Origin of the sequence: Aquimarina addita (assembly GCF_039539305.1) — a bacterium.
In the GTDB taxonomy this organism is placed as follows: Bacteria; Bacteroidota; Bacteroidia; order Flavobacteriales; family Flavobacteriaceae; genus Aquimarina; species Aquimarina addita.
Map to the genome: position 1 here is coordinate 169678 of NZ_BAABCW010000001.1, position 115343 is coordinate 285020.

Annotated in this window: 110 protein-coding genes and 1 pseudogene (2 of these 111 only partly in view); 42 read left to right on the forward strand and 69 right to left on the reverse strand. The window is 32.5% G+C overall.

Features of this window, described 5'->3' with window-relative positions:
• Positions 1-1102, reverse strand: the 5' portion of a protein-coding gene (locus ABD816_RS00765) for an NAD-dependent succinate-semialdehyde dehydrogenase (protein ID WP_344923862.1). 260 nt of this gene lie to the left of the window's left edge; the window shows 1102 of its 1362 coding nt (coding positions 1-1102); its start codon is at positions 1100-1102; the stop codon falls past the left edge of the window.
• A gap of 199 nt (positions 1103-1301) precedes the next feature.
• Between ABD816_RS00765 and ABD816_RS00770 the strand changes: the two genes are divergently transcribed.
• Genes ABD816_RS00770 through ABD816_RS00780 form a run of 3 tightly spaced genes read left to right on the forward strand, consistent with a single transcriptional unit; the run spans position 1302 to position 2198 of the window.
• Complete coding sequence (locus ABD816_RS00770; protein ID WP_344923864.1) at positions 1302-1637, forward strand: YtxH domain-containing protein; 336 nt, start codon at positions 1302-1304, stop codon at positions 1635-1637.
• The gene (locus tag ABD816_RS00775) at positions 1637-1984 is read left to right on the forward strand and encodes a hypothetical protein (protein ID WP_344923866.1); all 348 of its coding nucleotides are present in this window, start codon (positions 1637-1639) and stop codon (positions 1982-1984) included. Before ABD816_RS00770 ends, ABD816_RS00775 begins: the two co-directional genes overlap by 1 nt.
• Before the next feature lie 10 nt (positions 1985-1994).
• Positions 1995-2198, forward strand: coding sequence for a DUF6327 family protein (locus ABD816_RS00780; RefSeq protein WP_344923868.1), 204 nt, complete (start codon positions 1995-1997; stop codon positions 2196-2198).
• A 32-nt stretch (positions 2199-2230) separates the two neighbouring features.
• Here ABD816_RS00780 and ABD816_RS00785 read toward each other — a convergent pair whose 3' ends face one another.
• From ABD816_RS00785 to ABD816_RS00810, 6 genes are all read right to left on the reverse strand, one after another.
• A complete protein-coding gene (locus tag ABD816_RS00785; protein ID WP_344923870.1) occupies positions 2231-3307 on the reverse strand; it encodes a helix-turn-helix domain-containing protein in 1077 nt (358 codons plus the stop codon).
• A gap of 240 nt (positions 3308-3547) precedes the next feature.
• On the reverse strand, positions 3548-4012 hold the full coding sequence (locus ABD816_RS00790; RefSeq protein ID WP_344923873.1) for a hypothetical protein: 465 nt from the start codon (positions 4010-4012) through the stop codon (positions 3548-3550).
• 17 nt (positions 4013-4029) lie between these two features.
• Complete coding sequence (locus ABD816_RS00795) at positions 4030-4539, reverse strand: Dps family protein (protein WP_344923875.1); 510 nt, start codon at positions 4537-4539, stop codon at positions 4030-4032.
• 613 nt (positions 4540-5152) lie between these two features.
• The gene (locus ABD816_RS00800; RefSeq protein ID WP_344923878.1) at positions 5153-5755 is read right to left on the reverse strand and encodes a DUF2652 domain-containing protein; all 603 of its coding nucleotides are present in this window, start codon (positions 5753-5755) and stop codon (positions 5153-5155) included.
• Positions 5752-7098, reverse strand: a complete 1347-nt coding sequence (locus ABD816_RS00805; RefSeq protein WP_344923880.1) for a DUF2254 domain-containing protein — start codon at positions 7096-7098, stop codon at positions 5752-5754. The genes ABD816_RS00800 and ABD816_RS00805 overlap by 4 nt, the downstream gene beginning before the upstream one ends.
• Positions 7099-7818 (reverse strand): flavodoxin family protein, encoded by a 720-nt coding sequence (locus ABD816_RS00810; protein WP_344923882.1) that lies wholly within the window; start codon positions 7816-7818, stop codon positions 7099-7101.
• A gap of 414 nt (positions 7819-8232) precedes the next feature.
• On the opposite strand from ABD816_RS00810, the gene ABD816_RS00815 reads away from it, so the two are divergent.
• The 5 genes from ABD816_RS00815 to ABD816_RS00835 all read left to right on the forward strand — a co-directional run bounded on the left by ABD816_RS00815 (position 8233) and on the right by ABD816_RS00835 (position 13233).
• Entirely contained in the window at positions 8233-9309 is a 1077-nt protein-coding gene (locus ABD816_RS00815) for a DNA topoisomerase IB (RefSeq protein WP_344923884.1), read from the forward strand.
• Between the two features lie 18 nt (positions 9310-9327).
• A complete protein-coding gene (locus tag ABD816_RS00820) occupies positions 9328-10218 on the forward strand; it encodes a mechanosensitive ion channel family protein (RefSeq protein ID WP_344923886.1) in 891 nt (296 codons plus the stop codon).
• A gap of 33 nt (positions 10219-10251) precedes the next feature.
• Complete coding sequence (locus ABD816_RS00825) at positions 10252-10791, forward strand: hypothetical protein (protein ID WP_344923888.1); 540 nt, start codon at positions 10252-10254, stop codon at positions 10789-10791.
• A 121-nt stretch (positions 10792-10912) separates the two neighbouring features.
• Positions 10913-11944, forward strand: a complete 1032-nt coding sequence (locus tag ABD816_RS00830; protein ID WP_344923889.1) for an AI-2E family transporter — start codon at positions 10913-10915, stop codon at positions 11942-11944.
• A 221-nt stretch (positions 11945-12165) separates the two neighbouring features.
• The gene (locus ABD816_RS00835) at positions 12166-13233 is read left to right on the forward strand and encodes an AI-2E family transporter (RefSeq protein WP_344923891.1); all 1068 of its coding nucleotides are present in this window, start codon (positions 12166-12168) and stop codon (positions 13231-13233) included.
• Positions 13234-13271: 38 nt separating this feature from the next.
• Here the strand turns inward: ABD816_RS00835 and ABD816_RS00840 are convergent, their stop codons facing one another.
• Complete coding sequence (locus ABD816_RS00840) at positions 13272-13484, reverse strand: hypervirulence associated TUDOR domain-containing protein (protein ID WP_344923892.1); 213 nt, start codon at positions 13482-13484, stop codon at positions 13272-13274.
• 188 nt (positions 13485-13672) lie between these two features.
• Here ABD816_RS00840 and ABD816_RS00845 point away from each other — a divergent pair, with 188 nt between their 5' ends.
• From ABD816_RS00845 to pdeM, 6 genes are all read left to right on the forward strand, one after another.
• Positions 13673-13837, forward strand: coding sequence for a hypothetical protein (locus tag ABD816_RS00845; protein ID WP_344923893.1), 165 nt, complete (start codon positions 13673-13675; stop codon positions 13835-13837).
• A 41-nt stretch (positions 13838-13878) separates the two neighbouring features.
• Positions 13879-14328 (forward strand): ferritin-like domain-containing protein, encoded by a 450-nt coding sequence (locus ABD816_RS00850; protein ID WP_344923894.1) that lies wholly within the window; start codon positions 13879-13881, stop codon positions 14326-14328.
• Between the two features lie 177 nt (positions 14329-14505).
• Positions 14506-15531, forward strand: a complete 1026-nt coding sequence (locus tag ABD816_RS00855; protein WP_344923895.1) for a ligase-associated DNA damage response exonuclease — start codon at positions 14506-14508, stop codon at positions 15529-15531.
• Positions 15528-17132 carry an ATP-dependent DNA ligase gene (locus ABD816_RS00860; RefSeq protein WP_344923896.1) on the forward strand — a complete coding sequence of 535 codons (1605 nt, stop codon included), beginning with the start codon at positions 15528-15530 and terminating at the stop codon, positions 17130-17132. The genes ABD816_RS00855 and ABD816_RS00860 overlap by 4 nt, the downstream gene beginning before the upstream one ends.
• Positions 17133-17235: 103 nt before the next feature.
• Entirely contained in the window at positions 17236-19722 is a 2487-nt protein-coding gene (locus ABD816_RS00865) for a ligase-associated DNA damage response DEXH box helicase (protein WP_344923898.1), read from the forward strand.
• 23 nt (positions 19723-19745) lie between these two features.
• Entirely contained in the window at positions 19746-20390 is a 645-nt protein-coding gene (gene pdeM, locus ABD816_RS00870) for a ligase-associated DNA damage response endonuclease PdeM (RefSeq protein ID WP_344923900.1), read from the forward strand.
• A gap of 223 nt (positions 20391-20613) precedes the next feature.
• Here pdeM and ABD816_RS00875 read toward each other — a convergent pair whose 3' ends face one another.
• Positions 20614-21651: a helix-turn-helix domain-containing protein gene (locus ABD816_RS00875; RefSeq protein WP_344923902.1), complete on the reverse strand. Its 1038-nt coding sequence runs from the start codon at positions 21649-21651 to the stop codon at positions 20614-20616.
• A gap of 218 nt (positions 21652-21869) precedes the next feature.
• Between ABD816_RS00875 and ABD816_RS00880 the strand changes: the two genes are divergently transcribed.
• On the forward strand, positions 21870-22571 hold the full coding sequence (locus ABD816_RS00880) for an SOS response-associated peptidase (protein WP_344923904.1): 702 nt from the start codon (positions 21870-21872) through the stop codon (positions 22569-22571).
• Between the two features lie 86 nt (positions 22572-22657).
• Here ABD816_RS00880 and ABD816_RS00885 read toward each other — a convergent pair whose 3' ends face one another.
• Both ABD816_RS00885 and ABD816_RS00890 read right to left on the reverse strand, forming a co-directional pair.
• On the reverse strand, positions 22658-23686 hold the full coding sequence (locus ABD816_RS00885; RefSeq protein ID WP_344923907.1) for an AraC family transcriptional regulator: 1029 nt from the start codon (positions 23684-23686) through the stop codon (positions 22658-22660).
• A gap of 177 nt (positions 23687-23863) precedes the next feature.
• Positions 23864-24907 carry a helix-turn-helix domain-containing protein gene (locus ABD816_RS00890; protein WP_344923908.1) on the reverse strand — a complete coding sequence of 348 codons (1044 nt, stop codon included), beginning with the start codon at positions 24905-24907 and terminating at the stop codon, positions 23864-23866.
• A gap of 204 nt (positions 24908-25111) precedes the next feature.
• Here ABD816_RS00890 and ABD816_RS00895 point away from each other — a divergent pair, with 204 nt between their 5' ends.
• Together ABD816_RS00895 and ABD816_RS00900 are read left to right on the forward strand one after the other, a co-directional pair.
• A complete protein-coding gene (locus ABD816_RS00895; protein ID WP_344923909.1) occupies positions 25112-25276 on the forward strand; it encodes a DUF1328 domain-containing protein in 165 nt (54 codons plus the stop codon).
• 92 nt (positions 25277-25368) lie between these two features.
• The gene (locus tag ABD816_RS00900; RefSeq protein ID WP_344923911.1) at positions 25369-25542 is read left to right on the forward strand and encodes a hypothetical protein; all 174 of its coding nucleotides are present in this window, start codon (positions 25369-25371) and stop codon (positions 25540-25542) included.
• Positions 25543-25939: 397 nt separating this feature from the next.
• Here ABD816_RS00900 and ABD816_RS00905 read toward each other — a convergent pair whose 3' ends face one another.
• Complete coding sequence (locus ABD816_RS00905; protein ID WP_344923913.1) at positions 25940-26356, reverse strand: arsenate reductase family protein; 417 nt, start codon at positions 26354-26356, stop codon at positions 25940-25942.
• 114 nt (positions 26357-26470) lie between these two features.
• On the opposite strand from ABD816_RS00905, the gene cls reads away from it, so the two are divergent.
• Positions 26471-27901 carry a cardiolipin synthase gene (gene cls / locus ABD816_RS00910; protein ID WP_344923915.1) on the forward strand — a complete coding sequence of 477 codons (1431 nt, stop codon included), beginning with the start codon at positions 26471-26473 and terminating at the stop codon, positions 27899-27901.
• Between the two features lie 32 nt (positions 27902-27933).
• Here cls and ABD816_RS00915 read toward each other — a convergent pair whose 3' ends face one another.
• The 7 genes from ABD816_RS00915 to ABD816_RS00945 form a co-directional block, all read right to left on the reverse strand.
• On the reverse strand, positions 27934-28863 hold the full coding sequence (locus ABD816_RS00915) for a DUF6268 family outer membrane beta-barrel protein (protein WP_344923917.1): 930 nt from the start codon (positions 28861-28863) through the stop codon (positions 27934-27936).
• A 75-nt stretch (positions 28864-28938) separates the two neighbouring features.
• On the reverse strand, positions 28939-29742 hold the full coding sequence (locus ABD816_RS00920; RefSeq protein ID WP_344923919.1) for a phosphatase PAP2 family protein: 804 nt from the start codon (positions 29740-29742) through the stop codon (positions 28939-28941).
• A gap of 35 nt (positions 29743-29777) precedes the next feature.
• Complete coding sequence (locus ABD816_RS00925; RefSeq protein ID WP_344923921.1) at positions 29778-33488, reverse strand: metallophosphoesterase; 3711 nt, start codon at positions 33486-33488, stop codon at positions 29778-29780.
• A 101-nt stretch (positions 33489-33589) separates the two neighbouring features.
• Positions 33590-35119, reverse strand: a complete 1530-nt coding sequence (locus ABD816_RS00930; RefSeq protein WP_344923923.1) for a GH3 family acyl-acid amido synthetase — start codon at positions 35117-35119, stop codon at positions 33590-33592.
• A 29-nt stretch (positions 35120-35148) separates the two neighbouring features.
• On the reverse strand, positions 35149-36363 hold the full coding sequence (locus tag ABD816_RS00935; protein WP_344923925.1) for a Pycsar system effector family protein: 1215 nt from the start codon (positions 36361-36363) through the stop codon (positions 35149-35151).
• Between the two features lie 52 nt (positions 36364-36415).
• Complete coding sequence (locus ABD816_RS00940) at positions 36416-36985, reverse strand: hypothetical protein (protein ID WP_344923926.1); 570 nt, start codon at positions 36983-36985, stop codon at positions 36416-36418.
• A gap of 268 nt (positions 36986-37253) precedes the next feature.
• Positions 37254-38708 (reverse strand): CotH kinase family protein, encoded by a 1455-nt coding sequence (locus ABD816_RS00945; RefSeq protein WP_344923927.1) that lies wholly within the window; start codon positions 38706-38708, stop codon positions 37254-37256.
• Between the two features lie 171 nt (positions 38709-38879).
• Between ABD816_RS00945 and pafA the strand changes: the two genes are divergently transcribed.
• The 5 genes from pafA to ABD816_RS00970 all read left to right on the forward strand — a co-directional run bounded on the left by pafA (position 38880) and on the right by ABD816_RS00970 (position 44781).
• Positions 38880-40520, forward strand: a complete 1641-nt coding sequence (gene pafA / locus ABD816_RS00950; RefSeq protein WP_344923928.1) for an alkaline phosphatase PafA — start codon at positions 38880-38882, stop codon at positions 40518-40520.
• Between the two features lie 14 nt (positions 40521-40534).
• Positions 40535-41422 carry a YihY/virulence factor BrkB family protein gene (locus ABD816_RS00955; RefSeq protein WP_344923930.1) on the forward strand — a complete coding sequence of 296 codons (888 nt, stop codon included), beginning with the start codon at positions 40535-40537 and terminating at the stop codon, positions 41420-41422.
• Between the two features lie 332 nt (positions 41423-41754).
• Positions 41755-43563, forward strand: coding sequence for a tetratricopeptide repeat-containing sensor histidine kinase (locus tag ABD816_RS00960; RefSeq protein WP_344923932.1), 1809 nt, complete (start codon positions 41755-41757; stop codon positions 43561-43563).
• Positions 43560-44213: a response regulator gene (locus tag ABD816_RS00965; RefSeq protein WP_344923934.1), complete on the forward strand. Its 654-nt coding sequence runs from the start codon at positions 43560-43562 to the stop codon at positions 44211-44213. Before ABD816_RS00960 ends, ABD816_RS00965 begins: the two co-directional genes overlap by 4 nt.
• Before the next feature lie 100 nt (positions 44214-44313).
• A complete protein-coding gene (locus tag ABD816_RS00970) occupies positions 44314-44781 on the forward strand; it encodes a hypothetical protein (protein WP_344923936.1) in 468 nt (155 codons plus the stop codon).
• A gap of 32 nt (positions 44782-44813) precedes the next feature.
• Here ABD816_RS00970 and ABD816_RS00975 read toward each other — a convergent pair whose 3' ends face one another.
• The 14 genes from ABD816_RS00975 to ABD816_RS01040 all read right to left on the reverse strand — a co-directional run bounded on the left by ABD816_RS00975 (position 44814) and on the right by ABD816_RS01040 (position 63566).
• A complete protein-coding gene (locus tag ABD816_RS00975; protein WP_344923938.1) occupies positions 44814-45827 on the reverse strand; it encodes a hypothetical protein in 1014 nt (337 codons plus the stop codon).
• Positions 45824-48700, reverse strand: coding sequence for a peptidoglycan DD-metalloendopeptidase family protein (locus ABD816_RS00980; protein WP_344923939.1), 2877 nt, complete (start codon positions 48698-48700; stop codon positions 45824-45826). Before ABD816_RS00980 ends, ABD816_RS00975 begins: the two co-directional genes overlap by 4 nt.
• 21 nt (positions 48701-48721) lie before the next feature.
• Entirely contained in the window at positions 48722-49816 is a 1095-nt protein-coding gene (locus ABD816_RS00985; protein ID WP_344923940.1) for a DUF6402 family protein, read from the reverse strand.
• Between the two features lie 5 nt (positions 49817-49821).
• Complete coding sequence (locus ABD816_RS00990; protein ID WP_344923941.1) at positions 49822-50265, reverse strand: DUF4280 domain-containing protein; 444 nt, start codon at positions 50263-50265, stop codon at positions 49822-49824.
• Positions 50265-51122, reverse strand: a complete 858-nt coding sequence (locus ABD816_RS00995; protein ID WP_344923942.1) for a hypothetical protein — start codon at positions 51120-51122, stop codon at positions 50265-50267. Before ABD816_RS00995 ends, ABD816_RS00990 begins: the two co-directional genes overlap by 1 nt.
• Before the next feature lie 4 nt (positions 51123-51126).
• Positions 51127-52923, reverse strand: coding sequence for a type VI secretion system Vgr family protein (locus tag ABD816_RS01000; RefSeq protein WP_344923944.1), 1797 nt, complete (start codon positions 52921-52923; stop codon positions 51127-51129).
• A gap of 60 nt (positions 52924-52983) precedes the next feature.
• Positions 52984-54339 carry a hypothetical protein gene (locus ABD816_RS01005; protein WP_344923946.1) on the reverse strand — a complete coding sequence of 452 codons (1356 nt, stop codon included), beginning with the start codon at positions 54337-54339 and terminating at the stop codon, positions 52984-52986.
• A gap of 247 nt (positions 54340-54586) precedes the next feature.
• On the reverse strand, positions 54587-55363 hold the full coding sequence (locus ABD816_RS01010) for a hypothetical protein (protein ID WP_344923948.1): 777 nt from the start codon (positions 55361-55363) through the stop codon (positions 54587-54589).
• Positions 55364-55417: 54 nt separating this feature from the next.
• Positions 55418-56110, reverse strand: a complete 693-nt coding sequence (locus ABD816_RS01015; protein WP_344923950.1) for a hypothetical protein — start codon at positions 56108-56110, stop codon at positions 55418-55420.
• 16 nt (positions 56111-56126) lie between these two features.
• Positions 56127-58925 carry an OmpA family protein gene (locus tag ABD816_RS01020; protein ID WP_344923953.1) on the reverse strand — a complete coding sequence of 933 codons (2799 nt, stop codon included), beginning with the start codon at positions 58923-58925 and terminating at the stop codon, positions 56127-56129.
• A 12-nt stretch (positions 58926-58937) separates the two neighbouring features.
• Positions 58938-59417 carry a DUF4280 domain-containing protein gene (locus tag ABD816_RS01025; protein ID WP_344923955.1) on the reverse strand — a complete coding sequence of 160 codons (480 nt, stop codon included), beginning with the start codon at positions 59415-59417 and terminating at the stop codon, positions 58938-58940.
• 8 nt (positions 59418-59425) lie between these two features.
• Complete coding sequence (locus ABD816_RS01030) at positions 59426-60382, reverse strand: hypothetical protein (protein ID WP_344923956.1); 957 nt, start codon at positions 60380-60382, stop codon at positions 59426-59428.
• A 19-nt stretch (positions 60383-60401) separates the two neighbouring features.
• Positions 60402-62189 (reverse strand): type VI secretion system Vgr family protein, encoded by a 1788-nt coding sequence (locus tag ABD816_RS01035; RefSeq protein ID WP_344923958.1) that lies wholly within the window; start codon positions 62187-62189, stop codon positions 60402-60404.
• A 66-nt stretch (positions 62190-62255) separates the two neighbouring features.
• Positions 62256-63566, reverse strand: coding sequence for a leucine-rich repeat domain-containing protein (locus ABD816_RS01040; protein WP_344923959.1), 1311 nt, complete (start codon positions 63564-63566; stop codon positions 62256-62258).
• Positions 63567-63926: 360 nt separating this feature from the next.
• Between ABD816_RS01040 and ABD816_RS01045 the strand changes: the two genes are divergently transcribed.
• The 4 genes from ABD816_RS01045 to ABD816_RS01060 are packed head-to-tail and all read left to right on the forward strand — an operon-like array spanning position 63927 to position 67668.
• Positions 63927-64829 (forward strand): MerR family transcriptional regulator, encoded by a 903-nt coding sequence (locus ABD816_RS01045; RefSeq protein WP_344923961.1) that lies wholly within the window; start codon positions 63927-63929, stop codon positions 64827-64829.
• Positions 64830-64833: 4 nt separating this feature from the next.
• Entirely contained in the window at positions 64834-66327 is a 1494-nt protein-coding gene (locus ABD816_RS01050) for a phytoene desaturase family protein (protein WP_344923964.1), read from the forward strand.
• A gap of 19 nt (positions 66328-66346) precedes the next feature.
• Positions 66347-67189: a phytoene/squalene synthase family protein gene (locus ABD816_RS01055; RefSeq protein WP_344923966.1), complete on the forward strand. Its 843-nt coding sequence runs from the start codon at positions 66347-66349 to the stop codon at positions 67187-67189.
• Positions 67190-67212: 23 nt separating this feature from the next.
• A complete protein-coding gene (locus ABD816_RS01060; RefSeq protein ID WP_344923967.1) occupies positions 67213-67668 on the forward strand; it encodes a sterol desaturase family protein in 456 nt (151 codons plus the stop codon).
• On the opposite strand, the gene ABD816_RS01065 is transcribed toward ABD816_RS01060, so the two are convergent.
• The 23 genes from ABD816_RS01065 to ABD816_RS01175 all read right to left on the reverse strand — a co-directional run bounded on the left by ABD816_RS01065 (position 67665) and on the right by ABD816_RS01175 (position 87694).
• Entirely contained in the window at positions 67665-68300 is a 636-nt protein-coding gene (locus ABD816_RS01065) for a DUF3291 domain-containing protein (protein WP_344923969.1), read from the reverse strand. The genes ABD816_RS01060 and ABD816_RS01065 overlap by 4 nt on opposite strands.
• Before the next feature lie 78 nt (positions 68301-68378).
• Positions 68379-68939 carry a TlpA family protein disulfide reductase gene (locus tag ABD816_RS01070; protein ID WP_344923971.1) on the reverse strand — a complete coding sequence of 187 codons (561 nt, stop codon included), beginning with the start codon at positions 68937-68939 and terminating at the stop codon, positions 68379-68381.
• A 222-nt stretch (positions 68940-69161) separates the two neighbouring features.
• Positions 69162-70574, reverse strand: coding sequence for a hypothetical protein (locus ABD816_RS01075; protein ID WP_344923973.1), 1413 nt, complete (start codon positions 70572-70574; stop codon positions 69162-69164).
• Between the two features lie 73 nt (positions 70575-70647).
• Complete coding sequence (locus ABD816_RS01080) at positions 70648-71316, reverse strand: Crp/Fnr family transcriptional regulator (protein WP_344923975.1); 669 nt, start codon at positions 71314-71316, stop codon at positions 70648-70650.
• 128 nt (positions 71317-71444) lie between these two features.
• Positions 71445-72896: a nicotinate phosphoribosyltransferase gene (locus ABD816_RS01085; RefSeq protein ID WP_344923976.1), complete on the reverse strand. Its 1452-nt coding sequence runs from the start codon at positions 72894-72896 to the stop codon at positions 71445-71447.
• A 285-nt stretch (positions 72897-73181) separates the two neighbouring features.
• Complete coding sequence (locus ABD816_RS01090) at positions 73182-74330, reverse strand: RNA polymerase sigma factor (protein ID WP_344923977.1); 1149 nt, start codon at positions 74328-74330, stop codon at positions 73182-73184.
• A gap of 3 nt (positions 74331-74333) precedes the next feature.
• Positions 74334-74681, reverse strand: a complete 348-nt coding sequence (locus ABD816_RS01095) for a YciI family protein (protein WP_344923979.1) — start codon at positions 74679-74681, stop codon at positions 74334-74336.
• 111 nt (positions 74682-74792) lie between these two features.
• Positions 74793-75500 carry a hypothetical protein gene (locus ABD816_RS01100; protein WP_344923980.1) on the reverse strand — a complete coding sequence of 236 codons (708 nt, stop codon included), beginning with the start codon at positions 75498-75500 and terminating at the stop codon, positions 74793-74795.
• A 16-nt stretch (positions 75501-75516) separates the two neighbouring features.
• A complete protein-coding gene (locus tag ABD816_RS01105) occupies positions 75517-75969 on the reverse strand; it encodes a tRNA (cytidine(34)-2'-O)-methyltransferase (RefSeq protein ID WP_344923982.1) in 453 nt (150 codons plus the stop codon).
• Positions 75970-76432: 463 nt separating this feature from the next.
• Positions 76433-77197 carry a hypothetical protein gene (locus tag ABD816_RS01110; RefSeq protein WP_344923984.1) on the reverse strand — a complete coding sequence of 255 codons (765 nt, stop codon included), beginning with the start codon at positions 77195-77197 and terminating at the stop codon, positions 76433-76435.
• 65 nt (positions 77198-77262) lie between these two features.
• On the reverse strand, positions 77263-78576 hold the full coding sequence (locus ABD816_RS01115) for a DUF3570 domain-containing protein (RefSeq protein WP_344923985.1): 1314 nt from the start codon (positions 78574-78576) through the stop codon (positions 77263-77265).
• Between the two features lie 3 nt (positions 78577-78579).
• Entirely contained in the window at positions 78580-78789 is a 210-nt protein-coding gene (locus ABD816_RS01120; RefSeq protein WP_344923986.1) for a DUF4266 domain-containing protein, read from the reverse strand.
• A 1-nt stretch (position 78790) separates the two neighbouring features.
• Positions 78791-79744 carry an FAD:protein FMN transferase gene (locus ABD816_RS01125; RefSeq protein ID WP_344923987.1) on the reverse strand — a complete coding sequence of 318 codons (954 nt, stop codon included), beginning with the start codon at positions 79742-79744 and terminating at the stop codon, positions 78791-78793.
• 30 nt (positions 79745-79774) lie between these two features.
• Positions 79775-80215, reverse strand: a complete 441-nt coding sequence (locus tag ABD816_RS01130) for a thioredoxin family protein (RefSeq protein ID WP_344923989.1) — start codon at positions 80213-80215, stop codon at positions 79775-79777.
• 642 nt (positions 80216-80857) lie between these two features.
• A complete protein-coding gene (locus ABD816_RS01135; protein WP_344923991.1) occupies positions 80858-81361 on the reverse strand; it encodes a ferritin in 504 nt (167 codons plus the stop codon).
• Between the two features lie 95 nt (positions 81362-81456).
• Positions 81457-81969: a PAS domain-containing protein gene (locus ABD816_RS01140; protein WP_344923993.1), complete on the reverse strand. Its 513-nt coding sequence runs from the start codon at positions 81967-81969 to the stop codon at positions 81457-81459.
• A 95-nt stretch (positions 81970-82064) separates the two neighbouring features.
• A complete protein-coding gene (locus tag ABD816_RS01145; protein ID WP_344923994.1) occupies positions 82065-82550 on the reverse strand; it encodes a hypothetical protein in 486 nt (161 codons plus the stop codon).
• Complete coding sequence (locus ABD816_RS01150; RefSeq protein ID WP_344923996.1) at positions 82550-83089, reverse strand: FMN-binding protein; 540 nt, start codon at positions 83087-83089, stop codon at positions 82550-82552. The genes ABD816_RS01145 and ABD816_RS01150 overlap by 1 nt, the downstream gene beginning before the upstream one ends.
• A 120-nt stretch (positions 83090-83209) precedes the next feature.
• Positions 83210-84385: a hypothetical protein gene (locus ABD816_RS01155; protein ID WP_344923998.1), complete on the reverse strand. Its 1176-nt coding sequence runs from the start codon at positions 84383-84385 to the stop codon at positions 83210-83212.
• Between the two features lie 142 nt (positions 84386-84527).
• Positions 84528-84971, reverse strand: a complete 444-nt coding sequence (locus ABD816_RS01160) for a GNAT family N-acetyltransferase (protein WP_344924000.1) — start codon at positions 84969-84971, stop codon at positions 84528-84530.
• A gap of 85 nt (positions 84972-85056) precedes the next feature.
• Positions 85057-85923 (reverse strand): hydroxymethylglutaryl-CoA lyase, encoded by an 867-nt coding sequence (locus ABD816_RS01165; RefSeq protein ID WP_344924002.1) that lies wholly within the window; start codon positions 85921-85923, stop codon positions 85057-85059.
• A gap of 51 nt (positions 85924-85974) precedes the next feature.
• Positions 85975-86601, reverse strand: coding sequence for a LysE family translocator (locus ABD816_RS01170; protein WP_344924003.1), 627 nt, complete (start codon positions 86599-86601; stop codon positions 85975-85977).
• A 55-nt stretch (positions 86602-86656) separates the two neighbouring features.
• The gene (locus tag ABD816_RS01175) at positions 86657-87694 is read right to left on the reverse strand and encodes a quinone-dependent dihydroorotate dehydrogenase (RefSeq protein WP_344924004.1); all 1038 of its coding nucleotides are present in this window, start codon (positions 87692-87694) and stop codon (positions 86657-86659) included.
• Between the two features lie 101 nt (positions 87695-87795).
• Between ABD816_RS01175 and pepT the strand changes: the two genes are divergently transcribed.
• The 4 genes and pseudogenes from pepT (at position 87796) to ABD816_RS01195 (ending at position 89643) form a co-directional block, all read left to right on the forward strand.
• Positions 87796-89031: a peptidase T gene (gene pepT / locus ABD816_RS01180; protein ID WP_344924006.1), complete on the forward strand. Its 1236-nt coding sequence runs from the start codon at positions 87796-87798 to the stop codon at positions 89029-89031.
• 133 nt (positions 89032-89164) lie between these two features.
• The gene (locus tag ABD816_RS01185; RefSeq protein WP_344924007.1) at positions 89165-89287 is read left to right on the forward strand and encodes a hypothetical protein; all 123 of its coding nucleotides are present in this window, start codon (positions 89165-89167) and stop codon (positions 89285-89287) included.
• Between the two features lie 73 nt (positions 89288-89360).
• A pseudogene (locus tag ABD816_RS01190) lies at positions 89361-89486 on the forward strand (mechanosensitive ion channel family protein); the annotation flags it as partial.
• A 31-nt stretch (positions 89487-89517) separates the two neighbouring features.
• Entirely contained in the window at positions 89518-89643 is a 126-nt protein-coding gene (locus ABD816_RS01195; protein WP_344924520.1) for a hypothetical protein, read from the forward strand.
• Positions 89644-89729: 86 nt separating this feature from the next.
• Here the strand turns inward: ABD816_RS01195 and yajC are convergent, their stop codons facing one another.
• From yajC to ABD816_RS01215, 4 genes are all read right to left on the reverse strand, one after another.
• On the reverse strand, positions 89730-90032 hold the full coding sequence (yajC, locus tag ABD816_RS01200) for a preprotein translocase subunit YajC (protein WP_344924008.1): 303 nt from the start codon (positions 90030-90032) through the stop codon (positions 89730-89732).
• Positions 90033-90040: 8 nt separating this feature from the next.
• Complete coding sequence (locus ABD816_RS01205) at positions 90041-90568, reverse strand: DUF1573 domain-containing protein (protein ID WP_344924009.1); 528 nt, start codon at positions 90566-90568, stop codon at positions 90041-90043.
• A gap of 48 nt (positions 90569-90616) precedes the next feature.
• Positions 90617-91528 carry a transcription antitermination factor NusB gene (gene nusB, locus ABD816_RS01210; RefSeq protein ID WP_344924010.1) on the reverse strand — a complete coding sequence of 304 codons (912 nt, stop codon included), beginning with the start codon at positions 91526-91528 and terminating at the stop codon, positions 90617-90619.
• 164 nt (positions 91529-91692) lie between these two features.
• Positions 91693-92787, reverse strand: a complete 1095-nt coding sequence (locus ABD816_RS01215; RefSeq protein ID WP_344924011.1) for a Glu/Leu/Phe/Val dehydrogenase dimerization domain-containing protein — start codon at positions 92785-92787, stop codon at positions 91693-91695.
• A gap of 137 nt (positions 92788-92924) precedes the next feature.
• Here ABD816_RS01215 and ABD816_RS01220 point away from each other — a divergent pair, with 137 nt between their 5' ends.
• Together ABD816_RS01220 and ABD816_RS01225 are read left to right on the forward strand one after the other, a co-directional pair.
• Positions 92925-94682: an ABC transporter ATP-binding protein gene (locus tag ABD816_RS01220; RefSeq protein WP_344924013.1), complete on the forward strand. Its 1758-nt coding sequence runs from the start codon at positions 92925-92927 to the stop codon at positions 94680-94682.
• Between the two features lie 79 nt (positions 94683-94761).
• Positions 94762-95154: a PUR family DNA/RNA-binding protein gene (locus ABD816_RS01225; protein WP_344924014.1), complete on the forward strand. Its 393-nt coding sequence runs from the start codon at positions 94762-94764 to the stop codon at positions 95152-95154.
• A gap of 118 nt (positions 95155-95272) precedes the next feature.
• Here ABD816_RS01225 and ABD816_RS01230 read toward each other — a convergent pair whose 3' ends face one another.
• Positions 95273-95737 carry an Mpo1 family 2-hydroxy fatty acid dioxygenase gene (locus ABD816_RS01230; RefSeq protein ID WP_344924016.1) on the reverse strand — a complete coding sequence of 155 codons (465 nt, stop codon included), beginning with the start codon at positions 95735-95737 and terminating at the stop codon, positions 95273-95275.
• 335 nt (positions 95738-96072) lie between these two features.
• On the opposite strand from ABD816_RS01230, the gene ABD816_RS01235 reads away from it, so the two are divergent.
• Positions 96073-96627 (forward strand): thioredoxin family protein, encoded by a 555-nt coding sequence (locus ABD816_RS01235; RefSeq protein WP_344924018.1) that lies wholly within the window; start codon positions 96073-96075, stop codon positions 96625-96627.
• A 9-nt stretch (positions 96628-96636) separates the two neighbouring features.
• Here ABD816_RS01235 and ABD816_RS01240 read toward each other — a convergent pair whose 3' ends face one another.
• From ABD816_RS01240 to ABD816_RS01250, 3 genes are all read right to left on the reverse strand, one after another.
• Complete coding sequence (locus tag ABD816_RS01240; protein ID WP_344924020.1) at positions 96637-97434, reverse strand: hypothetical protein; 798 nt, start codon at positions 97432-97434, stop codon at positions 96637-96639.
• A gap of 256 nt (positions 97435-97690) precedes the next feature.
• Positions 97691-98584 carry an IS1595 family transposase gene (locus ABD816_RS01245; protein WP_344924021.1) on the reverse strand — a complete coding sequence of 298 codons (894 nt, stop codon included), beginning with the start codon at positions 98582-98584 and terminating at the stop codon, positions 97691-97693.
• 74 nt (positions 98585-98658) lie between these two features.
• On the reverse strand, positions 98659-99591 hold the full coding sequence (locus ABD816_RS01250) for a peptidylprolyl isomerase (RefSeq protein ID WP_344924023.1): 933 nt from the start codon (positions 99589-99591) through the stop codon (positions 98659-98661).
• Positions 99592-99870: 279 nt separating this feature from the next.
• Here ABD816_RS01250 and ABD816_RS01255 point away from each other — a divergent pair, with 279 nt between their 5' ends.
• Positions 99871-101073 carry a hypothetical protein gene (locus tag ABD816_RS01255; RefSeq protein ID WP_344924025.1) on the forward strand — a complete coding sequence of 401 codons (1203 nt, stop codon included), beginning with the start codon at positions 99871-99873 and terminating at the stop codon, positions 101071-101073.
• 182 nt (positions 101074-101255) lie between these two features.
• Here the strand turns inward: ABD816_RS01255 and ABD816_RS01260 are convergent, their stop codons facing one another.
• Positions 101256-103460, reverse strand: coding sequence for a RecQ family ATP-dependent DNA helicase (locus ABD816_RS01260; protein WP_344924026.1), 2205 nt, complete (start codon positions 103458-103460; stop codon positions 101256-101258).
• A gap of 218 nt (positions 103461-103678) precedes the next feature.
• Here ABD816_RS01260 and ABD816_RS01265 point away from each other — a divergent pair, with 218 nt between their 5' ends.
• The 5 genes from ABD816_RS01265 (at position 103679) to ABD816_RS01285 (ending at position 107763) form a co-directional block, all read left to right on the forward strand.
• A complete protein-coding gene (locus tag ABD816_RS01265; protein ID WP_344924027.1) occupies positions 103679-104644 on the forward strand; it encodes a KpsF/GutQ family sugar-phosphate isomerase in 966 nt (321 codons plus the stop codon).
• On the forward strand, positions 104641-105480 hold the full coding sequence (gene tatC / locus ABD816_RS01270) for a twin-arginine translocase subunit TatC (protein WP_344924028.1): 840 nt from the start codon (positions 104641-104643) through the stop codon (positions 105478-105480). The genes ABD816_RS01265 and tatC overlap by 4 nt, the downstream gene beginning before the upstream one ends.
• Positions 105477-105848, forward strand: coding sequence for a carboxymuconolactone decarboxylase family protein (locus ABD816_RS01275; RefSeq protein ID WP_344924030.1), 372 nt, complete (start codon positions 105477-105479; stop codon positions 105846-105848). Before tatC ends, ABD816_RS01275 begins: the two co-directional genes overlap by 4 nt.
• Positions 105849-105907: 59 nt before the next feature.
• On the forward strand, positions 105908-106648 hold the full coding sequence (gene lptB, locus ABD816_RS01280; protein ID WP_344924031.1) for an LPS export ABC transporter ATP-binding protein: 741 nt from the start codon (positions 105908-105910) through the stop codon (positions 106646-106648).
• A gap of 68 nt (positions 106649-106716) precedes the next feature.
• Positions 106717-107763 (forward strand): sugar-transfer associated ATP-grasp domain-containing protein, encoded by a 1047-nt coding sequence (locus tag ABD816_RS01285; RefSeq protein ID WP_344924032.1) that lies wholly within the window; start codon positions 106717-106719, stop codon positions 107761-107763.
• A 39-nt stretch (positions 107764-107802) separates the two neighbouring features.
• On the opposite strand, the gene ABD816_RS01290 is transcribed toward ABD816_RS01285, so the two are convergent.
• From ABD816_RS01290 to ABD816_RS01305, 4 genes are all read right to left on the reverse strand, one after another.
• Positions 107803-108669, reverse strand: a complete 867-nt coding sequence (locus ABD816_RS01290; RefSeq protein ID WP_344924033.1) for a CapA family protein — start codon at positions 108667-108669, stop codon at positions 107803-107805.
• Between the two features lie 89 nt (positions 108670-108758).
• Positions 108759-111221, reverse strand: coding sequence for a DUF3160 domain-containing protein (locus ABD816_RS01295; RefSeq protein WP_344924034.1), 2463 nt, complete (start codon positions 111219-111221; stop codon positions 108759-108761).
• Between the two features lie 19 nt (positions 111222-111240).
• On the reverse strand, positions 111241-111786 hold the full coding sequence (locus ABD816_RS01300; RefSeq protein WP_344924036.1) for a hypothetical protein: 546 nt from the start codon (positions 111784-111786) through the stop codon (positions 111241-111243).
• A 49-nt stretch (positions 111787-111835) separates the two neighbouring features.
• On the reverse strand, positions 111836-112624 hold the full coding sequence (locus ABD816_RS01305; protein ID WP_344924038.1) for a CDP-alcohol phosphatidyltransferase family protein: 789 nt from the start codon (positions 112622-112624) through the stop codon (positions 111836-111838).
• Positions 112625-112782: 158 nt separating this feature from the next.
• On the opposite strand from ABD816_RS01305, the gene ABD816_RS01310 reads away from it, so the two are divergent.
• The gene (locus ABD816_RS01310; RefSeq protein ID WP_344924510.1) at positions 112783-113838 is read left to right on the forward strand and encodes a putative type IX sorting system protein PorV2; all 1056 of its coding nucleotides are present in this window, start codon (positions 112783-112785) and stop codon (positions 113836-113838) included.
• A gap of 141 nt (positions 113839-113979) precedes the next feature.
• On the forward strand, positions 113980-115343 hold the 5' portion of the coding sequence (gene lnt / locus ABD816_RS01315; RefSeq protein WP_344924040.1) for an apolipoprotein N-acyltransferase. 220 nt of this gene lie beyond the right edge of the window; the window shows 1364 of its 1584 coding nt (coding positions 1-1364); it begins with the start codon at positions 113980-113982; the stop codon falls past the right edge of the window.

Genomic DNA, 115343 nt, shown 5'->3' on the forward strand with positions numbered 1-115343 from the left:
TACATACTGCTGCTACCGGACCAAACACTTCTTCATCAAAAACCGGCATCTCAGGTTTTACATCTGTAAGTATAGTAGGTGCAAAAAAATTACCATCTTTCTTATTACCCGTCAATATATTAGCTCCTTTTTCTACAGAGCCTTCTATTTGCTTCATTACTGTTTCTACTAGATCCTCACGTGCCATTGTAGCAATCTCGGTTTCTTTTTCTAAAGGATTACCGGATTGCAAGGATTCAACTGTATTTTTAAATTTTTCAATAAATTTTTCATAAATACCTTCGACTACTATAAACCGCTTAGCAGCTATGCAACTTTGTCCGGCATTTTGCATTCTTGCCTTTACTATCGTATCTATATAGGTGTCCAAATCTGCATCTTCTAGTATAATACAAGCATTATTTCCCCCTAATTCTAATACCGTTTTTTTCAAATTACGTCCAGCGATTTCAGCTATTGATTTGCCCGCTTTTTCACTACCTGTGAGACTCACTGCTTTTACAATATCGTCTTCGATAACCGTTTCTATCTGTTCATGAGTTGCCAAAAGTGTTTGAAAACAACCTTTAGGATACCCTGCATCCAAAAATAATTTTTCTATAGCAAGTGCACAACCCGTTACATTATTTGCATGTTTAAGAAGCGCCGTATTCCCTGCTGTTAATGTAGGCACAGCAAATCGCATCACCTGCCAAAATGGATAATTCCAAGGCATAATTGCCAAAATACAACCTAAAGGATCATAACTTATAAAACTCTCTTGCGCCTCAGTATCAATCAAATCGTCTGCTATAAAGTCTTCTGCATTTTGATGATAAAAATCTATAAGCCAAATACATTTTTCGATCTCAGCTATACTTTCTTGAATCGGCTTACCCATTTCTTTAGTAATCAAAGTAGCCATTTCTTGCTTCTGATCTTCTAATACCTCACCTAATTTTTCTAAAAAATTAACTCTGATGTCAACAGACTCATCTTTCCAAACAACAAAAGATTCTTCACTATTCCTCAGTGCATTTTGAATTTCTTCATCTGAAAAACTATTATATTCTTTTAATATCTCATTGGTAAAAGGATATATAGTTTTGATTTTTTTCGACATATTTTTTAGATTTAAAGTGTGTTGACACGCATTACGAATATAAATACGATTTATAGAAGGAGTTAACTCTTATGGATAAAATATTAATGCGTTTACTAAGAATCATTTCAGTCAATAACCTTACGATTTGAGTCAAGTTTAATACGAACTTTGATTTATCTTTGATGTGGACTTAATGTTAAATCAAAAAAATATAGATATGAGTAATAATAGTGGTACAACGTTTTTAGGAATCCTTGCAGGAACTGCAATAGGAGCAACTTTAGGAATTTTATTTGCTCCAGATAAAGGATCATCTACAAGAAAAAAGATTTCTGATGAAGCAATTTTAGCAAAACATAATCTTTCAGAGAAGGCATATGAGCTAAAAAATAATTTATCTCACACTGCGGCAGTACAGAAAGAAAATCTGGATACAAGGATTGAATCTTTAGTTTCTGATGCTAGCTATAAAGCAGAAGATGTTATAACAACTTTGGAAAGTAAATTGAGAGATCTAAAAGCTAAAAATAAAAAATTACAGAAAACCGTATAATGGGGGTCATTAATTCTATAAGTGAAACTTCATCTAAAGCTGTCGATTCTGCTCAGGACTATGTAAAGATTACCAAGAAGTATTACAAATTAAGAGCGTTTAAGGAAATTGCAAAATCCTTTTCTTTTTTAGGTAAAATGGCCGTTATCGGCGGCCTTTTTTTTCTTGGATTCGTTTTTCTAGTAGTAGCTGGGACCATATGGTTAGGAAAATTGCTTGGTGATGCTATGCTAGGCTGCTTAGCTATGGCTGGATTACTTTTTCTCTTTACACTTATTTGTTATTTACTAAGAAAGCAAATTGACAAAGTAGTAATTCGTAAAATAGCTGAAGAATTTTTTGATTAAAAATAGTATAATGGAAAAAATATATACATCTTTTAAAGAGATCGAAGAAGAATTAAAAATGCTTAAGCTTCAACGACAAATTTCTATAGAAGAAATGAAGTTGTTAAAATCAGAATTTAAAGAAGATATCCAACCTTATCAATGGGTAGCCACCATAGCCAGTGCAGTAAAAAAATATGGTATTTTTTATCTCATAAAGAGAATATTAAAATAACACATTTACGTTGCACTCATTTTTAAAAAAAGCTATAACTTAATAGAATTCTGTAGAGATGATTCAACTTTTTGTTTGAACTCATTAGGACTTATATTATACTTAGATTTAAAGATCTTAGAAAAATAGCTTCTACTGCTGAGACCAATAGAATATACTATTTCAGATATATTCATATCCGTAGTATTGATTAAATCTCGTGCTTCTTCCAGACGTACATGTCTTATATATTCTGTAACAGTACGAGCATAAAGTAGTTTAAACCCTTCCTGAAGCTTTGCTGCAGGTAGTCCTGATTTTGCAGATAATATATCCAACGAATAATCTTTAGCTACATCTTTTACAATTCCTTTTGCTAAATTTCTTATTATTTTTAATTCTTCCTTTAGCAATGAAGTAGGGAGCGACTTATCGTTTATAGCATGATCATACTGCTTAATATGCATAGCTAAAATTTGATATACCAAACTTTCTATCAAAAGAATTTTTATCATTCCCTTTTGTTTTATTTTACGAAGTTTTCCGATCTGATCAGCAAGCTTAAGGTTATATGTATTATAATATTCAAAAGTATTTTTATGATCATCATCCATAAAAACTTCGTATAATTTTTTATTCAGTTGAGCGACATTATTCAAACGCTTTTTTAAGTACTTTTTACGCGATATTTGAATCACGTTAATCGTTAACTTCTGGTCTTTAGGAAAATAACCATAATTGTATCCCCCATTTTTATTGGTAATGATTACAGATTGGAATTGTTCTAGTGTTCTAATTTCTTTTTGACACCCAAAGCGGTGTCCACAACTGCCTGTTAAACAATAGGTAAAATGGATTGGGTTATACTGAGAGGTATTCATTCTTAATACCACTTCTTCAAAAAAAGTAATATCATATTCTAACAAACTTACTCCCCAATCAAAGGTGATAAAACGGATACTTCCTTTACCCTTATCATTATCCACTACAAGTATAAATTCTCCCCATCGTTCTTGAATAGTTCCACCTATCGCTTTCTGAATCTGCCTTACAGTTCCTTCTGTGGTTTCTGCATCTATGTCAATTTCTAATTTGTATGGAAGTTCTAGGGATTCTGGAGATATTGACATATTAATTGGATTAGCCGTTGAGAATGGTTTAATACAAATTTAACAAATTAAGGTTTCCATTTTAGAATTATATTTGAAATTTCTAATAAAATTGTTATGGTTATATTAATATAAACTAAAAGTGTTGTATGATCTGCCATTATTTCTTAAACATTTTTTTAAACTAAAAAAGGTGTCCCTTACAGAACACCTTTTTTATCTCATATGATTTACTAACAACTAAATCTATTATAAGGAAGGTTAGATAGCATCAAACTCTTCTACTATGAAAAAATCAGCATCTTCGTTATTTACAAAATAAATACCTTCTCCGAAAATATACTCTAAATTCTTATTATCTACAAGAACAGAAAATCCTCTTTTTGTTGGTTTTAATTCAAAGCTATCTGTTGGATCTTTCATATATTTTAGAACGATGTACTTATCATAGTCATCATATTCATCATTATCCACATAAATCAATTTCGTCACTTGATCACTGGTAGCTTTTCTAGCTTGATTCAGTTTATCAGCATCTTCTTTGGCTAATTTCACTTTTGATGCTACTTTTTTATGCACTTTAATACGATAAGGTATAGTTTTTCCATCTTTTTCAAAATTAAAAGTATGCACAGTGGTAGTAGATTCTACTTGCTTTTCTTGAGCAATACTATTTGACATTGAAAAAATTAGTAATATCGTTGTGATTATTTTTATTGTTTTCATAAGTTATTGTTTTTAAATTAATTTTTATTTTCTAAAATACTGGTATCTAAATGATCTGAGGTATTTTTTGACCAAGCATTTAACATCCAACTTGACTTTTCGAGTTCTCTTATATACGCTCCGATCAGATCAATAGTTCCTTCATCTCCAGCGGCATCAGCATGCCCAAGGATAATTTTCATTTGTGAAAGTATCTTTTTATGATCTCCAAGCAGCTCTTCTACCATATCAACATCTTTCTGAAGAGGTGATGTTTCTGTAATAGTAGCTATTTTGATATATTCATTAAACTGGCTGGTAGGATGAAATTGAAGCGTGAGGATCCGTTCTGCAATCTCATCAATCTTAATCTTGGCATCGTTATAAAGCTCTTCAAATTTTATATGTAAATCAAAGAAATTTTTACCTAAAATATTCCAATGAAATCCTCTTAACTTTTGATAATACAAATTATAATCTGCCAATAGTACATTTAGTTCTGAAACTACAGGCTGTAATTTCTCTTTATCCATGTCTAAATAATTCATTTTTTATTTTTAATACAAGAAAGATGCTATGGATCTTACAACTGAGATAAACACTTTATATATCTCAATAAGAGTCACTACAACCTATTCTTTGTTTGTTATAGTCAAAGATACTGTAGCTATATCAGAGTCATTTGCTCTTTCACGATCATTATTAACTTCAATGGAATACGAAGATTATTTACGTTAATCGAAAACAATCATTAGGGTCTGAATTACTCATAATCAAATACTGCATTTCTTCAATTAGAGTTGAATACACAAAACCATAATAACAGGTTCCTTTAGAAGGGCTAAGACAAATTAATAAAAAGGCATTTAGAGATTACTTTATGGAAGGGTACTAGTTGTAAAAGATATAACCGATCTGTTATAAAAATGACATTCTAATTACTCTCATATTTGGATTTATACATATTAATAATATCAGGCAGTCATAGATAAATTGTGTATAGAACTGTATTCATTGCATAAACGAATCAATTCAATAAAGAAGTTAGAATCAAAATATGCCAGTAATGATAGTAATAAATTATTGCTCCTGATGAAAAATATTAATACCTGTTTATTGTTTTAAGGTATATCCCATTTCTACTTATTCTACTTGTAATACTTATTCTACTAAGGGATTTAAATCAATATAGCTATAGCTAATATCTCCTATGTGTTTATATTTTGCTTCCATTTCGTGAAGTTGCCCCCAGCCAAAATTACGTTCTATCGTTTCATCCTTATATTCAGAAAGCAAACTTTCTGAAATTAAAATATACTCATCTATTGGGATTTTATTTTTTAATAATCTATGAGCAACGATAACGTCTTCTCCCATGAGTTTAATGTTTTTTCCAATAGGAACAGCACTAATAGAGTGTCCATAATGCAATACGATTTTTAAACCCAAAATATCAGGTATATTATCTACCTCTTTATCATGTTTATATTGCTCCTGAAGTTTTTTTAGCTGTTTATAGAATTCGGTATAAAATGATCTACATTGCTGCACTAATTCTGTAAAAGTAGGTAAAGAACCTGTCCTATAGAAAAGAATGGCATCTCCTTCTATTTCTGACACCTTAAGATCTAATTTATTAGCATAAATCACTTTATTCAGTAAAGATGGAATTACTTTAGAGCTTAATTCGATATCTGTATCACTCATAAACTGGGTAAATCCACTAATATCCGGAATACATAATAATGTTGGTTGAGAACTCATACTCTTTGTTTTTTATCTGGAGTTGTTAATAATGGAGGTTGTAAAAGTGCCAAGATACGATTTACATCAATATTATTTGTTATATTTTCTTTTAGGTCATTACATAAATTTTCTATCTCTTCTGTAATGGCATTTCTATATTCTATAATAATTTCGTTGCTCCTTTGTAGGTACAGTAACATATCCAGAAGATCATACGTTACCTCACTATCTGATTTTGCATATTCTCGGATTGGCTGAATGATAATCCGCATAAGCTCTTCTGGTGAGATTTTATTATAAATTATTTCTATATCAAACCCTGAAACACGAATATGAGTTTTAGGCTTTATCTGAAGTGATTTATGCAAAAGCTGCCCAATTTTTGATATTGCATTAATAGCTGTACCAGGATCATTAATTCCAGGGGACAATGCTTTTACTGCTACCTCTGTAAGTTTAATCATTCCTCCTACACCGCTATCATCTTCATGACGGTTAGATAGAATATAGAAACATAAGGCTAATTCCTCCATTTCCTCATTAGAAATAGGTTCTTTTATCTTCAAAATAGGAGATCCCTTCCACACGTGCTGATCCGCATATGGTAAGACTTCTAATATATTACTTTTCTTTTTAATAGACTCTTGCAATAGCGAATGATCAAACGAACGATAATATCCTGTTTTATGGCTTTTAAGAAGTTTCCAGTACTGATTTTCATTTTCCACTACATTAAGTGTTTCTTTAGAATTTTGTTGTTCTTTAATCTCTTCGTTTAAAAGTTTCTTGCTGTTATTATAAATTCGGTCAATAATATTATGAATCTGTATCGCCTGCGATATACTATGAATAAAATAAACAAACAGTCCAATACAAAACAATCCAAAAATAGAGGCAACCATCACAGAAAAACTAACAGCATTACTATCAGATCCATACGCACCTAATGAAATCAAAACCATCATCGTAAATGTAAGGGTACCTATATAAAAACCTAAAATAATTTGATGTTTCTTATTAGAGACTAATCCAGGCAATAACCTTGGAGAAAAATTAGAAGATGCCTGACTTAATACCACCATCACCATAGTAAAGCTAAAAACGGTCAATGATAGAATACTTCCAAATAAAGTAGAAAGAATTGTACGCGCAGTTTCATGATTTTGGATCAATAAATAGGGTACTTTCTTTTTAAAAATAGTTACAAATTCCAGATTTTCTGCATACAATAATAACAGTGCTACAATAAAGAAAGCACTGCTTAACAACACTGGATAAAAAGCAATACTATAAAAAACTTTACTTTGAACTTTTTTCAGCAGTTTGAGAACTGAATTAAATTTTTTAAATAATCTACTCATCTATCGGTATTCTGGATTTTCAAAATTCCAACGTGTACCATCATCCCACTCATCTCGCGAATTACCATATGCCGGATACCCTCCTTGCGATTTAAGCATTTTAGCTAAATGAAGTAAATTATAAGTCATAAAGGTGGTATTTCTATTGGTAAACTCATTGTTTTTTGCTCCTGATTCTTCATCCATATAACTAGGACCAGGACCAGCCTCACCAATCCAGCCACAATCCGCTTGAGGAGGAATACTGTATCCTAAATGCTGTAATGCATATAAAACTCCCATACTACAATGTTTAATTCCATCCTCGTTACCCGTAACCACACAACCACCTACTTTGCCGTAGTATATATATTGACCTTTTTGATTTGTTTTACTACTCATACCATATAATCTTTCAATTAAGAGCGTAGCAACAGATGATTTTTCTCCTAACCAGATGGGTGTTCCGATAATCAGGATATCAGCATTATCGACCTTCTTATAAACCTCGGGCCAATCATCGCTATCTTTGCCTTCCTCTTTCATATCAGGCATTAATCCGTATGCGATGTCATAGTCGACCAGCCTTAAATACTCCACAGTTACTGATTCTGACTTCATGATCTCCATAGATACATTCATTAGTCCTTCTGTGTTACTTTTTGTAGGAGATCCCTTAAGTGTGCAGTTGATATATAAGGCTTTCAATCCTGAAAAATCCGGCTTCTCTTCTTGACTCATTTTATCGATTTTAAATTAAATTTATAGGACTAATTTCACCAATTCATTAAACATAACGGTATCTTAATACAATGAATTTTAATCCTATCCCTAAAGTTATGAAAAACATACAATAAACATCAAATGACTTTTATGGAATCGGTTAATCATAATTGCATTAGCGCACATTATATCATCATGATGAAGTTAATTTTGTTATTATACCAAAATAACAGAGGGTTACCACCAATAAAAACAAACAAAAGAAAACTATTAATTAGAGCAAATAGTATATGTTATCTAAGTAGCCCTCTTTTTTTAAATCCGTCAAGCAACTCATATATAGAGGTATAATTGATTATCTATATGCTGGCAGTGGTAATTAATCTTACGTTTATGAAGCAGAATAAACAATAGGGTCATCCGAAAATACTTATGGAAAATTCGAACTATTTTGAAAAAATATTAAGAAATCCCGAAGAGGGAATTGTTAATTTTAATTTGGTTTATATTCAGGATCATCAACTTGCCATCAAAAGATTAAAACAAAAAGATGGCTTTTCTTACCTTATCAAAAATAAGCGATTATCAAAAAAGAAAGAATTAGAACGGATTAAAAAATTGGTCATTCCTCCGGCCTGGAGTAAGGTAAGAATATGTAAAATCAATAATGGTCATTTACAAGCCGTTGGTCGGGATTTAAAAAACCGTAAACAATATAGGTATCATCCATTATGGAATAAACTTAGAAATCAAACTAAGTTTTATAAAATGGTAGCTTTTGGAAAACAATTACCTAAAATTCGTGCAAAAGTAGATTCTGATTTAGAATTAGATGGATGGCCTAAAAATAAAGTATTAGCACTTATTATAAGATTGATGGAAGAAACTCATATCCGTATAGGTAATGAGCAATATGCCAAACGCAACAAAACGTATGGACTATCTACCCTGCGTACGAGACATGTGAAACTTTATAAGGATAAGATAAAATTCGAATTTATAGGAAAAAAAGGAAAACAACATTCTATTACTTTAAGAAATAAAAGATTAATTCGGCTTGTGAATCGATGCGAAGAAATTCCCGGTTGGGAATTATTTCAATATTACGATCAGGATGGTGTTAAACATAGTGTAGATAGTTCACTGGTCAACGAATACTTACATAGTGTAAGTGGAGAATTATTTTCTGCAAAAGATTTTAGAACTTGGGCTGCATCCACTATTGCATTCGAAAAGCTAATGGATTTAGGCATTACAGAAAATTCAAAACAAAAACATAAGAATATTCTAAGTGCATTTGATGCTGCTGCCAGTGGATTAGGAAATACCAGAAATGTTTGTAGAAAATATTATGTGCATCCAGCTATCATTGCATCGTATGAGGATGGTTCTATCCAAAAAAACTTCAATATGACCGATATGCATGAAACTTCTTCGGAATATTTTACAGAATTAGAAAATGCTATGCTACATTTACTCAACGGTTATACTCCGGAATTTCTACAATAAAATTAAAACACAAAAAAAATGCAAGATCAATTAATGAATGCCTGGAATAAAATGATTGGAAAATTGGGAGAATGGCTTGACGCTATTGTCATTAATCTACCTAATATCATTATCGCAATTTTAGTTTTTATTATTGTGATTATTTTATCCAGATATACAAGTAAGATTATGTTGAAGTTGTTGCAAAAAACAAAACTTCAGCATTCTATGAAACGTGTAATTGCAAAGATCTCTTCTATGCTAATTATCGCTTTAGGTATGTTTTTAATTTTAGGTATATTAAATTTAAGTAAAGCACTAAATACCATCCTGGCAGGTGCAGGGGTTCTCGGACTTGCTGTAGGTCTGGCATTACAGGGCGCTCTATCCAATACATATTCTGGAATTATTCTATCTTACATCAAAACATTGAAGTTTGGAGATTGGATAAAATCTAATGATTATGAAGGTGAAGTGATGGACATAAATCTTAGAGCAGTTACAATTAAACAAGCTGATAATAATTTAGTATACATTCCAAACAAATTAGTACTAGAAAATCCAATTGTAAACTATTCTACTACTTCACAATCAAGAGTTATTTTGGATTGCGGTGTAGGATATAGTTCTGATCTCAAGTTTGTAGAAAAAATAACCAGAGAAGCTATTACCACAAATTTCAAAGCTGTAGAAAAAACAGGAGATATCATATTTTTATATAAAGAGTTTGGAGGTAGTTCTATTAACTTTGAACTGCGCTTCTGGATTGATTCTACTTCTGCCATTGAAGTAGCAAGGGCAAAAAGTAAAGCTATAGTATGCATTAAACAAGCTTTTGATAATAATGATATTAATATTCCATTTCCTATACGTACACTTGATTTCCCAAAAAACTTTATGACTCCGTTAAACAATCAGAATGATTCTTAACTATTGATTATAACGACAACCTATAAAAAACCAATGATAAAACTGACACAATACAACAAAAGAGCACTTTATGGTGGGATCATAGCCGCAATAATCACTGGTGGTGGTGCATTTTTTCTGGGAAACCTAAGTGGCTATGAAGCAAAATCTTTAATCAAGTCATCTTTACCAGGAATTAATACTCTGTGTAATACTATAGTGCTAGCATCTGCTACCATCTTAGCATTACTTTTGACATTATTGAGTGTCAGTTCAGGAACCGATTCTAAGTTAAAAGATGAGCATTACAGACATGTATTATTAATTGCCAAAATTGATACGATCGTTTTTGTTGCAGCTATGATTGTTTTTCAAATTTTGAATATTCCGATTACAGAAGCAGAAAATGTTCCTAATTCATGGTACTCAACGATTTATTATATAAGTCTTCTACTATCTGCTGTTTTAAGTGGTGCACTGATCAGCGTAGTTCTTATGTTATACAATGCAGTGACTAGTATTATTAAAATTATAGGGTTAGGAATTTCTGACCATCCCCTACTTTATCAAGATGATGAGAAAAAAAAAGAATAGAGAATTAACAACAAAAAATGTAGCTTTTTAAAATTGATTGCAATACTATCTTTAATTTAATTTTATTACATTCATCAGACACAATGGATCGCTATCATCAGAACTTTCACACATTTAAAAAATGAAAAATATTAGTCCAGGAATTATACGACAGATTTTTATTCTACTATTAATTTTCTTGATTGGTGGACTTATATTTATTGAGATTTTACCTTATCTCTCTGGCATATTAGGCGCTATTACTATATATGTAATTTTACGTAAATGGATGGTAATCCTTGTTAGAAAAGGCTGGCATCCTGATCTAGCTGCTACTGCACTATTGTTGCTTTCCTTTATTGGAATTTTGCTTCCGGTAATCGGTGTTGTTATTATGTTAGGCAATAAAATAGGAAGTGTAGTTCAGAATTCTCAAAAAGTAAGTTTAGCATTAAAAGGACAACTTGATAAATGGGAAAATAAATTGGGATACGATCTTAGCGCACAGATTGATCCCGATTCTATTTCGAATTGGATCTCAGAAAACTTACAAAATTTTGCCGGAGGTACCTTTAATGTATTTATCTCCATTGGTATTATGTATTTTTTACTATACTATATGTTTACCAATAGAAAAATGCTAAGGGAATCGCTATTTGATTACATCCCTATCAATGATGATAATTTGAGAATTATAGGAAACGAAAGTCAGAAAATGGTGCGTTCTAATGCTTTGGGTATTCCGCTGGTAGCTATTGTACAAGGCATCGTGGCATTAATAGGTTTCTTGATTTTTGGTATTGAAGATCCGTTTTTCTGGTTTATTATTGTTACAGTAGGATCAATGATTCCGTTTGTCGGAACTATTGTAGGTATATTACCCGTTTTTATTCTAAGCCTTTCCTTAGGGAATTCCTTTCAAGCATGGGGGATTCTTATTTACGGGCTGGTCATTGTAGGGTCCTCTGATAACATCGTTCGACTTTTTGTATTAAAAAAATTAGACAATGTACATCCCATTATTACATTAATTGGAGTTATCGTAGGAGTTCCTTTATTTGGGTTTATTGGATTAATATTTGGTCCCTTACTTATTAGTTTATTTCTAATTGTAGTACAAATTTACAAATCCGAATATGGTAAACCAAGTCCAGCTGGTGATGAAACTCTTTAATTTGCTATAAGTATCTCTTAGTTATATCATCAATATTAGTATGTATGCTAAAACAAAAAAAATTGAATTGATATCGCATTCACGCTATCATTCATTGCGATAGAGACTTCTTGTTTTCTTTTTTAAATCTACATTGCATTTTTGGAAACTCTTGTACTAGTCATTTATAGATAAACCGTATTCGTTTCTGATATTAATATTATTGAACTAAATCAAATTTTATGCTTAAAAGTACTGCTAAACTTTTTACCAATAATCAGGTGACACTACCCTCTACAAGTACTTCCTTATTAACTAAAATATTATTAATATTAGCAATAACTACCGGTCTTTATATCGCAAGTTCACTAATTATTCCACTTATTTTTGCCCTCCTCATAGCTATGTTACTGCTTCCTATTGTAAGATTCTTTGCAAATAAGGGCTTGAATAATATACTTTCTGTCAGTATTGCTTGCATAGTATTACTATTACTTTTTAGTGTAATTGCAGGGATTTTTACCTGGCAAGGAATTCTGATAAGCGAAGAGTTTTCTATGATGAAACTTCAATTACAAAAATTAGAACAATCTGTTTTTCTTTATGTGGAAAATCAATTCGGAATTTCGAAGAAAGTGCAAGAAGAGAACCTAACTACATTATACACAAAAATTAAAGACACTTCTATTCAATCTATAAGTAGTTCTGTGGCTGTTCTAAGTAAATCCACACTTACTTTTGTATATATTTTTCTTTTTCTTCTGGAGCGTAAGAGATTAAAGAATTTTGTATTAAAAATTTTTAAAAATAAGAATACTACATTAGGTGCAATTTCAGAGATTATACAAACAGTTAAGGATTACCTTTACGGTCAACTCATTGTTACGGTTCTTCTGGCTGTTGTATACGCAATTGGTTTTTTTGCAATTGGATTAAAATTTAGTCTGATGCTTGCTATACTAGCAGCTATTTTAACATTTATTCCTTATTTGGGAAATATTATCGGTGCTGTTGCCGTCATTTTAGTAGGAATAATTTCTGGACTCGAATTTCAAAATTTACTTATTTTGATTATCTTTTTGACTATCGTTCAACTTATTGAGAGTTATATTATCAAACCATTAATCATCGGAAATGAAATTAGCCTTAATATCTTTGCTGTAATTTTTAGCATTGTTGCTTTTAGCCTACTATGGGGAGTTTCTGGAGCTATTCTTGCGTTACCCCTTACCAGTATCATCAGAATTCTTTGTTCTAAATCTGCTGCATTAAAACCTTATGAATATTTATTAAGTGATCAAAAGGATTGATACTACCTCTATTAAAGTAAGGCTGGACAAAATTCCTATTACTTTTTATGAGTCACTTCTTCTTCACTTTTTAAAACATAATCCCCATCAGATTGTTTAATATAAAGTGCTTTATTTCCTTTTTCTCCGTTGCGAGTAACATCAGTTCCTTTAATCGTTTTCACAACCTTAGATGTATGGGTTTCTATTACTTTGCCTTCTGCTTTGCCATTACCCCATTTCCATTCTACTGTGGATCCTTTTCGTATCATTTTGATTTTTTTTAAATTTATATAAGTAAAAATGTCAAAATCACTGCTTCTTTTTGAGCTCAATTAAGAAAAAAGAGTACTCATACCATAATATCACTTATCAATCATTAAAAGAGTTAAGCTTGTTATTTTTTGAACACATTTTTTAGCGCCTTCCATCCTATCTTTATATTCATAAACACACCTATATGATCACGCAATTATTATTAATATTTATTTCAGGCTTTGCTATTGGAGTTGCTGTAGTTATCAGTATTGATTTATATAATAATTCTAAAAGCAAAAAAAAAATTCAGGCTTTTTATAAGAGTCTAAGATTTAATCTTATAAAAACATCAGATGTCAATCGGTAAGCATCATTAAAAAATTACCTATCATAAAAAAACCTTGTACTATGAAAACGTATACTGAAGAAGTTGGAAACAAATTGAATGAATTATTAGAAAAGACGTATGATGCAGAAAAAGGATTTAAAAAAGCTGCAGAAAATGTAGATAACATACCTTTAAAATCATATTTCGAAAATAAAGCGCAAGAACGTTATGATTTTGGGCATGAGCTAAAAACTGAGATCAAAGCATTCGGACAGGATGTGGACAAAGGTGGTAGTATTACAGGAAGTGCTCATAGAGCATGGATGGATGTAAAATCTTTCTTTTCTGCAGATAATGAGGAATCCATGTTAGAAGAAGCAATCCGTGGAGAAAAAGCCTCTGTTGATGAATATCAGGATGTATTAAAAGAAACAAGTCTACCATCCAGTACTGCCTCTATCTTATCCAATCAAATGAATAAAATTCAGGGTGGATTAACTAAAATTAAACGTTTAGAGGATTTAAACTAGAAATTAAAAGTTCGCTTACCACAAAAAAATGAAAAAGAAGTCGAAATCCCCTTGGTATAATTATACCAGGGGGTTTTTGTTCTATTAATTGTGTATATTAGAAACAGCAACCTTCGCACCTATTAAACCTAAGTGACCCAAAACTCTTAATCGTAATACATCATTAAAAAGAAGAATATGAAAACTCCGCTACTCATCTTCAATGAAAACGGAATATATTGTGAAGTTGCAGACTTATACATTGATCCATGGCGTCCCGTAAATAAAGCCATTATTACACATGGCCATGCCGATCATAGCCGCTGGGGGCACAAAGAATATATTACACATCATACCAATGTACCGATTATAAAACATCGATTAGGCGATATTAATGTAAGTGGTAGGGCTTATAATGAAACTTTTAGTATTAATAATGTTACATTTTCTTTTCACCCTGCAGGACATATTATTGGAAGCTCACAAATCAGAGTAGAACACAAAGGAGAAGTCTGGGTATTTACAGGAGATTATAAAATAGAAAATGATGGCATCTCCACACCTTACGAACCTATTAAATGTCACACCTTTATTACAGAATGTACATTTGGTTTACCTGCTTTTAAATGGATTCCACAAGCGCAGGTATTTGATGATATTAATTCCTGGTGGTCAGCGAATCAATCAGAAGGAAAGACATCTATATTATTTGGGTATTCTTTAGGAAAAGCACAACGATTGCTTAAGTATCTTGATCCTTCTATTGGTCAAATATATACCCACGGTGCCATAGAAAATATGACTGAAGTACTAAGACCTTTAGTCGAATTTCCAAGCACTACTCTGATTACGCGAGAAACTAAAAAAGAAGAATTAAAGGGCAATATAGTACTTGCACCACCTAGTGCTCACGGAAGTACCTGGATTCGTAAAATGGTTCCCTACGTCACTGCCTCTGCCAGCGGCTGGATGACTTTTAGAGGCGCAAGACGAAGGCGTGCCATTGATAAAGGATTTGTTTTATCGGATCACTGTGATTGGTATGGATTACTAGCTGCCATAGAAGCAACAGGGGCAGAAAAAATTATAAGCACACATGGATATACCGATATTTTTTCTAAATATTTGAGAGAACAAGGGTATGATGCACGAACAGAAAAAACACAGTATGAAGGAGAGTTAAGCGAATTAGAAACCAGTAAAGAAAAGGAAACCACTGTATGAAACTTTTTGCTGATTTAATTAAAAAACTAGATAGCACTAATAAGACTAATCTAAAAGTAGCAGCGCTGACTGATTATTTTAAAAATGCTCCGGATACTGATAAGGTATGGACAATAGCTATACTATCTCATCGGCGACCACCACGACCAGTCAATACCACTCTTTTAAGAACCTGGGCTTCAGAATTAGCTAATATACCGCTTTGGTTATTTGAAGAATCCTATCATATCGTAGGAGATCTGGCAGAGACCATAGGACTTGTCATTCCAAATTCTACAGATACAACAGAAAAAAGTTTGACACACTTTTTACAAGAGATTATCGAACTAAAGAAAAAAGATGACCCCGAAAAAAAAGCATATTTATTCGAGAACTGGAAGAAACTTAACTATTATGAACGCTTTGTTTTTACTAAATTAATTACCGGTAGTTTTAGAATAGGGGTCAGTCAAAAACTCATGACCAGGTCTCTGGCAAAAGCTACAGATATTGATGAGGATATCCTTGCCTATAAATTAATGGGAAACTGGAATCCTGATACTATCAGTTTTCAGGATTTAGTATTAGAAGAAAAAGCATCTGATTTCTTATCAAAGCCTTATCCCTTTTTTCTGGCATACGCTATAGAAGGAGATGTTGCTAATCTGGGAGAAGCAAAAGACTGGAGTGTAGAGCATAAATGGGATGGGATCAGAGCTCAGATAATTATACGTGAAGGTGAACTATTTGTATGGAGTCGTGGTGAAGAACTCGTCACTGATAAATATCCCGAGTTTCATCAATTTATCGATATTTTACCTAACGGAACTGTATTAGATGGTGAAATTCTGCCTTTTATTAATGGATCTATTGGAACTTTTAATGATTTACAAACGCGGATAGGACGTAAGACAGTCTCCAAAGCATTATTAGCAAAAACACCAGTAATTCTGAAAGCATATGATTTGTTAGAGTGGGAAGGAAACGATATTCGTCAACAACCTTTTACTGAAAGACGTCAACTCTTAGAGAAGTTATTTAAGAAAGTTTCAATTCCCTCTTTACCATTATATCTTTCAGACACACTTTCATTTAAGCATTGGGATGATGTAGCAAATGAGAGAGAGCGTGCTCGGGAAATGAGAAGTGAAGGATTGATGATCAAACGCAAAGATGCTCCCTATCAGATTGGAAGGAAAAAAGGTGCCTGGTGGAAATGGAAGGTAGATCCACTTACCATAGATGCCGTATTAACTTACGCGATGCGTGGGCACGGAAGAAGATCAAATTTATTTACTGATTATACATTTGCCTTATGGAACAAGGAAAATAATGAACTGGTAACTTTTGCCAAAGCATATTCCGGACTTACTGATGCTGAATTTAGAAAAGTAGATGCCTGGATTAAAAAAAATACCCTGGAGCGATTTGGTCCTGTACGTAGTGTTACACCTCAACTTGTTTTTGAAATTGCTTTTGAAGGAATAGCATTGTCTAAAAGACATAAAAGTGGAATTGCCACTCGTTTTCCTCGTATATTACGATGGCGACACGATAAGAAAATAGAAGATGCTAATACCCTAGATGATTTAAAATCTATGATTCCTGTAGTTGAGAATTGAATGTATTTAAGGATTCTAAGAAAGAAATGATATTATAACTCTATAACACAATAAGCATATATATCAGAAATACATCAGAATTAATTAATTTTGATAATCGTCAATGAATAGAAAAGATCTTTTTAACATAGCAGAAACCTGGTTTAATAAGCAATCCTGGAAACCTTTCCCTTTTCAAAAAGAAACATGGAATGCTTTTTTACAGGGGAAACATGGTTTACTTAATGCACCTACCGGAAGCGGAAAAACCTATGCTTTGTGGATTGCAATAGTATTACAATACATAAAAAACACTCCTGATTATCAAAAAAAACCTGCAAAGGGACTGAAGGCGATCTGGATTACACCGCTCAGATCACTTTCTGTAGAGATCAAACAATCTACAGAACGCTTTGTTCAGGAAATAGGCATTCCTTTTACCATAGGAATACGATCTGGTGACACCTCACAAAAAGAAAGAGCTGCACAAAAGAGAAATATGCCCGATCTATTGATCACGACACCAGAGAGTCTACAACTATTACTTGCCTCTAAAGGATACGACAAAACTTTTAAAAATGTCATAGCAGTTGTTAATGATGAATGGCACGAACTGATAGGAAGCAAGCGTGGCGTACAAATGGAACTAGCCTTATCCAGATTAAAGACAATCTCACCTGCAATACGAATCTGGGGAATCTCTGCAACCATTGGAAATTTAAGCCAAGCCAGAGAAGTTTTACTAGGCTCTCACGCTGATACCTTACAAAATTCTGTATTGGTTAAAGCCAATATCAAAAAGAAAATTACAGTACGATCCATAATTCCTAAAAAAATGGATACATTTCCCTGGCGAGGACATCTGGGAATCCACTTATTAGAAGATGTATTTCCGATCATTCAGCAAAGTAAAACCACTTTGCTTTTTACAAATACAAGGGCGCAATGCGAAATCTGGTTTCAGAAATTATTAGAAAAATATCCAGAACTGGCGGGCGAAATCGCTATGCATCATGGTAGTATAAATAAAGAAACAAGGCTATGGGTAGAGCAAGCTATACGAAACGAAACATTAAAGGCAGTGGTATGTACTTCCAGTCTTGATCTGGGAGTGGATTTTACGCCTGTAGAATCTATTATCCAAATAGGTGGCCCTAAGGGAATTGCTCGCTTTTTGCAACGTGCAGGACGTAGTGGGCATCAGCCTGGTAAAGAAAGTATTATCTATTTTCTTCCTACTCATGCGATAGAACTTATCGAAGCATCTGCACTACAAAAAGCGGTGAAAAATAATATTGTAGAAGACCGTATTCCTTATTTGAATAGTTTTGATGTACTTGTTCAATACCTAATTTCTCTTGCAGTATCAGACGGTTTTTATCCTAAAACTATATTTCCCGAAATCAAAAGTACATTTTGTTTTCAGACAATAACAGAAGAGCAATATGTATGGATTCTTAATTTTATTACTAAAGGAAGCCAAAGCCTCAATGCTTATGATGAATATAAAAAGGTAGAAATTGAATCCGATGGCAGGTTCAAAGTAAATAGCCGCGCTGTCGCTATGAGACACCGTCTTCAAATTGGCACAATTGTAAGTGATGCCGTTTTAACCGTAAAATATCTTAAAGGAGGATTCTTAGGATCTATTGAGGAGTGGTTTGTTTCTAAATTAAGTCCTGGCGATGTATTTACTTTTGCAGGACGTAATCTCGAGCTTTTTAGAATTAAAAACATGCAAGTACTCGTAAAAAAATCTAAGAAAAAAACGGCTAAAGTACCTAGCTGGATGGGTGGCCGTATGACTTTCTCCGCACAGATGAGTACATTATTGCGAGAAGAATTATATAGCGTATCAGATCAAAAGTCAGTAAATAGTGTGGTTATAAAACCACTGTCTAAAGAATTAAAAGCGCTCGCTCCTATTTTCATAAAGCAACGTAAAGAAAGTATCGTTCCCGGGCCTGATCAATTTTTAATAGAAACGTTTAAGTCAAGAGAAGGATATCACGCAGTTTTTTATCCATTTGAAGGTCGTTTTGTACACGAAGCTTTAGGAAGCTTATTAGCATACAGAATTAGTTTACTTACGCCAATTACTTTTTCAATCGCGTTTAATGATTATGGTTTTGAGCTTTTATCTGATCAGGAAATTGACATGCAACAAGTGTTAGACAATAATTTATTTACTAAAGAATATCTAAACAACGATTTACAAAAAAGCCTGAACGCAACAGAGATGGCAAGGAGAAAGTTTAGAGATATTGCTGTTATTGCAGGATTAGTATTTACAGGGTATCCTAATAAGCTGATAAAAAGTAAACACTTGCAATCTAGTTCGCAATTACTATTTAGCGTATTCAATGATTATGAACCTGACAACTTGTTACTGCGTCAGGCCTTCATAGAAACTTTTGAACATCAATTAGAAGAAGGTAGGTTAATTGAGGCTCTGGAAAGAATTGAATCTCAAAATATAGTATGGAAACAATGTAAAAACCCTACTCCATTTTCATTTCCTATCATTACTGATCGTCTCAGAGAAAAATTATCTTCAGAAAAACTAGCAGACAGAATTAAGCGCATGACTGCTCAATTAGAAAAATTGTAATTTGCATTACTTTACACCCCAATATGAAAACCAAAAAATTAAAAATTCATCATCAGGATTTTATCTTACACCCATCGGGAGCACTTTATTGGTGCAATACTGACATGCTATTAATTGCTGATGTACATCTGGGCAAAATAACGCACTTTAGAAAACATGGCGTTGCCGTACCATCAAATGCGATTCAGGATAATTTTGACGCACTAGATGCAGTCACTTCCTATTTTAAACCAAAAGTGATTTGTTTTCTGGGAGATTTGTTCCATAGTTACATGAATACAGAATGGCTTTTATTTAAAGATTGGACAGTAAAACAAGAAGCTAAGATTGTACTGATAGTAGGTAATCATGATGTTATAAACCCTTCTAAATATGAAGAATTACAGGTACATCTCTCCGATGAGTGGCTGATTGGATCCATCTTACTAACACATCATCCGGAAAAAAGAGATAACTTCTTCACTATCTGTGGTCATATTCATCCCGGGGTGCAGCTGCAGGGATTAGGCAGACAATATGTAAGAGTACCATGTTTTCACAAAAGTGTAAATCAGCTCGTCATACCTGCGTTTGGTACGTTTACCGGAACGTACTGCATTCCTCCTACGATAAATGAAGAAATTTTTGCTATAACCGAAAATGAAGTAATTGAAATCAATTTTGAGTAATGATAAATAATAAACTACCTAAATCTAAAGGTGCAAAATATTAAAACCAAAACCACTTCGCTACAAGAATCAGATAATAAGACTCCCTTATTATATTTCTATCCGCAACACCCCACGCAGAATTTTGAAAAAATTCTAATCATTATTTTTAAACTTACTTTTGTTTTTTAAAAGGACAAGGGTACTACAGAATTAGTCTTATTTGACCGTTTGTGAATTTTAACTACTCTGATAATTTCAAATTCTTTTGAAAATTACTTTTATATTGTTTTGGACTACAATTATATTTGTTTTTAAAAATTTTACAAAAATAACTTCTACTTGTAAGTCCTATAGAGTAAACTACTTCAGAAATATTTAATTCTGTTGTCTTAATCAACATTTCTGCTCTCTCCAATCGTATGTTTCTAATAAAGTCAGAAACCGTCCTGTCAAACATAAATTTAAAGCCTTCTTGTAGCTTTGAAGCTGACAAACCAGAATCCATAGACAACGTTTTAATACTATGCTGTATTTCTGGGTTAGCAGAGATATAATCACTTAATTCTGTTATTTTCTTTAACTCCTTTTTCAACAAACCACTAGTATTCATTGGATTATCAATTTCTAAGAAAAATTGATCTATATGATTCGCTAATATGATATAATATCTGCCTATCTGAGATAAAAGTGCTGTGATTTCTGTATCATGCTCTACTCTGTATAATAATTTTATTTGTTCTGCTATTTTAAGATTATAATTTCCTAAATGTAGATGATTTGGCTCTGTATCAATATAGGATACTAGTTTCTGAAGTTTCTTCGCAAAAAGATTAGATTGATTTTCTGTATTTTGAAAATACATCTCTTGATAAACACTGATAACATTAATGGTTAGCTGCTTACCCGCCTTCACTAAAATATTACTTTGCATATCCTTATAGTCATGCGCTATCCCAGACTGAAACTCTTCTATTAAAATTTGCTTTTCTGAAGTTCCAAATTGATGGATACAGCCCCCTCTAAGACAATAAATAAAATGTAACGTTTGAGATTCTATAGGATCTATTTGAATTTTTATATCCTCGAGCACAGTTACATCTATATCAAGTGTTATAATACCAGTCTGTAGCTCAACAGATCTTATTTGCCCAGATACTGTTTCTGAGTTTAATATTAACTTACGTGTGTTTTCTTCTGCTAAAATCTCTCCACCCAATTGCTGTTGTAATGACAATAAAACTGTCGGAGTATTGTTATAATTAATATCTGAATCTCTCATAAGCCCTCTTCTATTTTAATGTAACTGTAATTATTTACCGCTTATACAAAAATACTTGGAGTGTTACAGTATCATTACCGTTTTTGAGTTTATTCCTACCAATTATAAGACATCCTTGAATATTTGAGTAAAAAAAACAATCTTTTATTGTATGGGTCAGAAAATTAATGATCTACGATAAAATAGTTATCACAATTTTGCTTACTTGCACTTGTTATATGTATAAAAAAGTTTCAAATATTGCGGATCGCCAATCGATCGAAAAAGAATTAGGGGTACCTTTTAAGTATCCTAAATTGTATAATTCCAGCCTGGTGGTTAATGGAATCCAAGAATCTACTTTATCTGTAGTAACTTTGGATAATCCCACTACTATATCCTATGCAATTTGGGGGTTGTTGCCTTTGAATTATAAAGATGAATGGGTAGATTTCCAGAATGCCTATGAGACTTTAACTATTCCAAAAGAAAATTTAATTACTAATAATATATTTAAAGAACCTTTTTTAAACCGGAGATGTCTAATAGTACTTACTGGCTTTTTTACAAGTTATTTCTATAATGGCACCGTATATCCTTATTATGTATACTTACCTTCTGAAAAACCATTTTGTGTTGCCGGAATCTATAATACCTTAGAAGATGGTTTTATTACATGTTCTATGATTCTAAAAGAATCTATGGGTATGATTAAAGATATACAAAATTTAGATTCAAAAATGCCATTAACAATACCGCAAAGATTTAGAGATACCTGGTTAGATAGTAGCGCGGATATCGGAGAAATCAATAATTTGTTAGACAAAAGCAATGAACTGGATTTTAAAGCGCATCCGATTGCTAAAGAATTTTTTAAAAATGAAATTTCTTTTGATTCAATGCTAGAACCAGTATCTTATAAAAACATTCCTAGTATCTAAAAGAAATCATCTATAAGATTCTTGGCAGATAACGATTTAATCCATTTGTTTTATTTACTGATATAAAAAAGATCAAGATTAATTTCTTACAAATCTTTTTTTATTTTCTGTTTTTTTCGATATTCAGTAGGCAACAACCCATACATTTCAAAAAATATCTTAGAAAAATAGCTTCTACTTTTTAGTCCTATATTATAAACAATTTCAGATATAGAATCGTTAGTATTCATAATCGCATCCCTCGCGATTTCTAACTTTAATTGTTTTATGTACTCATGAACTGATTTACCATATAATACATTAAATCCAAGCTGCAATTTTTTAGGTGTTAATCCAGATTGAGATGCCAGAGAACTAATCGATAAAGGTTCCGCAATATTATCCAGAATGTAGTCTGCTAATTTATGTATTTTTCTGATATCATCTTTTGACAAAGAATCAGGCAGAGAAGAACCTTTCTGATATTTATTATGTTCTAAAATTTGCATGGCCATAATAAGATTCAGTTGCCCTTCTATGGATAATGTCCTCACAACTCCATTGTCATGACTATCCTGTAATTGTTTGATCTGATCTGCAATTTTTAGATTAAAGTTACCATAATGACTATAATGTTTATCAACACTAGTCTCTTGGAAATTTGAAAAAAGTTTTTCGTCTAAATATGACAAATTATTATTTTTCTTCTTGGAATATTCCATAGGCATCACATAAATAAAGTTCACTTTTACCGCAACCTTATTAGGAAAAATATAAGTTTCCTTCGCCTGTTTTTTAGTTGAAATAATAATATTTTGATACTTTTCAAACGTATATTCACGTTCCTCTGCAGAGGATTTATATCGCAGATTCCCTTCAGACACAAAAATAAACTCAATAGGATTAGATTCTGAAGCTTTAAAAACAATTTTTACATCATCTCTAAAACTTACATCATAATCAATTAGTGAAACCCCCCAGTCAAATTCGATACTTCTAATTAGCCCTTTCCCATAATCATTATCAAATTCCAGCGTATGTTCACCCCATTGCTCATCAAGGTTTCCCTTAAGATGAAGGTTCAATTGTTCTAAAACCTCATTGCTTCGTATGCTATTGATCTCTATCTCACGCATTTTCTAATAGACCTTACTTTTATTGTTTAACAACTGTGCAAAGGAATTAGAAAAGGAGTGAACAGATTAACAATTTTGAAACACAAACTAACAATTTTGGTCAGTTTTGAAATAAAATAATAAAATAAGAAGAATCAAATTAGTGGTATCTATAAATTTTTTAATCCAAAAAATATATTATGCAGATTTATTATCTTCTTTTTTGTTACGAGATTGATCCAGATACTGTTTTGGACTTATACCAAAGCGTTTTTTGAATAGTTTAGAAAAATAACTTCTGGAATTGATCCCGACTTTATAGGTAATCTCCGTAATATTAAGTGTAGATGTCTCCAATAATTCTTTGGCTTTTTCTATTCTAAAATTCCGGATATATTCATTTACTGAAGTTTTATAAAGTTGTTTAAAACCTTGTTGTAGCGTGTTTTGATTAAGCCCAACACGCTTAGCTAAATCTACTACATTTTCTATACTATCTAATTCTTCTTCAATAATCGCTACAGCCTCTTCCATAGACTCCATTGTCGCTTTTCTTAAGATAGTACGTTTCTGTGGTTCTTTAAGATCATCAAGATATTGTTGTAATTGGTGTGTCAAAATTTCGTACACTTTACCTTCCAGATATACGTGTTTCATAAACCCAGTAAGCTCACACTGTGTAAATTCTTCCATAAATTTAGAAATTTCGAGACTATAATAGCTTTTGTAATAAAATTGATTAATCCCATTTACATCTCTAAAAAGCGTAACTAAATCTTCATCCATCTCATTTAGAAATGATTCAATTTTTTCTTCAAACAATTTTCTATTAATCTCGATGCTAAAAATACAAATAGGTATGTCTGCCGGTATCCTAAAGACATGATTATTTTTTGAAGTACTGGATGCTATACTGTTCTCTAACCGTTTTATTTCTGTAAACTCTTTATCATCTTCGAATTTGTGATAGAAACCTGATTGCCGGTTAAACATAATCTTTAAAGGATGTATCACTCCTTTTTCTAAAGCAATACGTAACTCTTCTTTTAAAAGATAATCAGTTTCTACAACACCTAATCCAAAATCAAATTCAAATGCTCTAACATATCCTGAACCCACTTTTTCTGGTAGTCTAAAACAACATTCTGTAGCTGTTTCATCAAAATCGACGTTCAGACTTTTTGCCATGTCTTTAACTACATCTTTTATATTATAATCGTGTATGTTTATTTCTTCAGACATAACAGAACTTATTACCATATTAAGAGATAAAGATAATCTAATTTTTAAAATCTAAAATCACTAAATCATATTAATCTGATTCAGTTAAGATTGCTATGGATACAGCAAAACCCAACACTATATATTAAAGACCTTTGTAAGGTAGAATGATAGTTTATATACTATAATTCAAAAAAATAAGTCAAACCATTAAAAAATAAAAATATGTTACGTTACGCAGTCATTTTTATCGTTTTAGCTTTAATTGCAGGAGTACTTGGATTTGGTGGAATAGCAGCTGGTGCAGCAGGTATCGCAAAAATATTATTTGTAGTATTCATCGCATTGTTTGTATTATCCCTTATCTTCGGAAAAAAGATTAGAGCATAGGGTTATTACTCTATGAAACTACATTATTAATCGATAGTACAATGAGATTATGAATTCACATAAGTATTGTATTATCTTAAATCAATTATAATATGAAAAAAACATTTAAAATTTTATGTGCAATAGCTATTCTAGCTACTTTTACAATTAGTTGTAGAGAAAAAACGACAGGAGAAAAGATTAAAGACGGTGTTGAAGAAGTAGGTGATGGAATCGAAGATGCTGCAGAGGATGCTGGAGATGCAGTAAAAGATGCTACTAACTAATATTGCATATGTATACCTAAAGTAAATAATAAAACGAGTGATTTATAAGTACAGATCACTCGTTTTATTATTCATATTTAAAAAATCTTGGGGATAAATACTTAATAAAATGTAACCTATGTTTCAGAAACTCAATTTATTTAAATTAGTACAATTAGCGATTATATTTTTTGTAGCGTTATTGGTTATAATGTGTATCTATATTACAAATACTATCCACTCTGTATAGTAGCATATTTATATAATCAAAATAGTAGAAATAAATAATGTGCTAAGTTACATCTAAAAGAAAACCAAATAGTTATAAGTACTAGAAGCAATTATTATTACAGTTTCTAAAACCCAATTCCTTGTACTAATTCCACAAATATAGTAAACAAATATTCCTAATTGATAATCATTCCTTTTCTGAAGGGTTTCTAGAAACACCTTTACTGTCAGGCTCCATATATCGAATGAAATCTGATGGGTCACGTAGCAAATGAAACTTATTACCTTTAATTAAAATAGAATATGCTAGAACTTCTGGAGATTTATCAAGTATTTTGAGCCAATCGTGCGTATCTAATTGCACATCGGTACTATATTCACTACTAAAATTAGGATGTTCCTTATCTATAATATCTTCGATTTTTACAGCTAACCCTTCCAGTATTTCAATCCATTGCGTTCCAGTAATCTTCGTTTTTGCCGTATCCAAGGTTAATATATCATTTTCTGAAGCCTGAATATAAGCATTTGTCTGTTTTCCTAAAGAAGTTTCTGAATTATAAATTAATGTAATCTTATTTTTATCCGTTGATATGACTCCCATCTTTGTATAATTTATATATTACCGAAATATAACGTGACTTATATTATTTTCTTAGTTCATACCCAGTATATGTTAACGTAATCAATATTTAATTATCTATTTTATAAATTTGTTATGACTGCTTTCACTATTATTTCTACGCTCTACTTATTGATTACAATCTTAGCAATTTTTACAATTATTTTATATGGATCACGAGCAGCTAAATCACTGAGTTGGATTTTAGTTATTATAGTACTGCCATTTATTGGGGTGATCTTATATTTAATCTTTGGAATCAATCGTAGAAGATTTAAGTTTTTTAAATTGAAAGCTCAGGTAAAGCGGCAATTATATGATGCTAACTATAAAGATAAATCTACCGCAGAGAAGCAAGTTACTTTTAATAGTAAAAAAAGTGAAAAATTAGCTCAACTTATTAGAAATAGTAGTGATTTTTCTGCACGATCAGGTAATAAAATCAATGTACTACAAACTGGAAAAGAGGCATTTGAAACGATCTTTAAAGCATTCGAAAATGCTGAGCATTTTATTCACTTACAATATTATATTTTTGAAGAAGGTGATATCATGGATCAGCTTCTTACACTTTTCAAAAAGAAAGTTGAAGAAGGAGTAGAAATCAGGATTTTATATGATGCTATAGGGAGTTTTGAGCTTAATAGAAGAACTATAAATAAATTCAGAGATATCGGAGTAGAAATACATTCAATTTTACCTTTACGATTTGGCAGCTTTTTATTCACTCTAAATTATCGTAATCATAGAAAAATTGCTATTATCGATGGTAATATTGGATTTACCGGAGGTGTCAATATTTCAGACAAATACCTTAGATCGATCTCTGATCTAGGTATTTGGGATGATACTCATTTATTCATAGAAGGACCTGCAGTTGATTGTTTACACCGTATATTTATTAAAGACTATTATTTTGCAAGCAATGAACATCTTTTGCTTACTAAAAAATACCTTCCTGCCATTGAACCTGCAGGAGATATATTTTTGCAAATTGTGTCTAGTGGTCCGGATTCGAGACATCCCACAATCATGCAGCAATATATAACAATGATTAATCTTGCAGAAAAATCTATCTATATCTCTAATCCTTATTTTATCCCTAATAGTGCCATGATGGAGGCTCTAAGGATTGCAGCATTAAGCGGCGTTCAAATTAAGTTACTAGTACCAGAAAAATCAGATTCTTGGTTGGCAAAATATAGTATGTTATCTCATTTTGAAGAACTCCTTTCTTTGGGTGCTGGTATATATTTACAACAAAGTGCCTTTTTACATAGCAAATTAATTGTCATGGATAGAGAAATTGCATCTATAGGTTCTGGTAATTTTGATCATAGAAGTTTTGAACATAATTTTGAAACTAATGCATTGATTTATAATAGTGAGGTTGCTGAAGATATCTGTCAAAATTTTGAAAAAGATTGTGATGAAGGTCTTGCCTTGGATTACAAAACGTATCAACAACGATCTCTTAAACGAAAATTATCAGAAGGCATTGCTAGATTTTTTAGCCCTTTATTGTAAGGAAGTTAATTATAGATTAACAAGAAAGGTAGTTAAATTTTAAATTTTAAACCTGCTCTTATATAAGCACTATTTGAATCATTTACTGTTAATACATCTTCTTGTTTATCATCTCTAAGACGTATATCATTTAAAATAGTAAATCCTGCATAGGAATAAAAAACTAAGTGTTTTGTAAAATAGTGTTCATATCCTAGTCCTGCAAGCGCTATAGTCATTGAGATACTATTAGCGATTTTTTCATCAATAGTTCCAGCCCCTTCAACTACACGATTATTCTGGATATTCGCATAAAATCCATCTAATGTCGCAAATGCTTGCACAATATTTTTAGGATCAAAAAAATACTTCAAATTTGATTTGGGAACTCCTACAGTATATGTCCAATCTGGGTGAAATCTCTTAAAATAGTTCACAAAGGGTAATGGAAAAGGTCTACCTGCGGTGGTAGAATATTGTAGCCCTACAATTAATCTCCAAGGTTTGCTTATTGTCGTATCTTTTGTTTTATTTTTTAAGAAATATAAAGCACCAGAATATAAATAATCGTCTGAAATCAATTTATCTCTCTCAAAATTAGAAGCAAACATTGCTCCTGTTTTAATCGCAAATCTCCAATCATTTTTCATTTTAAATGTATACCCAATTGATACCTCTAACGACCTGAAATTCTCTAAACCTTCCACATCGAAAGAGGCTGCATCTTCATAATCAAAATATACACCTCTATACTCAATACCAGGAACTAAAAAGGTTCCTTTATCTCCTATTTTGATAGGAACATTTATAAATGTTCTCAACCTCTTAAATGAATTATCACTATCTCTCTGAGGGAAATACGTATACTCTATTCTGGCAAGATCAGATACTTGTGCATCTATTTGGAATGTAACGATGGAAAGTAAACAAACGATACCATAATAACGTATTGATTGAAGTAAGAATATTGGTATTTTAGTCATAGTTATTATGTATTCTAATTAAATGTAAGCTATAAAAATTAAATTGACCGATAATTATATCTAAAATATTTGATATTAGAACTGATATGAAATATTTAATGTCTGTTGATGAAAACCAATCCCTGGACTTACTTTTAATTTACTTTCTTTTCTAGTATGAAGGTATGGGACCATAATACCGCTGGCAGCTCCCACAGCATAACCGATTAGCACATCTGATAAGAAATGATTCCCTGATTTTATCCTAAAAGCTCCTACTGTAGCTGGAATCAAAGCCGCACCTGCCCATATATATGGTTTAGCCTTAGAGTCAGGAAAATAATCACTATACACCTTTGCCGCAAAAAAGGTAGCAGTCGCTGATGCTGCCACGTGACCACTAAAAAAGGATCGTTGATTATTACTTGATAATCGGATATTACGGCTTAACTCTTCATTGTAGACTCTAGGTCTGCTTTTCTCAACTAAACCTGCCGTGATAGCAAATAATGCTCCTGTTGTTGCCATTGACTCTACATACATAACTGATATTTTACCCGCGTCTTTACGCATCCTTTTATCGATAAGAAGTAATAAAGGAGTAGCAAATGATGAATAAAATGGAATATCACTAATCTTACTGGCATTTTCATCATCATATCCAGCAGCCCACCTATCCATAAAGAAAAGATCATCTTCTGATAAATTATCTAATTTCTCATCAGTGAGATCATCCTTATTAGAAATAAGAAATAAACCATAAGCATTAAGACCTAAACCTGCTGTAACCCAAGCTCCATCTTTCCATACATTAGTTTCATAAGGAGAGTCATTCTGAGAGAATCCATCAAAAAACAAGCATATAACTAATAAGCTTGTCAAATAGATATTTTTATTCATTTTGTATTTATAATTTAATTATTACTATTCTATTTTTAAAATTTTACTAAAAATCCGAAAGAGAATCGTGCGCCATCTTCTCCACTAAAAAGTCCTAACGTTCCACTAATAGCATCTGTGCTATTGATCCACAGTCCACCACCAAAATCATGATGCCAGGTATCAGAACCTTCGTCTGATCCAAGCCAAACGCGTCCTATATCACCCCCAGCATATACCCCAATCTGAAGAGGTACTATTCTTGTTTTAAACTGATTAAAGCCATATCTGATATCTGCACTACTGGCAAAAGCTGTCTGACCTGTAAAACGCTGATTACGATAACCTCTTAATAAGTTCTCACCACCTAATTGAGCCGCTTGGTAGAATTCATAATCATTCCCGATATTAAACTGAGCCATTGCAGTGGTTTTAAGTACTAGCTTTCTATTACGTGATAAAGCATTATAAAATCCTAAATACGGTTTGAAATAGCCAAATACCCGATCAGTTTCTTCAATATTCATCTTCGCTCCTCCATTTAGTTCAAACCTCATACCTCTGGTAGGATTGACATTTATGTCATAACTTTCATAACGATAAGTTCCATCAATTCCTGCAAACCAATTTAGATCAAAAACTAATGGGTTTATTTGATTAGGCTCACTGATAAAACGATTTTCTGTAGCATCAATTTCGATACCTTCAATAGATGCTTTGTAAGCAAAATAGCTTCCCAGTCGACCATTCTTAACAGCACCAATCGTTAATCCATATGTGCTCATTTTTACACGATTGTAATCAAAATCCAATTCGTCTTGATTATTTACAGTTTCATTTCCAAAACCAAAAAAGTTGACAGCAAAATTGGGACTGGTAAATCTTGCTTCTATTAATAAATTGTAATCTCCTAGTACTCCTGCAAATTCTCCCTGATACCCTAAGTCAAAGCCTTGTGTAGCAAAATAATAACCCCCTCTAATTGAATGCTTTGTAGTAAAAGGATTGCGATTAAACCCACTTTTAGTAAAAACTGCGGTAGCACCAATCCTCATACCATCATCAGGGTTAAAACCTATCGTAGGAATAATAGCATTCGTCTTGAGTGTTTTTTCATCCTTATCAAAAAGATTAATATCATAATTGTCAGTCAAGCGAATACGAGCTCCTCCTTTACGCTTAATAGTATTTGGTTTACTCTTATGATCGTATGCTCGTATACGTCTTCCTTTCTTAAAATTATAAACATCATTATTCTGACCTCCTATAATTCTAATTTTTATCGGATTATTTCCTTTACCATACGATTCAAATACATCATCGTCATCTAATCCATAAATCCATATTTCTTTCGTTTCTTTTCTGTTAAATATTTTTTCACTAACAAGATCTGCTTTCTCGCCATCTTTAATTCTGGAAACGCTAATTTTAGTCTCCCCATTTTTAAGACGCTCTATTGTAAAATGGTCATCCTTATCAGTACCCATAATTATGGCTAGTTCAGAAATGTAATCATAATAACGATTCGCAATATCTACCAGATTACCACGTCTTGCTTTTAAATTTTTTATAATAGTATCCAGGTCCTCGCCTTTGGCTTCTTCTGGTATGTTTCTAAATGCTGCATTAATATGTTCATCAGTAAGATGTTCCTGTATATATTTTGCCTGCTCTAGCCATACTGATTTATTACTATTTTGAATCAGCGTACGATCAAGTTTTGATGCGGAGGAATTGATCCATTTTACATCTTTTAATTCTCCGTCGTATATTTGAAATTGATTTACAAAACCTATTAACCCTCTTAATGCTCCTAGGAAACCTCCATCAAAATTAGAGAATGCCTGATCACGATCTCTTGGTATTGGTCTGAATATATGATCTCCATTATCAAGCTCATATTCTGCCCATCTCCATTGATCCTGATGCCGATCCCAGTCTCCTATCAGCATATCAAACAATCGAGCCTTGATATATTTAGGTTCATCTATACTATATTTTTCATCTTCTCTTAATTTTTTATAGACATCCGCTGTACTTTCAATATCATTAGAATTACCAAAGGAAACCAGATCTTTATTATTCTCCTCTGGACGCTCCTCTATCATATATAACTCGTCCCCGTAATTTGCATTGAACTGACCAAGCATTTTTTGTTTAGGTATGTAGTATACTTTTGGATTAGTATGTAATACTCCTACAGCATCAGACAATTCAGGAATTACGGTAAAAATATAAGGATGCGCAGCTGTATAAAAATCTTTCAAAATGTCTTCTGAAATTGTGTTTTCTAATGATTCTTCTATATAGTTATTTTTAAAAACGGTTGCCTGCAAGAATTGTACTCCACTTTTCTTTAAAGCTCTCATATTATATTCTCTCCCATCTTTATCTTTAAGTCGTAACGACTTAGTTTGATGTCCTCCACCACTTCTCACCACCTCTAATCCTCCATACAACGTATCTAAAATTGCAACTTTAGCATTAATTTTTGTTCCATATAAATCTCTATAATGATCTCCCCAGATACTCTCATAAAAACCGGTTCTATCTGTTTCTTCATATTCATACACAGAGGCTGGTACTGTCTGCGTAGTAATAGTCGGTATAGAACTAACATCAAACGGGATATATTTTTTATAAATTTCTTTTTGATATACTAATGTAGGCTCGTTATTATCAGCTCCATAATATGAAACGATAGACGAACCATTTTTATAAATATCCAATCTTGCAAATCCTTGACCTCCATATGCAAACAAGCCATCATGGCTTAAGGTTGCATACGAATTCTTAGCACCGGATCCAGATACTATTTGTTTGATCCCTTCATTTTCAATGTACTGAAGAGAATGTTCATGACCGGAAGTAAAAATGATTCGTTCTGCTCCTTTAGCTAGCGTCTCCAGGCGACGCACTAATGATTTATATTGCTTATTTTGATTGTCTTGTGTAGCAATAGCTCCACTGGTTCTAATTTGCATGGCTAGTGAGCCTAATACTGGTAACGGTATTTTCTTTTGAGAAGGATAGAGATGCTTCACAGGAGCATATTGTCCACCATGAACACCATTCGTATACAAAGGATGATGTAGTGCAAAGACAATTGTTTTATCTTGATTTTTTTTAAATTCGCTTTCGATCTCAAGAAACATTGCTTCCCGGGTTTTTATCTCCGAGCAATTATCATTAATAGTGGGATGCTTATCCCAATCCTCCAGATACCACTGAGAATCGAGAATTATTAATTGAACATCATTACTAACATCAATACTAACTAGCGGGCATCCTTGTGAAGGTCTAAAAGCTTGCTTATCTCTTAATTTTTTTTCAAAATATTCTTCTTCTCTTGCTAACCCCTTTAATCCTTCGTTATACCAATCGTGATTTCCCGGAATAAAATATACTTGTCCATTAAATTCTTGTACAGATTCAATCTGGGCATCTAATCGATGTTCTGCTATCGCTCTATCTATCTCATCCTCTTCTGGCATACCATCAGGATAAATATTGTCCCCTAAAAATATAGTATAATCATCATCAGTAGCATGCCGGTCCAGGTATTTTCTTAATGCTATTAGTCCGGGAGTACTACCTCCTTTACTTGCATAACCGGCATCACCTATAAGGTAAAATGTTTTCGAAATCTCTGAATCAGCAGGAACTTGTAGAGCCTCAAAAGGCTCTCTGTATTTTGGTTCATACAATGCACAATTGGATAAAATGATTCCGATCAATGACATTATAACTGCATTTTTAATTTTCATAAAATATTTTTTATTATTTGATAATAAAATAATTACCTTGCCATTAGGATACTAATCCAGTGTATATAGTATGGTGTTTCTATAATAAGTTTAGGCAATATCTACTTCTGTAGTTCTTCTGCCACAAACGCTTCCCAGGTTGCAAATTTCTCTTCAGACATAACACGTTCCATTTTTACCTGCCCTCCTTTTTTCTTTTGCGCACCACTCCATTCATTAAATACCGAGGTAGGTATAGTAGTAACTTTTACACCTTTTAGTGCTTTTGACCTCGCCACCCTGTAATTCTTATTGGCATCTTTTAATAAATCATCTAACGCCTTAGCCAGTTCTTTTTCACTAACATCGGTATCCGTTCCTAAGTACCAATGATGGTGAAATTCGTCAGAAATTCTTGTTGCTGATAAAGTAAATTCAGGAATCTTAATATCATAAGCTTCTTCTAATGCCATCAGCGCAGTATTCATCTTATTAACAGATAATTGAGAACCAACCACATTAAGAAAGAATTTAGTACGTCCGGTAATATGAATTTCCGCGCGTTCCACATCAGTAAACTCAATAGTATCTCCAATGACATACCTCCAGGCACCCGATACTGTACTGATTAATAATACATAATCCTGATTCTTCTCTACATCTGCAATCGTAATACAGGGCGCATCTTGTTTTATAGATCCATCCTGATTAATATATGCCGGCTCAAAAGGAACAAACTCAAAGTAAATACCATTATCAGTAATTAGTTTCATCGCATCTGTATCTGGTCTTTCCTGAAATGCAATAAATCCTTCGGAAGCGAGATAGGTATCAATAACGGTAATTGGATGTTTCAGTAAACTATTAAAACTCTTTTCATAAGGAGCAAATGCCACACCTCCAGAAGTATATACCTGCAAATTAGGCCAGATATCGTGAATAGTTTCTACTTTATGATATTCTATTACCTTCTGTATCATCAGTTCCATCCATGAAGGAATCCCACTTAATGCACCAATATCCCAATCTTTTGCTTTCTCAGCAATACGTTGTACTCGTTTATCCCAATCATCAATTTTTGCGATATCTACTCCCGGTTTATAATAACCTTCAAACCAAAAAGGAATATTACTCGCACTGATACCACTAATTTCTCCTTCAAGATGACCGTCTTTTTCTTGTAAATCAGTAGAACTACCTAACATCATAATCTCCTTTTCAAAAAACTCTGCAGGTAATTCAAAATTAGATAGAGCTGCTACTTGTTTTATCCCCGCTTGTCTAATGGCACTAATCATATCATCAGTTACCGGAATTCTTTTACTTTTCTTTCCCGTAGTACCAGAACTAAGTGCAAAATAAGATGAGCTACCTGGCCAGGTTACATCTTCCTCTCCTTCCAGAATTTTTGACCACCATTCTTCTGATATTTTATGGTAATCAAAATAAGGTACGCTTTCTGCATAAGCTTTCTGAACATCTTCTGAAGCTATTATTTCTTTAAAATTATAATGAGTACCAAAACTTGTATCTGTAGCTTTAGTTAATAGTGTCTTTAACACCTCAGCCTGAGCATCTACATGATTAGGCTCTGAGGTTAAAACACCTGTTAGATTAATTAATCCTTTTACTAATGATCCTATAATTGCCATCTATGTGTGATTTTTTACTTATTGGTTTTTTAAGGTATGATATTTTCAATTTCTCTAAACTCTGTAGTACTAAATGCATATATAAAAGATACGACAGATAAAATAATTCCTATGGTAAACACTACATAAGTCACCTTCAGAAGTTTATATTTTTTATTTAGTACTACTCCTAGAAAATAAAGGTCTTTCGTAAGCATTTCATAAATATCATTTTTATTAGTAATTAATTGATTAATTGCTTTTTGATACTGATTGTAAGGCATCTTAAAGAAATTACCAAAGAAAAGAAGGTTGACTTTTCTATCTCTTACCTCCTCTTCTGTAAATTCTCCACTAGTTACTTTGGGTTGCGTAGACATGATAGATAAAATTATCGATGCTACACTGAATAATACTAAAACTAAACTAGGAATCATTAAATGCTTATTAGTGGGAGAGTCTAGCTTAGGAATTAAATTAGCCAATGCTAATGAAATGATTATAGCATTTACCGATAGTAAAATATTTGCCTTAGTATCTGCGATATCACTCAACTTGATATGATTACGTAGTGCTACTCTATACATGGTTTGTATACCACGCTCTGGGCTTTCTTCTTTATATTGTGCTTTTAGTTTTGCTTTTAATATTTCTTTATCTTTCTTTTTCCTTTTCTTCTTTTGTTTTTTTAATATATCGATCAACTGTTTATTTTTTGCCTGATCCCAGTTATTGATCGCATATTCAGTATAATATGTATGTTTTTCAGTAAAAAGTTGTATATTTTCTTTTCTCCATTCAGTATTGCTGAATGATCGTATTCCATGCAATTTTAGTTCCTCTTTCAGTAAAGTACTTACCTCAGAAAAATAATCTTTAGAAAGATGTGAAGTATCTGCATCCTTGATAATTTCTTCGAGAATATTTGTTGGCTTTTTAGTTAATTTGGTTGCCAAGATCAATTCAGTAATATTTTGAATCATAGCAGAATCAACCTTCTCTTCTTTCAAAAAATCCTTGACAATTTCGGCCCCAGCTTCTTCGTGCCCTTTAATTGTATGAATGTAACCAGTATCGTGAAACCATGCAGCGATTAGAACAAGTTCTTTATCCTTTATATCAATTTTTTCATGATCCATAATTTCTATTGCACTTTCTACAACTCGTTGTGTATGCAGATAATTATGATATAGAAAGGTATTTGGTAGTTTTTCTTTAAAAAGCTCAAATACATATTTTTCTGATTTTTCCAGTATAGAACTCATACTCAATATTTTTTATTAGATGTTTTTTAATAATTCTAAACAAAGAAAGCGATTATTTTCCCTGTTCCTGAACCAAACTTAATATTTCTTCTGGAGAGAGATATAGCCGTTTAATACGTGCTTTGTATTTTTCTGAAAGCTGTGAATGATTCAGAATAAAATCTTTAGTTGCTAATATATAGTCTTTCATGCCATGTTGCACAGCATAAGAATCCGCAGCCCGCTCTGCCTTTTTAATATATCCAGATGAAAAAAAGTATTTTAAACCAAAAATCATGAGATTCATATTACTTCTTTCTTGGTAATCCATTAAGTGACCTAATTCATGACCTAACCACCCAATCAATACTTCTTTAGAAATATCCTGTATCCGTATCACGTCTCCTTCAATATTAAATCGCTCGCTCATTAATATCACATATCTTCTTTTCTCTTTAGATCTAAACATAGATGCTAAAACAGGTTGAGCTTTCATAAAAGATTTTTTCATTGTAGAAGTAATCCTAAATTCAATCGCTGTATTATTCAGACTTGGATAATGTGATAAGGCTATAATCGCTTCTTCATGAATGAGTTCAGGAATAACTTTATTCTTAAAAAAAATAGTATCTGTTTTATTCATAAAGGTGTTAGCATTCACTGTTGCCTTACAGCATATTATAATTATTGATAGGAAATAGTAGACTTTCATTTTATGTGACGCAAGGTATTATAAAATCTATTTTTCTATTAATGCAAATGATAAAAAGACTAACTCTTTTGATTGATTGAGTCAAAAACCACACTATAAAGCACATTTCAGTATCTTGCTATTACCTTAATGAGTATGAAATAAAGAAGAAAAATGCTTTTACACCTATAAACCTATCTCGATTAACCGCTAGTATAAATTATAACTTCTCAAAATACATATCTAAGAATTTGAGACGTTCCTTTAACCACCTGACTAAGTAGTCCAGATGCTCTTGATTTGATTTATCTGCGGGCCAAATATGAAGCTCTCTTTCGTATATTTTTTCATTTTCAAAAAAATCATACGGTTTTTGAATGCTTTTAAATAAAGACGCATCACTAAATTGTTTTTTTCTTAGTTCTACCCATCGGTTTTTTAATTTTGTAACATATCCATTTGGATTAACTTTAAGCAAACGATCAAATAATCCATTACTTAAAATATCATCGGTAGTAGCAATTCTTTTACCATCTTGTATAGTTCCCAAAACTCCATCGAGATCCCAGGGTACATTAAAATAAGGTGCCCCTTGATCATAACGAGCTACATATATATTCTTACCTAGATTATCTGTAGCGCGAATCAGATTAACAAACAAAAAATAATCAATCGCATTATCGATTACAAACCTCTCTGCTATTTTCTCTGTAAATTCTTTATCACTGGAGTTAACTACAAAATCAGTAAATGCATGGATATTTTCCCAATGTCCCTTATAATCTATAAATGGATATTCCATTTTGTATCCTCCCCAATGGGGGAAAATATTATTATACTCAGGCACCTTCTGATAAGCCGGTGCTCCTTCATAACTAGAAGCTTTAAACAATTCTCCTCTCACTTTACCATTTTCGTACTTTTGAAGCTTTAATAATTTACGATCCACCTGTTCTGATAATGTATGAATACCTATATACTGATTATTTAAAAAAGCTTCTACAAAGATTAGATCTATCCCACTTTTTGCCTTGGTTTCTTCTGATAAATAATAAGGTTGATGAATAGATAACCAAAGTTTATTACAGATATAAGATCTCAATCGTATAGGCTCATTATAGAGTCCGTCCAGTATCCAGTCATCATCACTCCGCAAAGATCCAAATTTAATCTCTGTTGATTTTTCTTCTTCTCCATTCTCCCAAAATTCTAAATCATACGATTTTTTAGGAAAACTAAGAGAGATATTCCCCCTAAACTCAATTCCCGCTGAAGCAGAAAAGACGGTATCTTTGTCCGCATATGTTATACCGGATAGTCGTTTACGGTCATCAATAATAGTATCAGTACTGGTAATGTTAATAATTGGCAACGCTGTAATATACAGTGCGTATTGCTCTCCTTCTTTTGCAATAGAATAATTCTTACTCTTAGATAACTCAACAATCGGATCTTGAACCTGGTATAATCCATCAAACTCGATTGAATGAATTTCTTCCTTTATAGATGATAAGGTAGCTGATTTTTTACCATTCCATACTATAATTTTATGTTCTTTATCGATTCCATAACTTCCTTTTACTGGTGTTACCTTCGTTGAATTCTGAGAGTATATACAGGAAGAAATAATCCATAAGCATAAAAAACCACAAAGGTATTGTATCTTATTTTTCAAATGTAAAATGCGTTGATATTAATAAGTATTAAATGTAGGTATAATTAACAGGTTTTTTAGTAGAATATATAACAAAATAAGAGCGCAATAAAGGTAATTAATACCTTTATCCAATATATAGGCACAAAATAGGTTCTTTTTAATTATTTTAGAGGTTATTATCATTTATATATGAATTGTAGATTTCTTTTAATTTTCTTTGTTATTTTTATTTCTATTGGAAACGCCCAGAAAGGCACTAATAGTTCTAAAAAGCGCACTAAACTTGTTGTTGGTATAGTGGTTGATCAGATGCGATTTGATTACATCACGCGATTTAGTAATCATTATGAAAATGGAGGCTTTAAAAAATTAATTGAACAAGGTTTTTTCTGCAAAAATCATCATTTTAATTACGTGCCTACTACTACTGCGGCAGGACATGCTTCTATACATACTGGTACTACTCCACAAAACCATGGGATTATAGGCAACTACTGGTTTAACAGAAAGAAAAAAGAAAAAATATATTGTGTAGAAGATTTGAATGTTTCTCCTGTAGGAACCAGTAGTAGCAACGGGAGAAGATCCCCTTCTCAATTAGGTGTCACAACAATAGCAGATCAAAACAGATTACATACACAGATGAAGGGTAAAACTATAAGTATTTCTATAAAAGATAGAGCTGCTATACTTTCTGGTGGTCATACGGCTAATGCAGCTTACTGGTTCAGAGGAAAAGGGCAAGGTAGCTGGATATCTTCTAGCCACTATATAGATAAACTACCAAAATGGGTTATAGATTTTAATGAATCTAACATTATTGACTCTTATTTTAAACCTTGGCAAACTATGTACCCTATAGATACTTATACAGAAAGTGGCTTGGATAACACAAAATTTGAAAGAGGATTTAAAGGAAAAGAAACCGCTACCTTTCCTTACGATTTACAACAATTAAAAACACAGAATGGTGATTATGATATTTTAAGGCATACACCTTATGGAAATAGTCTTACGGTTGATTTTGCTATTAGTGCTTTAAAAGGTGAAAAACTGGGAAAAGATTCTATCACTGATTTTTTACTAGTTAGTTTTTCCAGCACTGATTACATAGGTCATAATTTTGGAGTCAATTCTAAAGAAATAGAAGATACATATATACGTTTAGACAAGGATTTAAAAAGACTTTTAAAAAATCTGGATACAGAAGTTGGCATCAATAATTATACTGTTTTTCTTACTTCTGATCACGGAGCTACCCACGTTCCGAGATATTTAAAATCAAAAAAAGCACCCGCTGGTTATTTTAAGGAAGCTTCCTTTGGTATTGCAGTTAAAAATTTTGTTAAAAAACAATATGCATTAGACAGTATTATCGAAAATATATCGAACAATCAGGTCTTCTTAAACCATAAAAAAATAAAGGAATATAAATTAAGCTCTTCTGAGATTGAGCGTACCATTGCTAAACATATGTTAGAATATAGCACTATAGACAGAGTATTTACACGTTCACAATTAGAAAACACCACTTTTAATTCGGGTATTGCTTCCAGTATTCAGAAAGGGTTTCATATGACCAGAAGTGGTGATGTTTTCTTTGTAATTAACCCATCTACTATTGCATATGCTAAAACTGGCTCGGCTCATGGAAGTGGCTATACCTATGATACTCACGTACCATTAATATTTTATGGAAAAGGAATTAATAAAGGATACACCTATACTAAAACATACGTCTCGGATATCGCTCCAACTATATCAACACTAATAGGAATTGAGCATCCTAATGGAACCACTGGAACTGTAATAACCGAAGTGATAGAATAAATTATCCCCTAACAATGAAAAAAGTTAAATTCAAAACAATCCTCAATATTATTATAGAAACCTATAAGAACTGGAGTGCCAATGATCCTTTTCAATTAAGTGCAGCTGTGAGCTACTATGCTTTATTTTCTTTTCCAGCATTATTGATCATTGTAATACAAACTGCTGGCGTATTTTATGAAGAAAGTGAAATTAAAGGAAAAATTATTAATGAAATTGGCGCTGTTTTAGGAAAAGATTCTGCACAAACGATAGAGACTATGATCACAAATGCTATTGATCAGGATCAAACGGGAATTGCTATAATCATTGGGATTGCTACGCTATTATATGGAGCTACAGGTATGTTTATTGCTTTACAAAGATCTCTGAATATTATCTGGGGAGTTAAACCGAATCCTAAAAATGAATATCTAAAAATGATTAGAGATAGAGTCTTTTCTCTAGGACTCATTTTGATCATAGGCTTTTTACTATTAACATCTCTAGTACTTACTGCGTTAATAACTGCTGTCATTAATTGGGCAGAACAGTTTATGCCAGATTTTATGATACAAATTATTCAGATTTTAAATTTTGTAGTATCACTTGCATTAATTACCGTATTATTCGCTTTAATTTTTAAGATTTTACCGGATGTAAAAATGAGATGGAGAGATGTTTGGCTTGGATCTTTTGTAACTGCACTTTTATTTAGTCTAGGCAAATCTGGTCTGGGCATCTATTTTGGTACTGCTAACCCAGGATCTACTTTTGGTGCAGCGGGCTCCATTATTTTAATTTTATTATGGGTTTCTTATTCTAGTTTAATCCTATTTTTTGGTGCAGAATTAACGCAAGTCCTTGCTGCAAAATACGGATCAGGTATTAAACCTTCTCCATATGCAGAAGAAATTTCATAATAAGGGATATCTACATATACAGGTTCTATACAAAAACTATTTAAAAAACAATTTTTATTCCACATTAAACACCATTAAATCAACTCTATAACATATTACATATTGGTTTTATTAAGAATTATTTAACTAATTCTTTCAGGATTTTTATGCATAATTTATCAAGATTTTTTAGGTCTAAATACGTACTTTAGCATTTAACCCTTATAACCTATAAACGAGATAACCCTTGTTATATGAGAGTGCTCCACCGTAAAAAAATAGTTATACCCTTACTTTTTTTGTTTTACTGCTTCTCATATGGGCAGATCGTGACAAGTAGCTCACAGTTAAAGATGGCGGAAGACTCCATGATTGTTAATCCAACCTATTCTTATCATCTACTCTTAAAACTACTTAAAAACAAAAAAAATCCTGATTCTATTAAAGCAAAGACCCAACTTACTTTAGGAAGCTATTTTAATAGTATAGGCGTTGTGGATTCTTCTTTATTTTACACTCAGAATTCTTTGATTCATCTTAGAAACAAGAAAGAATTGGCTAGAGCATACCGTATTATGGGATCCAGCTATCGCAGAGGCGGGCAATTAGATGATGCTATTAAAATATTATTTAAAAGCATTAAAATTTCTGAAGAGATTGATTACAAGGACATGATCTCTAAAGTACAATCAGATTTAGGGCTGCTCTATGCTAATAAAAAAGAATTTGATAAATCCATCCAGTTTCTAAAAGAGAGTATTGATAATGCCCAAAATGAGCAGGCAGTTTATGCTAACTATATTAATATTGGAGCTGTTTATTTTATACAAAATGATTATGATAACGCCGAGCAGTATTTTGTAAAAGCTTTTGAACTCATGCCTTCTGATAAGGATCCAAAAGTAGCTGCCTCTATCGCACTAAATATCGGTTCCGTTCTTCAAAAAAATAAAAAATACAAAGAAGCCTCTATATATTACGAAAAAAGCAAACAAATTGCCAATACCCACGGATTCAGAGATAAAAGCACGAATGCCACCATACACAAAGCACTCTTATTAAACGAATTAGGAAATATCAAAGCCGCCATTGTGATGCTCACCAATGCACTTGATGAAGCAAAAGCAATATCAAGCTTAGTTATGCAACAACAAATTCATGAAAATCTATCAAAAATATATACAGAACAAGGAGACTATAAAGCCGCTAATGCTGCCATAGTAGAATTTCATATGGTAAAAGATTCTCTTAATAAACAAACATTACGAAATGAAATTACGGAGCTTGAAGTAAAATATGAGGCAGAAAAAAAAGAAAAAGAAATTCTTTCTTTAAAGGAAGATCAGGTGGTAAAAAATGAAGAAATCAAAAGACAGGAATTATTAAAAAAATCCTCTATTATCGGCTTTCTGATCGTCCTTATTCCAATTACGGCTTTATTTCTTGTTTATTATCAAAAAATGAAGGTGAAAAATAAATATAATGCCCAGAAAGATGAAATAAACAAACAGAAGATTGATTCTTTTCTAAAAGAACAAGAATTAAAATTAGCAAACACCTATGTGATTGCTCAGAACGAGGAACGTAGCAGAATTGCCAGAGAACTTCATGATAGTATTGGAGGAAATATAGCAGCAATTAAATTACAAATGGTAGATATTCAGAAAAATAAAGGATTACAAAACACCATTATCAATCAACTGGACGAAACCTATGATCAGGTTCGAGAAATATCTCATAATTTAATTCCAAAAAAGATAAGCCAGACAGAATTTTCAAATTTAATTAATGAATATATAAATACTATAAAAAAAGTAGCCGCTCCTCACATAACTTTTATTCCACATCCCAAAGATCAAGTAGATCTTATCAACGATAACCAAAAAGCTGAAATTTTTAAAATCATACAAGAACTACTTACAAACTCATTAAAACACGCAAAGGCTAAAATTATTGAAATATGTCTCAATGCATATAGTGATACGGTCGAAATCATTTTTGAAGATGACGGTATAGGTTTTGACAAAAAGAAAGAAGCTACAGGAATTGGTCTCCAAAATATTAGAAAACGCCTAACACTTCTTAAAGCAACTATGGATATTGATTCTTCTGCCAACAGAGGAACAGCTATAAGGATACAAATCCCAATCGACAAACAATGAAACTACAAACTAAATACAAACTCATTATTGCTGACGATCATAAAATGTTTTTGGACGGCTTATTAAGTATATTAATGCACGAATCCGATTATGAGATTGTATATACAGCAAATAATGGAAAGGATATTAAGAAATATTTAGACATTAATACTAAAGAAAATATCGATTTAGCTATTCTGGATATTAATATGCCCGAAATAGATGGAGTGACGCTTAATCAGTACATCAAGAATAAACGTTCTTCGATAAAAACACTTATGGTAAGTATGCTTACAGAGCCTCAAAAAATTTATCAACTTACCCATGATGGTGTAGATGGTTATATATCAAAAAATGCCAAAAAAACGGAATTACTACATGCCATTGAAACTATTTTGCAAGGGAATAAATATTTTTCTGAAAATATAAAAAATATCTACACTAAAAGTATTTTTGATCAGGATAAAGAAGCTCAAATTGTACTCACACAAAGAGAGAAACAAATTTTACAGCTAATTGCACAGGAATATACAACTCAGGAAATAGCAGATACATTATTTTTAAGCAAATACACCATTGAGGGATATAGAACCAGCCTAATTTCTAAGTTGAAAGTAAAAAACCTGGTAGGTCTGGCAAAATATGCTATCAAACATGGATTAGTAGACTAGGGTTTTCCATTATTCAATTAGGTGGAAAACCACCTTTGACACAAAAAAGACAAACTGTATTTTTGGATATGTACCCCGTAAGAATCCAAATGATTGTTTTATGAAATATCCTTGGTTATATACAATTCCTAAGCAGCTTCATATACTTCGGTTTTTTTCTATAATATGTTTTTTACAATGTAAAAACACACCTCCTGTTTGTTTAGAACCATTACCTACAGATCATATGGTCTTAGAGGACAATTCATCAGAAAAATCTAATTCTGAAAATTGTATAACTATAGACATCCTTGATCAGAAATTCGTCTCTGATATCACAGATATCAATTTTGCGACCTTCTACACGGATTATTTGTTGCATATCTATTGTATCAAACTAACTCAAAATTTAGATCATTCTAGTAGCTCTATTAAACAAAAAGAAAAAATACTCCAAAAATTTGGGAGTGATTTTTTTGAACGCTCCAAAAATGAAGCAAAAAAAATCTATACCATGGATGTGACAGAAAATTATGGAGAACTAGACCCTAAATTACTAGAGATTTATAAAGAAAGGAGAAAGAATTAAGAAAAAACCTACCCAACGGTTTTTAATTTAATCTACAAGTTATTTTTTTCAATTAAGTAATTATCATTTGGTGGATTCAACATATAAATATCCTGACCAGAAATAAAATATTGATTTTTCTTCTTAACTAGAATAAGATCAGTTGTACTTTTTCCCTTTCTTAGGACTAAAGAATCTTTTGTTATTTTTTTAATTTGACAATCAAAGTTCTTTATCTTACCGCCATCTATCCTTATTTGAATTTTTTGATGTTCCTTTATTAAAAGTTTATAACTAATACTATGCAACTCGCCCATCTTTTCTATATCAGATAAATGAAAGTCATATACTCCTGACCATACAGTATTAAACAATTGTTTTTCTTTTTTGGTATAATTTTGATTTTTTGCAGAGTGTAATGAATCGTTTACATCAAATTTGGTGAGTTTTTGATTCTTTTTTTTAACCTCAAGTAGCTTACAATCATACTTTTTTGAAAACAACTGTTCAGTCCCTAAAAAATAATCTACATAAATATAAGCATCATCTCTAAAAATTTGAGCATGCAATTTTTTAACTCCATTTTCTTCGGGTTTGTCTTGAGCAAAATTTAAAAAATCCAGCTTTTTTAATGTGAGATCCTTTATCATATAAACCCCAAAAATACTACCATAATAATCATGCCCCTCTACGATTACAATTTCTTCATTCTCAGAACTGGTATAAAGTTGAACCCAAATATCTGGAGTTTCATAATAATCTTCAATCACTTGATTGATGGCTAAATCTTTTTTGATTATCTCTATTTCCTGAGTATTTTCATTTGAATTAATTGTTAGTATATAATCATCGCTAAAAATAAATTTATAGTGCTCTCTACCAATTAATTTTTTACGTATAAATTCTTTTTTTTCTTGAAGTCGATTATTTATCGTATCATCTAATATAACAGGGACTGCTTTCTTTTTTGAAAAATTTTGACTATTCTTTTCGAAACTTTCTTTGCAAGAGATATATACGCTTGAAAAGCATATAAAAAACAGTATAGATATTACTTTTATTTTCATTGCTTGTGATATTCTGATGTATTTCTAACCATGGTTTGTTCATCTTTCTCTGATTGACTCATTGTATCCTCATCTTTATAAGTTAAATACACACCTGGATTGCACTTATTATTTAATCCACCACCTCTTTTAATATTCATTATTTCAAAATGTACGTGGGGATTCTTTGTGGTAAAAGGAACACCATTATTCCCAGAGGTGCCAGACAAACCTATAATCTTGCCTGCATCTACCTCATCTCCTATTTGTACTTTCCTTTCTGCTAAGTGTGCATATAGCAAATAAAAGGGGCCATTATGATCAAAATTTTGACTTTCAATTTCTGTTTTATTAGCATATTTTAAGGTAAAAGGATTTTTTCTTCGATTTTTAATTGTATCCACATCAATGACCTCAATGACTACTAAATCTCCAAATAAAGATGCATTAGTTTCACTTCTTACTACTTTACCTTTAACACAAGCATATACATTAGTATAAGGTTTTGCAAATAAGTCCATTCCTGTATGTTTATTTGTATTATCTCTTATTTTTTCTCCAAACGAACCATGCCAAGGTTTCAAGCCGCCTCCTTGAGAATATAAACATAACATTGGATTATCTACAGGATCATGCCAACTACTATTACAATCGCATTTGTTTTTGTGCCCTAGACCTTCATCATAAAACTCTTGTATCTTTCTTGCAACCTCCCAAACATAAGTTTTACCTGTTGCATTCGATGCGCTATCGCTATCTTCAAAAAAGAAAGCTGGATTTTGAGAATATCCTCTTCTGCTTGACCTGATTGAACTAGTTGCATCAAAAACTACATAATTAGGATTATTACCATTGCCAGTTGCATTAGGATACAGCACTGCTAAATACATATCTGCTAATGTTTTTAGCTTTGTTTTTTTTCGTTCAAAATATTTTTCTACATAATCAAGTTGTTCTAAAACAGTCATTTCTTTTAACAAGCTTGTAGTAGTATTAAGATCGGAAGCTGCAGCATCACCAAATTGAATTAACCCTGTATATCCTAAATCATTTTGTATAGATGGATCAAATGTTCTAGCTGATTCTAAAGCCATAATTGACATGATCCAATTTGCTCCTTCTAGCGCATTATTATCGGCCAATTCTAAATTCTTTGCCATAAGAAGAACACGCTTTCTTTCCTGACAAGTAAGCTTACTCCCCCAATTTAAGATTATACAATCAGAAATTTCAAAATACGAATCATTTTCATTTTCCTTGTTTTCATCTTCATTTAAAAATTCTTCATTATGTTCTTCTTCACCTCCAAAAGCGTGTGCTTTAAGCCAAAGAAGTTTTGTTTTAGGAGTTAATGTTTCTGTTGTTGATGCAGAAGCAGGTGTTGATGTACCTCCAGATCCAGATCCTCCACCATTAGGGATGGTTAATTGTTGACCTACATTTAGTGAATTTGGGTTAGTAATTCCATTTGCTGTTTGTAATTCCTGAATACTGACATCATTCTGACTGGCAATAGTGGATAATGTATCTCCACTTTTTACTGTATAAGTTTGCGCTAAGGCTGGCACCGACCCTAAGCTATCTGGAAATGATAGATTTCCCAATGCCCCAAAACTGCTATCAGTATCTGCTGGTATATCAGAACCAAAAGATAATGGTGTCTGCGGCGTAGATTGGGCTATCTCTTGAGGAGTTGCCGGAGCCAAAGTTGCTGTCTCTTCTTCCTTTCCAGCAAGTAGGTCTTTCCATCGTTGTAAATCTTCGGCAGATTTAGGTCTTAATTTAATTTTTTTCTTTGCGATACCTTCTTCTACAACAGCTTTAATTTCTGTAATTTCATTCTCTTCTGCGTCTTGGCTTTCACTTTCCTGACCTGTTTCTTCCTCTTGTTCTTCTGTATTAGCTCCTTCGCTCTGAGAAGGAGACACAGTATTAGCATCGTTTGTAGTTCTATCTGTACCTTGTTGTTGATCTGGACTTTCAAAATTTCCTGATGCACCATTACCTAATGATCTGCCACCACTATCCTGATTTTCTGAATCATGTCCCATTCTGGATTCTTGTTGTGTATAACGTTCATTTTCGGTAGTACTCTCCTCAGCATTTTCTTCCTCCTCGGGCATTTCTAACACTGGCAATGGAGCGTCTTTACCTACTAATAATTCTTCTTTTTCCTGTATGGTAATGGTCACGGTCTCTTCATCGAGATTGGTGGTCTTTGCGACAATATACACCTCTGCTTCTAGAGGTGCATTTTCAATTTTTACATATCGGGGAGTTTTTTTATAAGTTTCGAACGATACAACTTGATGAGCACTATAACTATTCCCTTCTAATTTACTTTTAATTATGTCTTTTGTTACATATTCTTTTCTTGGATCTAAGACACTGAGAGAAGCATTTAAAATATGATCTACATCACCATCTAGTTTTTCAGGATTCGCTTTATAATTTTTATCATTATTACCATACTCATATTCATAAGGGCTACCAGGTTCATTTCCTTCATTGACATATTCTTCTTTAGCAAAATAAGCATCATTAATCCCATCCTCTTTTGCATCATTAGCCGCAGTAGAATTATTATTTAATTCTTGTGTTACACTTTCTTCACTTACCGATTCGTCTTCTGCAGTGTCAGTTGTATCCGGTGCTACCTGTCCTTGCTGATCAGGTTCGATATTAGCTGGTCTTGCTTGTGGTCTCATCTCTGGAATCTCAGGTACCTCATTCTGGATATCTTGTAAAACTTCATCTATTTCAGATACTATAGTGTCATCTGCTGGCAGAGGGCTGTCTGATGGCGATGAAACAGGACTGCCACCTATTCCAGGGGCATTAAATGCAAACACTGCTACTGCGACGACAGCAACTACTATTAATGCTATAAACATAGAATTACTGTTTTTATTAAATTAAACAATTACTTCAATCGACACCTCCTCAAGATGGATACTGGAATACCAATTAAAATCTCCTCCCATATCATGATCCTTTCTATAGTTGTAATAATTTGTAGATGTAATTAAAAAACTTTCTTCTCTAATGACCGGTTTATTACTGAAAATCACTTTTTCTTTATCTATTATTTCGCAATAGCTTATGATATCTTCTTTTTTATCTTCATAAAAACCGTACTGATCTTTGAGATAAAAACCCAGTTGCTCAATTTGTATTTTAGTATTAGTTCCTGTGGGGGCTACTTTACCAAATGCAATGACTCTTAGCATACAATTCTTAAGTAACAATCCATCAATATCATCATCAATACAAAGGGTAATATCATCAAGCACTGGTTGTTCATGAAAATGATATGAATCAAATACAGGTATACATCCATATTCTGTATTCATAATTTTTGTTTCTAAAGTCCCAAAAGTAGGTTGTAAAGAAAATTCTTCTGTTTTTAGGTCATTATTTTTAATTGCCTTTTGAACCTTATCTTTTAGAGATTTCTTTATCGTATTGGCACCTGATTTTGATATTTGCACAATCACCCTATCCAGATTTTCTTGATACAATTCTCTAAAAGAATTTGATATTTCCAATAGTTTTTCAAAATGTAGTACCTCCATTTGTGGAGTAATATCATCAGGATCTTCTTCTGGTGGAAGACAAAACCAAGTACTATGCAGCTTTTTTGCTTGCTTATAACCAGAGACAGCTAATAGTTCTGGAAGATACCTTATAAAATGAACTTTATATGGATTTGGAATTTCGTTTTCCTCTTCTCCTACACAAATAGAAAAATAAAAATCGATACAAGATGGTAGATAATTTCCTGTTGTAATGTGCTTAGCAACTCGTGTATAATACCAATAATCAATATCTAAAAAGTAACCATTTTTATCTGGTCTGATATTCATTTTGTCTGAAGTATAAATCAACGTTTTGTCATAAGCAGATATAGCACTTTTAGCATACACTTTTATGGTATATTCATTTTCCCGAATTCCAATTTCAGAAACAAAATTTACGGTGACTCTATCTTTTTCGAAGGCAAGTTGCATAGTAGTTAATTTGAAAATTCTGATGATGCTACTGTATTTGATATAGGTTCATCTGGAGTGATACTATCTACATCTGTAGGCTCAATGGATTCTGGCTCTGATTTTTGAATATGATCTTTTATAGTAATGGTAGCACCACCATAACTACATTTTATAGTAGAACATTCTAATAATGCCTTATCATTTTGTATGAGAATTTCTCCAATATTAATCCATTTTGTGGGGGCAATAATAGCTTTGCATGGGATTTTTTGCTTAGGACTTTTTATACATTTACCACTAAACTTAAGGTTACTCTTTTGATTATCCTTTACTGTCGCCCAGGTTTTATCTTGTAATTTAACAGCATTAGAGGTTACTACTAACTTTCCTATTGGTTTGGTACATAGAGAACATTCTATTTTTGCATTATTACATACATATTTTTTTCCGCTCATATCCGATTTCATTAGAGTTGCTTAGTACACGTATAATATTGTTCTTTACTATAATCACGACCATAAGAGGTACATACCTTTAATTGCATATTTTTTAATAAACCTGCTTCTTTAGCGTATGTACTTGTACCTTCGTACGCATCTAAAGTAATTCCTTGAATACTTTTAATATTCTTTCGTTGAAATAGATTGTTAATTTTAGTAGTGTATGGTTGCTGTTCTATTAAATTTCCGCGAATTCCAAAAACTATATGTTGATCATTTTCTTGTTGAAATATTATTTTTTCCTGTATAATTAAAGGTAATTGATAACAAGCATTCTGTAGAATATACAATCTTCCTTTAGCATCTTTTTCGTCATTAGTATATATGGTACCATATACATCATTAAGTAATGATTTATACAATCTATATTGTTTACAATCTAGTAATAGTTTATGATGATCTCTTATTTTCCTCTCTATCCCTATCAAATACCGTTCAGATGCTTGTCCTACATAATGTGTTTTTAATTTACTCTTTAGTATATTCCATTTAGCTATTATTTCCGAATGATTTAAAATCTGCAATAGTTCGCCTTGTTGATTTATTTTAAACTCCATAGTGTTTAAAACACCTGAAATCTCTCGATTAAAATTCTCCTGTTTTTTAAGAACCGAATTCAATATAACCTGATGCATCGTAGTTTTGATGGTAATCTTAAAAAACTGATGGTCTAATGGATGTATAGTAACTTCCATCTTTCTATCTAATTCCTGCTTCTCTGAATATTCGAAACAATTGATTACAGAATTGATTTTCTGAACATAAGTAACTGGCTCCAGAAGAGGCTTTATTTTTAGAACAGCTTGATCATACGTATATAACATAATTTTACCCTTTACTTATTTTTACATCTGCATTTCCTTGTAATGTAGAAACGCCCTTTGCATGCATTGTGAGATCACCTGCTAATGTTACAAGACTGGCACTTCCTGCGGATTGCACATATGATAGATTAACATTTACTGATTTTGTTTGTGAAGCAAACTCTATACTATTGCTTGTATGTACCTGATGATTTTTAGCGATTCTCTCAGTTTTATCATTACCTACATTAATATCTAAATTCTCTTCTACGTTTAGCTCCATATTCTTAGCATTAAATGTCATTTTTTCTAATGCCGTAATGGTGATATTATTATTAGCTGTATCAATATTAATAAAATTCTGATTTTTATCGGTAATGGTTATAAACTCACCTCCCTTTGTATCATTCAATTCTATGGTATGACCACTACGGGTGCGTATCGCCTTGACATCATTTTTATCTGTATTCCAACTTTTAGAATTAGCGTTCCCATTATACATCGCTCCTAATACAAAAGGACGCTCTGCATTACCGCCCTCAAATCCAATCAATACCTCTTCTCCTATCTCTGGTATAAAATGAAAGCCTTTTTCCCCACCAGAATGAGGAGTCATCACCCTTAACCAAGGCGTATACTCTCCCAGTGGCTTCTGCCATTGAAACTGAACCTGTATCCTACTCATTCCTTCTGGATCTGCATTATCAGTAACCACTGCTATCTGATTAGTACTACTAGGGTGTGCCATGATATTAGTTTTAGGGTACACATCCTGTTCTATAGAAACTCCCTCAAATTGATTTACATATTTTCCGTTTTCTGTAGCTGCATGCTTTACTTTGGTAATCCTGAATTTACCCTGATCGCCTTCGCCTCCCTGTATCTTAACTATCCTTCCTAAACTCACTCCGGGATTATCACTCTTACCACTGATTAGAACCTGTTGCACTTCGGCTGCCTTCTTTTGCTCTTCTACCAGTGTATCCAGACGTTGTTTTACTTGTGCATCATTGTAGGTGTTTAGAAAAACATTGGTCTTATGGGGGTACATCTCCTGACTCTTTCTCGATGCAAAACCATTATAACCATTCATAGCTCCACCACTTACATCGGTAGTAGCCATTTCGTGTTGATCATCGGTAAGATAATCATTAGTGAAAAAAGAATAACTATTAGATATAGGACGTAAATTTCTCGAAAATTCTTGCAGATCAACTCCATAGGTCAATGAGACTTCATCTGTATTCTGAGGCTTTCCAAAAATCAATTCCTCACCATCATAATAAAACCATTCGCCATATTGAGAAGCCAATCTACTCGCATATCCATAACTACTCTCTCCATTTTGAACAGAATAATGTAGAGAACTACTTAGTTTGGGTTGAATGACTGTACTTAATTTAGAACGGTCATACTTCTGGAAAACCGTATTCAGAATAGAAACTAAGTCAACATCACTGTAGGAGGCATAATGAGGACCATCATCTGTAAGTATAGAATTACTATTAGCAGTAATCACTATGAGGTCTCCGGTTTGATTCAAAAAACCTTTAGTACTCTTAACTTCTGTAACAATGCCATTAAATTTTAATTCTGCATAACCGCTTACGGCTTTTAATGAGGATACGGATACCTGAATCGTTTGTCCTAATAAATCTTTACTCTCATCTTCTGAATTTTTAGAGATACGCTCTAATACATCCCGCCTGCATACTAATCGCAGATTATGATGCATATCAATCTCCTGATCCAGAGTTAATTCTTTAAAAGCGCCTATAAGACTACCTCCTATATATATTTGAATATTCGACTGAAGTGCCATATCTTAATTTTAATTTAAAAAATGTTTAAATACTCTACGCTCTTTATAAATCTGGTTATCTTATTCACCGGGTTCTTCACAAACAGCTATCTGATCTTTTATAATTTCAACTCCATAATCATCCCTAAGATCACATACTATCTTTGGGATTATTTCGATAGAATTACTAGAAAGATTTAAAACAGAAAGATTGATCAAATTACCTATTTCTGGTGCGATGTCTATAATTTGGTTCTCATGAAAAAATAACTCGCTTAATGTCGTTAGTTGTCCTAATTGCGCATCTATACTTGTAAATGAATTTTTAGAAAAATTTAAAATTTCAATTTTCTTAAGAGACGTAATGTTTTCGGGAAATGTTGTCAATCCGAGTTGTGTCAATGTTAGATATGTTAATTCTGGTATTTCGAAAATTTCTTCTGGCAATGCTGTAATAGGATTATTATTAAGGCTTAATCGATTTAAATTGAGCATTGTATTCATACCTTCTGGAAACAAAACTATTTGATTATTACTGAGGTGAGCTTCTTTTAATAATGGTAGTTCCAAAAAAGATTTTGGGAATTCTGTCAATAAATTACCTGTTACTGATATAGCCTCTAACAATTTTAGCTGACTCATCTCCTCAGGAATAACAGTTAAGACATTATTTAATAGCCTAAGATCTACTAAATTTTCCAGGTCAAAAAGTTCGATAGGTAATGTCTCAATGTTATTATCTCCGAGATGTAAATAATTCAAATTTGTATATAAATTTCCTATTTCTTTTGGGACTTCCTGAATCTCATTTTTATTCAAAATAAGTTGCTTTAAGTAAAATAGGCTTCCTATTTCTGAAGGTAACTTTATAATTCCTTTTTTAGTTAAATCTAGCTCTACTATATTATCATTCTCTACTACAACCCCTTCCCACTTAGATATATCTTGCTCTTCAAGGTCCCATTCTAACAAACTGTCGGGGTTTTCATTATATAAAGAAATCAGTGCAATTTTCTGAGAAACGGGAACTATTTCTACAAAAACCTCATACTCTAATTGTTCTCCACTTTCTGCAGTTATCGTATAATTCACACCTCCTGTATAATCCTGAGATTCTGAAGGGAGAGGAGTAAGCGTTGCCTTATCAGAAAAGACAATATTAGGGAGCAAATTACTAACATCAGAGCCATAAGGAACAATCGCAGTTATCATTCTATTCTCATGATCTATATTAGCAATTATATCTGTAGGTAACACCCCATTACGTTCTGCTAAAAATGAAAATTCTATGATTGTATTTTCATCACTCAGATCCACTTCTTCTTCTACTTCTTCTTCGATTTCTTCCAGTATATCATCAGTTACAATTTCTTTACTGCAACCTAATACCAGTGATAATAAACATATAAAAAAAAGAGCTTTATGTATCGATCTCATCTTATTATAGATAATTAAATGATTACTCCCTTCGATTTTTGTTTTCCCTATGGTAAATATAGTTTTAGATAAAATTAGCTACAACCTTGTTTTCAATGAGATCACACCCTTGAAAACCACTGTTAACGCTTTTTTATTTTTTTGGGATTCTATTATAAATACTATTCTATTGCAATTTTATTAAATGAGAGAGAAGACCACAGAATGAATTGTAGTTGTATTACTTTATAAAAAAGATAATATGGTCCTAAAGAACTTCTAATTCATCAGAGTCCTTTGGCATATAGAATTCAAGATCTAAAAACAACTGTTTCTTCTTTTCTTTATTTACAAAAGTTAATGCTGAATCTCCGTTCAATTTTTTTAAGCTGACCTTTTTACCATAAGCAGAATAAATCAAAACTGCATCTCCCAAAATCGGTAAAGCTTCATAACCAGTGCTAAACTTAAATTCTAAATTAGAAATTCTTGATTTAGCATTTTCAGGCTTTATATACATAGAACTAGTCATGTTTTCTTCTCGATTTTTAATTTTCTGTCTAAAATCTTGATAATTCTTTGTTGAAATATCTTTTAGCAAATCGTTACAAGCATTTTCTACTAAGGTTTTAAGGTTATCAATTTCTTTTAGATTTTCTCCTTGTTTCCAATAATCTTTAATTTGATATGGAATTGTTGCTACAAACAAGTTTTCGTCTACAATAAGTGGTATTTTAGTATCTTTTTCTACAATTTGAGACTTGTATGATATAATTTCATCTTGATATTGGAACCCATTTACCGTATCAAAAAGCTCAAGTTTATATTTAAATTCTGCCCCTTCGGAAAGTTCTAGATTACCTAATACAGGCAATATTTTAATCGAGATTTGTTGTTTTCCACTTTCAGTAATTGCATAATTCACCGGAATTCTTGTAGAAATTTGATTAGGCATATTCATATGCAGGACAGGTATATCATTCACACGTATCTCAAATAAACAAGCTACCGCAGTAAATTCTATCATATAATAAGGCTGCATCATAAATAATCTTCTTTTTAATTTTTAAATCCCTTTAGTTAAAATAAATAGATAATCTCACCTTGAAAATCTCTTCACCAATCTTTTTTTAACATCTTCTATTTGACCATTGGGGTACAAGATTTTAGCATCTGTTTTGAAAAAATAAAATAAGACAGTATGTATTTTCTCAGATCCATCTGTTGATGTTAGTCCTCCAATAGTTTTTTCAGAAAATTGAGATATGATTAAAGAATGATTATTACTATAATTTTCCCAAAACCAATTTTTTCTTTGTTTCATACTATTAATTGAACTTTCCTTACTATTCAATAATTGAGGCGTACCCATTATTTTACTTAATGCTTCATATACTGAATTTTCATCACCTAAATAGTTCAATACTACTTCTACTCCAATAAAACTGGTTGTTTCATTATTCATTACAAACGAAATGTGATTTCCACTTGGAAGTTTTTTCCCTTTATAATTATAATCAGTATTTAATAGAACAGAGCCTATACTATAAGAGTTAACATTATCTGATTTAAATACCGGAAGGTACTCAGAAATATCACTTAATGTATTTTCATACAAATCTTTATCTTTAAAAGTTTCTAATTTCAATTGATCTATATTTATCTTCAGAATATCCTTTGACATTGACACTCCTTGACGTTTTTCAGTTTCTGCCATCTCTTTTTTCTGCTGTGATTGACAAGCAATAATTACAATTAAGCTACTTAGCAAGTAGAATTTAAGGTATTTCATCTCGAATAAATTATAATTAATTTTTTCTAATTAAAGGAACTTTAGGTTCAAAACCTGTTAATTCTGCTAATTTTTTTATAACATCAAATTTAGGAACCAATTCATTAAATTCTCCCCTAGCCAATGTCCAGGAATCATCAAAATCAATCTCTGGACTTGGACCAACAATATCTTTTTCTACCGAAAGACCAGCAGCTCCCGAAACCTCATATTCTGCATCCAATCCATCAAAACCTAATTGTGGAACATAAAAAAGACCTTCATTATCATATTCTAACCCATGTCCAAATGTAATTGAGGCTTTACCGCTAGCTGCAGCTTTAAAATAAGCATTTGCTTTTACAACCCAAGCTCTGATTTCACCTTCTACAAGAATACCCCCTTTTAATTCCACTCCTATTTTACTAACGAGTTCTAGTTTTACTCCAGGGTTTGGGTCCCCTACAGTATTAAAAGAAAACCCTAATTCAGAAGATATTTCACCTGACAAAACTAGATCAATATATACATCTGCACTGATATCCGCACCAGCTTCTTCATTTCCTACACCTACTCCTCTATTTAGGGCACCATCAAGTTGTTGCCATAATTTAACAGCATTCGTAGCTTGGGTACCTCCACTTATTGCTGCTCCACCCAATCCTATTGCCGCTCCGATAAGATCAATTGTAATTTCAAGGCCTACCAGAGGACTCGCATTAAAACTGATTTCTACTTGAGTTCCTATTTTTTTTATTGCTTTACCATCTTGTTGAGCTCTTTTTAAGTACCATTCTCCTTTTAAATTTATATTAGGAGGAGTTACTGCAAATACAATTGGTACACCTCCCAAGCCTATTTCTCGAGCTGTTCCCTTTGTTTCCTGAGTAATTGCTCGGGATATATCACCAATAGAATGAAATAAATCATATAACTTTCTTATTTTGGTTTCAAATTCTACTTTAAAAGATTGGTTTCTGGCATACGAATCCTCTCCATTCTTATTCCAATTGGCATCCATCTCAAAACCAAAAGTAGCATCTTTTTGTTGCCATCTTCTTTCTGCACCCATATGTCCAGCTCTTTGTTGCAGTTCTCTTCGTTCCTCTGGGTTTGCAACATTCTGCCATCTTACACTTAAATCATTAGATAGATTTAGATAAAATTCGAGTTTCCACTTTATATCAGAATACACATTAGTTATTATTGCTGGTATTTTAGGAAGTGCATAATATCTACAACTATGAATATGATACTGATATTGATTAAACGCTGCATTGATAGGCCATATGTAACTAAGAGGAGTATTTCCCATACGTAATAAGTCTGCAGATACACTTGATGTAAATGGTGATGCTGCATTTTTAGTTTCGTGATCCGCAACTTCACTATTGGTTGTTAATACGTTGATATCAACATCTGTCTTATGTGTTGTACCTGCACTCAGTCCTCTACTGACACATTGATCTACATTATAATCGATCACATTAAATGTTAAATCAACTGGATAATCTTGATCTCCTGCAATGGTATTAAAAACAATGCTTTCTGCGTTTTCTCCAAAAATTAAAAATTCTATGGTTACCCTTCTATTAGGTTGCAGTTGTTCAGAGGTGTGACTATCATTTTCTGGGAAATCTATCAATGGCTGTCTTTCTCCATATCCTCGCGCTTCTATACGATTTTCTTCAATACCTTGATCTAATAAATACGCTACCGCCGAATTCGCCCTTCTCTGAGACAAGGCCTGATTATAATCTGAGGCACCTCTATAATCAGTATGTGCACCTAATTTTACCGGAATGTTAGGATTATTTAATAATAACCTTACGATACCTTTCAGAACAACGTCTTTATCCTCTTGGCGCAATTCATGACTTCCTGTATCAAAATGCACAGATTCTGATGCCATAAACTCTTTCTCGGCATCATTCTCATCTGATTGTAATATATCCTGATCAAATAGTACAATGGTCTCTGTCTGATCGTTTACTTCTATTTTAGCAAATCCACACAATTCATACCGCTGAAAATTAACTTGATTTTGTTCTACTACTGCGGGACGATCAGTATAAGAGGTTCTGGTTTCCCTGTTACTTACTTCATTATCAACTCTCAAGAACCTGGCGTGTACATCATCATCATAATCATCTTTTAGGTATTCTGAACTTCCTCTGACTTTAACCATGGCATAAAATTCGTCCTGCCCTATCTGAAAAGTATCTTTCCAATTAAAAGTATCTCTTATAACAAAATTCACTTCTCCTTCTATACATTGTGTATAATAGGTTCCTGCAACAGAATCTCCCCATGCCCATGTCTTATCATATACCTCTAATACTAACTCTGCTCCATTTAATCCCTCAACCTGCATATTAAGCCAAACATCGTCTCCATAGTCTATTGGATTTGGTTTTAGATCCTCACCTGCCTTAGTCCTTGACCAAAATGTTTTCTTTATTTTTTCTGGAGCATATCCTCTAAATGTTAATTGCTTTGGATATGCATTTGTAGGCTCATCAATATAAGCTTCTATAGTAAATTCTTGTGGACCACAAAATTTAGGTTCTATACTAACATAACCTGCGTCTCCTATTTTATCAAAACGATCTTCTGAGGTATACCCTCCTGCTTTTTTAGGACCTGCTATCCATCTTGCGTTTTCCTGATCTTCTAGAGGTGTACCAAGATAATAAAGTGCTTTTAGTCGAATTCTTTTATCAGCACGAATAATCCAATTTGTATCAGGTACAGTACTTCCTAATAAAATTACAAAATTTTCCGGAGTTAGATCTGTGGCATCATCAAATACTATTTTTTCGATTCCTTGAGACATATAATGTTTTTTTTAAGAAAATTGTATTTGTTTAAGTTCTGATGGTTGTTCTGTTGGATTGGATAAAGGATTTAATTGTTGTTGCACTTGTTGATCTTCATTTCCACTTGAAACGCTTCCTTCTGCTGCTTGCCCGTGATCAGTGATACTAATACAAGGGCTTCCTGATATAGGGCATACAGCCTTACTATCTTCCACTAAAATTTTGCCTCCATTACCTAATTCAACATCTTGATAAAAACCAATCCATTTTGAAACTACAATTTGACAGGGCTTATAACTACTACCCGTTGGCTGTAACTTGCACTTACCAAAAGTATTTGACTGAAAAGTGGCACCACCTAACTCCATAGTAGTAGCTATTAGCTTATCAGCACCATTCTTATCACTAGCGTAATATTTACTGTGGGATGTGATCTTTAATGCATCAGGGCTATCTCCAAATTTACACTCGCATTGAGCTCCTTTTACAACAACAAATTTCTTACTCATTTCTTTATTTAATTAAACCAATTAGAAAAAAAACGTTTCTTCTTTGGGACTGGCGTTGGTTCCTCCACAACCTCATCAACTAGATCAACAGGTATTTCATCATTAGTTCGATACATGCTTATTGATACCTTTTTAATACCCTCTATTTTTTGTTCAAATGTTCCGTGATAGCCCTCTAAAACGCCTGTCACCTGATTTATAAAATATTCTATTGCACATGTGCCTTTTGCTTTTTTTTCTGATGGATTCAAAATAGAATGATAAGGAGCATTTAATCCCTGAACTAAATCTAAAGTGCATCGATCATCATCAATTGAACCTTTGACCTGTACTCTGAGATGTTGTTTTATTTGCTCTATACTTTGTTTAAGTTCATATTTTACAGGTAATGTCCCAGGTATTATAGGATATGATCTTCTTGTAAACTTATATAAATCGTCTGAATAAGATATATATAAAGGAGAAAAATATAAATATATGAACCAGTCATTCTTTATTTTTGAAAAAAAAACATCTTCATTTACCAGAGAAAAACTCATAGACTTTATATAATCGCTAACAAAATCTCCTTGATATTTCTTCTGTAATAATATTTCGTGGGCTTTCCATCGTTCCTTTATCTCCTTATAATTAGTAATTTTATTAAGATTACCTGTAGCGGTTGTTTCTACTTCTAAAGGATATATGAATTGACTCGATAGAAATGAAAACTGATCATAAGACGATTCTGGAGTTTTATGATTTATCCAAACATCTTCTGCTCTATTAATTTTATAAGCGTTATAAGAATTCTCTCTTTCAGCGATATGTTCTATGGACAATTTATACTTTATATTGGTTTCCTGACTCCCTTTCTCATCAAAAGTAATCATACATCCATATATGGATTTTGCGTTAGTAGCCTCTAATGAAAGACGGCTTTCTTCAAACGCTTGGGCTTTCTCATCAATTGTTGCGGTACGCATTATCATTCTTAATAGAACTTTAAAATAGTTTTACTTTTTCTTCGCTTTGAATATCAACAGTTTTTCCTGATGCCAGCGTAAGATTCTGTTGATTACTACTAATCGAAATTTCATCTGAAATACTTTCTTGCTTTTTGCTATCTGCCCTAAGTGTTTCTTTAATAATAGTACTCTGATTTTTTGCCATCACTGTATGCTGTTGAGCTATATTTTCGTTCATATCTTTTCCCGCAGAAATATCAATATTCTCTTTAGCTCTAATCTTAATATTCTTAGCATTCAATGTCATTGTTTCTAATGCCGTAATGGTGATATTATTATTAGCTGTATCAATATTAATAAAATTCTGATTTTTATCGGTAATGGTTATAAACTCACCTCCCTTTGTATCATTCAATTCTATGGTATGGCCACTACGGGTGCGTATCGCCTTGACATCATTTTTATCTGTATTCCAACTTTTAGAATTAGCGCTCCCATTATACATCGCTCCTAATACAAAAGGACGCTCTGCATTACCGCCCTCAAATCCAATCAATACCTCTTCTCCTATCTCTGGTATAAAATGAAAGCCTTTTTCCCCACCAGAATGTGGAGTCATCACCCGTAACCAAGGCGTATACTCTCCCAGTGGTTTCTGCCATTGAAACTGAACCTGTATCCTACTCATTCCTTCTGGATCTGCATTATCAGTAACCACTGCTATCTGATTAGTACTACTAGGATGTGCCATGATATTAGTTTTGGGGTACACATCCTGTTCTATAGAAACTCCCTCAAATTGATTTACATATTTTCCGTTTTCTGTAGCTGCATGCTTTACTTTGGTAATCCTGAATTTACCCTGATCGCCTTCGCCTCCCTGTATCTTAACTATCCTTCCTAAACTCACTCCGGGATTATCACTCTTACCACTGATTAGAACCTGTTGCACTTCGGCTGCCTTCTTTTGCTCTTCTACCAGTGTATCCAGACGTTGTTTTACTTGTGCATCATTGTAGGTGTTTAGAAAAACATTGGTCTTATGGGGGTACATCTCCTGACTCTTTCTCGATGCAAAACCATTATAACCATTCATAGCTCCACCACTTACATCGGTAGTAGCCATTTCGTGTTGATCATCGGTAAGATAATCATTAGTGAAAAAAGAATAACTATTAGATATAGGACGTAAATTTCTCGAAAATTCTTGCAGATCAACTCCATAGGTCAATGAGACTTCATCTGTATTCTGAGGCTTTCCAAAAATCAATTCCTCACCATCATAATAAAACCATTCGCCATATTGAGAAGCCAATCTACTCGCATATCCATAACTACTCTCTCCATTTTGAACAGAATAATGTAGAGAACTACTTAGTTTGGGTTGAATGACTGTACTTAATTTAGAACGGTCATACTTCTGGAAAACCGTATTCAGAATAGAAACTAAGTCAACATCACTGTAGGAGGCATAATGAGGACCATCATCTGTAAGTATAGAATTACTATTAGCAGTAATCACTATGAGGTCTCCGGTTTGATTCAAAAAACCTTTAGTACTCTTAACTTCTGTAACAATGCCATTAAATTTTAATTCTGCATAACCGCTTACGGCTTTTAATGAGGATACGGATACCTGAATTGTTTGTCCTAATAAGTCTTTACTCTCATCTTCTGAATTTTTAGAGATACGCTCTAATACATCCCGCCTGCATACTAATCGCAGATTATGATGCATATCAATCTCCTGATCCAGAGTTAATTCTTTAAAAGCGCCTATAAGACTACCTCCTATATATATTTGAATATTCGACTGAAGTGCCATATCTTAATTTTAATTTGAAAAATGTATTATTATGTTAAACGTTTTATACCTAGTGGTTACCTCTATTTATAGCTCTTCACAAACAGCGGTTTCATCTCTCTCAATCTCAACTCCTAACTCTATCAGATCACAAACCTCTTTTGGAATTATTTCAATGAGGTTATTCTGCAACCTAAGAATCGTAAGATTCGTTAAATTACCTATTTCTGGTGCGATCTCCACAATTTGGTTATTTTCTAATGAAAGGTACTTTAATGTTGTAAGCTCACCAAGCTCTGCATCTACAGTTGTAATTGAATTATTTGAGGCATTTAAATTTTCGATTTTTTTAAGAGAAGTAATTCCAGCCGGAAAATTTGTTAATCCCATATTACTCAATATTAATTGTGTTAACTCTGGCATTTCAAAAATTTGTTCTGGCAATGCTGTGATTGGATTATTACCTAGATTAAACACTTCCCAATTCAAGGTATTCAATTCTTCAGGAATTGCTACTAAATCATTACTATTTATATAAACTTCTTCTAAATCCGGAAGTGCTAATAATTCTTCTGGAAATTCTGTTAAATTGTTACCTGACAGGTATATAGTTTTTAAGAATTCTAATTTACTAAGCCCTTCAGGAATTTCAGAGATCGAATTGTAGGCTATTCCTAACCAAACCAAATTTGTTAATTCAAAAAGCTCAGGAGGTACTGTAGTCATTCTATTAGCCCCTATATTAAAACTCTCCAGATTATTATACAATAAACTTATTTCCTCTGGAATTTCAGTTATTTGATTTTCATTTAAAGTTAGCTTTGTAAGATAGTATAGACTCCCTATTTCTGGAGGAATAACTTTTATATTTTTATTTACTAATGTTAATTCTGTAACTTGACCATTAGAGACAGTAACTCCTTCCCAGGTACCTATATCCGATTCTAATAGATCCCACTCTAAACTATTATCCGGATTTGCCTCAATTAAAGCGATGAGTGCCACTTTTTGGGATACAGCTGCTGCTGTAACAAAAACCTGATACATTACTTCAGTACCATCTTCTGCTGTAATAGTATATACTACAGGAATTGAAAAATCTTGTGCTTGCAAGGGGTCTGGATAAATACTAGCATTCTCAGTGTATACAATACTAGGCTGTAGACTTTCAAGACTAATTCCATACGGCATTACAATATTAATTGTTTTAGTATCTTCGTCAATTATAGCTTGAGCATCCGTAAGTAATGCTCCGTTTCGCTCTGCTAAAATTGAAAATTCAAGTATATTTTTCTCGTCGCTCTGTTCTATCGCAATATCATTTGACACTATTTCTTTGGTACAGGATATGGTGAATATTAAACTAATAACGTAGATAATAATAAATTTTATTTTCATTGTGTGATTCATTTGGTTTTAAGAGATTTATGTAAAAGCCTTCCTTATCATTTAACCCACAATAAAATTAATCTGTTTAAAAAATCAATACAACACTGTTTACAATGAGATAAACCCCTTGAAAACCACTGTTAACGTTTTTAACAATTATAAATTAATTCAACGTACAATATTAGCTCTCAAGTATTGATTATACTATCTTAGCATTCAATTTTAATATACAGCACAAAGGTAAGTGCTATTGTTAAAATGCTATAAATGAAACTTAGTTTTAACAACTTACCGCTATTTTTTTAACAAATATTCTTTAAGAAACATTATACTTTTAGTTAAATTTGTTTAGCTTTTATACATATAACATTGAACAATATAAAACAAAATTTTAGTATTAAGGATTTAGAAAATCTCTGTGGTGTAAAAGCACACACCATAAGAATTTGGGAAAAAAGATATGATTTATTATCTCCTGAACGAACAGAGACTAATATCCGAACTTATAATTTAAAGAGTCTTCAACGATTGCTGAATGTTACATATTTAGTAAACAATGGATATAAAATATCCAGAGTTTCTAAACTCAATCGTGAGGAAATTGATGAATATGTAAGGCGAATTGTTTCTGATAGTAGTACCAGAAATCAGGCGATTAATTCTTTTAAAATCGCTATGCTCAATTATGATTTAAAATTATTTTTAGAAACCTTTGATAAGCTGTTAGAAAAAAAGAGTTTCAAACATATTTTTGTTGATATTTTTATACCTCTATTAACAGAAATTGGTTTATTATGGCAAACGAATACTATTAGTCCTTCTCATGAGCATTTTATAACAAATTTAATAAAGCAGAAATTGCTTTTACACATAGAAAAATTATATCATATACAGCCGACAAAGTTAGATAAAGCTTTTGTGTTATTTCTTCCAGAAAATGAAATACATGAGTTAGGGTTATTGTATGCTCATTATGAAATCTTACTCAAAGGATATAAATCTATATACTTGGGTCCTAGCATAGCATTAGACGATCTATCAAATATGTTAAATTTTCATGAAAATATAATTTTTGTATCCTATTTTACTATTAGACCCGAAAAAGAAAAGGTTCCTGATTATGTTAAAAGTTTTAATCAAATCGTTTGTGCAGAGCGCATTTCAGACTTTTGGATGCTAGGTAAACAAGTTATGAATCGCAAAAATGATAGTACAAACAATACTTACTATTTTGATTCTGTAGAAGATCTTAGTAATGCCCTCTCACATTAAAAATATGAATAAAAAAGTAGTAATTATAGGATCAGGTTTTTCCTCGTTATCCGCATCCTGCTATTTAGCACAATTAGGTTATGATGTTTCAATTTACGAAAAAAACAATACCGTTGGTGGAAGAGCAAGGCAATTAAAAAGAGATGGATTTACCTTTGACATAGGCCCATCGTGGTACTGGATGCCTGATGTGTTTGATAAATTTTTCAATGATTTTAACACATCCACCTCAGATTTTTATACCCTTGAAAAATTAAACCCTGCGTATAAAGTTTTTTTTGAAAACCGTGAGAGTATAACAATTGAAGATACACTTGAAAAAATATATATAGCCTTTGAACAGGAAGAAAAAGGCAGTTCTGAAAAGTTGAAAAAGTTTATTCTGGATGCCAAGAATAATTACGACGTTGCTATTGATAAATTAGTATATCGTCCTGGTGTTTCTCCGCTAGAATTAGTAACTAAAGATACTATAAAGAAAGTAGGGCAATTCTTTAGTACAATATCTAAAGAAGTAAGAAAAGAATTTACCAATAAAAAGCTAATTCAAATTCTAGAATTTCCAGTATTATTTTTAGGAGCCAAACCAAGTGATACTCCTGCGTTTTATAGTTTTATGAACTATGCAGATTTTGGTCTTGGAACGTGGCATCCTAAAGGCGGAATGTATGAGGTAATTTTAGGTATAAAAAAGTTAGCGGAATCCCTAGGAGTGAAAATTCACACTAATGCTGAAGTTGAAAATATTACCGTAGAAAATGGAATTACCACAGGAATCTCTGTTAATTCAAATCGTATTCTGGCAGATATTGTAGTTTGTGGTGCTGACTATCATCATGGGGAAACCTTATTAGATCAAAAATACAGACAATACGCTGAATCGTATTGGGAGCGTAAAACATTTGCACCCTCTTCTTTACTTTTCTATGTAGGATTTGATAAGAAACTAAAAAATGTCAATCATCATAATTTATTTTTTGATACCGATTTTGATCTGCACGCTCATAATATTTATGATGATCCCAAATGGCCTGAAAAGCCACTTTTTTATGCTAATTTCACCTCATTAACAGATGAAAAATCAGCACCTCAGGGGATGGAGAATGGTTTCTTCTTAATACCTATTGCTCCGGGATTAGAGGATACTCCTTCTTTAAGGGAAACATATTTTAACAAAATCATTAGCCGTTTTGAAAAAATTACTGATCAAGATGTGCAAAATAATATTATATTTAAAGAATCTTTTTGTGTGAAAGATTTTATAAAAGAATATAATTCATACAAAGGAAATGCTTACGGTATGGCGAATACCCTATTACAAACCGCATTTTTAAGACCAAAATTGAAAAGCAAAAAAGTTAAAAATCTATTTTTCACAGGACAACTAACAGTTCCCGGACCCGGAGTTCCACCATCTCTCATTTCAGGAAAATTAGTAGCAGGAATTATTGAAAAGCATTGTAAACCTACCAATAGTTCTAATCTAGTTTCTGTTTAATACTGTAAATCCCCTGAATATGAAATCTATTTTTGATACCGTCTCTTATAGTTGTAGCAAAATTGTTACAACTTCTTATAGTACCTCATTTTCTTTAGCTTCTAAGATGTTAGCAGATTCTATTCGTAAGGATATTTATAATATATATGGATTTGTAAGATTTGCTGACGAAATTGTAGATACTTTTCATGGGTATAATAAAGAAGAATTGTTTAATGATTTTGAATCTGATATGTATAAGGCTATTCAAAATAAAATTAGCCTAAACCCGATTTTAAATTCCTTTCAGCAAACGGTACATCAATATGATATCCAACCAGAATTATACGAAGCCTTTATGCGTAGTATGCGTCTTGATCTTCATAAAACAAAATACTTAACAGAAGAAGAATACAAGGAATATATCTATGGTTCAGCAGATGTAGTCGGTTTAATGTGTTTAAAGGTTTTTGTAAATGGTGATGATAAGAAGTATGATGAATTAAAGGATAGTGCGATGCATCTGGGCTCTGCTTTTCAGAAAGTTAATTTTTTACGGGATTTAAAAGCTGATTTTGAAGATCTAAGCCGTACATATTTTCCAAATACTGATCTTAATAAACTAGATGAAGTTTCTAAAATCAGAATTGTTGAAGAAATTGAAGCAGATTTTCTGAAGGGATATGAAGGGATTATGAAATTACCAGTAGAAGCAAAATTTGGAGTCTACACTGCCTATATATATTACAAAAAGCTACTTACCAAATTAAAATCTACACCCTCTATGGAAATTAAAAACACAAGAATCAGGGTACCTAACTACCAAAAATTCGGATTATTAGCTAAATCATATTTTAATTATCGTCTGAATCTAATTAATTAATTTTTTAACAAAGTATCTATTATATGGATGTTCTGATCTGGATATTAATTTTTGTGACTACCTATTGTTTTATGGAGTTTATGGCATGGTTTACCCATAAATATGTAATGCATGGTTTTTTATGGTCTTTGCATAAAGATCATCATCATAAGGATCATGGAAGCTGGTGGGAAAGAAACGATCTCTTTTTTATATTCTATGCTGTGATCAGTATGTCTTGCATCATGCTACACGATCCAGTCACTTTTTGGGTTGGCAAGCCTATTGGTTTTGGTATTCTGGCTTATGGCATATCATACTTTGTAGTACACGACATTTTTATCCACCAACGCTTCAAATTATTTAGAAATATTAATCACTGGTACGCAAAGGGAGTTAGAAGAGCACACAAGATACATCATAAACATTTAGGAAAGGATAAAGGAGAATGTTTTGGAATGTTGTTTGTTCCTTTTAAATATTTTAAAAAATCCAGCTAATCTGTGTTGTTTAATGGATCCTTCCCACCCCAGGTTCCGAGGGACTTAAAGGGTTGAAATCTTGAGAAAAGTTCCTCCTTATACCATGCAAACTTTTTAGTTTTAATAATTGCTTCCTTGTGTTCAGGACTTTTGTATGCATATTCCATTAAGGCTTCTTTATCTCTCCAAACACTAAAAGTTGCCATCTGAAATACCGGAGCTTCTCCTACCCCTTTTGTAAATAATAACCCATCTGATAGTGATAAAGGTGCTTGCGATGTAGGAACATATTTCCAAAATTTATATAGCATGTGAGTTTTAATAGTTGCTCTGGTAATGACCGCAATTTGTTTTCTATTGTTACATAAAGCGCCACTTTTTTCAAATGGTTGTTTACCAGACCACTTACCTTTTGCCGAAAAACTCTTTAGATATACACTCCAGGTTTCTACCGTTTTTGATCTGAATCTTGACATGATTTTTGAATTTTCAAAAAAATCGTCTGCCTCTTTTTCTGTATTCCAAACTTGTAATAATGCATATACACCCCAATCTGGAGTTATTTTAAAACCTTCTTTACCGCTACCCATTAATTTAAAAAAAGATTGACCTGACACCTTACTTAAAGGTCTAAGCATAAAAAGCATCATACAAAAACCCCAAAGTTTTGTAAGGATTGTGTGATATCTAAAAAAAGTCAATGTGGTAATCTGATTCATTTATATTTGTCATTCTGCCAGTAATTGGTCTAGGATAGCTTTTACTTTATTAGTGTCCCAATCCGCGGCATTTCTTTTATCTATGATAATAGTTCCTGATTTATCGATTACATAAGTAGAAGGTATCGGTGACGTAACAAATGATTTTGGAACTTCTGATAAAGAGCGATATACTGGGAAATAATAATCCTTATCATTCATAAATTTATTTAGTTCCTGATCATCTACGTCTGTCAAAAACACAAATACGATGCGATCTTTATATTCGTTATATAAATTCTGTAAAGAAGGCATTTCTGCAATACAAGGTGGACACCATGTTGCCCAAAAATTGACTAGTACTACTTTACCTTTAGCTGTATCAAAATTTATCGACGTAGTATTCACTCCATGTAGCTTCCAATCATATGTATCTATCGTTGTGCGTTCTTCTTCATCTACAAGCCCGGGACTAAACGAAAAAATTCTGGTTAACACAATCTGCATCATCCCTCTGGTATTTGGGATAAAAAATAAAACCAGAATACTTACAAAAATTAGATTAGAAATATTTTTTCTATTAAACTTCATATGAATTAGCGCTAAGAATGTAATTCTAACATTCGTTGTCTGTATTTGTAGACAGAATTATACAACATGTACAAATGTAAATAAATAATAAAGCGCAATCAATGATTGCGCTTTAAACTAACAAAATAATTATGAACTTTACTCAATCGTTTCATTAGGCAAATGAAACATCGCTTGGTTCCAGACAAACACATAACACGTTAATATTATATGTTATAGCAATTAATTACGAGTAACTGAGATTGAGTTAGACAAACTAAAACATCCTTCTAAGTCATTCGCATTAGCCATTGTTTCTAATCCTATAAGACCTTCTTCATAACGTAAATACCATATAAGACAAACTCCTACTCCAGCTCCGTCAAAATCCTGAGCCTCTACCATCGCCAGAGTTTCTGGTAATCCTAAAATAAGACCATCTGCGTCAGTAATCACCCAAGTACTCTTAGTGCCTGCGGATGCTGAGCTATCTAAAAATATACCGCTCACCATATCTGGAGTACTATCTCCCGCTGTAAATTCAAATGGTCCTCCTGTAATAGTTCCTGCGTTTGCGCCACAATTGCGCACTACTTCGATAGAATTAGACAAATCAAAAGATCCTGTAATCTCTGCTACAGTTGTTGCTGTTCCTAAATTTGAATCATCCTCAAAACGAGCATACCAAATAAAACAGCTACCAACGCCAGCTCCATCAAAATCTACCATCTCTAAAGCATCTAATGTTGGTGGTGCACCCAAAATATTACCTGCATCATCAGTAATCACCCATGTACTATTGGTACCAAAAACATTAGTATTATCTAATACAATACCACTCACCATATCAGGTGTTCCTTCTACATCAAATATAAACGGACCTCCAGAAATACTACCGGCATTAGTGACTTGATTCCGTACAACTTCTATAGAATTAGACAAATCAAAAGATCCTGTAATCTCTGCTACAGTTGTCGCTGTTCCTAAATTTGAATCATCCTCAAAACGAGCATACCATATAAAACAACTACCTGCTCCTGCTGCATCAAAATCAACCATTTCTACAGCATCTAATGTTGGTGGCGCTCCTAAAATATTGCCCGCGTCATCAGTAATCACCCAAATACTATTGGTACCAAAAGCGTTGGTGTCATCTAATACAATACCACTCACCATATCCGATTCTCCGTCTACATCAAACTCAAATGGTCCTCCGGAAATACTACCGGCATTAGTAACTTGATTTCTGATAACTTCAATAGAATTAGATAAATCAAAAGACCCAGTAATCTCTGCCACGGTTGTTGCAGTTCCTAAATTTGAATCATCCTCAAAACGAGCATACCAGATAAAACAAGTACCTGCTCCAGCTCCATCAAAATCAACCATTTCTAAGGCATCTAATGTTGGTGGTGCTCCTAGAATATTACCTGCATCATCAGTGATAACCCAAGTACTGTTAGTACCAAAAACATCCGAATTGTCTAATGTGATTCCACTGACCATATCCGGTTCTCCATCCACATCAAACTCGAATGGACCACCAGCTATTACACCAGCATTTACAGTTACTGAAGATGTTGAATCGTCGTCATCACTACAGGAGGTAGCTATTAAGCCCACAGCTAACATCCCTATAAAAAGTTTTTTAAACATTGCTTTAATTTTTTAGAATTATGTTTTTCAAAATTAGGAATACAAAACTCTATAAAATGTTAGCTATCTAACACTAAGCAACATTTTTTAAACGAATCTCTTTTCTATGAAAATCAATTCGGTTGGATTCTTTTAATTCATTCATAAGAATATTAAGAGTAGGCCTGGAAGTTCCTATAAGGTTAGCGATATCACGTTGTGTATAAGGGTGCTGGATAATGGTATCGCCAGAGTATGGACAACAATACCCAAAATCATCCTTCAGTTCATTCATAAACTCCATCAATCTGGTTTTTGTATCTTTAAAAAGCAGCAATTGTAATCTTCTTTCTAATCGTTTAAACCGCATGCCTATAAACTTATAAATCTTAAGACTAAAGGTTTGATTATCCCGCATTAATTCGTGCATGGTTTTCACTCCGATAGGACAAATAGAAGTGCTGTTATCCACAGATTGGGCAAACTCTGATCTTCTGTCTTCTCCCAGAATTGCTTTTTCTCCAAAAAGTTCTCCTCTTGTAAGAATTGCTTTAACAACTTCTTGACCATCTTCTGAATAATATCCAATTTTAACTTTACCTTTTTCAATAAGATAAACCTTATTAGCTGAATCTTCTTCAAAATAGATATAATCGCTTTTTTTATAAGCGTCGAAACTGTGATCTTTCTTATATCTTTTTAATTTGTGAGGACATAATACTTTAAAAAGTTGAGAGTCTTCAAAAAACCAAATTGAGCCCATGATTTTATGTTTTGTTAGTTTAGTGTAAGTAATGTCGCAAATACTTGATTTTCCTTACAATAAAACAATAAAAAACACTCACTACGCTACATGCGTAATGAGTGTTTCTTTTTAATCTGAACTTACTATTACTTTAGGTCATTTATTCTTTCTCTAATAATAGTTAAGCTATCGTTTACTAAAAGTTCTCCATCTTTAAAAACAGTTCTTAATAAACCTTGCTTTTCTTCTTCTGATGATACCTGATCTTTGATTTCAATCTGCCCTTTATTATTATATAAATGTATCAATCCTTTAGCAGATTTCTTTGTGCCATCGTCAGTAATTGGGTCTTTAAAAATTTCTCTCCCTTCTCCGTTGACCTCAACATAAGTAGCTTTCATCGCAAATCCAAAGGTGTCTCTGGTATTATATTGATAGGTAAAACTACCTATTCCCAATACCACATTGGTGGAGGCAAAACCTTTTTCTTTTAATCGTTCACAGATTTGAGTTGCCCTTTGGATTGTGATACTATCTCCATAGATAGCTCCGATTTTTGGGTCAAGCACTTTATATCCTTGTTCATTTATAGTTCCTCCAAATTCATCCCAAAGCAATTCTATCACTCCTTTTGCAACAACTTCATTACTATCGTTACATCCACAAATAATATCAACAGGATCTCCTGAGTCTGGTCTAATGACCAACTTACCATCTCTACTTAGAATTTCGTTTTTCAGTATTGGAAGATATTCAGTTAGCACCTTCCATAAATCCCAAGTATCAGACACAACAGATAATATCCCTGTGGGGTATGTTTCTAATAATCTTCTAAAAGTTCCTATCTCATCCTCTTTACTACCAGCGCACATAACACTATGCTCTGTAGCATTAACACTACCAATCACAAGTTCTTTTGTTACATCAGAATTATAATAGTCTTCTAGAGCTTTAGCTACTGGTAACGTATCACTTCCAGAAAAAGAAAGTGCATGTCCCATACCACTTAATATAGAGGATTCTATACCAGACATTCCACGCATAGAAAAATCATGACCTTGCCAAGTGACAAATGATGCATTCTCTTTATCTGTTTCTAATGCAAAAGCTTTTAAAATTTTTTGATATTGATTAGCAATAGTAGCAGAAGTACAGGGTTGCCAAATAATATTAGATAATAACGTCTCAAGATAATTTGTTAACCAGAAAAATTCTGATTTTGTATTTACAAGAGTAAACATTGGCACTCGGATAGGTACTGCTGTTCCTTCTGGTAATGCTTTGATCTCGATGGGTAAATATCCTAAATCATGTAATGCTTCAATATGGGAAACATCATAATCAATACCTAAATAATGATCCACATATTTCTTATATTCTAGGGAAACCTCTTTTTTTGGTACCGAGAAAAAATTTTCATTAAATCTTTTTATTAGATATTCCTTAATAAAATACTGTAGTCCAAAAAACAATACGGTATCAATACCTTCTATTCTGCTTTTTCTTGGAGTCCAATTAGAATACACTAGTGTCGTCCCATCAGGATATTGCTCTTTGTGACCTAATTTATAACCATCTGTCAATAATAATGGATTCATAATTTATTATTTTGCGTTAATTATACGCAAATATAGTTTATTTTTTCAATTACACCAATTTATTATCATTTTCCTTTCTTTTTATTCAGAATTTCCTGTATTTGACTAACACAAAAAATCATCCACGATCTCATAATTCTATGTAACATTGATTTAACTACACACTGTATTTCTTGATTTTATTATTTAGGAATTCCTTTTCAGGTAAAGACTGGGTCAAAGCTATTGCCTTTTTATAATGTATAATTGCTTTTTTCTTTTGTTGCAACTGTTGATATATCTCTCCTAAAATGGCGTGATATATAAATATGTATCTATCACTTTACTGTCTTTAATCTCTTCTATACTTTGTAATGCTGCATTGGCACCTTTGATTTCTAAAATCACCAAACATCGATTTAATAAGACAACAGGATTTTTCTCAATTTTTAGTAATGCATCATAATAATGTAATATACAATTCCAATTCGTACTTATATAATCTTTTGATCTGCAATGTTCATATGCGATTGCAGCTTCGAGATGATATGTAGAAACTGTTTCTCCAAAAGATGCTTTATTAAGGTATGTACTGCCGCAGACTATTAGTTCTTGATCCCATAACCGTCTATTCTGGTCTTTTAATACTACCAACGCTCCTTCTCTGGTTATCCTGCTTTGTATTCTTGCTGTATGAAAACACATTAATGACATGAGCGCATACACTTCAGGAAGTTGTGTTTTCTGATTATTAAGTAATGACTTACACAGGTGCATTGCCTGAGAAATTATATCTTTCCTGATCAATTGATTATCATGAGTTGAACTGTATCCTTCATTAAATATTAAATAGATAGCGCTTAGCACCACATTAGTTCTTAATTCTATCTGCTGCTCAGAAGGAATCCTGAGCTCAATTCTATGTTTTCTAAAATATTCTTTAGTTCTATACAATCGTTTAGAAACTGTATCCTCTGTAGTTAAAAAAGACTTTGCTACTTCTTTGGTACTAAAGCCACATAATAATTTTAGAATTAACGTAATTTGATTTTCTGGTGAGATTTCTGGATGACAACAGGCATACATCATACCTAAAAAATCATCTTGAATATGATTTTTTTGCCAATACCCATCCATGACTGTGGTTAGTGTATATTCTGAATGTAATAATTGTCGTTGCGGATCCGAAAAGTCGATTACTTGACGATGCTTATTTCTTCTAATGATATCAATAGCTCTATTTTTTGCAGTACGATAAAGCCAAGCTCTTGGGTTATCAGGTATTCCTCTGTATTTCCAGTTTTCCAAAGCACTTACCAAAGCATCTTGTACAACATCTTCTGCTATTGCCAGATTTTCAATACCAAAGATTTTTACTAATACAGCAACCATCTTTCCAGATTCTTGTCTAAAAAGATGATTTACCGTATGGTTTATATGCTCCTCAGCGCTCAAGATTTATTTTCCCATTAGATTGATTTCTCTAACCTCTACACTACAGTCCCACTCAAAACTAGGACAGCCTTTTGCTATTTCTGTAGCTTCTTCTATAGAATCTGCCTTTGCTATGATATATCCTCCCACTAATTCTTTACCTTCTGCAAAGGGTCTATCTATTACCTTTTTTTCTTTACCTACAATGGTGGTACCCGTACTTATTAATGGTTGTCCACCCACAAGTTTGCCTTTTTGTGCTAAACTACCCATCCATTCTTCCCATTGTTTCATATGTGCCTGCAATTCTTCTGGTGACAATGTTGCACCATATTCATCTCCTCCTCTGATAATAAACATGAATTCTTTCATCTTTTACTTTTTTAATTAATATTAATGTATACTCCTAAGACGAACATACGTTTAAGATTAGGACAGGAAATTATCTTTTTTTAATAATCTAGTTAATATAATCAAATAAAACTACTTTAACTTATATTCAAAAGTACCTTCAATTAACTTATCACGTACATCTGACGGTGTATTATCATTATAAATTATAGTTTCTACAAATTCTGTTGCCAGTACTCCTTTTAGCAGCATTCCTTTTTTATAGGGAGGCATTTTATTTACTTTTAAACTAGCACTTTTGAATTCGTATTGTATATCCTTATAAGGAAATACATATACCGTATGATAATTAATTTTAAAAAAATCATTTACTAATTGTAGCGTCAGTTTTTCATTATTAGAAGCGCTTTCATCAAATAAAGTGAGAGCAAGTGTATCACCTTTTATTTCTGATGTGACAAAGGGTATTCTGGAAATTGGTATCGTTTTACCTTTCTTAGTCAGATATGTATAACATTTAGAGTGATGTATTACCCTAATTGTGTCCTTTTCTATGATTGTATCTTCAGTTATATTTTCAAAATGACCATCGTTGTGTTTTATCATATACCAGGGATAACTCCAATCATCTGGTCCAATTTTTGGAATTTCCAGCTGTTCATCGACAATGAGTGGTATCCATCCTTTATCAACTTGGAGATCTGCTGTTATATTTTCTTCTATCTTTATTTTTTTGATGAATATATGAGAACTATCAGCACTTGGCACATTATGATCCCGACTTAAAATTAATAATAACCCTAATACTGGCATTAATATAATACTTAGTAGATATTTCATTTTTTTTGTATTAAAATTATCTAAGCTGTCTCATTCCTTCATAGACCACTACACTTACCGCATTTGCCAGATTTAAACTTCTAATATGAGGACTCATTATAGGTATTTTATATAAAGCATTGGCATTTGCTTCTGTAATTCTTGCCGAGAGACCGGCAGACTCTTTACCAAATATAAAAAACATATCATCTGTATAATCTATATCCCAATAATGCTTTGTGCCATGACTGGAAAAAAAAGCCATTTTCTTATCTTTATGGATGGAAAAAAAATCAGCAGTACTTTCATAAATATGTAGCGATATATGCTGCCAATAATCTAATCCGGCACGTTTAACTCTCTTATCAGTTAACTCAAAACCAAAAGGTTTTACTAAATGCAAATTTGCTCCTGAGGCCAAACTTAACCTCCCTATATTTCCAGTATTATTAGGTATTTCTGGTTCTATAAGAACAATATTATATGCCATACTTATAATTAAATAAATCAAAAATACGTTTTATTATCATTTTATAATGTATTTGTCCTATTACTATTATTAAGTAAACATTACAATCATGTCTATCTTCAGCCTTTTCTTATAATTCTCTAAGTTCAGTTAAAAGGAAAGAAGTTGAGAAATAATAACATAAAAAAAAGAACTATAATAATTATATATACATTTTTATTGATTACAACTTTCAAAATTTGATTTTTTGAATATATACATAAATACATTACACCAACTCTACCTCTATATATGTCTTAGAAATACAAAATATTACATCATTTAGTGGTTTTAATAAAGACATTTTGACAGATTATTCTACTAACACTATAACTATCAAGATATGGGATCATAGCTAATTCTATAATTTAATTTACTCTATTCGAAGACAACAAACATTTATAAATACTGAAAAACCAATTCTTCCTGACAAAAAATGACTCTTCTAAAACCCTGTTGTAAATAAATTTCTTGCACCTCTTATTCCACATTTCTGATATTGATGATATGTTTGTGCGGCTCTTTCATCAATTGCTTTACCAGATTCATTAAGTATCCATCCATCGATTGCCGACTTTAGCGTATACGCTTCTGGTGCCATTAAATGAGTGGTCCACAAAACAGGAATTGCCTTCGCTTTTTTAATCTCTGGCGAAAAGAAATTTTTACTGTAACATGCCAAAATTATAACCTCTCTTGGTGTTACCACCGAATCTTTATACAGCACATTGACATCGAAATCCATTAATCCATCGTGCCCTATGTACGCCAAAAGGTTTGCATCTCCACCAAAATTAAGCTTAGTATCTTCCTGCAATATTTGTATAGAGTTCTGTCCATTAGAAGCTTTTAAGAAATTTTCTGTACAGGTTTTAATTTTGGCTCCATCATATGCTTCTGCTAACAAGTAAATATCCTTGGTTGCATGTTTAAATAAAATTCTTTCCAAAATATAAGAATCATCAGAGGGAATAGATTTCAAAAAATTCCAATCTTTGGTTTTTACTTTAAAAAAATTCTTTACTCCATACCCAGCTCCCCAATATAAGTTATGAAACGGATCTTGTCCATTACCTAATTTTGCGGGTACAGGAACTATTCCTTGATTAATATTATCGCATAGTGCTACAAACACGTGAATCGTCTTTGTCTGGGCAAAAGATTGTATCGAAAAAAACAGTAGCACACTAAATAGAAATGTTTTTATCATTATTTCTTACATTTAAAAACAGAATATACTTACTTCTTTAAAAAATGGGATTGAAATGTATAGACTTACTCCACTACAAAACTAAGTCCTCCAGAAACTATACTGGCAGTAAGTCCAGTACTACGTTCATATTGATTAAATCTAAGATCAACACTCTTAAATCTAAATTTCCAAATATGAAATTTGGTTAAAATATCAGTATAACTAATACCAAATCCGTATTGATGTGCATCAAAATCAGATAAATCATAATCTGATGTATAAAATTTTTGTGTAGATAGATGTTCATTAAAAGGAGCAAAATAGTCTGCTGCAGTTTGCTGATAATATCGATAACTAGGATATATGGTAAATTGATCTGTAATTTTAACTGGTACTTCTATACTCGCAGTATGTGAATTAATACCCCAATTATCAGTATAATACCTATAAAAAGTACGAATCACAAATATTTCGTTAATATAATAATGTAATCTTCCTCCGGCTGCAATTTTAAACCGTGTTTCTGGTAACCTTTCTATATCATCTCCGTATACAAAGGGTTGTCCAGGTATATTAAAATCTGTTACATCTGCAAATTGAACTCGTTGGAATGGTGTAGATAACAAACCTTCCTGATGAATAATATCTAATGCTAATGAACCCTGTAATTTTTCAGACAATATCTGAGAAAACCCTAGCCCTAATGAATAAGAATTTCTCGATTCGTCCTCAAAAGGTATAAATGAAGGTTGATCTCTTAATTCTGACGGATATATAGCATTCCACGTATCCAAAAACACATTTCCTTTTACACTTATTTCTGTATTCTTCTCATTAAAAAGCTTGGTATAACCACCTCCAAAGCCTATAGAGAAATAATCATATTCACTGGCTATAGCAGCATTAACTGACCAAATATCATTACGATCATCACTACTATGACTATATGATGTAGCTAAGGTAGTTAAGACATCTTCCTGTGACGCTCCTGAGGAGGCGACAAAAGGATCAGCAACTCCTTCCCCATCAAAAGGATTTACGTTACTGGATGAGGCAGAGGTATATGCTGATACACTAGCATCAATGGTGAGTACATCATCATCATTTAACGGAATAGACACTACTATTGTAGGTGTAAGGTCTGTTAATTCTTCTGTACCTATTCCGCCTGTTACTGCAGCATTGTCTCCATCTTGGGTATAATAACTCATCAACAAATCTACTTCTGTAGATTCTAATACCTTTTTTTTATATACTGTAATTGTATCTTTTGATTTTTCTTGAGCTATTACCGCAGTGGTACAGACAAAAGTAATGAACAGAGATAAGATCCTTAAGAGATTATTTGTATTGATCATTTTATTAGTTATCATCTTCAATTCTAAATATATCTTCATTTATTAATTACAACCACATCCACCACCTGTTTTCCCTCCATTGGCTCCAGCAGCAGCCTCACGATAGGCCTGAAAATTAGTTTCAAAACGCGATATTTTTTTTGAGGTTAACTCCATATCCGGATCATTAATATTTACTTTTTCATACTCTTTTACAGTAGCACAAGAACCTAAAAATATAAGTATTGCTGATACAATGGTTATTTTCTTCATCTTATTTATTATCGATTTTAATATGATTAGAAGTATGAATCCCTCCTATTTCGTCAATGATGATACACTCCACACCTTCTAATTGATTGATTTGGTTTACTCCTACTTCTTTACCCATTACAAAAATTGAAGTAGCCAATGCATCTGCCAATTCGGCTTTTGGTGCAAAAACTGTTACACTTATTATTCCTGTAGCTGGATATCCTGTTCTGGGGTCAATAATGTGGGAATATCTTTTATTATTAAACATTACAAATTTTTCATAATCCCCAGAAGTCACAACTGCTCCATCAATCACAGGTAAAAGAGCAAAAACATTTTTCTTATTTAACGGATTGGTAATGGCTACTTTCCAATTGCTGCCATCTGGTTGTTTACCCCAGGTATTCATATCTCCAGATGCATTAATAATCCCACCAACAACACCTTCTGTGATTAATAATTGTTTTGCTTTATCCGCTGCATATCCCTTGCCTATTCCTCCAAAACCCAATTTCATGCCTTTTCGTTTCAAAAATACTGTCGTACTTTCTTTATTCAATATAATGTTATCATATCCTACTTTAGAAACTGAAAGGTTTATTTTATCACTTGAAGGCATCTCTTTCATACTACCATCAAATTTCCAAATGAGATCCATGGAAGCATAACTAATATCAAAAGCACCCTCTGTTAATTTTGAAATCCTAATAGATCTTTCTATCAAATCAAAAAGTTCTTGATCCACTTTTACAGGTTCAATACCAGCTTTAGTGTTGATTAACGAAGTCTGAGAATGCTGATCCCAGGATGATATTAACTTTTCAATTCGTTGTATTTCTAGTATTGCTTTATCAATATATTGATCAGCGGCAACCTGATCCTCTGCTACGACAGTTATATCAAAACGACTTCCCATTAATTTGAGTGTCCGTTTATATGTCTGCTGAGAAAAAGTAGTGGTTACAACAAACATTAATATATATGTAATCAGAGATTTCAAAAGTTACTTAATCATTGAATTTAAAACTTGAATATAAGCTTCCGGAGTCATTTTTTTGTAACCCGTTTCACCTATCTTTTTTCCATTTTTATCCAGCACTACTACTAATGGAAATCCACCGCTTTTATTATATGCTTCAGCTAATTGCTTATTATGCTGCTGTAATGATTCTGATAATTGATTTTTCTTTTTTCGTGGAAAGTCAGCTTTTAACAAAACATACTTTTCTCTAGCGTATTTTTTAAACTGTGTTGTTTCTAATATTTCTTTTTCTAATTTAATACAAGGAGCACACCAATCAGAACCAGCAAAAACTAAAATGATAGGTTTACTTTCATCTGATGCTGTTTTTTTTGCCATCTCAATATCTGTAAACCATTCCTGGGCATTTATTGAATTGGTTCCCAATAGTATTAACAGTAAAACTAATAAAAGCTTTTTCATAAGTACAGGTATATTACGTAAACTAAGTAAAGCAATATTTAGTATTTAAAAAATAATTTTTAGTATTAAATAGTACTTTACTAAATAAGCAAAAATGGTGCCTTAAGTTTTCTTGACTGAAAATTACTATGAATTGTAGTAAATCAATATGCACATTCTATCAAATAGTTGAATATATTGCATAACAACTTTGTCGTTTTATGAACTCTTATAATCTGGCTTAGTGAAGAGGCAAATGAAAATCTCTGGCAGATTGGAAAATATATCAGATATCGGCAATAATTACTCAAAAAAAGGACTCAATCTGTAAATATTATAATATGGTATATGAAAACAGGTATGCTATGATCAACCATTTTTAATTATAACTATTACGATTTTACATTTTAAAGCTTAGGACATTTTTTACAATTACTTTTTCCTTTCTTTTTGTATTTCTTACAACATTTTTTCTTCTTACCACCACAACTAATTTCACAATTCATTGACATACATGGTGAATATAACGATATAGGTTCTGAGTTCTGCACGTTTATTATTTTTATTAAATCTAAATAAAGTACAAACATAAAAAAAAAGAGCCTTAAAAAAAAGGCTCCTTAACTTTTATATATCAACTTATTAACAATAAATAATGTAGTATTATGCTTCTTCTGCAGCTACTTGAAATGTGTTAATATCACGATCAAATAAATAATGACCTGATTTATCATCTCCTATAATCTTTAGTTTATCTAATAGTGTCCTTGCTATAGCTTCTTCTTCCAATTGTTCTGCTACGTACCATTGCATAAAATTATGCACGTTATAATCTTTAAACTCCAGACATTGAAAAATTACATTATTTATTTGCGCAGTTACAAACTCTTCACTTTCAAGAAAAATCTCAAACAATTCCATTAACGATTTAAAATCATTTTTTGGTTTCTCTATTTCTGGTACTACTGCCTTTCCACTTCTCTCATTGATAAATTTTATCAACTTAATCATATGCACACGTTCTTCTTCTGATTGTGCATAAAAGAATTCTGCAATTCCGTTATAACCATTTATATCTGCCCAACACGCCATCGAAAGATATTTTGCAGAAGCTTTAGCTTCATATTTGACCTGATCGTTTAGCGATTTCTCTATTTCTGGTATCATACTTATTTGATTTGAACAAACTAAAATACATAATAAATACTGTTCTAACGTAAAAACAAATAAATAAACTTTATGGCAGAGAAATTAAAGAAAAACTATGCCGCTTTCTCAAAAGCAATGTAATTAACGAGCTTTCCTCGTTTATTATAAACAGGAAATCCTTTAATAGCACATATATATGTACTCTTATCTTTTTTGTAATTTAATATAGAATATTCAAAAGGTGTTTGCATATCCACAGCCTTTCGGATAGCATTAGAAGTTTCTAGACAAGTATCTTTACCCTGAAACATTTTTGGAGAATTCCCAACCACTTCTTCAGGAGTGTATCCGTTCATCTTTTTAATATTTTGCGTAGCATAGATGATTTTTAAATTAGGATTGGTAACTACTATAACTGATTTTTGTTTTATTAATTGATTTTGCACATTGTGATCAAAATCCCAAGTTGCTGTAAGTTTTGACAATCTATCAATATCGTATTTACAAGTATTTAAAAATGAAATATATTCTCCATAAAATTCCCAGGAGGAAAGTGGTAAAACTTCATTAACAATAGATTGATGGTATCTGGCTACTACCTGATCATATTCGTCAAATTCTTTCATAACATCAAGTTTTGTTCAAATCTACAAATAAATGATTAAACAAGATTTGAACAATCGTTAATTAATTCTAATAATTATAGAAAAAAGAAATTCGCTTATTTCTTAAACAGCTGTCGAAACACAAAAAAAGCACCTACAGTATAACTCGCAGTCATAAAAATTCCCGATAACATTACAACATACTTCATCCACAATATACCTGTCCATAAAAAATAAATTCCTCCAAAAGTCAATAATATAGATAAAAAAGGTTCTAACATCAGGAATGTTTTAATCTTTTTAGGCACTGAAGTTATTGCTAAAAGTCCTCCTAATAAAAAGAAAATAAAAGACATAGAAAGAATATGGGTATGAATAATGGTGAGCATTTCTCTAGCACCTTTTTTAAACTTCATGACCTCAGCCTCTTCATTTTCTTCATTGCCCAGATAGTTTTCTTCTATTCCATGCGGCGCAGTTGTAGATGTTTGCCCAACAAACAATAATCCTGTAAAATACCCTACACTTAATACGATCACAAAAGCACCTATAAATAGTTTTATCTCTTTAGGAAAAGTATGTATTAAGCCGTGTAGTTGCATTAAATAACTTCCTTTTGATGTAGAATTTTCATACTTTTCAGTAGGTTACTGATAGCGTTTGTCATAGATCTAACAGAAATAGTAGCGCCAGATATAGCATCTACATTTTCACCAAATTTAACATCATCATTTTTTGACTTACCAATAAATTGTTTTAACCATCGTTTACTTCCTATTTCTCCTCCATACTCCTCACGATAAATCAATACTTTTGAAGTAGCAATCACAAAGTCCTTATCAAAAATCACTAAATAATCAAAAGTAGCTGTCTTACTAGGTGCATTTCCTATATAGGCATATCCTAAAAGTCCATCACTACCAGAAATGCTTAATAAATTTTCTTTTCCGAATTCAGCTTTAACTAATGCATTATCAACATCAGAAATCTTAACAACTGCGGTAGAAAAATCTTCGGTATCAAAATAAGAGGTAATCTCTTTAGTTACTTTTTTTTGGATTTTATCAGAATGCTTCCCACTAAAAGAGACTATTATAAATAATATTATTGGTAAAAATGTAAATCGTGCATTTAATTTCATATTACAAAAGTATTTAAAACTACTTATCAATCAAGCAAAAATCCAGCCAAATATTTTTAACTATCAAACCTCATGAACTATTAACTTGATCAAAAGATATCATTACTAACCTTGTTTTTTTTAGAACCAAACACCGACTCCAAAATTCAATTGATCATCTACATTGTCTCCTGACAATGCATTATCTCTAAACTGATAATCTCCCTTTACCACTACACCAGGAGCAATATGATAACTTAATCCAGTAGTAATATCTGTTTTATTAAAAGCATCATTTCTCTCTATAACTTCTGTTTTTGCGTGTGTATCATATTGCTCGTATCGTACGAATCCAAAAAGTTTTTGCTTTTTATCCATGGGTAAAAGATTATAAGCTCCTTCTGCATACCACCCCATTAACGCACTACCTAGACTTTGATTGGTTAATGTATTATACGCTTCTGTATCTGATAGCGCAGCATACACAAATTGTCCCCTTGCTGTGAATCTCTTATATGCATAACGCGCATCAAATCCTACCATAGAAATTCCAATATTGGCTCCCTCTAATTCTTCTAATTCATCAGCCGCTTGCGTTTTACCATAGTATCCGGATAACCCAAGACGTAATCCTGTAAATCCATAATAATCTAGTTTTGCAGAAAATGTAGGACTATCAATCGTGGATTGTATGGCTTTCTGGCGACCATCACGTAATCCATTATCGCCTTGTAAAAACGAAGTGATACCCCCAGAGCCATCTGATTCTATAGATTTAAACCCATTAAATACATAGGCCTGATATCCTAAAGAAATATCATTGAATCGACCATTAACTCCTACTCCTATTTCTCTCCAGGTAGATGGTATAATTACTCTATCCACCATGGGACGCTCTACTCCATTAAAGGTTGTAGGTTCGTGAAATTCATTTATAATTCCCATAGGGACCAACATCAACCCTCCTCGTAAGTTTACATTATCCGCAACATTATAATTCACAAAAGCCTGTTCTACAAATACTTGATTTACATGCTCAAATTCTATTTCTGTTACAAATTGTACCTGATCATTAAATCTGTATCCAAATAATAAAACCAATCGTTGTATATCTAATTCACCATTATTACCTTCAGGTTGATTATATAAAACTTCACCATAAGCACCTACCGTTACCGATTTGCCATAATTACCAGAAAGAATACGTTGCGCTGAGTTAATTTGTTTTTGAGGGTCTAATTGAATAGAATCTTGAAGGGTCTGCGCAAAACTTGTAATAGTAATGAACATAAAAAGTAACGGAAGTTTGTTTTTCATTCTTATTTAGACTTAATACAAATAATTATTTCATTTTGATGCAAATATAATATTCAAGAGATACTTGACAAATTTTATTTATACCAAATCTAAATATATATTGATTTTCAACAATTAATAGCTTTTAAAGCAATGATTTTATTCAATACTTAGCACTCAATTGTCTATCAAAAATCTTTTGTTCTTTATCTAAAGTAAAGGCTATTTTTTTATAGAATTCATGGCTCTCTCTTCTCAAAGCATTACATCTGACCCTAATTTTCATGCACCTTCTCTCCTGCCCCCAATTCATAACACTTTCTACAAGCTTACGTGCGATACCATTATTTCTAAAATCTCTTTCAACGATTAACCCTCCGATTTCAACAAATGGATCAGATTCAACTCTTAACGAATAGAATCCATGAATCCAACCGATTACCTTCTTTTGGTTTATTGATACAAACACACAATGCCCATCATTATTTAAAATTGTAAGTAACCTGTTTTTTGTGATATTACTATCTGATGGATATCCTAATTGGCCCGAAAGCTTAGAGATTGCATCTGCGTCTGTAATCTTTGCATTTCTTAAAGAAAATTTCATTTATCAAAAAACATTTAGCTATTTTCTTACTACTACTAAAAAAATTAAATGTGGATACTATAATTAATTAACTATTTAAATTTCTTTAATGATATGAGGTAAAAATTTTTGTAGCTTCATTATGAGAAGATTCGAAACTCATCATACGTACATTGGTATCCGCTTTTTCTGAGGTAAAATAAGAAAGCATTCTTTCTGTTGGCATATTACCTGTTAGTTCATCTTTTGCCATAGGGCAGCCTCCGAAACCTTGTATAGCACCATCAAATCTTCTGCATCCTGCCTTGTACGCCGCATTTACCTTCTCATACCAAGTAGTAGGTGTTGTATGCAGATGTGCTCCAAACTCAATTTCAGGGTATTTGGGGATCAAATTCGCATATAAATACTTAATAATATCTGGAGTAGAAGTACCTACCGTATCTGATAAAGATAAAATCTGTACGCCCATAGCACTCAGTTTCTCTGTCCAATTACCTACAATATCCACATTCCAAGGGTCTCCATATGGGTTCCCAAACCCCATAGATAAATAAGCAACTACTGCCTTATCATTTTTATCAGCTATAGATAGAATTTCTTCTAATATATCTACGGATTCTTCAATCGTTTTATGTGTATTACGCATCTGGAAATTTTCTGAAATCGAAAAAGGATATCCCAGATAATCAATTTCTTTATGTTTCACAGCATCTGTAGCACCTCTAACATTGGCGATGATGGCTAATAACTTACTATGAGTATTAGATAAATCCAGTCCTGCTAATACCTCAGCAGTATCAACCATCTGCGGAATCGCCTTAGGAGAAACAAAACTTCCAAAATCTATTGTATCAAATCCACAGCGCAATAAAGATTGAATATACTGAATTTTCTTTTTTGTAGGAATAAAATCCTTAATACCCTGCATCGCATCTCTGGGACATTCAATAATTTTTATTTTTTCACTCATGTAAGAACTTTACTTCTAATAAGAAATCCAATTGAAGATATAAAAATAGGGTTATTTTTCTGAAAGAAGAATAAAAATTCCAATTCCGATAAATACAATAATTTGAAGATATTTTAGAAATACTCCAATACCAGAATTCTTCTTCACATAATCTGATATAGCACCTGCCAAAAGTGCAATTAAGCTAAAAACAATAAACGATACGAGAATAAACAGTAACCCCAGAACATAAAATTGAACCACACTGTTTATTGTTGTACTAAATAAAAAGCCCGGCAGAAAAGCTAAAAAGAAAATAGAAACTTTAGGATTTAAGACATTCATCATAAAACCTTGTTTATATAATTGCCATATACTTTTCTTTACAATGGTAGTTTCAGAAAGCTGTATACTCGCATTACTTTTCCAAACTTTATATGCTAAAAAAAATAAATAAAAGGCTCCTATTAATTTGATCAGAAAGAACAACAGCTCACTCTGTTTAATGATTGCAGAAATGCCAAACGCAACTAATGTAGTATGTATGACACATCCTGACATAAGACCTGCTATGGTTGCCAATCCATATTTTTTGCCATACACAATGCTTTGCATCAGTACATATATATTATCTGGTCCAGGAGAAATAGATAAAATAGCGGTAGCTACTACAAACGTGTAAAGAATGTCTGCATTCATTATTCTTTATAACTATTTTGCAAAATACATTACTAAAAACTTGATCCCTACAAAATTATAAACTTTTTGTAAGGATTTCTTTATTGATCGCTTTGATCAAAGCCGGACCTTCATAAATAAATCCTGTATAAATCTGTACCAAACTTGCTCCTGCCGCTATCTTTTCTAATGCATCTTTTGCAGAATGAATCCCTCCCACACCAATAATTGGAAACCCTCTACCACTTTTCTTAGAAAGATATTTAATAACTTCTGTACTTCTGTTCTTTACAGGCTGCCCACTCAGACCTCCTTGACCAATGCTTGTTAATTGCTCCTCAGAAGCTTTTAATCCATCCCGTATCGTAGAAGTATTACTAGCAATTACGCCATCAAGATTGGTTTCTGAAACTAATGTTATAATCTCATCCAGCTGCGTTGTATTAAGATCAGGTGCGATCTTTAAAAGAATAGGTTTTTGATTTTCAAAAGTATCATTTGCCTGTTGAACTGCTTTTATTAATTCCTCCAGATATTCTTTATCATTTAACTTGGCATGGCTTCCTACATTAGGGCAACTTACATTCAGTACAAAATAATCTACATAGGGATGAAGTGCTTTAAAGCACTCCAGATAATCCGTAGTATAATTTTCTGGAGCAGTATCTGTATTCTTTCCTATATTACCTCCAATAATAAGTCTGCCTTTATTTTTTTTGAGTTGATTAATTGCTGCTTCCAGCCCTTCATTATTGAACCCCATCCTATTGATAATACCCTGATCCTCTTTTAACCTAAATAAGCGTTTTTTAGGGTTTCCTTCCTGCCCTCTGGGGGTTACAGTTCCGATTTCTATAAATCCGAATCCAAAATTTGCCAATTCGTTGTATAAAACAGCATTCTTATCAAATCCTGCTGCTAATCCCACTGGGTTTTTAAACTTCAAACCAAAAACCTCACGCTCTAAACGTTTATCATTGACCTGATACAAACTTCTAAAAATGGATGAAATAAAAGGAATTTTAGATACAATTTTAATCATTCTAAAGGTGAAGTGATGTATTGTCTCTGGATCATAATTGAATAAAACAGGTCGAATTAATGACTTATACATGGAGAAATTCTTTTGGTGTGTAAAAATAAGCCTTACTACGTTCTAATAAAAGTGTATTAAAATGTATTTTTGAATACTACAGATTGAAAAAACACATTGCTATGATTTCAAAAAAACACATCATTGATAGATTTGTTAGTTACGTAACCATTGATACAGAAAGTGATCCCAATAGTGAAACGACTCCCAGTTCAGAAAAACAATGGAAGCTCGCCAATATGTTAGTAGAAGAGTTAAAAAACATTGGTTTATCAGATGTTTCTATTGATGATAATGCATATATCATGGCTACGCTGCCATCCAATGTAAACTATACATTACCTACTATTGGTTTTATATCACATTTTGATACAACTCCAGATTTTACAGGTGCAAATGTACAGCCACAAATTATTGAAGTTTATGATGGAAAAGACATTATTCTGAATGCCAAAGAGAATATTATTTTATCTCCGGAAATTTTTGATGATCTTAAGCAATATAAAGGACAAACATTAATAACAACCGATGGCACTACATTGCTAGGCGCCGATGATAAAGCAGGTATTGCCGAAATTATTTCTGCTGTAGAATATCTTATACAACACCCAGAAATAAAACACGGAAATATACGGATTGGATTTACTCCTGATGAAGAAATAGGAAGAGGCGCACATAAATTTAATGTAGAAAAGTTTGGAGCCGATTGGGCATATACAATGGATGGAAGCCAAATAGGGGAATTAGAATACGAAAACTTTAATGCTGCCAGTGCTGTTGTCACCATACAAGGTAAAAGTGTGCACCCTGGATATGCCAAAGGAAAAATGATTAACAGCATGTATATTGCAGAGGATTTTATTAGTTCTATACCCAGACTAGAAACTCCAGAACACACAACAGATCGACAAGGCTTTTTTCATCTACACGCGATGCAGGGAGATGTAGAGGAAACTAAGTTACATTATATTATCAGAGATCATGACAAGGAACATTTTGAGGCGAGAAAAGATGTAATGACAAAACTGGCCGCAGAGATTAATACTCAACACGGAAAAGATCTCGTTGATGTAGTTATTAAGGATCAGTATTATAATATGCGTGAGAAAGTAATACCTGTAATGCATATTGTGGATCTTGCCGAAAAAGCTATGCAGTCTATTGGTATTAAACCTATTATAAAACCAATTCGTGGAGGTACAGATGGCTCACAGTTAAGCTTTATGGGGTTACCTTGTCCTAATATTTTTGCCGGAGGTCATAATTTTCATGGAAGATACGAATATATACCTGTAGAGAGTATGATCAAAGCTACCGAAGTTATTATTAAAATTGCGGAATTAGCAGCTAAAAAATAAAATTACTATTTTTCATTATTTCTCTACTTTCATTAATTTCTATCTATAGTCTAGAGATCAAATAACTAAGAAGCATTGTTAATAACTGTAGACCTATGTTAGATTTTTAAATCTTTCATTAAAAAAATTAAACATGCAAACTACAGAAAATGCAATTGATGGTATTGTATCAAGCACAACAGAAAATAGAGGAACTATTATGAATTCCTTAGGAGGTTCTTGTAACTGTCTTACAGACATTTCAAAACCAAACTGAAATCATCCCTAATGGTTCAATTACAGCTGGTACGATTACTATCCTCACAATTATTGGAAACCTAAGAGTAGATATGCCTTTTGGCATCCAATATGGAGCTGATATCGAAAAAGCTAAGAAAATCATATTCAATGTTTTAAAAACAGATACTAAAATAATGAATGAACCGTCACCAAGAGTTGTAGTAAACAATTTAGGGACAAATGGTGTAGAGCTTTTAGCACTGCCTTATGCTACTTGCAATAACTATTGGGATGTGTGTTATTGGGAATACCAGACAACATATTGTAGAAGCACTCGGAAAAGAAGGCTACGCTGCTCCACTACCTCAACGAATTGTTACTATGAAAAGCTAAGAATAATTACTTTAAAAAATGGGATTATAAAAAAAGCGCCCTACAAAAATGTACGGCGCTTCCTTATGATTTTTAGTGGCTTTTTATTATTTCTTTTTCTCAGTCGCTGGAGGTGCATTCAATTTCTGACTCATCTCCAAAGAGATTGATGACTTATCAAATGTTAACTTACCTGCTCCTGTTTCTATAATAATAGCATTATTTTTTTCACTGAAGTCAAAAACTTTACCATGAAGACCGCTTTTTGTTATAATGCGATCTCCTTTTTTTAACTCTGCAGCAAATTTTTTCTCCTTTTTAGCCTTTTGCATTTGTGGACGTATCATAAAAAAATACATCACCACAAATATTAAAAGTATAAAAGGTAATTGTCCTTGAAAAATTTCCATAAAAATTATTACTTCTGCTTAGCTACAGGAGTTCCGTCAACTGGCTTTGCCTTTGGAGTTACCTGCGCTTTTATTTTAATAATTTCCTTCCCTGCTTCTGTATTAGCAGTAATTGTAACCTGCTTACTTTGCGAATTAGGCTTCCCGTTAGAATTAAATTTAACTAACATTTGTCCTTCTGCTCCAGGAGCGATAGGATCTTTAGAATAACTTGGGACTGTACATCCACAGCTTCCTTTTGCATTCACAATAACAAGAGGTGCTTTACCTGTGTTTGTAAATGTAAATGTATGCTCTACAACATCACCTTCATTGATATTACCAAAATCATGCTCAGTTTCTGCAAAAGTCATTACAGGGAATTCTGTTTGTTTTGCATCATTACCAGAAGCTATATTTTGTGCATTTAATTCTGTAGTTGTTTCTGCAACTGTTTCACTTGCTTCTTCATTAACTTTTTCTGCTGATTTTTCATTCTTACATGACACAAAAGTCATTGCAAAAACACCAGCTAAAATTAAGATTCCTTTTTTCATTACTTAGGTTTTTAATTAATTGAGGGTTAAAAATACTACTTTTTTTAATTACATAAGTCCTCGGCCAACTTTATTTAAGCTACCATTTTTCTGATATTCTTTTGATATCTTATCAAGAATACCATTTATAAATATACTACTCTTTGGAGTACTATATTCCTTTGCAATCTCTAAATATTCGTTAATTGTTACTTTTACTGGTATTGATGGGAATTTCTGAAACTCACAAATCGCCATTTTAATGATCGCTTTATCCAATTCTGCTATTCGATCCTTATCCCAATTAGGAGTTCTCCCCTCTATTTCTTTAGAAAATATTGTATCGTTAAGGATGGTTTTTCTAAAAATATCTTTAGCAAATTGTTTATCATCTATATCTTTATAAAGCTGTGGTAATGCCATAGTCTCTGTATGTCCCGCTTTTATCTTTTTAATCATCTTGATAATACCGGTATTTACTATTGGTAGATCATCCACCCAGGTAAGTCTTTTATCCTCTATATACTCATATAGCTTATCATTGGGCGCGATAATTTCTTTAAAAACTGCAATTACAAAATCCTTATCCTCTTTAAAAGTAGTGGTTTGTGTACTCATATATGAAGCGTACAATTCACTTTCTTTAATTGCAGTCCATAAAATTTTTACATATTCATCATCTAGATGCCAATAATTCAGATTCTTTTTTTCGACGCCTCCTTTAATTTCTTCATTCTTTTTCAGCAAAAGTAAAACCTGATTATTGATAAATTTTTCATTTGGATCTTTATCTTCAGAGGTTGCTAAGTACTTTTTCTGACTTCTTTCTAAAAAATCAGCTGCGTGATTCCTTATTTCTATTAAAAGTTGCAGATTTATAAGAAATAAATCATACATCTGTTCGATACTGAAAAGTAAAAACTTCTCTTCTTTATCCAGATTTTCACTCTGAGTCTGCTCCATTGCATAGAGAGACTGCATTACTTTAACTCTTATATGTCTTCTGCTTAACATAGAATAAAATTACAAAGAACTATTATATTAATTATATATAAAAAAAGGACAAAAACGTTGATCGCTTTTGTCCTGCAAAAATACTATTATTTTTAATCTACATACGGTAAAACTGCTTTTTTATAATGTAATTATTGCTTTTTCCCGGCAGCTATTCTTTCCTCAGCAATACTAAGGGCTGCAGCATTTGTAGTCATAGTTGTTGCCTTTGCTTTATGTAAAATATCTAATGTTGTATTATAAATATTCTCTGTTTTCTTCATGATTTGATCTCTACCATATCCTTCTATCTCTGCATACACATTAATAATACCTCCTGCATTGATTAAAAAATCTGGAGCATATACAATTCCTTTCTCTTGTAATCGTATTCCGTGAATGCTTTCATTTGCTAATTGATTATTAGCCGCTCCCGCAATAATTTTCACATTCAACTTATCAATTGTTTCATTATTAATTGTTGCACCCAGTGCACATGGTGCGTAAATATCTGCGGTTTCTGTATATAAATCTTTTCCTTTATATATATCTGCACCATATTTTGCACTAACGACCTCCAACCTATCTTTATTGATATCACCTATAACAACCTGTGCTCCTTCTTCTGAGGCTAACCTAACTAGTTCCTCTCCTACATGACCAATTCCTTCTATCAATATTTTTTTCCCCTCTAGTTGATCATTTCCATATACAAATTTAGCAGAAGCTTTCATACCCATATACACCCCGTATGCAGTTACAGGAGATGGATTGCCTGCTCCTCCTTTTGATTCAGATATTCCTGTAACGTAAGGAGTAACCTCTCTTACAGTATCCATATCTGATGTTTCCATTCCTACATCTTCTGCTGTGTAATAAGTACCACCCAGTGTATTGACAAATGCACCAAACCTTCTCATGAGATCGGGAGTTTTCATAGTTTTAGGATCGCCTATGATCACTGCTTTTCCGCCACCCAGATTTAAACCTGTAATCGCAGCTTTATATGTCATTCCCCTTGATAACCTAAGCACATCATTTAATGCATCCCATTCCGTAGCATAATTGTACATTCTTGTACCACCTAATGCGGGTCCTAAAGTTGTGTTATGCACACCAATTATTGCCTTTAATCCTGTATCTTTGTCATGACAAAAAACTACTTGTTCGTGATCATTAAAAGAAAGTTGACCAAACACAGGAGCTTCTTTTTTAAGTTGATTTGCAGATAGTACTTCAGTTATCATTTTTCGCGATTTAAAATATTAAAATTACACAATGTTTAAAATACGGCGCTAAAATAGTGATTTTTTATGGAATTTTTATTTTAAACTATTTAATTTTACGAATTCATCAATTTATTAATTTTCAATAAGCTAATTTTATGCGTGCATTACGCCATTTAAACAAATATTTTTTAAAATATAAATTCCGACTTCTTACAGGTATTTTTATTACGATTATTGCCAGGATTTTTGCTATTGCGGTTCCTAAATTTGTTGGAGACTCTGTTGATGTGGTAGCCCAATACATTAATAAAGATATTACTGATATAGCAATTGTAAAAACCGGATTAATCACCAATATCCTTTTAATACTTGGCTCTGTATTAATTGCTGCCTTTTTCACTTTTCTAATGCGTCAAACTTTTATCGTAGTATCCCGATATATTGAATTTGATCTTAAAAATGAAGTATTTGCTCATTATGAAGTATTATCACTTAATTTTTACAAAAAAAATCGTACTGGAGATTTAATGAATCGCATTAGTGAGGATGTCTCAAAAGTAAGGATGTATGTAGGTCCAGCACTTATGTATAGTGTTAATACTGTTACTCTGTTTGTTGTTGTTATTGGTTACATGATTAGTATTGCGCCAGAATTAACCCTATATACAGTTACACCGCTCCCTATCCTATCTATATCTATTTATAAGCTAAGTGTTGCTATTCACAAAAGAAGCACGATTGTACAAGTGTTTTTATCTAAACTTACCACCTTTACTCAAGAATCTTTTAGTGGCATTTCTGTGATAAAAGCTTACGGGATAGAATCGCAAACCTTAAAAAACTTCACTGAGTTATCTAATCAGAGTAAAGAAAAAAATATAAACCTCGTTAAAGTACAAGCACTTTTCTTTCCATTGATGGTGCTGCTTATAGGGATTAGCAATACCCTTGTTATTTATATTGGAGGGCAACAGTTTATTGATGGCACTATACAAGATCTGGGAGTTATTGTAGAGTTTATAATTTTTGTCAATATGCTTACTTGGCCAGTTGCTACGGTAGGCTGGGTTACCTCTATTGTACAACAAGCAGAAGCGTCTCAGCTGAGAATCAATGAATTTTTAAGCCAAGAACCAGAAATAACTAACAGCACACACACCAAAACACCAATTATTGGAAATATAATTTTTGACAAGGTATCTTTTACTTATGACGACACTAATATTACTGCTTTAAAAGATGTCAGTTTCGAAATTAATTGCGGACAGACGATTGCTATTATCGGAAAAACAGGATCAGGAAAATCAACCATACTAGATCTTATAGGTCGCTTATATGATGTATCAAGAGGTGAAATAAAGATAGATAACACTCCTATTAGCACCTGCAATCTTACGAACCTTAGAGAAAGTATAGGATATGTACCTCAAGATGCATTTCTTTTCAGCGATTCTATCAAAAATAATATTAAGTTTGGTAAAGAAAATGCGACCGATGAAGAAATTATTGAAGCCGCTAAAAACGCCGTTGTTCATGAGAACATAGAAGGATTTAGTAAAGGATATAATACTGTACTTGGCGAAAGAGGAATTACACTCTCTGGTGGTCAAAAACAAAGAGTTTCCATAGCTCGAGCCATTATTAAAGAGCCTTCTATTTTACTTTTTGATGACTGTCTGTCTGCTGTAGACACAGAAACTGAAGAACAAATTCTCAATAATCTCCATAAGATTTCTAAAAATAAAACTACTTTTATCGTCAGTCATCGCATTTCTACTGCCCGTAATGCAGATAAAATTATTATTCTGGAGGAAGGCAAAATCACCCAACAAGGCACTCATAATCAACTAATAGACACAGAAGGATACTACAAAGATCTATATTTAAAACAGCTTAGCGAAAAAGAAATTTGATATTTTGTTGTGCGATTAACATTTTTTTTAGATTTTTGATTCTTTCATATAGATTAAATTAATTTAGAAAATAAGGATTATGAGTGATAATGAAATGTTGGAGAAAGAAGAAATTTTCTCAAAGGTCTTGAGAGCAGGAAGAAGAACCTATTTCTTTGATGTAAGATCAACAAAAGCAGGGGACTACTACCTTACTATTACTGAAAGTAAAAAATTCACTAATGATGATGGATCTTTCCATTACAAAAAGCACAAAATTTACTTGTATAAAGAAGATTTTGTAGGATTTAGTGAAATACTTAGTGAAATGACTGATTTTATTGTCAATGAAAAAGGTGAAGAAGTAATCAGTGAAAGACATCAGAAAGACTATCAAAAGACATACGAGCAGGATACTGAAGAAAAAATTGGACAAGATAAAATAGGTGCATCTACAGAAAGCTTTACAGACGTAAGTTTTGATGATATATAATTATTTTATACTCATCAAGTGTCTGCATTTAAGTCACGTCAATAGAGCTGAATCTATAAATAAAAACCGCTTCAATATTTGAAGCGGTTTTTATTTATAGATCTATTGTTTTATCTTTTTATTTTTTTCCAAACATTTTCTGAATAACCCACGCAGGGCCTATCAAAAGATACTGAAGATCTTTTATGAAAGAAGGTTTTTTCCCTTCCAGTTTATGTCCATAAAACTGACCAATCCATGCAACCACAAAAATTGCAATTGACGCCATCCATAAAGGAACGTACAGACCTAAATAATAATTGCCAACAATACACAAAGCAGAAAAAACAGTAATTTGTAATGCCATTTTTATAGACAATCGTATATAAAAAATCACTGCTAATATCAGAACAATAAAAGCCCAATTTTCTATAAGTGGATTTGATCCAGGAATAAGAGAAGCTAAGAATCCACTTGGGATACTCATTAATAAACCTACGACAGAAAAAACAATTGCCGGAACACAAACAAAATGAATCGCAATATTCGTCTTATTTTGATGACTTACTGCATATTCGCTAAACCAGTTTTCTAAAGTTTTCATTAATTTTTAATTTTTTTACTATTAGCCTAGATAAGCTAAAGAGTGTTATACATTTGGGGTGTTAATCATATTTTTACTGTAAATAGACAAACAATTACTATTCAATAACATACAAGTAATTATTTACTGTAAAAAGTAAAATGCAAAGATAGTATTTTTTAGATTGACATAAAATCAGTCTTACTAATTATTATAATATATCACTTATACACTACTTAAACTATACTACAAAATCTGAAATCAATAAAAACCCAACCTTCTTTTCTGCGTTTTCAACATATTTTTTAATTAATTTGATATGAAAATTGTACTTTGCAGATTGTAAATATATGCTTATGGCAAAGACATCATCTAATATGTTGCCGCTGGGTACAGTGGCTCCTGATTTTAATCTGATTAACACAATAACCAATAGTCATACTTCATTATCTGATGTAAAAGGTAGTATAGCGACTGTTGTCATGTTTATCTGCAATCATTGTCCATTTGTCATCCATGTGAATGAAGAAATTGTACGCATAGCCAATGACTACAGGGTGCAGGGATTCGGTTTTGTAGCGATTAGCAGTAATGATGTGGAGAATTATCCTCAGGATTCTCCAGAAAACATGTTAAGAACAGCGCAAGAAAACAAATATCCATTTCCATATCTTTATGACAAAAAGCAAGAAGTAGCAAAAGCATATGACGCTGCTTGTACTCCTGATTTTTATCTTTTTGACACAAAGCTAAAACTTATATACAGAGGACAGTTAGATGACTCCAGACCAGGTAATGGAATACCGGTAAATGGTAGAGACTTACGACAAGCGCTGGACGCTGTGTTAAGCAACAAAAGAGTCTCAGAATTACAAAAACCAAGTATCGGTTGTAATATAAAATGGAAATAACAACTACCTTTATTCTATTTTTCTATAGAATGATAGATCAGAAGATAGATTTTGTAAATCTTTAAGAACCAACTCATATTCATTTATTGATTCGATCTTATATTTATACATATACTCATCATTAGGAGATGAACAGTACATTGTACCATCTTTAATAGTAACTTTTAAACGCTTTAAGAATTTTCCGTTTCTAAAATTAAACCGTATTGTCTCATCAAACACCATATGTTCATCTGTAGACTGAGTGTTCACCCATTTTCCTTGTAGTGCTTTATATGTATTTTTATTCTTAAACTTATTGTCTAATAATGGCTTAATGCGCATGCTATATTCAACAAATTCTTCTTCCGGTTTTTGACCTTCAACAGGACTTCCTGTAACTTCCTTTTTAATCTCCTCACCATTATTAAAATAATGCTTAGTTTCAAATTTCATAAATGAATTGGCATAATCCATAACCACTTTACCCTGATCATTTTTCATTTCCATGTATTGCTTCTGCCTATAGTTAACATAGATTAACTGATCATTTGCGAAGTAATAAACCGTGATGATCATAGCATTATGCATTCCCATCTTTTTTACGATTTTTTTTAATCGTTCATGTTCATAATATCCAATAAGTTCTGCTCCATGATCGACCATGTGATCGAGGAATTCTTCAGCATCCAGTGATATCTCTTCGGATTCTATAAAACTATCAATAATCTCTACTTGATCAAAAATAGTATTCAAAACTTCCTCCTCTTGTGCAAAAGAGCTTGTAACAAAAAAACATGTTAAAAAAATTGTTAAGATCAATTTCATATTTATTCGTAATTAAGTATTAATATAACTATACATATACGAAAAGGGGCGAGCAAATATCGGTATATTGATTTAAAAAGTCAATAATTTAACCAATAGTTCTCATCATTAACATAATGGTTACGAATAAGATAAAAAAAATAATGGTAATTGACGAAAAACCGAGACAACCTAATAAATATATAGAATATCCACAAAAAAAACCGTTGAAATGTATTCAACGGCTTTCTTAATAAAAACTTTAAGAGGTCAGTAGTTAGTTGCATATAATTTGCTTTTGATATACTTTTTCCTTGCTGACCATTTTCGTTATTAAATTGTTGAATATAGTTGCTTTGCTTTGAGAGCGGTTTATTCTAAAACAAAATTCATTAAAATATCTATTTAAGTTGAAATCACTCACCCAAGAATATGTGGTTCTTATCCAAGCTTTTATTTGATGAATCATTGTGTGTAGAGCTTTAAAATTAAGTCCTTTGTTACTTTCAATTTGGGTAATATCATACGCTTTTGCAATAGGTCTATATCCTCTCCATTTATCGGTTGTTACGTGTGCTGATCTACTGATATTATTGACAAATATGTATTGTAATGACCGTGCGGAGAAATCCTCTATTCTCATAGCATACATCCTTTTGACTTTGCCCTCTTTAGTAAGCTGCACAGCGGTTATGGCTTTCTTTTTCTTTGCCTTATAGCTACGTCCTATTTTTCCTTGTTCTACTCCACCCAATACAAACTCATCAACGTGTACCTTGCCATCCATTGGATGATTGCCACTGGATTCCATTGCTTCACGAACTTTGAGCATAAACAAACGGGCTGTCTTCTCGGTTACACCATATCTTGTTCCCATATAACTTGCGGAAAGGCTTTTTGTACTGGTGGCCATCTCAAAACAAACAAAAAACGCCTTTCGTAAACCAAATTTTACTTTGTGAAATAAGGTGTTAGCTGTTGCTGATTCAGTATGAGAGCAAACATTGCAGGTCCTTGAGAAATCCTTTCGCTTTTGACTAGCTTTATGGTTGCATTTTACACACTGATAACCTTCTTTCCACTTAATATCTGATAAATATTCCTTACAATCTGAATCACTTTTGAAACGATCAGAGAACTCTAGAAGGTTTTGACCCTTGAAAACATCCATAAATAAACTATTTTAGTACCTTAAAGATATGTATTTAAATACTGACCTCTATAAACTTTTTTTATCTATAAAGTTTATTTTACATCCATTAATTCTACATCAAAAACTAAGGTAGCATTTGGTGGAATAACACCTCCCGCACCCTGAGCACCATATCCAAGGCTTGGAGGGATTACAAAACGTGCCTTGTCCCCTACTTTCAATAAAGCAATTCCTTCATCCCATCCTTGAATTACATTCCCCATACCTAATGGGAAATCTATGGGCTGATTACGCTTGTAAGAGGAATCAAAAACGGTACCATCGATCAGGCTACCTTTATAGTGAACAGACACTGTTTTTCCATTCTCCGCTTGCAATCCAGTTCCTTCTTGTATTATTTTATAACGCAATCCGCTATCTGTAGCATCAAAACCAGCTGACAATTCATTCAGTACATCAGCTTCTTTTTTCATTGCTGCTGCTTCGCGTTCAGCTTTTCCTCCATTAAATTGTCTAAAACTTTCTACAGCGTTAAAGCTTTCTGCATCAGCACCAACTTTTACTATCTCCAAAGAATCGACAACATCACCTTGCTCAATACTATTTACCACATCTAACCCCTCTACAACTTTACCAAATACCGTATGCTTACCATCTAACCAATCTGTAGCAATATGTGTAATAAAAAACTGACTTCCATTAGTTCCTGGTCCGGCATTAGCCATAGATAAAACTCCAGGACTATCATGTTTTAAATCAGGATGAATTTCATCATCAAAATTATAGCCAGGTCCACCAGTTCCATTTCCGGCAGGATCTCCTCCCTGAATCATAAAATCAGCTATTACCCTATGAAATTTTAGTCCATCGTAATAAGGATTCCCTTGTGGAACAGCTTTATTTTCCATATTCCCCTCTGCTAAAGCTACAAAGTTACCTACCGTTCCTGGTGTCTTTTTGAATTCTAAATTAACTAAGATTGTCCCTTTTGTTGTATTAAATTTTGCGTATAATCCGTCTTGCATAACAGCTCTTTTTTTTACTTTTAAATTTTTAAGTTGCAAAGATAGTTAATTGTAAATGTTTTATTTAATGAAACTATTTTTTTTAAAACCTCTTTTAGCAAAAAGATCCCTACACAATAAACCTTCATTTTATAAGTATCAATTAATTACAAGAAAGAACTATAATAAAACTACTGACTACTCGTAATGCAAGACACTTAGTGTTTTAAACGTTTTTACACAAAGATCTAACCTTGAAAAAAAAAGCTATATTTGCCTTTTCACAAAAGTCAGTCATCAATGAAATCATTTTTTTGTTTTATAGTAGTTCTTTTTTTTATTTCTATTGGCAACGCTCAGAGTATTTATGAAGCAGGTTATTTTATTGATAATAATGGAACCCGAAAGGAATGTCTTATAAAAAAGTTAGCCTGGAGAAACAATCCTACAGAATTCGAATGGAAACGAACGATTTCTTCAAGTCCTAAAACAGAAGTGATAGAAGATGTTAAAGAATTCGGAGTAGGTGAAGAATTTGTGTTCAAAAGATATATTTTAGAATTTGATCTTAAAGGTGACACCGTGGGCAGGTCATCAAAATCAGAGGATCCTAACCTGACGATCAGAAAAATATTCCTGAGAGTTATCTTAAAAAGTAAAACAACACTTTATCAATACTCAGAAAACGACGTACATCGATTCTTTTATACTGATAAAAAAACCTTATATCCGGAACTGTTAATTTATAAAGTATATTATACACTTGATGAAACTAAAAACCCAGGAGAAAAAATAATACCTCAGGAAAACAATACATTTAGAGAACAATTACAAAAACATATACGTTGTAAAGATCAGGATCCGTCAAAAGTTACATATACACAGAGAGATTTAAAAAAATATTTTAAAAGGTATAATGAATGCAGAGGAAACAAGATTGAATTTATTATTCGTAAAAAAATTAATCAAACAAAAATAGGGATTGTTGGTGCTGCAGACTTAATAAGTTTCTCGCACCCCTCTCCAATCAATGGTAGCTCTGCTGATGTCGTATATGATCAAACTTTTGCTCCTAGATATGGAGTTTTTATAGAAACATTCATACCTTTTTCTAAAGTCGACTTAAGCTTCTTCTTAGAATCTACCTATAGATCATTCTCCATGAAAGGAGAAGATACTTCCATCTCTAATAGCGAATTTAATATAGATTACTCGAGTGTTAATATTGCTTTTGCACCAAGATTTCATATATATTTAAGTTCAAAATTTGAACTTTTTCTTGAAGGAGGAGTTACAGTAGACATTGATCTTGGATCTGAATCTTCTGCTTTAAAAGATTTGCAAAACACTACTAATAATTATTTTTACGGAGGTGGTTTTGGTTCTGGAAGATTTAAATTGGGATATCGCCAATATACTAGCAAAAATATATCAAAAACAACTATTTTACCAGAATCAGATCTTACTGCATCCAGCTTGTATTTATCTATAAATATATTCTAATCAAATATATTTTAAAAAGCTACAAAAGTATAATTATTTTGGATTCATAAACACTATAGTCACTTTTCGTAATAGCGCCTATATTATAGATGTAGTATCGCTATAATATTTTAGCTTAGAACAAGTTAAATATACTAAATCAAAAAAACACTCAAATACAGAAGCAAATTGCTATAATAAAATTAATTGGCAACATCACTAATAAATTTGATGCGATATAACCGAAGTTCTTCATCATCATAATCCCCGTCAAACTCTTCAATAGCTTTATCGATCTTATCATCTTCTGCTTCCAGAAAATATTCATGAATTTCTTCTTGTTGATCTTCATCAAGAATATCATCTATCCAATACGTGATATCAAGCTTGGTACCACTAAAAACAATAGCTTCCATTTCCTTAATAAACTCAGTCATATCCATACCTTTTGCAGCAGAAATATCATCTAACGGCAGTTTACGATCTACATTCTGAATGATATATAGTTTTAATCCACTATTAGCTCCCGTACTTTTAACAACAAAGTCATCAGGGCGAAGAATTTCATTTTCCTTTACATATTTAGCAATAAATGTTACAAACTCTTTTCCATATTTCTTTGCTTTTCCTTCACCAACTCCATGTACATTTCCTAATTCTTCGATACTTACCGGATATTTTAAGGCCATATCCTCTATTGAAGGATCCTGAAAAACTACAAATGGTGGAACACCTAGTTTTTTTGCTACTTTTTTTCGTAAATCTTTCAGCATTCCTACTAGCTTTTCATCGGTGCTTGTAATGCTTGCAGATTTAGCCGTAGTAATAATAGCATCATCATTAACAGCATTAAAAACATGATCTTCTGTCATCATAAAGCTCTCGGGCTTTTTTATAAAATCTTTTCCTTTTGGTGTAATTCTTATTACACCATAGGTTTCGATATCTTTTTTTAACAAACCTGAAACTAATACCTGCCTGATCAATGCCATCCAATAGGTACCATCTTTATGTTTCCCACTACCAAAAAAAGATTGCCCGTGTGTTTTATGAGAAATTATTAATGCATTACTCTTACCTATTATAGTACTCACTAAATCTTTAGACTTATATATCTCTCCAGTTTCTTTGACAACTCCCAATAACAAAAGCACCTCATCTTTTGCTTCATGTTTCTTTTTTGGGTTGCGTACATTATCATCCATATCGGCACCATCACCATTTACACTGTCAAATTCTTCTCCAAAATAGTGAAGTATAAATTTACGTCTGGAAATAGAAGTCTCAGCAAACGCAACTACCTCTTGTAAAAGTGCATGACCAATTTCCTGCTCTGCAACAGGTTTACCACTCATGAATTTTTCTAGTTTTTCTATATCCTTATAAGAATAATATGCTAAACAATGTCCTTCTCCTCCGTCTCTACCAGCACGTCCAGTTTCCTGATAATAACTTTCAATACTTTTAGGGATATCATGGTGGATTACAAAACGTACATCCGGTTTATCAATCCCCATTCCAAATGCAATAGTAGCAACTACGACATCTGTATCTTCCATTAGAAACATATCCTGATGTCTGGCTCTGGTTTTAGCATCCAGACCAGCATGATAGGGTACCGCTTTTACTCCATTTACTTCTAGTGTTTGAGCGAGTTCTTCTACACGTTTTCTACTGAGACAATAAATAATACCACTTTTACCACTATTTTGTTTTACAAAACGAATAATATCTGCATCAACATTTTTTGTTTTAGGTCGTATTTCGTAGTATAAATTAGGTCTATTAAAAGAAGCCTTATAGGTAGTAGCATCGCTCATGGATAAATTTTTCAAAATATCTTCCTGAACTTTTGGAGTAGCGGTTGCTGTTAAGCCTACGATTGGTATATCATCGCCTATTCGTTTTATAATACTTCGTAAATTTCTATATTCTGGTCTAAAATCATGACCCCATTCGCTAATACAATGAGCTTCATCCACTGCAAGAAATGAAATTTTTTGATCTTTTAAAAAATCGACATACTCTTCCTTCGTAAGGGATTCTGGTGCTACATATAACAATTTAGTTACGCCATTTTCGATATCGTCTTTTACTCTTTTAACCTCTGATTTATTCAAAGATGAATTTAAGACATGAGCAATCCCCTCTTCTGAAGATATACTTCTAATAGCATCTACCTGATTTTTCATTAACGCAATTAGAGGAGAAACTACAATAGCTGTACCATCAAAAATTAATGCAGGTAATTGATAACAAAGTGATTTACCTCCACCAGTGGGCATTATTACAAATGTATTCTCTTTGTTCAGGATACTTTTTATAACTTTTTCCTGCAATCCTCTAAATTGACTAAAGCCAAAGTACTTCTTTAAAGCTCCTTGTAAGTCGATTTCCTTCAAACTCATTAAATTGTTTACCTTTTATATTCCAATTAAAATACACCACTAAAACCCTTTCCCCAAACAAGATTCAGTGTAATGATCTACTTATGATTCTGATAATAGGATATTAAAATTATATAATCCTTTTTACAGATGCTATTTAAAATTCATATGGTATTACATACCTTTGTATAATTAAAGATAATAAAATCTTTAATTATAACACGCAAATTTCTTAAATTTTGAACACCTACGATACTATTATTTCATTTGCAAAAAAAACCATTAACGAAGAAGCCAAAGCCATAGCCTATTTAGAGGAACTTATTGATGAAGAATTTGCAGAAGCTGTCAATACAATACATCATTCTAATGGCAGGGTTATTATTACTGGAATCGGTAAAAGTGCCATTATTGCTTCAAAAATTGTAGCGACCATGAACTCAACAGGAACTCCAGCAGTTTTTATGCATGCAGCGGATGCTATTCACGGAGATCTGGGAAGTATACTCATTGATGATATTGTTATTTGTATCTCTAAAAGTGGTAATACTCCAGAAATAAAAGTACTCGTTCCTCTAATCAAAAATTTTAAAAACACTCTCATTGGAATTACATCAAATAAAGATTCCTTTTTAGCAAAAGAAGCCGACTATATTTTACACGCATTTGTAGAAAGAGAAGCCTGTCCTAATAATCTTGCTCCTACTACCAGCACCACTGCCCAATTAGTTATGGGTGATGCTGTAGCAGTATCTTTACTACATCTTAAAGGGTTCTCCAGTAAAGATTTTGCTAAGTATCACCCTGGTGGTGCCTTAGGAAAAAAACTTTATCTCAGAGTATCCGATATTACCACAGTTAATGAAAAACCAAAAGTAGCACCAGACTCTGATATCAGCACAGTAATTGTAGAAATGACAGAAAAAAGACTGGGTGCTACGGCGGTAGTAGACGACAATAAAATTATTGGTATTATTACTGACGGAGATTTAAGGCGAATGTTAACCACCAATACCTCTTTTGATGGATTAACCGCTAAGGATATTATGTCATCTAACCCCAAAAGAATAGACCACAAAGCCCTGGCAATTGATGCATTAGACCGATTAGAGGAATATGGTATTTCGCATCTATTAGCAGAAAAAAATGGTAATTACGCGGGTCTGTTACATATTCATGATCTTATAAGAGAAGGTATTTTATGAGAAAAAATAAAATAAAGAAAGATCCACAATCCATGTCTTTTCTGGATCATTTAGAAGAATTAAGATGGCATCTTATACGAGCGACGTCTGCCGTCATGATAGCAGCAACTATAGCCTTTATTGCAAAAGAGTTTGTGTTTGATATACTCATTTTCGGGCCTAAAAAGCCAGATTTCCCAACTTATAAGGGTCTGTGTAATTTATCAAAACTTTTAGGACTTGATGAGAGTTTATGTTTTAAGGAATTACCTTTTAGCGTCCAAAGTAGAAAAGTAGCTGGTCAATTCTCAGTTCATATCTGGACCTCTATTACTGCTGGTTTTATTTTTGCATTCCCGTATGTTTTATTTGAATTTTGGAGATTTATCAGCCCTGCTATGCATATGAATGAGAAAAAATATTCAAAAGGATTCATTATTATCTGTTCCTTCTTATTTTTCTTGGGCGTTCTTTTCGGATACTATATCATTACCCCCCTATCTATTAATTTTTTAGGCGGATATCAGGTAAGCAAAGAAGTTCTTAATGAATTTGACATTGACAGTTATATTGGCTTAGTGAGAGCATCTGTTATAGCTTGTGGGTTAATTTTTGAACTTCCTGTCATCATGTTTTTCTTGGCTAAAGTAGGATTAGTTACTCCACAATTTCTTAGAAAATATCGCAAATTTGCATTGGTAATCGTTCTTATATTATCTGCTATTATTACTCCACCAGATATTGCCAGCCAAGTAATTGTGGCTATTCCAATACTTGTTTTATATGAAATTAGTATTATTATTACCAAAATAGTAGTCAGAAACCAAAATAAAAATTTAAAAAATACTACACCATGAGTGCAGCAGTAGAAGAATTTAATGCGTACAGAGAAAAAATGAACTCCCGCATTCTGGAAGACAATAATAAAATTATTAAAAGAATCTTTAATTTAGACACAAATGCTTATATGAAAGGAGCATTAGATGTAAAAACTAAAGAACTATTAGGGCTAGTTGCATCAGCAGTTTTGCGATGTGATGACTGCGTAAAATATCATTTAGAGACCTGTTATAAAGAAGGTTTCCTAAAAGAAGAGGTGGTCGAAGCATTAAGCATTGCTACATTGATAGGAGGAACCATTGTTATTCCTCATCTTCGTAGAGCCTATGAGTTTTGGGATGAACTAGAACAGTCTTCTTCTAAAGATACTGTTTTAAAAGAATAATGTACATTTACAATAACCTTATGGCAACGTCTATAAATTAAAGAAGTCTTTATACCACAATGAAATTAAAAGCGGATAACTTAATAAAAGCATATAAAGGTCGAAAAGTCGTGAAGGGAATTTCTCTAGAGGTCAATCAAGGAGAAATCGTTGGACTTTTAGGACCTAATGGAGCAGGTAAAACCACTTCTTTTTATATGATTGTGGGACTGGTGAAGCCTAACAGTGGTAAAATATCGCTCGATACTACAGAGATTACTAAATATCCAATGTATAAAAGAGCTCAAAACGGTATTGGTTATTTAGCACAGGAAGCTTCTGTTTTTAGAAAATTAAGCATAGAAGATAATATTCTGAGCGTGTTACAACTCACTAAACTTTCTAAAAAAGAACAACTTTTTAAGATGGAATCTTTAATAGAGGAATTTAGCCTGGAACATATCAGAAAAAATCGTGGAGATCTTTTAAGTGGTGGTGAACGTCGTCGTACTGAAATTGCTCGGGCTCTTGCCACGGATCCTAACTTCATACTACTGGATGAACCGTTTGCCGGAGTAGATCCGGTCGCTGTAGAAGACATACAACGTATAGTAGCACAACTCAAAAACAAAAATATTGGGATCTTAATTACAGATCATAATGTACAAGAAACATTAGCGATCACAGACAGAACATATTTGATGTTTGAAGGTAGTATCTTAAAAGCTGGTGTTCCAGAAGAATTAGCTGCTGATGAAATGGTACGTAAAGTATATCTAGGTCAAAATTTCGAACTTAGAAAAAAGAAATTAGATTTTTAGGTAAAAATTCTCCTGTTTACTAAAATTTATGAGGTCTTTTGTTGTTATGATACTCTAAATTAAGAAACATGAGTACACTTCGTAAAAACATCTGGCATTTTTTAAATGATCCTGATAAAAAATCATATGCTACAATTTTTAAAGAAGTTATATCCTTATGGATTGCTAAAAAAGAAGTTCCTAAATACTATTTTGGTAGGTTTCTCTATCGCAAAGATATGAATGCTACTAAGTTTATGTGTATGCGAGAATATTACGAAATCATTGAATCTCCCAATTTAAGATCTCCAATAACTGATACCATCTTACACAATAAACTTTCATTTAGTACTTTTTGTGAAAAACACAATCTACCAACAGCCAAAGTGATTAGTTATAATACAGGAACTCAATTCTATTACGATAATAAAAAAGTAACTATCACAACCCCTACCGAATTAGAAACCTTTTTTCTCTCAATTTTTGAGGAACAGCAAAAAGAACGTTTATTTCTTAAACTAACTGAAGGACAGCAAGGTAATGGCGCTATAATGCTACATAAAAAAACACTGTCTAAAAATAGTTCCTACATTTGGAAAATCCTAAAAGACAACTCCTACATCCATCAGGAAGTTATCAATCAACATAATGATATCAATGCTTTTTTTGACAAAGCAGCCAATACTATCAGACTAGAGACATATGTAGATAAAGCTAAAAACATACATTTTTTAGGTTGTTTCATTCGGTTTGGTGCTGGTGACGCGATTGTAGATAATGCCAGTTCTGGAGGGTTGTTTATTCCTATACATATAGAAACCGGAATCTTATTTGATCAAGCCATTACTACGCTAAAAGGAGGCGCTAAAAAATTTCTGGAACATCCTGACTCAAATATTATTTTTAAAAATTTCGAAATTCCTTTCTTTCAGCAAGTCAAAGAAGAAGTCATAAAAGCAACTACATTATTACCTAGCAGGCTTATTGGTTGGGATATCGCAATTACTCCTACGGGACCTATTTTAATAGAAGGAAATCACATACCAGGATTACTACACGGAGAATATAGCTATCACGGTTTTCTGAATAAACCAATTTTCAAAGAAATTATGGCAGAAGCAAAAGGAAAAGAGTAAATCAACTATATCATTTTAAAAACAAATCACATCTCCTGATCATTTACGTGCAATCTTTGGTGTACACGCTTCAATATCAAACTCTATATGATCAAATACAATATCAGTACTTTTTACTTCTAATTGAACTAACAGACCTCTTTTATTAATAGGATTTCTTTGGTCAAAGATAAAATTCCCGATACTATAATAAATAGGCTTGTTTTTATACTTTTCTACTGATTGGATGGTATGAGGATGATGACCTATAATTCCATCAGCTCCCGCATCAATCAATGAATAGGCTTGTTGTTTTTGAATTGTTACAGGAACTAAAGTATGCTCTGCTCCCCAGTGTAATTGAACAATAACCACAGCCGAAGGTTCTTTCTTTTTTAAATCTGTAATTTTACCCGCAATCGATTCAAATGTATCTTCACACACACAAGGCTTATCATCCAGGAAAGGCCAATTTTCTGAAGGAACCTGAAGAGATGATAGAATATAAATATTTCTGGGAATGGTTGTTATCAATTGTGGCTCACACGCTTTTTCTAAATTATGCCCAAAACCTAATGGAATCAATCCATTTTTTTGAATATTTTTATAAGTATCTACAAGACCTCTTCTCCCTTGATCCATCGAATGATTGTTAGCCATGGTAAGATGTGTTATACCATGTTCCTTTAACACTGCCAGCCATTCAGGCTCAGCTCTGAAAATAAATTTTTTGTGAATAGGTTCGTTAATTTTTGTAGCCGGGCACTCTAGGTTAGCGATTACAATATCACTTTGCTTGCAGATAGAATCTATTGATGGATCAAATAAGCTATCTACCCCTAAATGCGCTATCCGAACCCTCACTCCTCTATCCAGAAGCAAATCTCCGGCAAAAACGATTTTTGTGGTAGTAGTAGTATTGCTCATATTACAGGAACACATACAAACTAAAAATCCTATAGAAACCCATAGATATAAGGTAACAAGCAATTTAAATTGCTTTATACTTTTAGAAACTAGCATCCCGAGCTATAGAATATTTTTTCATTTGTTTCAGGCACATCAATTGGTGCAATAATCTCGGACATCCAAGATGGTATACCAGTAGCCTCATTTTTTTCCAGCATTTCCTGCCATTCTTCATCTGTTAATCTATTACCCGGAGGTAAATGAAACTCATGATACCCAAATACGGCTCCTTTTGTTATATACAAATATCCTTCGATTTCTACAATTACATAAATATCATTTACATTACCTGTGGCTACATGAAGAATACCTTTATCCGGGTTATTATTACTATTAGCTGTATAAATATCAGCAACTACCGCAATGGATTTATCTGGACCTTTTACCTTATCCCAACCATCAACATATTCATCATCTTGTTTTACAAGATCCAAGGTCAACCACTCAAAAGTACTACCTATAAGTTCTATCTGGCTATATTCCTGAACCGTAAGTTTTTTACCTGCTAATTCCTTCTTACTGGCTGAAAGTAAAAACTCAGCATTTTCCTTTAAACTTCTTGTGATTCTTGAAATGTTGGTGTCTATCAACTTATTTTTCTCTAAAACAGATGTAGTAAGATCCAGTAATTCTATGACTGCATTCCAATATCCTATATTAGGCTCAACATATCCTAAAACATAGGGTGCAGGAACTTCTTCTCCACCACCACATTCTGCTCCCATAGGTTGTTCTGCGTAAAGGATCGCATCGTGTTTTAATTCTGCCCAAGAAGCCAAAGATGCATTTAAATCTTTTTTATGCCACTGTGAACTTTGCATAAAATATGGATAACTTGTATTCGGTTTTTGAAGTTCTAATAAGCTATAAATCCATTTATTATATAAGGTAGCGTCCCAATCTACATCCTTCATTTTTACTGTCATATCAGAAAGCAATGCTGGGTATTTATCCCATTTCTCCCCTTCTTCTAGTTCATTAAGTAATAAATTTTCAGCAGATGCACTACCGAATGCTGCCATGATATCCAACCCTTTTGGATATCCTCTCTTTGTTGGTTTATTTTTTAAATCCACAAGCTCTTGTAACACCTCGTTATCAGATAAATATCGCTGCGGAATAAAATTAATTTTATCCTTGCAACTACCACCTTCTCCTTTTGGTCCGATCTTGTTTTGAGCATCTGCAATTTTTTGTATATTTTCTCTAAAATTTTCTAAGGATTCCTCTTTAGTTAATAGATTCTGTAGTAAATAATCACTTTCTTCTAACATAGAAACTAAATCTAAAAAAGAAACATTATCCGGTTCACCAATAATAAAATTAATAGGTTCCATGATCGCATTATACTTTTTTAATGTTTCTTCATTATTCTGAATCATAGAAGCACTTAAAATTGCTCTTTTTAATTGTGTATCATTTTTCAAACAAAAGGGTGCGGTTTGCAACCACATCATTGCTTTAAAATATCGTTGTAATTCTTTAGTTCTGGTATAATGGCCTCTTGGTTTAAATAAGCTATAAGGAAATTGAACATCCGTATACTCTAAAAAATCAGAAACACTATCCTCTGCTTCTTCAATATGTCCGATCTCTTCTTTAAAAAAAGTTCCATACCCTTCTGGCACCGGTAATGTTTTATCAGTAAGTACACTATATGCAATCGCATAGTATGTTTGATTAAATTTTGCAAGAGCTTTTAAGGATTCATCAGAATTTGCCTCCTCAAAATCCTTCATATCCTTTACCATTGTCTGACAAATTTGAGATAGTAATGGAATAAATTGACCCTCTTCTACTTTTCTAAGTACATACCCAAAATACATATGGAATAATTGCATATACATATCGGTAGTTACAAAGTTAGGAAACTCACTATAGTCATTTTCCTCATAGAGATGAAACAATTGAATATTAGTATTAGGAACAATCGCAAACCCATGTTTTCCCAACATGCTCATCAATTTTGGATCTGGATTTTCTAACTGGAAAAGATTAACGATATTATTCATATTAGGTTGTTGTCCACCTATCTCTCCTATTAGATTTTGAGTTTTTAACTCCTCTTCTCGTTTTTTTAATTTCTCTATAAAAAGAGTTTCCTCATCAGAATAACTAATTGGATCCACAGGGTCACCTCCTTCTTCTGCCCAATACCTCTTTTCCATTCGTTCTGTATACCAGTCTGTCGCCTCGAATACATACCTAATATCTGCTTTCATAAAACAATAACCTTGTTTAGCAGAAAAACTATTACGCAAAATTCTAATATCATATAGATTTAATCCCGAAATATCCATGGTAAGATCCACATCTCCTCCTAGAGCATTGACATCGATTTGTCCATCCGTAATTAGTAAGTTTTCTGATTGAGTAATTGTTTCTTCTGGTTGTTTTACCTCCTCTTTGGTTTCAGAAACTTTCTCATTTTTTTTATCTTTTGATTTTTCATTACCTCCGCAAGCCATAAGAAGTGTTACCAAACAAGTAAATAATAATTGTTTTTTCATGTGAATCGTTTTAATCCTGTTATTCTAATTCTTTTTTTGCAGTACTATGGTCAATTTCTCTATCAAGATATCTCGTAAATTCTAACCCGAATCTTCTCCATTTATATTCTGCTACCAATACGTTACCACTTTTTTCTTTTTCTATACTCCGGATTCGAGCCCCGGAATCAGTTATTACAAAATTGAAATCTATCAGCGGCTGACTCAATCTGGAGCCCAGCCAAAGTGGCCGAACATATCCTTTATAATTTTTAAAAATAAAAAGACGTTTTCCTGATACAGTATCAAAACGGGTAGTTTTAATAACTCCTACCATCATATCTTCTTTTCCATCATTATCAATATCACCCACTTTAAATTGATATACCGGGTATGGCAACTCCCAATGATCCACAAGTTCATTTGACTTAATTTCAATATAATATAAGGAATCATGTTCTTTAATTAGCGAGATCCCATTATTTTTTACCGTTAATACTGGTTCCTTTTCAGAGCAAGCAATTACAGAGAACAGCAACATCCAAATAGGTAAATAGTAATAATATATAGGATACGTACGTGTCATAAAAAATGTACTCTTTTATAAAATTTTATCATTTTCAACCTAACAACGATTACTTAACCATTATTTCTTTTATAGGCTCTTTAAAAATCAATGACATAAATACATATAACAATATCGCACAAGGTATCGCAGTGAATCTAAGTAATACCAACAAAATAAGTGTTAATACTATAAAAATATACCGAACCTTATTATCTGCGAATCCCCAATTCTTAAACTTAAGTCCAAATAACGGAATTTCAGCATTTAACATATAACAACTAAGAGCAGTTAATCCAATTAAAAACCAAGGATTTAAAATAATATCGTGAACCCACACCTGCTCCTCATATTGCAACACCAAAGGTAGGCTAAGAATCAACAAGGTATTAGCCGGTGTAGGCAATCCGATAAATGATGTAGTTTGCCGCGTATCAATATTAAATTTTGCCAATCGATATGCAGACGCTAAAGTGATACATAATCCTATCAGTGGAATGTAGGTCAGACCAAACTCTTTAAATACAAACTCATAAGAAATGGATGTCCCTATTGTCTCGCCAGAAAAAACAAGATCATATGGATGTCCAAACAAATTGGCAATTAATTGAAACATTACAATCCCGGGAACTAGTCCACTTGTCAACATATCAGCCAGAGAATCCAATTGTAACCCTAGTTCACTTTGCACTTTTAAAATTCTGGCAGCAAAACCGTCAAAAAAGTCAAAACCAATCCCTAAGAATACAAAAAGTGCTGCAAAGTCTAATTTATTATGTATTGCTAATATAACAGCAATACAGCCGCAAAAAAGATTAAGAAGGGTGATTAAATTTGGAATTTGTCTTTTAAGCCACATAAATATTGGTTTTCGTGTAAAAATAGGAAACTATTTTCGTCTAATAACATATATATAAACAATATGAAAAGGCAAATAAAGTTTATCATGTAGAAAATTAATAGGATATTTGTCAAAAATCGCTTGGGTTGAGAAAAATTATATTTGTTTTTATTTCTATGGTTGTGTCAATTTCTTCTGCGCAAACTAGAAAATATTCCAACGAATTCTTAAATATCGGAGTAGATGCTGGTGCTTTAGGAATGGCAAACTCTGTTGTGGCTACGTCTGCAGATGTAAACTCAGGGTATTGGAATCCTGCAGGACTTATTCATCTGGAAGACAATCAAGCTTCTTTTATGCACGCAGCTTATTTTGCTAATATTGCTAATTATGATTATTTAGCTTATGCAATGCCTCTAGACGAAAAAAGTGCTATTGCATTATCTTTAATTCGATTTGGCGTAGATGATATACTGGACACTACAAGTCTCGTAGATGCTGATGGAAATATCGATTACACCAGAATCAATCTATTTTCTGCAGCAGATTATGCATTTACTTTTTCATATTCAAGAAAATTACCTGTAGAAGGATTAAGCTATGGTGCCAATGCCAAGGTAATTCGTAGAATTATTGGAGACTTTGCCTCTTCCTGGGGGTTTGGTTTTGATGTAGGATTGCAATACCAGCGTGGTAATTGGCATTTTGGATTGATGGCAAGAGATATTACACAGACATTTAATGCCTGGAGTGTTGAAGAGTTTACCGTAGGTGACCTTAATGGAGATGGTATCCCGGATGAAGATCAGATACCGCAGCTGGCAGATCAGGAATTACCAGAAACAACAGAAATTACCTTACCAAAGGTTCAAATAGGTGTGGCGAGAAAATTTGATTTAGGTAAAAAATTTGGATTAAATACAGAACTGGATATGAATGTTCGTTTTGCAGAAACCAATGATATCATTTCTTCTTCAATAAGTATTTCTCCTGCATTTGGATTTCAGTTAGATTATTCTAAGATGGTGTATTTACGAGGAGGTGTTGGTAATTTCCAGAATATCGAACAGTTTGATGGGACTAAAAATGTTGGGTTCCAACCTAACTTTGGTGTTGGCTTTAATTACAAGGGTATTCAGATTGATTACGCTTTAACGGATATCGGAGATCAGAGTGCAGCTATTTATTCTAATGTCTTCTCTCTTAAAGTAGATTGGAGTGTTTTTAGATAAATCATATCCAATATATTATTTTTTTGAGATTTTTATTTCTTATTTTTTTGGTGCAACTAAAAAACAATAATGTAGTTATTAGTAAATAAACTAACCTATCATCAACCAGTGATAATTTGATATAATACAGATCATTTTTTTATGAAAAATATTTTACTTGCTATATCAGCTGGACTATTGCTTTCAATTGGCTGGCCTACTTATGGTTTTCCTCTTACTTTATTTTTTGGTTTTGTCCCATTATTAATCACAGAATACAGGATTCGAAATAATACATATCATAAAAGTCAGGTATTTGGATTTTCATTTCTTACCTTTTTTATCTGGAACATGATCACTACGTGGTGGATTTATAACTCCACTCCTTTTGGGATGTGGTTTGCTGAGATTGTTAACAGTCTATTAATGGCACTTGTATTTCTCACCTATCATATTGTTGCCAGAAGAGCAACCTTTACCGTTAGCTCTATTTTCCTGATATGTATCTGGATGAGTTTTGAATATCTACATTTGCATTGGGAATTTTCTTGGCCTTGGCTTAATCTTGGTAATGGTTTTGCACATTTCACCTCTTGGATTCAATGGTATGAATACACAGGCACTTTTGGCGGAAGCCTCTGGATTCTCATAGTTAATATTGGAGTTTACAAGAGTTTACTATTATATCTAGAGCATAAGAATACATCTGTATTATATCGAGCCGCCTTAAGAAATGGCCTTATCATTCTTATTCCTATTTTAATTTCTTATCTTATCTTAAGCACTTATGAAGAAGATGGAAAAAATGTAGAAGTACTTATTCTACAGCCCAATATCAACCCTTATACTGAAAAATATAACACGACTGATGATCGTGTGGGAGAATTATTAACCTCGCTTATTACTAAAGAAATCACACAGAATACAGATTTTATTATAGCTCCAGAAACTGTTTTTGCTGATAATAACAGGTTAAAAAACTTTCAGTATTCTATGGCTAAAAAAACAGCTGAATTGGTATTATCCCAGTATCCAAAAACCAACTTTTTATCTGGAATATCGCTAGTTGATGTGTTTAAAGATCCTGCCAAAGTGCATCCTCAAACCAACCTCCATCAAAGAGGTTTTTTCTATGATAATTATAACTCTGCATTTTTAGTAAGACCAGATGGTAGCAATGAATTATATCATAAAAGCAAATTAGTGGTCGGAGTAGAAAATTTTCCGTATCAAAGTGTCTTGCAACCCATTTTAGGTGACGCTATGATTGACTTAGGAGGTACGGTCTCAAAAAAAACAACCCAATCTGATCGCGAGGTATTTTTTTCAAAAGATAGTTTGGGTGCTGCTCCCATTATATGTTATGAAAGTATTTATGGTGAATTTGTAACAGGCTATGTAAGAAATAAAGCAGATTTTTTAGCGATTATAACCAATGATGCCTGGTGGGGTAAAACACAAGGACATCAACAACATCTGGCCTATGCAAAATTCAGAGCTATAGAAACTCGCAGAAGTATTGCCAG

Excerpts from the sequence above, each read along its gene's own strand:
- ABD816_RS00770 (WP_344923864.1), top strand. The coding sequence starts at position 1,302 with ATGAGTAATAATAGTGGTACAACGTTTTTAGGAATCCTTGCAGGAACT.
- ABD816_RS00775 (WP_344923866.1), top strand. The coding sequence starts at position 1,637 with ATGGGGGTCATTAATTCTATAAGTGAAACTTCATCTAAAGCTGTCGAT.
- ABD816_RS00780 (WP_344923868.1), top strand. The coding sequence starts at position 1,995 with ATGGAAAAAATATATACATCTTTTAAAGAGATCGAAGAAGAATTAAAA.
- ABD816_RS00785 (WP_344923870.1), bottom strand. The coding sequence starts at position 3,307 with ATGTCAATATCTCCAGAATCCCTAGAACTTCCATACAAATTAGAAATT.
- ABD816_RS00790 (WP_344923873.1), bottom strand. The coding sequence starts at position 4,012 with ATGAAAACAATAAAAATAATCACAACGATATTACTAATTTTTTCAATG.
- ABD816_RS00795 (WP_344923875.1), bottom strand. The coding sequence starts at position 4,539 with ATGAATTATTTAGACATGGATAAAGAGAAATTACAGCCTGTAGTTTCA.
- ABD816_RS00800 (WP_344923878.1), bottom strand. The coding sequence starts at position 5,755 with ATGAGTTCTCAACCAACATTATTATGTATTCCGGATATTAGTGGATTT.
- ABD816_RS00805 (WP_344923880.1), bottom strand. The coding sequence starts at position 7,098 with ATGAGTAGATTATTTAAAAAATTTAATTCAGTTCTCAAACTGCTGAAA.
- ABD816_RS00810 (WP_344923882.1), bottom strand. The coding sequence starts at position 7,818 with ATGAGTCAAGAAGAGAAGCCGGATTTTTCAGGATTGAAAGCCTTATAT.
- ABD816_RS00815 (WP_344923884.1), top strand. The coding sequence starts at position 8,233 with ATGGAAAATTCGAACTATTTTGAAAAAATATTAAGAAATCCCGAAGAG.
- ABD816_RS00820 (WP_344923886.1), top strand. The coding sequence starts at position 9,328 with ATGCAAGATCAATTAATGAATGCCTGGAATAAAATGATTGGAAAATTG.
- ABD816_RS00825 (WP_344923888.1), top strand. The coding sequence starts at position 10,252 with ATGATAAAACTGACACAATACAACAAAAGAGCACTTTATGGTGGGATC.
- ABD816_RS00830 (WP_344923889.1), top strand. The coding sequence starts at position 10,913 with ATGAAAAATATTAGTCCAGGAATTATACGACAGATTTTTATTCTACTA.
- ABD816_RS00835 (WP_344923891.1), top strand. The coding sequence starts at position 12,166 with ATGCTTAAAAGTACTGCTAAACTTTTTACCAATAATCAGGTGACACTA.
- ABD816_RS00840 (WP_344923892.1), bottom strand. The coding sequence starts at position 13,484 with ATGATACGAAAAGGATCCACAGTAGAATGGAAATGGGGTAATGGCAAA.
- ABD816_RS00845 (WP_344923893.1), top strand. The coding sequence starts at position 13,673 with ATGATCACGCAATTATTATTAATATTTATTTCAGGCTTTGCTATTGGA.
- ABD816_RS00850 (WP_344923894.1), top strand. The coding sequence starts at position 13,879 with ATGAAAACGTATACTGAAGAAGTTGGAAACAAATTGAATGAATTATTA.
- ABD816_RS00855 (WP_344923895.1), top strand. The coding sequence starts at position 14,506 with ATGAAAACTCCGCTACTCATCTTCAATGAAAACGGAATATATTGTGAA.
- ABD816_RS00860 (WP_344923896.1), top strand. The coding sequence starts at position 15,528 with ATGAAACTTTTTGCTGATTTAATTAAAAAACTAGATAGCACTAATAAG.
- ABD816_RS00865 (WP_344923898.1), top strand. The coding sequence starts at position 17,236 with ATGAATAGAAAAGATCTTTTTAACATAGCAGAAACCTGGTTTAATAAG.
- pdeM (WP_344923900.1), top strand. The coding sequence starts at position 19,746 with ATGAAAACCAAAAAATTAAAAATTCATCATCAGGATTTTATCTTACAC.
- ABD816_RS00875 (WP_344923902.1), bottom strand. The coding sequence starts at position 21,651 with ATGAGAGATTCAGATATTAATTATAACAATACTCCGACAGTTTTATTG.
- ABD816_RS00880 (WP_344923904.1), top strand. The coding sequence starts at position 21,870 with ATGTATAAAAAAGTTTCAAATATTGCGGATCGCCAATCGATCGAAAAA.
- ABD816_RS00885 (WP_344923907.1), bottom strand. The coding sequence starts at position 23,686 with ATGCGTGAGATAGAGATCAATAGCATACGAAGCAATGAGGTTTTAGAA.
- ABD816_RS00890 (WP_344923908.1), bottom strand. The coding sequence starts at position 24,907 with ATGTCTGAAGAAATAAACATACACGATTATAATATAAAAGATGTAGTT.
- ABD816_RS00895 (WP_344923909.1), top strand. The coding sequence starts at position 25,112 with ATGTTACGTTACGCAGTCATTTTTATCGTTTTAGCTTTAATTGCAGGA.
- ABD816_RS00900 (WP_344923911.1), top strand. The coding sequence starts at position 25,369 with ATGAAAAAAACATTTAAAATTTTATGTGCAATAGCTATTCTAGCTACT.
- ABD816_RS00905 (WP_344923913.1), bottom strand. The coding sequence starts at position 26,356 with ATGGGAGTCATATCAACGGATAAAAATAAGATTACATTAATTTATAAT.
- cls (WP_344923915.1), top strand. The coding sequence starts at position 26,471 with ATGACTGCTTTCACTATTATTTCTACGCTCTACTTATTGATTACAATC.
- ABD816_RS00915 (WP_344923917.1), bottom strand. The coding sequence starts at position 28,863 with ATGACTAAAATACCAATATTCTTACTTCAATCAATACGTTATTATGGT.
- ABD816_RS00920 (WP_344923919.1), bottom strand. The coding sequence starts at position 29,742 with ATGAATAAAAATATCTATTTGACAAGCTTATTAGTTATATGCTTGTTT.
- ABD816_RS00925 (WP_344923921.1), bottom strand. The coding sequence starts at position 33,488 with ATGAAAATTAAAAATGCAGTTATAATGTCATTGATCGGAATCATTTTA.
- ABD816_RS00930 (WP_344923923.1), bottom strand. The coding sequence starts at position 35,119 with ATGGCAATTATAGGATCATTAGTAAAAGGATTAATTAATCTAACAGGT.
- ABD816_RS00935 (WP_344923925.1), bottom strand. The coding sequence starts at position 36,363 with ATGAGTTCTATACTGGAAAAATCAGAAAAATATGTATTTGAGCTTTTT.
- ABD816_RS00940 (WP_344923926.1), bottom strand. The coding sequence starts at position 36,985 with ATGAATAAAACAGATACTATTTTTTTTAAGAATAAAGTTATTCCTGAA.
- pafA (WP_344923928.1), top strand. The coding sequence starts at position 38,880 with ATGAATTGTAGATTTCTTTTAATTTTCTTTGTTATTTTTATTTCTATT.
- ABD816_RS00955 (WP_344923930.1), top strand. The coding sequence starts at position 40,535 with ATGAAAAAAGTTAAATTCAAAACAATCCTCAATATTATTATAGAAACC.
- ABD816_RS00960 (WP_344923932.1), top strand. The coding sequence starts at position 41,755 with ATGGCGGAAGACTCCATGATTGTTAATCCAACCTATTCTTATCATCTA.
- ABD816_RS00965 (WP_344923934.1), top strand. The coding sequence starts at position 43,560 with ATGAAACTACAAACTAAATACAAACTCATTATTGCTGACGATCATAAA.
- ABD816_RS00970 (WP_344923936.1), top strand. The coding sequence starts at position 44,314 with ATGAAATATCCTTGGTTATATACAATTCCTAAGCAGCTTCATATACTT.
- ABD816_RS00975 (WP_344923938.1), bottom strand. The coding sequence starts at position 45,827 with ATGAAAATAAAAGTAATATCTATACTGTTTTTTATATGCTTTTCAAGC.
- ABD816_RS00980 (WP_344923939.1), bottom strand. The coding sequence starts at position 48,700 with ATGTTTATAGCATTAATAGTAGTTGCTGTCGTCGCAGTAGCAGTGTTT.
- ABD816_RS00985 (WP_344923940.1), bottom strand. The coding sequence starts at position 49,816 with ATGCAACTTGCCTTCGAAAAAGATAGAGTCACCGTAAATTTTGTTTCT.
- ABD816_RS00990 (WP_344923941.1), bottom strand. The coding sequence starts at position 50,265 with ATGAAATCGGATATGAGCGGAAAAAAATATGTATGTAATAATGCAAAA.
- ABD816_RS00995 (WP_344923942.1), bottom strand. The coding sequence starts at position 51,122 with ATGTTATATACGTATGATCAAGCTGTTCTAAAAATAAAGCCTCTTCTG.
- ABD816_RS01000 (WP_344923944.1), bottom strand. The coding sequence starts at position 52,923 with ATGGCACTTCAGTCGAATATTCAAATATATATAGGAGGTAGTCTTATA.
- ABD816_RS01005 (WP_344923946.1), bottom strand. The coding sequence starts at position 54,339 with ATGAGATCGATACATAAAGCTCTTTTTTTTATATGTTTATTATCACTG.
- ABD816_RS01010 (WP_344923948.1), bottom strand. The coding sequence starts at position 55,363 with ATGATGCAGCCTTATTATATGATAGAATTTACTGCGGTAGCTTGTTTA.
- ABD816_RS01015 (WP_344923950.1), bottom strand. The coding sequence starts at position 56,110 with ATGAAATACCTTAAATTCTACTTGCTAAGTAGCTTAATTGTAATTATT.
- ABD816_RS01020 (WP_344923953.1), bottom strand. The coding sequence starts at position 58,925 with ATGTCTCAAGGAATCGAAAAAATAGTATTTGATGATGCCACAGATCTA.
- ABD816_RS01025 (WP_344923955.1), bottom strand. The coding sequence starts at position 59,417 with ATGAGTAAGAAATTTGTTGTTGTAAAAGGAGCTCAATGCGAGTGTAAA.
- ABD816_RS01030 (WP_344923956.1), bottom strand. The coding sequence starts at position 60,382 with ATGCGTACCGCAACAATTGATGAGAAAGCCCAAGCGTTTGAAGAAAGC.
- ABD816_RS01035 (WP_344923958.1), bottom strand. The coding sequence starts at position 62,189 with ATGGCACTTCAGTCGAATATTCAAATATATATAGGAGGTAGTCTTATA.
- ABD816_RS01040 (WP_344923959.1), bottom strand. The coding sequence starts at position 63,566 with ATGAAAATAAAATTTATTATTATCTACGTTATTAGTTTAATATTCACC.
- ABD816_RS01050 (WP_344923964.1), top strand. The coding sequence starts at position 64,834 with ATGAATAAAAAAGTAGTAATTATAGGATCAGGTTTTTCCTCGTTATCC.
- ABD816_RS01055 (WP_344923966.1), top strand. The coding sequence starts at position 66,347 with ATGAAATCTATTTTTGATACCGTCTCTTATAGTTGTAGCAAAATTGTT.
- ABD816_RS01060 (WP_344923967.1), top strand. The coding sequence starts at position 67,213 with ATGGATGTTCTGATCTGGATATTAATTTTTGTGACTACCTATTGTTTT.
- ABD816_RS01065 (WP_344923969.1), bottom strand. The coding sequence starts at position 68,300 with ATGATGCTTTTTATGCTTAGACCTTTAAGTAAGGTGTCAGGTCAATCT.
- ABD816_RS01070 (WP_344923971.1), bottom strand. The coding sequence starts at position 68,939 with ATGAAGTTTAATAGAAAAAATATTTCTAATCTAATTTTTGTAAGTATT.
- ABD816_RS01075 (WP_344923973.1), bottom strand. The coding sequence starts at position 70,574 with ATGTTTAAAAAACTTTTTATAGGGATGTTAGCTGTGGGCTTAATAGCT.
- ABD816_RS01080 (WP_344923975.1), bottom strand. The coding sequence starts at position 71,316 with ATGGGCTCAATTTGGTTTTTTGAAGACTCTCAACTTTTTAAAGTATTA.
- ABD816_RS01085 (WP_344923976.1), bottom strand. The coding sequence starts at position 72,896 with ATGAATCCATTATTATTGACAGATGGTTATAAATTAGGTCACAAAGAG.
- ABD816_RS01095 (WP_344923979.1), bottom strand. The coding sequence starts at position 74,681 with ATGAAAGAATTCATGTTTATTATCAGAGGAGGAGATGAATATGGTGCA.
- ABD816_RS01100 (WP_344923980.1), bottom strand. The coding sequence starts at position 75,500 with ATGAAATATCTACTAAGTATTATATTAATGCCAGTATTAGGGTTATTA.
- ABD816_RS01105 (WP_344923982.1), bottom strand. The coding sequence starts at position 75,969 with ATGGCATATAATATTGTTCTTATAGAACCAGAAATACCTAATAATACT.
- ABD816_RS01110 (WP_344923984.1), bottom strand. The coding sequence starts at position 77,197 with ATGATAAAAACATTTCTATTTAGTGTGCTACTGTTTTTTTCGATACAA.
- ABD816_RS01115 (WP_344923985.1), bottom strand. The coding sequence starts at position 78,576 with ATGAAGATATATTTAGAATTGAAGATGATAACTAATAAAATGATCAAT.
- ABD816_RS01120 (WP_344923986.1), bottom strand. The coding sequence starts at position 78,789 with ATGAAGAAAATAACCATTGTATCAGCAATACTTATATTTTTAGGTTCT.
- ABD816_RS01125 (WP_344923987.1), bottom strand. The coding sequence starts at position 79,744 with ATGTTTGTTGTAACCACTACTTTTTCTCAGCAGACATATAAACGGACA.
- ABD816_RS01130 (WP_344923989.1), bottom strand. The coding sequence starts at position 80,215 with ATGAAAAAGCTTTTATTAGTTTTACTGTTAATACTATTGGGAACCAAT.
- ABD816_RS01135 (WP_344923991.1), bottom strand. The coding sequence starts at position 81,361 with ATGATACCAGAAATAGAGAAATCGCTAAACGATCAGGTCAAATATGAA.
- ABD816_RS01140 (WP_344923993.1), bottom strand. The coding sequence starts at position 81,969 with ATGAAAGAATTTGACGAATATGATCAGGTAGTAGCCAGATACCATCAA.
- ABD816_RS01145 (WP_344923994.1), bottom strand. The coding sequence starts at position 82,550 with ATGCAACTACACGGCTTAATACATACTTTTCCTAAAGAGATAAAACTA.
- ABD816_RS01150 (WP_344923996.1), bottom strand. The coding sequence starts at position 83,089 with ATGAAATTAAATGCACGATTTACATTTTTACCAATAATATTATTTATA.
- ABD816_RS01155 (WP_344923998.1), bottom strand. The coding sequence starts at position 84,385 with ATGAAAAACAAACTTCCGTTACTTTTTATGTTCATTACTATTACAAGT.
- ABD816_RS01160 (WP_344924000.1), bottom strand. The coding sequence starts at position 84,971 with ATGAAATTTTCTTTAAGAAATGCAAAGATTACAGACGCAGATGCAATC.
- ABD816_RS01165 (WP_344924002.1), bottom strand. The coding sequence starts at position 85,923 with ATGAGTGAAAAAATAAAAATTATTGAATGTCCCAGAGATGCGATGCAG.
- ABD816_RS01170 (WP_344924003.1), bottom strand. The coding sequence starts at position 86,601 with ATGAATGCAGACATTCTTTACACGTTTGTAGTAGCTACCGCTATTTTA.
- ABD816_RS01175 (WP_344924004.1), bottom strand. The coding sequence starts at position 87,694 with ATGTATAAGTCATTAATTCGACCTGTTTTATTCAATTATGATCCAGAG.
- pepT (WP_344924006.1), top strand. The coding sequence starts at position 87,796 with ATGATTTCAAAAAAACACATCATTGATAGATTTGTTAGTTACGTAACC.
- ABD816_RS01185 (WP_344924007.1), top strand. The coding sequence starts at position 89,165 with ATGCAAACTACAGAAAATGCAATTGATGGTATTGTATCAAGCACAACA.
- ABD816_RS01195 (WP_344924520.1), top strand. The coding sequence starts at position 89,518 with ATGCTACTTGCAATAACTATTGGGATGTGTGTTATTGGGAATACCAGA.
- yajC (WP_344924008.1), bottom strand. The coding sequence starts at position 90,032 with ATGGAAATTTTTCAAGGACAATTACCTTTTATACTTTTAATATTTGTG.
- ABD816_RS01205 (WP_344924009.1), bottom strand. The coding sequence starts at position 90,568 with ATGAAAAAAGGAATCTTAATTTTAGCTGGTGTTTTTGCAATGACTTTT.
- nusB (WP_344924010.1), bottom strand. The coding sequence starts at position 91,528 with ATGCAGTCTCTCTATGCAATGGAGCAGACTCAGAGTGAAAATCTGGAT.
- ABD816_RS01215 (WP_344924011.1), bottom strand. The coding sequence starts at position 92,787 with ATGATAACTGAAGTACTATCTGCAAATCAACTTAAAAAAGAAGCTCCT.
- ABD816_RS01220 (WP_344924013.1), top strand. The coding sequence starts at position 92,925 with ATGCGTGCATTACGCCATTTAAACAAATATTTTTTAAAATATAAATTC.
- ABD816_RS01225 (WP_344924014.1), top strand. The coding sequence starts at position 94,762 with ATGAGTGATAATGAAATGTTGGAGAAAGAAGAAATTTTCTCAAAGGTC.
- ABD816_RS01230 (WP_344924016.1), bottom strand. The coding sequence starts at position 95,737 with ATGAAAACTTTAGAAAACTGGTTTAGCGAATATGCAGTAAGTCATCAA.
- ABD816_RS01235 (WP_344924018.1), top strand. The coding sequence starts at position 96,073 with ATGGCAAAGACATCATCTAATATGTTGCCGCTGGGTACAGTGGCTCCT.
- ABD816_RS01240 (WP_344924020.1), bottom strand. The coding sequence starts at position 97,434 with ATGAAATTGATCTTAACAATTTTTTTAACATGTTTTTTTGTTACAAGC.
- ABD816_RS01245 (WP_344924021.1), bottom strand. The coding sequence starts at position 98,584 with ATGGATGTTTTCAAGGGTCAAAACCTTCTAGAGTTCTCTGATCGTTTC.
- ABD816_RS01250 (WP_344924023.1), bottom strand. The coding sequence starts at position 99,591 with ATGCAAGACGGATTATACGCAAAATTTAATACAACAAAAGGGACAATC.
- ABD816_RS01255 (WP_344924025.1), top strand. The coding sequence starts at position 99,871 with ATGAAATCATTTTTTTGTTTTATAGTAGTTCTTTTTTTTATTTCTATT.
- ABD816_RS01260 (WP_344924026.1), bottom strand. The coding sequence starts at position 103,460 with ATGAGTTTGAAGGAAATCGACTTACAAGGAGCTTTAAAGAAGTACTTT.
- tatC (WP_344924028.1), top strand. The coding sequence starts at position 104,641 with ATGAGAAAAAATAAAATAAAGAAAGATCCACAATCCATGTCTTTTCTG.
- ABD816_RS01275 (WP_344924030.1), top strand. The coding sequence starts at position 105,477 with ATGAGTGCAGCAGTAGAAGAATTTAATGCGTACAGAGAAAAAATGAAC.
- lptB (WP_344924031.1), top strand. The coding sequence starts at position 105,908 with ATGAAATTAAAAGCGGATAACTTAATAAAAGCATATAAAGGTCGAAAA.
- ABD816_RS01285 (WP_344924032.1), top strand. The coding sequence starts at position 106,717 with ATGAGTACACTTCGTAAAAACATCTGGCATTTTTTAAATGATCCTGAT.
- ABD816_RS01290 (WP_344924033.1), bottom strand. The coding sequence starts at position 108,669 with ATGAGCAATACTACTACTACCACAAAAATCGTTTTTGCCGGAGATTTG.
- ABD816_RS01295 (WP_344924034.1), bottom strand. The coding sequence starts at position 111,221 with ATGAAAAAACAATTATTATTTACTTGTTTGGTAACACTTCTTATGGCT.
- ABD816_RS01300 (WP_344924036.1), bottom strand. The coding sequence starts at position 111,786 with ATGACACGTACGTATCCTATATATTATTACTATTTACCTATTTGGATG.
- ABD816_RS01305 (WP_344924038.1), bottom strand. The coding sequence starts at position 112,624 with ATGTGGCTTAAAAGACAAATTCCAAATTTAATCACCCTTCTTAATCTT.
- ABD816_RS01310 (WP_344924510.1), top strand. The coding sequence starts at position 112,783 with ATGGTTGTGTCAATTTCTTCTGCGCAAACTAGAAAATATTCCAACGAA.